Here is a 114,955-nt window from a genome sequence, read left to right on the forward strand (position 1 = left end):
ATGCATCTAGTGAATATGAAGCAACTACAGAACTCGTGACGACAAGACCAGTTATTGGCATTGTTTCAGTTGATAATTATGATGATCTAGAGGATGTTGTCTCGGATTCAGATATTAGTCATATTAATAGTTTCATCGCAAAGTTTGTTGCTGAATTTGCCGAAAAATACGCCATGTTTTCTCGTCGTGTGGGGATGGATCGTTTTTATATTTTTACAGATTACACAGTTTTGGATCAGTTAATGCAAGATAAGTTCACAGTGATTGATCAGTTTAGGGAAGAGGCGAAAAAGCGGGAAATTCCTCTTACTTTGAGTATGGGATTTTCGTATGGAGATAGCAATCATGAACAGATTGGTAAAGTAGCTCTGTTAAACTTGAACCTTGCTGAAGTTCGTGGTGGTGATCAAGCTGTTGTAAAGGAAAATGATGAATTAAAAAATCCTGTTTACTTTGGTGGTGGCTCAGCTGCATCTGTAAAGCGGACACGTACTCGCACACGAGCTATGATGACAGCTATTTCAGATAAGATTAAAAGTGTGGACCAAGTTTTTGTAGTTGGACACAAAAATCTAGACATGGACGCGCTTGGTTCTTCTGTGGGAATGCAAATGTTTTCTAGCAATATTATTGAACAAACCTATGCAGTCTATGATCCTCATCAAATGGCGGCAGACATTGAACGAGCAGTCCACAGGTTGCAGGATGAAGGCGAGACCAATCTTCTTTCAGTCGCTGATGCAATGACAATGGTAACCAATCGTTCTTTGCTAATCATGGTGGATCATTCAAAAACAGCGCTAACTTTATCAAAAGACTTTTATGATTTATTTAATCAAATGATTGTCATTGATCACCATAGAAGAGACCAGGATTTTCCAGAAAATGCCATTATTAGCTACATTGAAAGTGGAGCAAGCAGTGCTTGTGAATTGGTAACAGAATTGATTCAATTCCAAAATTCTAAGTCAAAACGCTTGAGCAAAATGCAGTCTAGTGTATTGATGGCTGGAATTATGCTGGATACGAAAAGATTCTCTTCTCGTGTAACTAGTCGTACGTTTGATGTGGCGAGTTATCTACGCACACGCGGAAGTGACAGTGTGGCTATTCAAGATATTTCAGCAACAGATTTTGATGAATATCGTGAAGTGAATGAGCTAATTTTAAACGGTAAGAAAATTTTGCCAAATGTTCTCGTTGCTACTGGGACAGAAGAAAAATGTCATGATACAGTTGTTATTAGTAAAGCTGCAGATGCTATGCTAGCAATGTCAGGGATTGAAGCTAGCTTTGTTGTTGGCAAAAACAAACAAAATAATATATCGATATCTGCTCGCAGTCGTAGTAAAATCAATGTACAGCGGATTATGGAAGAACTGGGTGGAGGCGGTCATTTTAATTTGGCAGCAGCGCAAATCTCTGACCAGACAATTGCACAAGTCGTACAACACTTAAATGAAATTATTGTTCGTGAAGTACTAAAAGATAAGGAGTTAGAAGAATGAAAGTAATCTTTTTAGCAGATGTAAAAGGTAAAGGAAAAAAAGGTGAAATTAAAGAAGTGCCTACTGGCTATGCACAGAATTTTCTGATTAAGAAAAATCTTGCAAAAGAGGCGACTGCAGCAGCTATCGGCGAGCTTCGCGGTAAACAAAAATCAGAAGAAAAAGCACATGCCGAAATGTTAGCTGAAGCACAAGCCATTAAAGAAAAGCTGGAAGCAGAAAGTACAATTGTTGAATTTACTGAAAAAGTAGGGCCAGATGGACGTACTTTTGGTTCTATTACCAGTAAAAAAATTGCTGAAGAATTACAAAAGCAATTTGGAATTAAGATTGATAAACGATTGATTCAAGTCAAGAATCCTATTCGTTCTGTTGGCTTGATTGATGTGCCAGTGAAAATTTATCAAGATGTGACTAGCGTTATCAATTTACGTGTAAAAGAAGGCTAATGAAAAAATGATTTTTTAAGAGAGGAGGTCTTATGGCAGATATTGATGAATTACGAGCGCAGCCACAAGATATTTTGGCAGAACAATCTGTTTTAGGTGCGATTTTTATTGATGAGAGTAAGCTAGTTTTTGTTCGTGAATATATCGAGCCAAGCGACTTCTTTAAATATGCTAATCGCTTAATTTTTAAAGCGATGATTGATTTGGCAGATCGAGGTGATGCCATTGATGCAACGACTGTTCGTAATATTTTAGACAGTCAGGGTGATTTGCAAAACATTGGTGGTTTGTTTTACTTGGTTGAAGTGGTAAATTCAGTGCCGACTTCTGCCAATGCTGAGTATTATGCTAAAATTGTAGCAGAAAAGGCTGTCTTGCGGCGGTTAATTTCACGTTTGACAGACTCTATCAACCTAGCTTATGATGGTGCTAGTCCTGCAGATGAAATCATTGCTGGCGCGGAAAAAGCGTTAATTGATGTTAGTGAAAATGCTAGTCGAAGTGGTTTTAAAAATATTAAAGAGATTTTGAATCTCAATTTTGGCAGCTTGGAAATGCGATCTCAGCAGACGTCTGATATTACAGGGATTGCAACAGGTTACCAAGATTTGGATCACATGACTACGGGCTTACATGAAGAAGAGTTAATCATTGTGGCAGCTCGACCTGCAGTTGGTAAGACTGCTTTTGCCCTTAATATTGCACAAAATATTGGAACTAAGCTAGATAAGACAGTTGCTATTTTTTCTTTGGAAATGGGTGCTGAGAGCTTGGTGGATCGAATGTTGGCAGCAGAGGGCTTGATTGAGTCGCATTCAATCCGAACAGGACAATTAACGGATGAGGAATGGGGAAAGTATGCGATTGCGCAAGGGAATCTAGCAGAAGCTAGCATTTACATTGACGATACTCCAGGAATTCGAATCACAGAGATTCGTTCACGTGCTCGAAAATTAGCACAAGAAACGGGAAATCTTGGTTTGATTTTAATTGACTACTTGCAGTTGATTACAGGAACTGGTCGGGAAAATCGCCAGCAAGAGGTTTCGGAAATTTCTCGTCAATTAAAGATTTTAGCAAAAGAGCTGAAAGTGCCGGTTATTGCATTGAGCCAATTATCACGGAGCGTGGAGCAACGTCAAGACAAACGGCCTGTTTTATCAGATATTCGTGAGTCTGGTTCAATTGAGCAGGATGCAGATATTGTTGCATTTTTATATCGAGATGATTACTATGAACGTGGTGGTGAAGAAGCTGAAGGACTTCCAAATAACAAGGTTGAAGTAATTATTGAAAAGAATCGTAGCGGCGCACGTGGTACGGTAGAATTGATTTTCCAAAAAGAGTACAATAAGTTTTCAAGTATTTCTAAGAGAGAGGAATAGATAATGAGTGATGCATTTACAGATGTTGCAAAAATGAGAAAAATTAAAGAAGAAATCAAGGCTCATGAAGGAAAAATGGTGGAAATGACTCTTGAAAACGGTCGTAAACGTCAAAAAAATAAGCAAGGTCGTTTAATTGAAGTCTATCCTTCTTTGTTTATTGTTGAATATACCAACAATAGTAGTAATCCAGGTGAGATTGAAAATACTTACGTCGAATCCTATACTTATTCGGATATTTTAACAGAGAAAAACTTGATTCGGTATTTAGATTAAGATAAATTTATTTTAATGTAATGCGGCTGGAGTAAGAAATGATTAAAAATCTAATTTTTGATTTTGGCAATGTTTTAATTGAATGGAACCCTGCTAAGATTTTAGCTGCTTTCGTAGAGGATGAAGAAGATCGTAAGCGTGTCAAAACGGCTGTTTTTGACTCGGGAATTTGGGCTCAGACGGATATTGGAGAATTAAGCTTGAAACAAGCCATTCGGAAAGCTCAAAAATTGCTAGATGGTTCGTATGCTCCTACTGTTGAAGCTGTTTTTACTCGTTGGTATGAGGCAATAGATAGCTACTATCAGCTACAAGAGAAAATTTTTGAGTGGGTTCAGATGGGGTATAGTATTTATATTTTATCTACTACCAGTGAGATCTTTTATACGGTTGAAAATGCCGGCTTATTACCAATGACAAAAGTATTGACGGGGAAAATCCTTTCTTACGAAGTAGGATGTGCAAAACCAGATAAAAGTATCTATCAAAAATTACTGACCCAGTATACATTGCAAGCTAGTCAATGTGTGTTTATAGATGATCTACAGGTTAATCTAGACACTGCTAAAAGTCTGGGGTTTGAAACTATTTTAGCAACATCTGAACAGCAAAATATAATTGCGATAGAGGAATTATTGAAAAAGAAAGGTTCTTTCCATAGAAAGAAATAATCTGACAAAATCCGTCTTTACAGATAGGATTTTTTTTGATATAATGGCTTTTGTGTGAAATAGCAGCAGGAGAGCATGAAGCTCGTCAACAGAACATAGCTATAAAAGTAGCCTTGGCTGTTTAGGCGAAAATGTTCTGCACGAATCAGGGCTTTCTAAGTGACTATTTCCTCAAATTATTATTTTATAGGAGGACATTTATATGTCACGTTATACAGGACCATCTTGGAAACAAGCTCGTCGTTTGGGTCTTTCTCTTACTGGTACAGGTAAAGAATTGGCTCGCCGTAACTATGTACCTGGTCAACATGGGCCAAACAACCGTAGCAAATTGTCAGAATACGGTTTGCAATTGGCTGAGAAACAAAAACTTCGTTTCACTTATGGTGTAGGTGAAAAACAATTCCGTAACTTGTTCGTACAAGCTACTAAAATTAAAGAAGGAATCCTTGGTTTCAACTTCATGCTTCTTTTGGAACGTCGCTTGGATAATGTTGTTTACCGTCTTGGTCTTGCAACTACTCGTCGTCAAGCTCGTCAATTCGTAAACCACGGTCATATCCTTGTTGATGGAAAACGCGTTGATATCCCATCATACCGCGTAACTCCAGGTCAAGTGATTTCAGTTCGTGAAAAATCATTAAAAGTACCTGCAATTCTTGAAGCAGTAGAAGCTACTCTTGGACGTCCAGCATTCGTATCATTCGACGCTGAAAAATTGGAAGGTTCATTGACTCGCTTGCCAGAACGCGACGAAATCAATCCAGAAATCAATGAAGCGCTTGTCGTTGAATACTACAACAAACAACTTTAAGCTAAGACTTATCCGAAGTTGGGAATCTTCCCAACTTCTTTTTTATGACTCATTGAAAAGATCAAAAAAGAGAAAACGAATTTTGTTTTCTCTTTTCTAGTTTTAAAAGTGATGAGCATTTTTGTCTTAAAGTTTTTCACATTTTAACACTAAATGGCTTTATTCGAGTAGCAAAATAGAATTATTTCTAATCCAACATTTTTAAAAGAAAATCTGCCATTTGTTCAGGGCGTTCTTTTTTCCCTCTAGCAATCCACATTTGACAAACTCCAAAAAAGGCGTTTGTCAGGTAAACATGGCTGTATTCTTTCTCCACTTGACTTAGTAGTTTACTACTAAAGCGTTCTTGTAGGTCTTCAGCCAGCATGATTTGGAATTTATGGCGTAAAAATGTTTGAATTTCTTTTGTTCCGTTTTCTGTTAACAAAACAGAAAGGAGGGATTCGCGTGTGAGAAAATCAAAAACTTCTATAATCGCGCTACGCTTGTCTTGAGCATACTTTTCAAAAATGTATTCTAACTTATGGAAAAGTTTCTGTTGATAATGCTCAATCATATCATATTTATCTTTGTAGTGTGTATAAAAACTGCTGCGACTGATACCAGCCGTTTTTGTCAACTTGACAGTGCTAATCTGATCGAATGATTCGTGTTTAAGCAGATCGACCATTGCATTTTCAATAATCATTTTTGTTTTTTGGCGCTTGTTACTTTCTGCCATATTAGTTTTCCTCTTTTGAACAAATTTATACAACATGTCTAAAATTGAATTTTTTCTCTTGTGAAAAAATGTAGAAACTGTATAATCTATTATATCAAATATTTAGACAATGTGTATAAAAATATTTCAAAAATTAAAATTTTTATATAGAGTGTCTAAGATAGAGGAGAAAAAATGTTCAGAGAATGGAAAGAAATTTTCAAAAAACCAATCTTTATTGTTGTCATGATTGGTGTTTCCTTGATTCCTGCTCTTTATAATGTTATCTTTTTGAGTTCAATGTGGAATCCTTATGGAAAAGTATCGGAATTACCAGTAGCGGTGGTGAATAAAGATCAACATGCAAGATTTAACAGTAACACATTGTCTGTTGGGGATGATATGGTGAAAAGCCTTAAAAAGAATGATGCGTTAGATTTTCATTTTGTATCTGAAGCAAAGGCAAAGAAAGGTTTGGAGAAGGGTGATTATTATATGATTATCACCCTTCCAAGTGATTTATCCCAAAAGGCAGCTAGTATTCTGGATAATAAGCCACAAAAGATGCAGATTGATTATCAAACATCTAGCGGACGTAGCTTTATTGCCAGCAAGATGAGTGATTCGGCTATGACTCGGCTTCAACAAACTGTCGCTAACAATGTGACCAATACGTATACGACTTCTCTCTTTAAGAATATGAATAATTTAAGGAAAGGGATGGTAGCAGCAGCTTCTGGCAGCAGTCGTCTCGCTTCTGGTAGTCAACAATTAAAAGACGGTAGTCAAACATTGACAGATAATTTGCAAACCTTGTCTAACTCTAGCATGACATTTGCAGATGGTGCTAATACGTTAACGACAGGTTTGGGAAGTTATATACTTGGTGTGCGTCAGCTTTCAGATGGGATTGGCATGCTATCTACAAAACTGTCTTCCTATACGTCAGGCGTCAGTCAATTAGCTTCTGGTTCAACTACATTATCAAAAGGATTGACAGGCTATACAAATGCTGTTGGTCAGTTGGCGGACGGTTCAGAACAATTGTCAGATGGCTTTAGCAACTATACTAATGGTGTGGCAAATCTTGCAGGTGGTGCCAATCAATTAAATGATCAATCACAAAACTTATTGGCAGGGGTCAATCAATTAACTGCTTCTAATGAGGAAATTCAAAAATTATCAAGCGGTGCGCATCAATTAGCTACGGGTCTGAACACTTTGATGGCGACTGTTAAACAATCTGGTATGACAGCTGAGCAAGTTCAAAAACTACAAGCTTTGCAAACAGGCTTAACAACCGTTCAAAAGACTCTTTCAAATGGAGTTGATCTGTCAATGGCGAAAACGGCCATGATGAAAGCTTTGAATGATATGGAGACAGCTGCGAATACACTTGCTAATAGTGCGACGACAGATAAGGCTACGATTACAAATAACGTAGCTGCTACAGCAGCTTATCAAAAATTAAGTGCTAGTGAACAAGCAGAAATCAATGCCGCTATTTCACAAGCTCCAAGTCAAACCGCTACGACTGCGACAAATATGTTGACAACGATTCAAACGCTTAAGACACAAGTAACAAACTTGCCAAATCAATCCTCCAATCAACAAGGCATCGCTGTCATCGAGCAAGCCAAAGGTGCACTTTCAAGTCTCCAAACGAACGCACAAGAATCTCAAGAAAGCATTCTTGCGGCATTACAACAATCGACTACGGGTGCTAGTCAAGTGGCAGCAGGAGTTGACCAATTGCAAACGAGCTTGGCAACAGGCGCTGGTCGATTTGTGAAAGGTGTGACAGACTATACTAATGGAGTCGCTCAGATTGCGGTAGGAGCTAACACCTTATCTAGTCATAGCGAGCAACTAACATCTAGCATGGCAAAAATTAGTTCAGGTTCTAAGGTTTTAGCTAGTCAAAACAGTCAATTGACATCTGGAATGGCAAAGGTTGCTTCTGGAGCCAATCAATTAGCTGGTAATAATGGTCAAATTGATGCGGGTTTGGCAAAATTGGCAGACGGAGCCAATCAATTAGTTAGCAATTCTGAGGCACTAGTGTCAGGAGTAGGTAAGTTGTCTGATGGTGCTGGTAAAATAGCAGATGGTTCTACGAAGCTGGCGGATGGTAGTTCAATGATGACGTCTAATTTGGGAAGGCTTGTGTCGGGTGTGGACACCTTGACAGCAGGTTTGACAGATGCCAAAAATCAATTATCTATGGTGACAACCAATAACGCCAATGCTAAAGCTCTCGCAAATCCATTGACAACGAAGAAAATAGATAAAGACCATGTTGGTAAAAATGGTATCGGTATGGCTCCATACATGATTTCTGTGGCACTTTTTGTAGCAGCGATTTCAACCAATATCATTTTTAACACGTTGCCTTCTGGTAAGAAACCTGAGACACGTATGGAATGGCTGAAAGCACGTATTCAGGTCAATGGCGTTATTTCTCTCTTGGCAGGTTTATTGGTGTATGGTGCAGTGCACATGATTGGATTGACTGCCAATCATGAATGGGCGACGCTTGGAATCATTCTTTTAACAAGCATGTGCTTCATGGCAGTGGTGACAGCTCTGGTAACGTGGGACACTAAGCTTGGTGCTTTCACTTCCTTGATTTTGTTATTGTTGCAACTAGCCTCTAGTGCAGGGACTTACCCACTTCCGTTGACGGACAAGATTTTCCAAAATATCAATCCTTGGTTGCCAATGAGTTACTCTGTTTCGGCTTTGCGTCAAACAATTTCGATAACAGGGCAAGTCGGTAGACAAGTTGCCTTCATGACAGTTATTCTAGTACTTTTTGTCGGTCTTGGTTTTTTGGTCTACAATCCGAATAAAAAAGAATTAGTCTAATCTAAAAGCTCTTGTATCTCGAATACAGGAGCTTCTTTTTTCAAATTAAACCAAAATGTGTTAATGCGTACGGAATGCCATTTTCATCATTAGAGCGCGTGATGAAAGTGGCTGCTTCTTTGACGGTTGCTTGGCTATTGCCCATTGCAATTGAATAATCCACTCTTTCAAACATTGATAGGTCATTGAGCCCGTCTCCGAATGCGTAAGTTGGTGCTTCGTCTGCTAATAAGGTCAGTAGGTGCTGAATCCCAGAGCCTTTATTACAACCGTGCGGCGTGATGTCCATTGAGTAAGGGCTGTTACGGAAAAAGTGCAGTTCAGGGACTTCTGTTTGGTACTGAGTGTCTTTTTCGGGATCTTCACTAAAAATGAGCAACATCTGACAAGGCTGGTTTTGGTAAATGGTCGGTCCAACTTGTGGCAGATCTTGGTGAAAATAGTGGAAATTTTGCTGGACGGTCGAACTGAGTGCTGTCACACGCATTTCTCCTTGTGAATAAAAGCCGAGGTCGTGTTTATTTTCTTTTGCCAATTGCAGGAGTTTGAGAATGCTGGTTTGTGCAATCCGTCCTTCAAACAGGAATTGCTTCTCATGGAGAATTTCCATTCCGTTTAGCAAAATGGCAGAATGAATCCCAGCGTCTTCCAGAACCGTTCCCATTTCTCCGCGGCCACGTCCGGTACAGACAATGGGAAGAAAGCCATTGGCTCGTAGTTGAGCAATGGCTCTTTTATTTTCTATCGGAACTTGTCCCTGACTATTTACTAAAGTACCATCAATATCAAAAAATACAAATCCGTTGTAAGTCATTTACTTCTCCGTTTCTATTGAAGTGGTTGAAATTCCATGTGAAATATGAGAGAAATAAGAAGCACGATATTGTTTGACTTCTTCTTTCAAGTTTTCGAGCAAGGTCGTTTCTTCTGTCAGCTCAAGCAACTGGATACCTTTCTGGATAAGGTCGTCGTCTCCCTGACAAATACCCAGACGAACCTGAGCAAAGCCGAGCTTGTCGTATCGTTTTGTTTGCTTGGCGAGCGGTAAGATCATCTCGGTGATACGCTGGCAATCGTCAAGGCGGTTGTTGTAAAGGTAGATGGTCGAAAGGTTGGCTAAAATGGAGAATTGTGTACTGTGAATTTCTTTGTAATGCTTATACTTGTTGAGACTGGCTAAGATTTTTTCCGTTATATTTTGAATGGTTTCTAGTGGGAAGAAGTAAAGAATAACACTTAGTAAATTTAAGTCACTTTCATAAAAAGTATCTCGTTTTTCTAAGGCTGTCCAAATTTGCTCTGTCAATTGTTTTGCTTTATCGCTAAAGTTATGCTCTCGTACTTCCATAATAATATTGATTGTGGAGAGAATATTTTGGATTGGCAAATCATGTTTGACTTTTTTAAGATGTTCTTCGCATAGATGAGCAATTTTTTTAAGTTCTGTATTATTAACAATAGATAAGTGGTTTGACATTTGATTGATAATCACTTGTCTTGTCCGCGGTTTATAGTAATTACAAATATATTCAAATTCCCCAAAACTCATGTCAATCTGGTGGAGCAGAAATTCCATGGTTTCATAGCTGGGAACGGATTGGTTGCTTTCAAACTTGGAAAGATTGGAGCGAGAAATCCAATCTCCGCAAATCTCTTGCTGGGTGATTCCCTTTGCTTTTCGAATCGTCTTGTAAACTGTGCCAATATCTCAACGCATAGGCGACTCCTTGTGTTAAATATGAAATGTGAAAACAGTGGGCATTTTGTGAATGCCTTTTCATCATATTATATCATAAGGATAAATAAAGACAAGGAGATGAAAATATATGAAAAAATTTAGATTTTTCTCAATACTATCTTTTATTACTGCAATAATTGGTACATTTCCATGGTGGCCACCATTTGGTATATAGTGCTACAATTTAAAGAAAGGGAGGAGTGAAACCAATGTACTATAAGTGTTGATGTAATTAGTATTGTTTTTTTAAAAGTATTTGTCTTTATAAAGAAAAAGGTATATACTATGAAAAAATTATATAAAATTTTCCTTACGATTGCAGCAGCTTTTATGATTGGTGCAACAGTTATACCGTCCTCAACTTCTGTTATTTATGCGAATAGTATGAAATATGAAGAAGTAGTTCCTTTCCGGGATCGAGGTGTATGTGGAGATATGAACAAGAATAGCTATGCTTACAAAAGATATTGTTTGAAAGATGGGAGTGCTTCGGCTACTCTTACACCAGCGCAAAGAGATTGTTTATGGGCTTTAGGGCTTGGTGTATTTAGCTTTTCAACCACATGGTATTCTCTGCTTATGGCGTATGGACCAGTAGTATATCAATGCTTAAAAGCATAGCGAAATAGACTTATTATTTCTGTGTTAAAAAAGGAGTGAAAATAATGAAGAAAAAATATTCTTTTGACAAATACTTTTATAAGAAATATCATTTCTATTTTTATACAATTGTATTGATACTGTACTTTTTATATTTCTCACATGATGATGTGATAGGTGATCTTCTATTTTTGGGAGCATATATAATTCTGCTTTTAACGACAATAATAAAAAAATTCCCAAAAGATTAAGGAGAATTTTTATGAAATGTATTCGCATGAGTCTATACTTCATTATTATTTGCACAACTCTCTTTTTCCTCTCTACATGCACCTCTTCATCACAAGCTTCTGAAAGCTCTACAGTTTCAAGTGTTTCTCAGGTTTCAACAAGTGAAAATGAGGTAGAACACAATTTAAAATTGACAAAATTATACAAAGAAATTGTAAAGAGCTTTCAAGAGACGAATGCAGAAAATATTGTAAACAATAAATTAACAAAGGGAAATTTGCTCTATTTTGGTCGTGAGACGTGCCCGTTTTGTAGAGAATTTCTTCCGGTCTTGAAAGAAACATCAGACTTGTATCATACGCCTTTTAATAAATACAGAAGATTCTCATAAGAATTCTCAAATAAAGAAAGCGATGGAAAAATATAATGTGACTGGTGTACCTACGCTGATTTATTTAAAAAAAGACAACGGTTTTGAAGTCTTGAATGAAGAGCAGACGACTTTACCAGAATGGTTTAATATAATAACGAAATATTGAACTTTTTCAAAAAACACTCCTCTTTTCCAGAAAATTTCCTATAATTTCCCATTCACGTTATACTAAATGAGAAGATTTTTCATTCGTCTGAGGGTCGGACGCCTGACCAACAGTTGGCGGACTATGTGGTGATTTTGCACCAAGACAAAGACGATAGCTTTTATGCGATCTTCCTTTCCGTACTCAATAACAGCCGCAAACACTATGCGGATATCCTTGCCCGTCGCAAGGGCAAAGAGTCTAAAGCAGAAGCAGGAAAAGTAGCAGAAATCAACTAACATTTCTCCTTCATCTTACTTGAAGTTTTTCTGTCAGAGCAGTAGGATAAAGACTAAGAATAGGAAGAGCAGAGGATTAGAAAGTGTGATGGGATGATAAGATTTCATTTTAATAACGAATTTTGGTTTCGGTGGCGGTTTTATCTGTTGAGCATGATGATATTCTTTTCCTCGGTCGACCCTTATGCGAAATGGGACGTATTCAATGTGATTTATTTTACTGTACTGGGAATATTTTTGCTCTTACAGATCTTTGTGCCAGAGTGTTCTCATAAGCGATCTTATCCAGTAGGCAGCTATCATTTTAACTGGGAATTTTATAATGATATTTCCTTGTATATGATGTTTTATTTTTTACGTACTTTCTCTTCTGGTCCAATAAGCGGTGATACCGTGTGGTACTGGATTTTGCTGATAGCAGATATTCTCGTTATTTGTACTTTTCTTATCAAAAGAGAAAAAGCAGAGAAGAGTGAAGAATAAGATGGGACAACTTCTATTTCCTATTTCATTCCACAGACATCTATTAAACACCTCCAGAAAATGAGGGTGTTTTGTTTTCTTTAAGTTTTCTTTAGCTTTCTTTTAAGGATTTGCCCGTAAACTACGTAGATAAAGAACGACAAAGGAGAGCAATCTTATGGCTAAAAAAACATTTAAAGATAAATTTCAACGGATAGAAACCAAGTATGTCATCTCAAAGGAAACGTTGGCAGATTTGCTAAAGGAGTTTGAAGCGTATATGGCAGAGGACGAGCATGCCTATTCAACGATTGGCAACCTCTACTATGATACGCCGACCTATCAGATGATTCGGGAGTCTTTGGAGAAGCCTTATTTCAAGGAAAAATTGCGCGTGCGGACTTATGACGCTAGCCCTCAGGCTGATAGCCAAGTCTTTTTGGAAATCAAGAAAAAAGTGCGTAAGGTTGTGTACAAGCGCCGGATTGCGACTGATTTACTGGTGGCAGAGCAGTATCTTGCAGGGGAATGCCAGCTTGAGGATTCACAGATTAAGAAAGAAATCGAATGGCTCTGCAAGCGGTATGGAGGTGTGCAGCCCATGATGTATATTTACTACAACCGCTACTCTTTAAAAGGTTTGGAAGATTCAAATGTGCGGATTACCATCGATTATGATGTCGCTTATCGAACGAAAGAATTAAGTTTGTTAGCAGGAAAAGATGGCAAGAACCTGCTACCTGACAACCATGTTATCATGGAAATTAAGGTACCTGGGGCGTATCCACTCTGGCTGGCAGAGATTCTGGACTGCTACCACGTTTTTCCAAAATCTTTCTCAAAATATGGGGTTGCCTACAAGAAAACAACAGACTATAAAGGAGTAATCAGACATGTTCGATCAGTTATTTAATGACGTTTTTACAGGAACAACAATCAATCCAGCCAGTATGTTTGGTGCGATTGGTGTCGGCCTCGTGCTGGGACTGATATTAGCTAAGGTTTATCAGTACAAAACCATTTACAGCAAGTCCTTTATGATGACTTTGGTTATGCTACCGACTTTGATTGCTATTGTCATTTTTTTAGTCAATGGTAGTCTGGGAGCAGGGGTTGCGGTAATGGGAGCTTTCAGCTTGATTCGTTTTCGTTCAGCACCGGGTGGTGCTAAGGAATTGCTCGCAATTTTCCTTGCTATGACGATTGGGATTGCTGTCGGCATGGGCTATCTTATTTTTGCTAGCGTCTTTACAATCATTATGTCGGTGGTTATGTTGTTGCTGGAAACGGTGAATTTTGGGCAGATGAAGCATTCTATGCGCCAAGTGACTGTTGTCATTCCAGAAAGTTTGGATTATGAAACTGTCTTTGATGACATCTTTCAAAAAGCAACCAATTATATCGAATTAGCAAATGTCAAAACGTCTGATATGGGAAGTTTGTTTAAAATTAAGTATATTGTCCAATTAAATGGTACAATGACAGAGAAAGAGTTAATGGATGCTTTGCGCACGCGAAATGGGAATTTAGAGATTGCCATTAGCCGCTATGTCACAAAAGAAAATGAACTATAAAAGGAGGATAGCCATGAGAAGATCAACCTCAAAACGAAAACAGTTCAAACGTTTGATTCCGCTTGTTCTATTGACAGTTGCTTTAGGAGCATGTGGTGCGAAAAACGGTAGTTCAACCAGTACCAATTCCTCTAGCACCAGTAAGGTAACGACCGTTAAACTGTCCAATTATTTTACCAAGCGTGACCAAGATGCTTCTTATGATGAATCAAAAGCAACTAAGATTAGTCTGAGCGGGTCATCTGCTAAGGCTTCTGGTTCTGGTGCAGAAGTGTCGGGATCTACGGTGACAATTACTAAAGCTGGGACATATATCTTATCGGGTTCAAGTGAAAACGTTCAAATCATTGTGAAAGCTAAGAAAAAAGATAAGGTTCAGCTAGTTCTGAATGGTGTCAGGATGACTGGAACAGATGCTGCAATTGTCGTAGAAAATGCAGATAAGACTTTTATCACCCTTGCAAAAGGTAGTAAGAATACGATTTCGGATTCTGCCCATCACAAGAATACAAAGTATGATGCTGCAATTTACAGTAAAGATGATCTCACTTTCAATGGTTCTGGCAGTTTGACGGTAGAAGGCAATTATGGGAATGCTATTGAGTCTAATGATGATTTGCGTATTTCAGGCGGAACTTATACGATTAAAGGTTATAAAAACGCCCTTTCAGCTAATGACGCAATCAATATCAAAGACGCAACAATGAATTTGACTGCTACTTATGATGCAATTCATGCAGACAATGATAAAAAAACGTCTCTGGGGAATTTCTATATCCATTCTGGCAAGATAACCATTCACGCTGGAGATGATGGTATTCATGCTTCTAACATTGCTCTTGTTGACGGTGGTACGATTAAGGTAGAAAAGAGTGAGGAAGCACTTGAAGGCAAGACTGTGACCATTAATGGTGGGAATTTGGATTTGACAGCTAATAATGATGGTATCAATGCTGCAGACGGCAGTAGTAGTAAAAAGACTCCGGGGCAAGCTACTGCTGGTGTCAGCCTGACAATCACCGGTGGTAAGATAAAGATTAATGCACAAGGTGACGGTTTGGATTCTAATGGGGATTTGACCATTTCAGGTGGGGAAGTTTATGTGGACGGTCCCACAAATGGTGGCAATGGTGCTCTTGACTATGATGGCAATGGCACCATTACTGGTGGCACCGTTGTAATGGTCGGTAGCAATGGCATGGCAATGGGCTTTGGCTCAAACTCTAAACAGGCCTCTATCCTTACGAATGTATCTGGGAATGCTGGTGCTAAGGTGACGATTTCTGATTCGTCAGGAAAAGAAATCCTCAGCTACACCGCTGCTAAGAATTTCCAATCTGTTCTGGCGAGCTCAGCTGCTATTAAAGACGGTAAAAGCTACACCATTACAGTCAATGGACAATCCACGACTGCAATAGCTAGCCTAACTACTCAAAATGCAAATGGGATGGGCGGAGGTCGGAAATAGCATGAAAAGAGGCTGGGGAGCCCCAACCTCTTTCGTTTGACCTTCACAATAAAACTAATCATACAATTTAAGAATAACACTAAGGAACTGCTTAAACAATTCCCCTTCCTTGGGCTTCAATATAGCACAATAGCAAAAAACAAGTCTATTTTTGAAGGAAAATATGTGCTATAATAAAATTAATGACATTAAAAAACTAGAGTTTCTTGCTCTAGCTTTTTATGTTACTAATTCTTCAAAATATCTCCTATTTCTGTCAAATTATCAACAGTCCAATCTGGAGTTTCTGCTGGGTTAGTTATGTGAGTCAAGCGACTAAAACCCTGCCGGATCCAAATAGTTCGCATACCAAGTTGTTTAGCTGGAAGAATATCATTGTCTAAACGGTCGCCAATCATCATAGCATGTTCAGCCAAGCAGTTTGCTTGTTGGAGAGCCAGCTTAAAAATGGCTAGATTAGGTTTTGCCAAGCCAACATCGGCAGAAGAAATAACGAGATCTATGTAAGAATCAATACCAAAGTTTCTCAATCTTACCAGTAGATTCGGTAATTGATTAGCAAGGATACCAATCTTGTAGTGTGAGTGAAGAGTTTTCAGCACATTCTTACAATCAGGATAAAGCACCTCTAAATCCGAATTCCAAGCTGGAGGTTTCAGACCATAATATTTCAGAGCTTCTACATCGCCTTTTTTATTTTCCATAAAATAGTGGATCATAGTTTGATAAAATGCTGCATAAGAAATATTAGTATCAGCAAGAGCCTGTTTAATCCGCTCTTGATAGGCTTTTTCTTCATTTACCAAAGTTGAGCCAACATCAAAGAATAACCAATCAATCTGTTTCATGCTAAACCTCTAATAAAGATTGATGTCTCCGCTGACAGCTTGGATAGCAAGAGAATCTGTAGAAGTTGATACTTTATGACGGATTGTGTTGCCAACAATTTGGTGGCTTGGCTGGAGCTGCTCAGAAATAGAAATATCTCCATGTACCGTTTCAATATCATAGCTAAAATCATGGTGCAACAAATGAAGCGTAACATCTCCGCTTGTTGTTTGAATAGAGGTTTTACCAGCAATTTCTAAAGAATGCGTGTCGAGATCACCTGATACAAGAGTAATTTTACAATCTGTTAATTTGGCATGTGCCAGATGGATATCGCCACTAGTAAGGGTCACATCGGTTTGTTGTAATTGACAATGCCGCATGGACAGATCACCACTTGCAAGTTCAATCGTTCCTTCTTGCGTTTGCAGTTGAGAGATATTGACGTCTCCCGAAGAAGATTGGCATGAGAAGGATTGGAGAAGAGTTCCACTTGGGATTTGAATGCAAACTGGATGATGATCCAGACCATTTTTCATAACGTTAATAATCCAACTCAGACCGCTAGCATATACTGCTCCTTTTTCTGTAATGTACCATTTCTTGTCACGAACAATCGAGCTTAACTGGTTGCTGCTCTTTCCGTTGTAGTATTTGATATGAAAGAAAGCATCAGGTGAAGGCTCAATTTGAATATCTTTAGTACTCACATCAATATGCAATTCAGAGACGGTTGAGTAATCTTCAAAGATATAAGTGTCGCTAGCATATTGTGAAGGATGAATATTCGGAGATGGTTGTTTTGCTGGACTATCAGAATTTATCTCTTCTGTCGAATGTGCTGAAAGCGAGCGAATAATCTCTTCTGCTGCGTCTCTAGGATCTCCTAACTCTTTAATAACTAATGCTTCATTTTCAGATCCAGCGTCTTCAAAGTATTCCGTAAAATAATCCATCGCTTCTTTATAGTCTGCCTCAGGTAATGTTTTTAAGGATTTCTCTAATGCGGCTAAATAATCAGTTCTTGTCATGACGAACGCTCCCTTCTATAATACCGTTGACTGTTGCTGTATACACTTTCCACTCCTCCTTAAGGGTACTTAATTGCTCCCGTCCATTTGGAGTAAGAGAGTAATACTTTCGTTTTCGACCTTGATATTCTTGAGAATAAGTTGTTAAGTAACGATTCTTTTCTAACTTTTTTAAAATAGGATATAAGGTTGATTCCTTGATATTGGCAATCAATTTAATCGTTTGGCTAATCTCATAGCCATAGGAATCTTCACTTTCCAAAATCGCTAGAATGAGAAATTCAATCAGGGTAGAAGATGTTGGAAAATACATGAGTCACCTCCTATGTATAATATTTTTATATATAATTTTTCTATACATAGTATAGTGCTTTTCATTTTCAAAGTCAAGAAAATATATAAAATTTTTATATATTTTTAAAATGTAAGTCTAAACCCATTTTCTTTTCTAGTTTTTTGAGACAGCACATCTGTGATTTCCCTAGGTTTGTTGTAAATAAACCTTAATTCTAGCTTAATTCATTAATTAAAGAATGTTTTGTATTGAAAAATTGCGCTAGAAAATGGTAAAATATACTAAGTCTATCTTAGAAGTAAGACAAAAGTGATGAATATAATGAAAAAACATAAAATAATTTTTAAATTTTTTGGGCAGACGCTACTTTATTTTGTGATATTTTTAGCCTTGCTTTATTTCTTTAATTATCTTGGCCAAGGTCAAGGTGGTTTTATCTACAATGAATTTTAGGAGCAGATTGTGACCAATTCAGTAATTAATGATATGATTGAAACGATTGAGTATTTTGCTCAGTCTCAACCAGATTTTCCAGTTTACAATGTCCTCGGAGAAGTTCATACTTATCATGATTTGAAAGTGGACTCAGATTCCCTTGCTGCAAAGATTGATAGCCTTGCGCTTCCTGAGAAATCACCAGTAGTAGTTTTTGGTGGGCAAGAATACGACATGTTGGCGACTTTTGTAGCCTTAACGAAGTCAGGTCATGCCTATATCCCGATTGATAGTCATTCCGCCCTTGAACGTGTGACAGCAATTGTGGAAGTGGCACAACCTAGTCTCATCATTGCGATCAATGAATTTCCACTGAAAGATAAATCGATACCAATTCTTGATTTAGCAACAGTTCAAGCAGCTTTTGCAGAAAAAAAGCCTTACCAGCTTACACATTCTGTTAAAGGGGATGATAATTACTATATCATCTTCACTTCAGGAACGACTGGAAGGCCAAAGGGTGTGCAAATCTCGCACGATAATTTGCTCAGTTTCACTAACTGGATGATTACAGATAAGGAATTTGCGACTCCAGAGCAGCCACAAATGCTGGCACAGCCACCGTATTCTTTTGATTTATCGGTTATGTATTGGGCGCCAACCTTAGCACTTGGAGGCACACTTTTTGCGGTTCCGTCTGCCATTACGCAAGATTTCAAGCAGTTATTTGAAACTATCTTGAATTTGCCGATTGCCATTTGGACATCAACACCGTCTTTTGCAGATATGGCGATGTTATCGGAAGATTTCAACGCTGAAAAAATGCCAAGCATTACGCATTTCTACTTTGACGGGGAAGAATTGACGGTTAAAACAGCACAAAAATTGCGTGACCGTTTCCCAAATGCGCGTATTATCAATGCTTACGGTCCGACAGAAGCAACGGTGGCTTTATCTGCCGTTGCCATAACAGATGATATGCTAGCAAACATGAAACGCTTGCCGATTGGTTATACTAAACTAGATTCACCAACCTTTATTATTGATGAAGATGGAAACAAGTTACCAAACGGTGAGCAAGGCGAAATTATCGTTTCTGGACCCGCTGTGTCAAAAGGCTATATGAACAATCCAGAAAAAACAGCTGAAGCATTCTTTGAATTTGAAAGGCTACCAGCCTATCATACAGGAGATGTTGGCACCATGACTGACGAAGGTTTACTTCTTTACGGTGGTCGCATGGATTTCCAAATTAAGTTTAATGGTTTCCGCATTGAGCTGGAAGATGTCTCACAAAATCTGAACAAATCCAAATATGTCGATTCGGCTGTGGCTGTACCGCGATATAACAAAGATCATAAAGTACAAAATCTTTTAGCCTATGTTATCTTGAAAGACGGAGTGAAAGAACAATTTGAGCGTGAGATCGACATCACAAAAGCTATCAAGGATGACTTACAAGATATTATGATGTCTTATATGATGCCTTCAAAATTCCTTTATCGTGAATCTTTACCACTAACACCGAATGGGAAGATTGATATTAAAGGTTTGATTAGTGAGGTTAACAATCGATGATGGATTTCATAAGACAGATTCCTCATTTGGAACCGTACGGGGATCCGCAGTATTTTGTTTATATCATTTTAGCCGTTTTGCCAATCTTTGTTGGTTTGTTCTTCAAAAAGAGATTTCCCGTTTATGAGGCCTTAGTTAGTTTAGCTTTCATCATTTTTATGTTAATTGGACCTAAATTAACGCAAATCTATGCTCTACTGTTTTATGTTCTTTGGCAAATGCTTTGGGTTTGGACTTATAAAATTTATCGAAAAACGGGAGATAGCAAATGGCTTTTCTATTTGCACATTGCTTTGTCTATCCTACCGCTTTTCTTTGTAAAGGTAACGCCAGCTATTTATGGTCATCAATCATTCTTGGGCTTTTTAGGAATTTCCTACTTAACTTTCCGTTCAGTAGGAATGATTATTGAACTTCGAGATGGAGTGCTAAAAGAATTTAGTTTGTGGGAATTTCTACGTTTCATGCTCTTTATGCCAACTTTTTCAAGTGGACCAATTGATCGCTTTAAGCGATTTAACGAAGACTATGAGACTATTCCAGAACGTGATGAATTGTTGGATATGCTAGAAACATCCGTTCAATATATCATGTTGGGTTTCCTATATAAGTTTATTTTAGCGCATATCTTTGGTTCCATGATTTTACCACCTTTGAAGCAGTATGCTCTTCAAATGGGGGGGATCTTCAACCTTCCAACCCTAGGAGTAATGTATGTATTTGGTCTAGATTTGTTTTTTGATTTTGCGGGCTATTCCATGTTTGCACTCGCAGTTTCTAACTTAATGGGAATCAAAAGTCCGATTAACTTTAACAAACCGTTTGTTTCGCGCGATTTGAAAGAATTTTGGAATCGTTGGCATATGAGTTTATCATTCTGGTTCCGTGATTTTGTTTTCATGCGTTTAGTTACAGTGCTCATACGAAATAAAGTTTTTAAAAATCGCAACACGACTTCAAGTGTTGCTTACATCATCAATATGCTGGTCATGGGTTTTTGGCATGGTGTTACTTGGTATTATATTACTTATGGACTTTTCCATGGCCTAGGTCTCGTTGTGAATGATGCTTGGCTACGGAAGAAGAAGACAATCAATAAAGAACGGAAAAAGAAGAATTTACCGCTATTGCCGGATAATAAATGGACGCAAGCAGTGGGAATCTTTATCACTTTTAACGTTGTAATGTTTTCATTCTTAATCTTCTCAGGATTTTTGAATGATTTATGGTTTAAAAAATAAAAAGGAGTTCTCTAATGGACGTAAAAGCAGAAGTATTAGAAATTATTGAAGATTTGTTTATGGAAGACGTATCTGACATGATGGATGAAGATTTGTTTGATGCAGGAGTTCTAGATAGCATGGGTACAGTTGAATTGATTGTTGAATTGGAAAATCATTTTGATATTCATGTTCCAGTCTCAGAATTTGGTCGTGACGATTGGAATACCGCTAATAAAATTGTCGAAGGTGTGATGGAGCTTCGCAATGCTTAAACGATTGTGGCTCATTTTAGGTCCAGTTTTTTGTGCCTTTTTGATGGTCGTGGCTTTACTGTTTTTCTATCCAACGAAGCAGCAACATGATTATCAATCTGAAAAGCGCTCAGCGGTTACTCTAACGGCAGGGAGTTTTAAGGGAAGAGCACAAAAGGTACGTGCTCTGACAGATAAAAAACATCGTTTTGTTCCTTATTTCGGTTCTAGTGAATGGTTGCGATTTGATAGTATGCATCCGGCTGTTTTGTCTGAAAAATACAAGCGGAATTATCGTCCATATTTTTTGGGACAACGTGGAGCAGCATCTCTCACACAATATTTTGGGATGCAACAAATGCTTCCCCAAATAGAAAATAAAACAGCTGTTTATGTGATTTCTCCTCAATGGTTTACAAAAAAAGGCTACAGCCCTGCAGCTTTTCAACAATATTTTAATAGTGATCAATTAACTAGTTTCTTGAACCAACAAGAAGGAGACATTGCTGCTCAATATGCTGCGAAGCGTCTCTTGCAACTATATCCGACAGTCGCTATGAAGGATAATGTAAAAAAAGTAGCTAATAATCAGAAACCTTCAAATTTCGATAAACAGTACATTCGCCTTATAAGCCGCTTAAATAAGCGCGAAGATGCTCTTTTTGGCTCCCTTTTTGCCGAACATAATGAGAATTATGAAAAATTAGTACAACCTCAGGTCAAGCGACTACCAGATAAATTCTCTTATCAGGATTTGGAAAAATTTGCAACAAAAGATGCTCAGAGAAATACCACTAATAATAACTTAGGAATTGCTAATAAGTTTTATAGACATCGCTTGCGGAAACACATAAAAAAATTGAAGGGAACGCAAGCAAAGTTTTCGTATATCAAATCTCCTGAGTATAATGATTTGCAACTTGTCTTGAATCAGTTTGCAAAGTCAAAAACGAATCCAATCTTTGTCATCCCCCCTGTCAATGCTAAGTGGATGGCTTACACAGGTTTGAGTCAGGAAAAATACCAACAAGCTGTGAAAAAAATTCGTTATCAATTAGAAAGCCAAGGTTTTACCAATATTGCAGACTTTTCAAATGATGGTGGAAAACCTTACTTTATGCAGGATACGATTCATATGGGATGGCTTGGATGGCTAGCCTTTGATAAGGCTGTGAATCCTTTTATTTCAAATCCAAAACCCGCTCCTACTTATCAAATTGATAATCGATTCTTTAGCCAAGAATGGGCGAATTATGATGGTGATGTCAAAGATTTTAAATAATGATTGTATCAAAGCTGAGAACCTCTCAGCTTTTTAGAATAGGGGAAGTGTTATGATACGACTTGCAAAAAGAGGAGATTTACCAGCGATTTTGTCAATTTTTTCTTATGCTAGAAAGTTTATGTCCCAGCAGGGCAATCCAACTCAGTGGGGCACGACTTATCCTAGCCGAAAATTAGTGATAGAGGATATTGAGCATGAAACATGCTATGTCTTTGAAAAAATGGGACAAATTGTTGGTGTCTTTACTTTAATAATCGGAGAGGATGAGACGTATCAATTTATTGAAAAGGGAGACTGGCACTTGAATCAACCTTATGGGACAATTCACCGCCTTGCTTCAAATGGTCAAGCAAAGGGTTTGGCCAAGCAATGTTTTGAGTTTTGCAGCCGAAAAGTCTCTTATTTGCGAATTGATACTCATAAGGATAATCGACCTATGCAGGCGGCTATTCGAAAATTTGGATTTCAAGAGTGTGGTGTGATTTATGTAGCAGATGGGAGTTCACGCTTTGCTTTTGATTATTATCATGTTGTAGGATAGACTGAAATTTAGCTATAAAAAGGTGTAAAGATAATAGGTTTAAAACTGGCAACTTGTAGAGTCTAATTATGCTGTTCGGCCCTCGCAACAGTTATCAGCTGCAGGGGTAATAAAAGCTTAGTAATTAGTTTGTTATTCTTACAGAGCCTTTATTGCTTACCTTAAACCATACTTTGAGCCAGTCATGAAAATTTGAAAGTCTGGGACGTTTGCTTCAGTTTTTTAACAACTTTAGTTACATTAAATAAAGATAAAATCTTCAATGGCTTTGGCAACACCGTGCTGATTATTGGTTTGAGTAATAGCGGTGGCTTGAACTTTCACAGGTTCAGGGGCGTTTCCCATAGCGACTCCAAAACCAGCTAACTTTATCATCGGAAGATCATTGAAATTGTCTCCGATTGCCATGACTTGAGGAAGCGGAACCTGATAGTGTTGAGCGATTTCTTGAAGGGCATTTTCTTTGGAGACATTCTTAGCAGTGACCTCTAAGTAATTATCTTTTGAAAGATAGAAAGCTGTATTAGGAAAATCAAGGGTTTGGAGATACCTGTAAAGTTGCTGAATCATTGTAGGTTCATCAATCAAGAGAAGTTTGTGAATTGGGACAAGTACATCTAAGACAGGAATGAGTAGATTTTGAATTGTGGGGACTTCTCCAGTGATGCCAGCTTCAATCTGGATCCACTTATCAAAACGGTCGGCTAGCCAGTTCTTTCCAGAATAGAGATTGATAGAAACTGTTGGAAATTCTTGCTTAATTAATTCAATGAAAGTCCGAATTTCTTTTTTATCCAAAGGGTGTTCAATGATAGTTTCATAATGTTGCGGATTACCTTTAATAACGAGAGCGCCATTGTAGCAAGCTAAAGGATTACCACCAAGTCCTAATTCGTGTGCAATTGGCTCCATGCCAAGCGGAGAGCGAGCAGATGCCAAGACAAAGGGGATATTTTTCTTCTTTAAAAGTGGGATTTGATCTTTCAGATTTTGGTCAACCTGATGTTGATCGTTTAAAATAGTTCCATCAATATCACTGACAATCAAATGAATCTTTTGTTTCTTCATAGTTGTACCTCTGTAAATTTAGTAGAGAATTTTTAAAGTGTTAGATAGGAGTGCCTTGATTTCTGTAGTTGGCTTTTGGTCTGTAATCCAATAGTCGAATGAACTGATATCGCTTAAAATATAATTGGAATTTTTTTGCCATTTCTCCTGCTCGGCTAGCAATACTTTCGTTTGGCTATGTTGCATGACTAGTTTTTTAATATAGGCATCTTCAGCATCCTCATAGCTAACTTGTCCATTTTTCAAACTTGCTGCTCCAAAGAAAGCAATGTCGAATTGAAGATGTTCTAATAATTCAGCTTCATTTAAGGAATAATAGAAGCGGTTTTTGGGATAGAATTTACCCCCCAACAGATGAAAATCAACTTGTTCATGCCCGCTGATCATGATAGCATTGTCCAAAGAATGTGAATAAATAGTGTTTTTTTGATTCATCAATTGAGCTAATTGCAAGATAATTGTTGAGACGTCAAAATAAAGCAGTTGTTCTTCCTCAATCAATTCGTACGCTTTTTGAGCAATTTTTCTTTTTTCCTTGGTAAATTTTTTGCTACGATCATTGAAGGAGAGGATTTGTTGTTTGTTTTCTAAAGGAAGGATTCCACCATGAGTCCGTTGTACGAGCTTGCGCTCACTTAAAATAGCAAAATCCCTGCGAATGGTATCTTTAGAAACGTGAAAATAGTCAACCATTTCCTTTGCAGAAAGCTGTCTTTTCTCTGCAAGTAATTCTAATATTTTATTTAATCGTTGTTCTTGATACATACTCTTCCTCCTATGATTTCATTTTAACATAGAGATTAAGTGTTTACAAGTTTTTTTAATGTTTTATAAGTTTTTTAACAGTGTGGTTCAACTGTAAAACCTTAAGGCAAATTTAAGTTAACTTTCTTATACTATAGATAATCCTAAAAACCTTTTCTCATACTAATCTCCTAAAGAAAAAAGCAATCGAATTGTACTGCCTTCAAAAGTTGGACAAATACGATTGCTTTTTTGTGTAAAATTCATGTTATAATAAGACCATGATTTCAAAAGAATTTCAAGAGCTGATGCGAGTAGATACAATTGCTACAGCAAAAGCCTTGCTTGGCATGCAACTTTGTTTGGATGGACAGTCCATAGGAAGAATTGTTGAAACGGAAGCTTATCTGGGTGCAAAAGATAGTGCTTGCCATAGTGCGCATGGTAAACGCAGTCCGAAAAATGAATCTATGTATTTATCAGCAGGGCATTGGTATGTCTATCAGATTTACGGTCATCAGATGCTGAATTTAGTGACGAGGGCTGAAAATATAGCAGAAGCCGTCTTGATTCGGGCCTTGGAATTACCAGATGGTACATTACTTGCTAATGGTCCGGGGAAATTAACCAAATTTGTAGGGATTAGTAAAGCTTTTGATGGTCAGAATTTACAAGAATCACGTTTGCAACTGGCAGCCGATGCACTTCCTTTGCAAATTAGTTCACGTCCACGAATTGGTGTTACTTGTGTAGATCATTGGCGAGAAGAGCCACTTTGCTTTTATGTAGCTGGCAATCGCCATGTGTCAAAAATTGCAAAAATAGGGTTATTACCAGATGAAGAAACATGGAAAAAGTCTATTGATGACGAATGTTGAAATGTTTGCAGAAGTTGTGGCGATGATGAATTTATTTTTTGATTTTCTGGAGTCATATGATTGATAAAAGGCATGACACTAAATAGTTTCTTTTTTGATGTTCGGATATTTGTAATAGGATAGTGATTTAGAAACAGACTTCGAATTGTTAAAGAAAAAAGAGAATGAAAACGAACGTGTGATTTCATAGAAATCTAGTTTCGAATTTCATTCTCGTTTTTTATAAAATTTTATCAGATTTTTCTACATAAAAGAGCGCAATAATCATAATGACTGTAAGAGCAAGCAAAATGATAATAGCTGGTATCCAAGAGCGGAAAAAATCTGCACTGTAACCAAAAAGAGCTGGACCAAAAGCGGCAAGGACATAGCCACCTGTTTGTGCTAATCCAGATAGCTGTGCAGTCTGATCAGGGCTGCTTGTTTTCATTGAAAAAGTAACCATAAGATAAGGGAAAAGTGCGCTTACTGCCGAACCAATAAGAATGTTGATAACGAGCCAGCATATAAAATTATTTGTTTGTAGCAGTAGCATGCTAATACCAATAAGACCGGATGTAGATATTAAACCAAGCATGATGAGACGATGGCGAGGAGAGAGCCGAGTTGTTAAGCTAGGAATGGTCATTGAAAATGGCAAACTAATCAGATTAAAAACAGAAGCTAAAAATCCAGCAGAAGCGTTTGAGATGCCAGCTTGTATGGCCATCGTCGGCAACCATGTTAGGCAAGTGTAAAAGAGTAGTGACTGCAAGCCGCCAAAAATGATAATGGCCCAAACTTTCTTACTTTTCAAAATAGAAGAGCTTGATTGCTCTTTGTTTTTACTCGCTAAGAAATGATTATAAAATGTATTGGGCAGCCAAATTAAAAGTGCTAGAAGACAGATAAATGTCAATACAAGGACTAGTCCTTTCCATGAACTGGCTTCTGTTATGGGCACGGCAATAGAGGAAGCAATAGCTGTTGACAATCCCATAGAGGTGACATACATCGTTGTTAATAGCCCGATCCGATGTGGCTGATTGGCTTGAATCACACTTGGTAATAAAACATTGAGTACTGCAATGGCAGCTCCAATGAGAAGGGTTCCTATATAAAGAAGTGGTAGGTTAAAAATCCGAATAAAGGATCCGACAGCAAGTAGCATTAGTACAAGAGTAAATAATTTTTCCAATCCAACTTTTTTCGCTAGACGTGCTGAAAATGAAGAGCAGAGAGCGAACATAATTAAGGGTAGGCTGGTCAAAAGACCAAGTGAGCTCACTGAAACATGAAGTCCACTAGCAATGTCCGTCAAGACAGTTGGAAGCGTTGTAAAAGGCGTTCGCAAAGCGACACCCACCATGATAATTCCTGGTAAAAAGAAAACAGAATGTTGTTTTTTCATAAATGCTCCTATAAGAGTTCTTAAAAGATTATATCATAGAAAGAATAAAAATTGTAAGCAAGACAACTATAAATTTTTAAAACAAGCTATTAGGCCGACTTTTTTGAAACTAATAATCTCAAACTATTCAGTAATACTAGCAGGGTGGAACTTTCGTGCAATGAGATACTAGCTATGATAGAGAGGTTTTTTGAAAATGTAAAGATAATTAAGAATACGACAACGGTCATGGAAAAAACGATGTTTTGAAAAATATTACGTTTTAATCGCTTTGACATTTGATAAGCAATAATAAGTTTTTTTAAATCATTTTTCATCAGGATAACATCAGCTGTTTCAATAGCAATATCTGTTCCTTCTCCCATTGCAATACCAATATCGGATGTGACTAGTGCCGGAGCGTCGTTGATCCCATCTCCAAGCATAGCAGTTATACCATTCTCTTTTTTTAGTTTTTGGATGATTGCGGCTTTTTGCTCTGGTAAAGTGTTTGCAATGACTTCATCAATACCCAACTCTTGTCCAATGGCTTGACCGGCCAAAAGCCCATCTCCTGTAAGCATGACTGTTTTTATACCTGCTGCTTTGAAATACTGAATTGCTGCTTTGGCGCCATGCTGTGGTTTGTCTTGAAAGGCAATGTATCCAACAACTTCTTCATTGATAGAAACAAACACGACTGTACAGCCTTGTTTTTCCTTTTCGTTTTTTACTGAAATCCATCTCTGTGCTACATTGACAAAGAGACTAGGTTTACCAATGCGAAATTCTTGTCCTTGATAATGACTTATTAGGCCTTCTCCCACCTTATTTTCAACTGTTAACGCAGGGAAATTATTCTGCCGTGTTTTAAAATAAGTTCCAATTGCAATCGCTAGAGGATGATTGGATTGATTTTCCATTGCTACAATAATGGTTTTTAATTTATCGTCAGTAAGCGTACTTTGCTCAAATTTATAACTAACAACGCTCGGTTTGCCTTCGGTGAGAGTTCCTGTTTTATCGAAGGCAACGACTTTTACATTGCTTAAATTTGATAAGAAAGCTCCGCCTTTGAAAAGGATTCCTTGCCGAGCAAGTTGTGAAATACTGGCTAAGGTTGCTGGAATGGCAGATACGGCGAAAGCACAGGGAGAAGCAGATACCATAAAGGTCAGTCCAATCTCAAGAGTGGTGAAGAAAGGTTGGTGAAATAAAAAGCTCTCTACAAGTAACAACATGCCAAAAATGAACAGTACAATATTTACATAAATTGGCTCAAATTGACGAATGCGACTGGCAGTTGGGGAGAGATTGTTTTGAGAATTTTTGACTAATTCTAGAATTTTTGCAAAAACAGTTTCCGAGCTATCTTTGGTAACTTGCATAATAAAAGTGCTAGCACCATTTATAGTTGCACCAAACACTTGATCGCCAACAGTTTTTTCGCACGGCATGGCTTCACCATTGATTGTTCCTTCATTGATGTTGGCTATTCCTTCTAAAATAATACCATCTGTTGGTACTTGTCCTCCATTTAGCACTTGGACATGGTCTCCTACAATTAATTCAGAAACTGGAACAACTGCTATGCCGCCGTCTGGATTGATTCGTCTGGCTTCTGTAGGATTTAGCTGTAAGAGTTGAGTAATCTCGTTTTGGCTGTGATTTTCTACATATTCCTCTAAAAAATGAGCTCCAGCAAAAATAAAGATGAGCAAAGCACCTTCACTTGCATTTTCTAATAAAACGGTACCAAGAGCTGCCAAAGCCATCAGGATATGTGTATTGGGTAAAAATTTCCCAGCTTTTTTTGTGTTTTGAATCGTCTCTTCAACACCTTCTAGTAGCACATGGTAACCTGAAACTAGCATGGCAAGGGTAGATAAAAGCTCTTGTGTCATTGTGTCAATAAGTGCTACGAAATTAATGATATAAATAAGAATGCCTATGAAGTATAAAATCATTGCTAATGAAATAGAATGTTTTATTTTCATGCGAATCCTCCCTCAGTGTAGTGTTAGCTTTAACCTTGTAATACTTGTACTATACTACTATACTATTAAGGGGAGGTCAAGTTGTTATGGGAATTTTTACAATTGCAATCAATTTCGCAATTAGCAGAGTTGTCAGTCATGGGTATACACATAATAAATCGATTCTTAGTCTGCAAAAGAAATTCAGATGGAGAGTATAATTGAAAATTATAGAAATAAGAGTTAGCTAAGCAATCAATTGTTAAAAATATGGGAAACTTCTGTAAAAGAAACTCAGCAGCTCATTCGCCAACATTTCAAAATGTATGGAATTACAAAAGTCACCATTCAGACAGACGAAAGTTTAGATGAGCACGAAGAATGCTGTATTGGTGGAGAAAATGAGGAATAAGGGAAATAAAAAATGGAACATTCCTCTGTCAAGGAGCTGTTGAAAAGTGTCAAATCTGTTATTAACAAGTTTGAAAAAGAAGACAGCTGAAACCATTATTTCTTGAACATCGAAAAAAATAGCTCAGGTTGTCATAGAGATAAGAAACTGCTAAAATATGAGTAGGAAGAATTTAACGAACAGAACCCTTTTGTCAAAGGTTTCTATAAACATATGGGATTTGAAGCGTATAAAAGAACAGAGTATAGAGAGCAGACATGTGAAATAGTGAGATTGAAGGAGTTCAATTATGGAAAATTTAGGACAAGCTTTTAAGGAATTAAGAGAAGCTAGGCATATTTCTTTAGCTGAGGCGACTGGCGAAGCATTTTCTCCCTCAATGCTTTCAAGATTTGAATCTGGAAAAAATGATATTTCTGCTTATAAGTTATTTGTGGCATTAGAAAATACACATATTGAGGTGAATGAGTACTTGTATTTAGCAAGAGGTTTTTCTAAAAGCCGGCTGGTTGAATTACAAGAAAAAATCCATCAATTAGAATTAGAGAACGATTATAAAGGTTTACAAAAGCTATATTACAAAGAGATTAGTGAAAATTATAAAACAGATTTAAAGAGTCATATGGTTAATGCGTTAGTTATAAAAGCTCATTTAAAAGGACTAGACGACACTACAAAGTTAACTGAAGATGAAGAAGAGTTTTTATATGATTATTTATTTGGCATTGAAATATGGGGTAAATATGAATTAACTTTGTTTTCAATTAGTTCCACTCTCTTGACGCCAGACTTATTTACTAGATATGCTAGAGAAATGCTTAGAAGGACAGATTTTTTAGGTTCAATGAATGATAATAGGGTTATTATACAAACAATGTTATTAAATGGCTTATTACTATGTATTGAAAAAGATGACTTTATTAATGCCAATTTTTTTGATAAACAAATTCAGTCTAACTTTTACAAAGAAAACGAAACATATTATAGGATAATCTATCTTTGGGCTAAAGGTTTATTAACTTATAAAAACGGAAAGAAACAAGAAGGGATAGAACAATGTAAACAAGCAACCACTATTCTCAAAAGTCTAGATTGCCATCAAGCTGCTAAATATTATGATAAAGCACTAGAAAAAATGATTCATCAGATAGAGAAATAAAAGTGTGACATTGAATATATTCAATGTCACACTTTTATAAAAATTAAATATACAAATTTTAATCACACTAAAGAGTGTCTTTTGGACAGTTTTAATAATTTTTTCTAGGGAAATAAAGCAGTTTATAAATTTTGAATATATTCAAGATTAATTTTGAAAAGTAAAAATGAAAGTATAATGGAACTATAGAAATTAGGAAGGAAAGTCGACCATGATAATTCATAATAATTTTTGTACATGACTAATACATAAAGTATTTTCTACACCTTAAATTTATTAGTAAGGAAGTAGCATATGACAAAATTTATCAATAATATCAATAAAAAAGAAATTGTACAATCTGACCAAAATATTAACATTACTATTGGATGCCCAATCATTTCATAAGGAAAAATGTTAACATCATTTTTGGATACTCATTGTTTAATACAATAGAGCTTTGTATAAGCTCTATTTTTTGAATTAGGAGAACATAAACATATGTCAAGTATTTTTAAATATAGAATAAGAGAGAGTTAGTTATTGCCAACATTTGGTTATAAAATCCATATCTCTGCAACGCCTTATAATTTTAATGAAATCCTCAATATTGTGATACCTTATCTTGAAAATAATAAGCTTTCTTACAAGTACATCTATGAAAAAGATGATATTTTGCAAAATTTTTCGATTAAAACAAGTATGTCGTCATCAGGAAAACTTATTACAATATATCCAAAAGACCAATTAAGTTTTCAAAAAATTCTTTCTGAATTGTATGACCGTATTCCAAAAACAACAGATGGGATATATGTAATGAGCGATCGTTCATACAGAGATTCTAATAATATTTTTTACCGATATGGCTTCTTTAAAGAGGATATAAATTATATTAAGGACGGTAAACTTACTTTGAATAGTCCAAACGGAGAAATATGGCAAGATTATCCTAAAAATTATTTTGATTTACCAAGTTGGATAGAGGATATACAAGAAAGTGACTTATCTGAAGAATCATATTTGTCCGAACATTATATCATAAATGAAGTTCTTAAAACATCAAGCGGCGGGAATGTCTACAAAGGAATTTCGAAAAGGAATAATTTGGAGATTGTAATGAAAGAGGCTAGACCAAATATACTTTTTTATGAAAATATCGAAAAACAACAGCTTCGTGAAAATGAATTTCAACTTTCAAGCAATATAAAAGCATATATTCCAAAGGCTATAGAAAGTGTGAATGAATGGATAAACCACTATTATATTTATGAATATATAGATGGAAAGACATTTTCAGATTATAGTAGTAACTATACTTTATATGGATACGAATTAAATAAGTGGGTAGAAAATACTAATAAATTTAAAAAATTGTTAGAAGCATTTTTTAAAACTTTAAAATTAATTTCCCATTTTCATAAAAATGATTTAATTTTAAATGATATTCATCCAGATAACTTTAAAATTGATAAAAATGGAAATATATATTTTGTAGATTTAGAGCATTCTTATAAATATGGTAAAAAACCAATTACAGGAATTTTTAGTAATATAAGTTTAAAGGAATGGAATTCTCTAGATGGGAAAGTTTCAGATTGTCATAAAGTGGGTAATATGATTTTATTCCTCGTTGGGAGATTACACATAAAAAGGCAGATAAAAGAAGAAGTTGAGATTTTAAAACAATTTCTATATTTTTATGGGATAGACTCTAATATAGATATTCTTATTAGATATTTATTTAGTAAAAATCCAGATATAAATACAGCAATGAAAATAATGTCAACTATTTATGCCAAATCAATTCAGGAACGAACAATATTAATTAATCCAACTATACATAATTGCAAGTATGATATTTTAAAATCTCCATATTTAAGCATTGAAGAATTAGTTTACAAGCATAATAAAAAATATGAAAAGTATATTCATAATCTAGATAATTTAGAAGTAATCAAACATTTTATAAATAATGAAAGTGATTTTGGTCTATACGGATTATCCGGAGTTTTGATACTTTTAGATAATTTATCAGTAGATAAAGACATTATTAACTATGGAATTGCTGAAATTCTATCTAAATCTCTTAAAACTAATTTTGGTCGGATGGTAAAGGTCTCTGATAAAACTGCGTCTCCATATTTAAAAAATGGATCAGCTGGCTTTATAAAAGCATTATGTAAAATTGATGCGCTAGAGTTTCGTCCTCTAATAGAAGAATTTGCTGAAGGGTTATTAGTTAATTTTGCTCAGCGTCCGACCTATTGGGATGGTATGTTGGGAATTGCTGATACTTTATTAGATGTGTACGAACTAACAAAGTGTAAAAAATATCTGGAATATTCGAATGTTTTAATCATTTCATCAAGCTTTTATTTGAATACAAGTAGAATAGAAAATTCAGAATTTTTAACCATTTATAATCGTATCCAATCAATTAAGGAAGGGAGAAGATGATGAAATTATTTTTGAAAAATCATCTATATGGTGTGTTAACATTATCACGCCTTCTAAATTCAATGGGTTCATATCTCTATAACATTGTATTCGTAGTTTATGCTGCTACCGTATTCCATTCGAAGTTAGTTGTGGGGATTGCAAATATAACAATGGTTATTCCTACAATATTTACGGTATTTGTAGGAATAAGAGCTGATAAAACTAGAAAAAAAGGAAACTGGCTAATTTATATAGGTATTATCCAAGCTGTGCTTTTTACGTTTGCATCATTAATTATTCATGAATCTACTTTACTTGTATTTTCATTAGTCTGTTTAATCAATGTAATTAGTGATACGTTGAGTGATTTTGCAAATGGCCTACGAATGCCAATTATCCAAAATAACGTTTCACAAGAGGATTTAGTTGAAGCTTATTCATTTACACAGTTTATTTCATACATTTGCAGTCTATCAGGACAAGCTATAGGTATATGGCTTTTAACTATATCGCATAATAACTTTGCATTCGTCGCCTTTATTAATGGAATTTCATTCTTCCTATCTTCTTTTGTTTTAATTACGATTAAAGATAAGATGACTTATAAAATTATTGATGAGGATAATAATCATGAAAAATTATCCCTGAAGAAACAAATTATAAAAATGTTTAATAATGTCAAAATGATATTTAACGATACCAACTCAGGAAATTTTATAAATTTATTAATTTCAATTCTTCTTCTAAACTCTTTAGGAGGGTCAATTACCGCCGTATACAATATTTTTTTACTAGAACACAATTTATTGAGTTTTACCTATAGCCAATCATTGCTTGTTGTTGAAGTAATTTTAGTGGGGGGAATATTGTTGGGAAGCCTAACACCAAATGATTATTTTTCTAGACTATCGATTGGGAAATTGGTAAGGATTAATTCCGTCATTTTTCTACTTGTAGCAATTTCAAATTTGTTCAGTCCTACCCCTTTAATTGGAATTTTAATACTTGCATTCGCGACGTATTTATCAGGAAAAGTCAATCCAAAAATTAATTCACTTTTATTAACAAATTTGCCATCTAATATTTTGGCTCAAACGAGTAATTTTCTCTCTTTATTGTTTACACTCTCTATTCCTTTAGGAGCTGCCATATTTAGTTTAACATCTTCTTGGAACACGAATATAACTTGGATTATATTTTTACTAATTGCTTTTTTAACGATTGTATTGTCTTCAGAGAATTTTTTCAAGAAGGAATAGATACCTATAACTCATATCCAACATTAATTTTTAGATAAATAAAAAGGTAGTTTTACTTACGTCTTCCGTTTTGAGAGTGCTAACAGAAATAAACTACACAAAGACCAATACTGTTAGTGCTATTATTGCTTTGCTAAGATGACTTAATCAGTTGAAATTCAGTTAATTTGCTAAAATAAAAAAGCCTTTGAAACATTGATTCCATAGGCTTTTCTTTATCTCAATTATTTAACCTCTGTAAGAGTTAAATAATTTCTATTTTAGCTGTTAGAAACGTTGGTACATCAATGTTTTTAGAATGCTACATAATAAAAGGTAGAGTGAATGGTAGAGTAGTTATTGCGTTAGTTCAGCAATCTTTTCAAGATAAATCCCCACAGCTTCTAACTTTCGTTGTGGTGCTAATTCAGCGTAAGTATCCATTGTAGTTGAAATGGATTTATGTCCCATTCTGACTTGGAGTTCTTTCCAATTTGTTCCAGCATTAAGTAGCATTGAAGCATGAGTATGTCGGAATAAATGGAAACCATAGTTTGGTAATCCAAGACCTACTAACCTTTTCTTAAGAGTTGTTCTCTCGTTTCTATCACACATATAGTTCCCATAGATTGTAGGGAAAATCAGTTTTGTTCTATGTCTGTTGTGCAATTCGAGATACTTGTTCATTTCATTGTGGAAATCTATGAGTTTTTCTATTATGGGGAGAGGGACAGGAACAGAGCGATTTCCTGCATCAGTTTTTGGTGTAGCTTTACAGATAACTTCCCCTTTTGTCCCATCTTTTTTATTTGCAGTTTTCCACATCAATGTTTTACTGACGTTAATAGAAGAATTTTCAAAATCTAGGTCATCAATCGTTAATGCAAGTAGTTCATTTATTCGCAAAGCGGAGGCTAATAAAGTATTACAAATTAACTTAAATCTACGATTGGCTCTAGTGTTATCTAAACTTTCAAGATAATTAAGCCATACTACAAGACTATCATCATGTAATACCATGATGCGTTGCTTATTTGATTTTGGCTTAGGTGGTATCTTGACAGAGACAACAGGATTAGTAATTAGTCCATAGTTTGTAATTCCATAGTCAAAAATATCTTTCAACTTATGGATAACAGCACCAAAATCTTTAGCACTACCTTTATCAGCACGCTTTACACCAGATTCAATGGACTCTTTTGATTTCTTTGCCAAATCATTTAACCAAAGCTGGATATCCGCAGATTCAATTTTATCTGGTTTGTAATCTCCAAATTTAGGGATAATATAATCATCAAGATAACCTCTTACTCTGTTCAGTGTATTATGCGAGTTAAGCCAGGTCTTGTATGATTTAAACCATTCTTCAGCTAAATCTTCAAGTGTATCAATGATGATAACTTTTTCTCGTGTTGAGCCATTTTTTTCAAATTCTAGTCGAGCTTGAATGATTGCTCTATCTAACTGTTTTAGTGTCTTGGCTGTAATGGTAGTAGTAACTTGTTTACCAGTTTTTACATCTTTTCCTAGAAATGCACCTTTTAAGGTGTATGATATGGACTTATCTTTTTTGATTTTTTTAATTATCTTTTTTCCGTTATGGATAATGAATTCTATTTTCATAGTTGCCTTTCTTCATGAATATTGAAGTAGGCTAAAATAGTTACCACTCTTTCTTTTAGATAAAACTATTTTAGCACAATTTTTCAAAATTAGGGTTGCAAGAAGTCAATAATATCATCTAATAGATAGAAGACAGTTCTTGTTCCCTCGATAGGAGGTTCTAACCTTTTTAGTCCTTTTTGTTCCCAAGTTTTTAGTGTGTTTGGAGAGATGTTTAGCTGTTTTAACAATTCTCGCTGTTGTATTATCTTTAGTTGTATTATCTTTAGTTGTATGTTCTGTTCTTTGATTTGAATGAGTTTGATAAGTGTTTGCAATGATTGTTCAATTTGTTCTAATTTTTCGTTATTCATTATTCTCTTTCTCCTCTGTGTTTGAATTATGGAGTCGATTAGGATTGTATCGTCGTGAATCTAGGTACTTGGCGAAGAAATATGTACGTTCAATGATAAGTCCTAATAAATTGGTATTGTTTGCTCGGGCATACCAGACCAATTCTTCAAATTCGGTAAAGTCGTTCTCTTCGATAATATCGACTACTTCATGTATAAAATCCGAGGAGTTCATCTCCATCAAGAATTTTTCCAAATTAAATCCACAACCGACTTCAATATCCTCAATGTTGTAGGGGGTCTTATCTGGATTTTCCGCATGGGTAAAGTAGTCAAATAAACCAGTGGGAGACATAACTACCTCCACATGTGCTGGACCGTTCAGTTTGTCACTGATGATATTTGATACTTGAGAATAGCTTTTCAGTGAATCAAAGAAGAAAGCACCGTGTTTGTGCGACTTTTTGAACTCTCCTGTTTGTTTATTAACATCTTTATCATGCCAAGGACTAAGAATAAAGGGGATATGAAGTTCCTCTAAGATAGTCAAGTAGTCCTCTGGTGCACTTTCCTCGTAGAAGAGAAACGTCCATTTGGTTGAGCGTTGTTCTTTTGCCATAGGCAGTTACCTCATTTCTTTTGGGCTCTATTACTAAGGAGAAATGGCAGGTCAGATGCAAAGTTTTTTGAAAAAATTGAATTTTTTATGATTATTGATTATTGACCTATTGGGGGTCGTAGTAACCCCAATAGGTCATGATAGATAAGAATATAAAAAGGGGCTGTCTGGCTTTTGCTTAACGCAAGCCACAGCCCCAAGGTATTAACGTTTTTGTCCAGTGAACCACAATTGGTTACGAACTCGAATAGGAGAGGAGAAATAATAGTCTGCGTGTTGGCTGACGATTTCTTCTTTTAATTGTGCTTCCATCTCTTTTAGGATTTTTTGCCCCTGTTGGTCTCTAGGGACTTTTAGAAAAATAGTGATGGTATCTTTTCGTATATCTACAATACACTTGCGAACAGCTCGGTTAAATCCGTTATGGATTGGATTGATAGTGGTAACGGTCTGATGTTCAAGGTTGCTTATCTTCTGTACTCGTTCACGCTGAAACAGGAAGTGTCGCAACATGAAAGTACGATAGACAGATTGACAGTAATTCCAAAAACTATCTGTTTTCAATCGTTGTATCATCTCTATCCCAGCCAATAATAAGGCAAGTAGTAGAGAAACAAGAGCAAATCTATGACAAACGGAACTAATGAAATCCGTAGTACTTTTGACCGTATCTAGATTGAAAAATGTGATGTTGGTTAATTGAACAGAAAGAAAATTGAATAAGCAGCCAAATGCAGAACAGATAGGAGCAAATAGAAGTAAGTATAGTATGAGATTGAAACTTCTCATAAAGTATGTTTTAGTGGTCATAAAATACCTCGCTTAGTGTAGTAGGTTGGACAGAGTAGGGGCAGAATTTGGTAGGGGTGTTCATTGTCGATAACTTGAATGATGCCTGTTCCATGTCCTGTTGGAATGACAATACCCTCTGGGTCTAGGTCTGGAAATAAGAATTGAGTGGTTTTATGATTGATATTTCCAATTTGTATCAATACGTTTAGCTGTTCCCTCACTGAAATGGGGATAGTGTTATGGTCAAAACGCTGGCTTACTAAAAAGAGATGGATTTTGGTAGCACGTCCCAACAAGGCAATTTGTGAGAGTAAAGAGAAAAAGGCTTCTTTGATGTTCTTATTGACTCCCTCTGATAGGGCTAGGACTTCATCAATGACAATGGTTAGATGAGTAAATTGATGGTTGGGGTTATCATATAAGATAGCTTGTCGTTTCTGAATGAGGGTTGCACATTGGCTTAATTGTTCATTGACTTGTGAAACGAAATCAGATTTTGAACGGTTTTCGACAGGGTGGATAACTGCAATTTGATTTTCCCTTGCCCATCGGCTTGGTGTATCGAATTTTGGGTCAATTATAATTAAGTCAGACATATGTTTCAGAACACTCAAAAAGTACGTTAAAGCATAGCTTTTCCCAGAGCCTGAATTTCCAGCAATAGCCCAGTGATTTATCTTTTCAAGGTTTAGTTCAAAGTGCTTCATAATGGGAATTTTTCCTTGTGGTAGGCTAGCTGAAAATTTATCCAAATCAGGAATAGTTAAACGTTCTGAAATTCCCTTTTTCCAAGGGAAAAACAATCCACGTTGAATGTGTAAGTCATCTGTTTTGAGTGGAACAAAATAGGTTGCATTTTGTTTCAAGAGAGTAAATTGAGGGTAGAGAGAAGCGTTAGCAATCAGAAAAATTTTCTTGTACAAGTCATCATCAAGAATATAAGCACAAGGCAGGCGAGGGACAAAGACAAAGCCGTCTTCTTGAATAATGACGTTAAAAGAATTAGTATAGCTGGTTTCCCCCTGCATTAAAGCCCCCAGAGCCATGTTTAGGCTCTGGAGCAGGTAAGATTGCAGGAAAGATTGGTTCAGCGCATCACGAGATTGTGAGGTCATTACCGCACCTCCTTGATACCATTTGCTTTGAAGTAAACGTTATATTTTACTTCGCAAGCTTGTAGGGTGTCAAATTGAATCATGGATTGGAACGATGGAAGCTCAATCCTATCTTCGAATTTTACTTGGAAAGGGTCTTGCCCTTCCTGTACAAACCATGCTTTATAGGCTACGATTTCTCCTGTTGGTTTTCCTTCTTCAAACCGTTGTTGTGGTTCAAGTTCGGTACTAAGTGAGTAAATCGGTTGTTTTTGACTGATAATTTTATCAGCCAATGTAGTTGTATAACCACCTTTTGTGGTTTTCATTTTAAACGCCATAGGGCTGTTCCTCCTTTATTATTGAGAAATAATGCGAATGCGAGTTGCTCGGTTTTGGTCGTGAGCTGGACGTAGTTGTTTTGGTTGTGTACCACCTCCTTATTACTAAGGAGAATGAGACAGCTAAACGCAAAGTTATTTGTTGAATTTTTAATTTTTTTACAAAAAAATCCAGTGATAAGAGACACTGGATTTGAGGGATTAGCGATAAGTTTTTAATAAAGGTGCTAATTTTTTTAGCGCTTTACAATAATGGGATTTAACTGTTACATCACTCATTTTTTTATAATGTTCAGTGACATAGCGAGCCGTTTCTTTATAGCTTGAACCTTGTTCCGCTATCATTTCAACAATCTTACTGTCAATTTCTGATAGGGATGCTTTAGCTTCACGAATAGCTTGTATTAACTCCTCTAGGATTAAAGCTTCTTCGGGATTCAAATCAGAACTTGCAACTACTTCATAGCGTTCACGTCGTTTACCGTCATTACGAGCTATGTTTTCTTCCATACTTCGTTTATGGTGGTATCGGTCACGCCGTTCTGCATTACTTTGTTCTTGTTGAAGCAAACGAGTTACTTCATTCCAATTTTTAGCTTTAATAGCTTCTGTGATTTTACGCTCACGGCGTTCTTGTACTTTATTACTCATAGTAATATATGATCCTTTCTCGTCCTTGGACAGAAAGAAACGTATATGAGCAAATATTGAACGCTGAGTATGCTAAAAGGCACAACAAAGAAACAGCGAAACAATTCTATGCAAGACATGACCTTTATTGTCATATCATCATATTTGTTTCAATCTGTCCTTTGATGGCCATCAATATGGACTGTTAAAATTTTTATCAAGAGTTTTTCTTGATATATTCAGTATAAGGCATAATGTTCTTTTATTTTTTACTTCTTTTTTTACTTCAATAGACTAATTTGTAAAACGAAGCGCAAAAAAAACTAGGCGATTCACCTAGTTTTTAAAGAGCAAATTTTCGTATCTCTTCTTCGCTTAATAGTTTAATAAATGCTTGTTGAACTCTATCTAAAGTCGAAGCCATTGCGAGTAATTCCTCGTTTAATTGTTCTTGGAAATAGTATGTTACTTGTGTATTATTCGTCAATAATCCCTCAATATAGCGATTGACGCTTGTATTGTCTAAATTAATATCATATAGGTCAACTAAATCAATAAGGTCGATTTCGCTTAGTCCTTGAGCTGCAGCTTCTTCAATTCTTTTCTTATCCTCTAGTGAAAATCTTGTGGGCTCTATTTGAATACTGGATATTTCCTGAATTGGTCTTGTTGCATAAGGATTGGAAACCCAGCTGATTATTTCATCAAAAGTTTTTTCCTCAATCCTTTCTATATCAGTGGATTTATGAATACGAATACCCATATTTGTTAGCTCCTTTTCAGAATATTTTTGGTACAAGTCTGTGATATCTTTACCTTGACTTACTAACTTCATAAAGTCATAATTTATCTGTGCAAATTTTGATTTATCTATTTTTTGACTTCCGTTTGACTTAACTGATAAAGTTGACCTTGCTTTTTTGGAACTAACTAACGGAACGGACGTAAGGTAAGATTTTGGGATATTTTCTTTATACATTCGTTCTAGAATATCATCAACCAGAAATCCGATATTGAATAGTGGATTTTCTTTGAGTTTTTTTATTAGATTAGGGATAATTTCTGTCGAAACGTTATCATACCACCATTTATTGATGAGAGGATCAATGTTTTCTTTCCTAAATGTTGAGGGTATGCCATTTCCGTCCAATTCAAATAGGATACCACAGACATTAACTTCAAATGATTTAATTAAATTATCCCCTAACATCAACCAAAGAATATCAAACATTTCTTCAAAATCAATGACAGTCAATTCATTGATGGTACGGGTTCTAAAACTTCTAGCGAGGTTATAACTTTTTTCACCAACAGTAATATCAATGTCATCTTTCTTGTGAAAAGTATCCATTTCAGTTTCATCAGAAACCAAAAAATTTTTTCTTTTAATATTGAAATTTGCGAATGTCTTAGAAAGTCTAAGACAGCTAGATTGGATTGAAATTAAATCATCACTCATGAAAGAATATAGGTTTTCATCTACAGCCTCTAAATCTCTATATAAAATAGAACTGAAAAAATAATGAAACAGATTCTCAATAAACTCATCTAACTCTCCAAAAACGATATACGTATAGCTCGAAGCGGTTAGAGCATTTAAATAAACTAACATCGAACTCGTAATTGGTCGCTTACCACTTTCAACTTGACTAACTTGACCTGCATTGCCTAGTTCGCTTTGTGTAATATTGTGTTTTTTTCTTAAATTTTTGATACGAGTAGGTATTTCTTGTGAATAATTTTCTTCAAAAAATTTCATATATAATCCCCCTATAATCATGGAAAAGTAGTAAAAATAGTTGTTATCCTAGTTGATTAAAAAAATCTCTGATTTCCTCATCTTTTATAAAATAATATATAATTTTCCCATCTCTTCTAGTGTCCAAGATGTTTTGATTGGCTAGTTTACGAAGATGGTGGGAGGCAGATGCCATACTGAGATTTAGTAAACAGGCTATATCGCAGACACAGAGTTCTTCAACAACAAGGAGATAAAAGATGATATTTATCTGTTTATTATCGGTAAACTTTGATAAAATGCGAAGTGATTTTTGGACTTTTTCCTTTTCAAGGTAGTTCGTTGCGGTTGTAACATTTTGTTGATTTATAACATTCACTTGGCAGATACTATCTTTTTTCATAATATTTTCTCCTAGCTTAACACAGTCCATAGCATGTCAAAGCTGTTGTTTTCAATCAGGATATACATCCCCAATCCTAAATAGACAACGGCAATAAACCATCTGCTATATTTTTCCAAAGTTTCTCCAACAGAAGGGACTTGTGCCAATTTTTGGGCAGAAAAAACCAAGAGATAAATCATGACTAGAAAAGTAAGTAAAGTCACTATCAAATTCGCTAAATTTAAGGTGGTAAAATATGGGACAAAAACACCAATATTGTCAGCACCACAACTTGCAAAAGTAATCATAGCGACTAGAAAAATCAGGTTTTTATTATCTTTTCGCAAACCATCTTTTGCAATAGCTTCTCCATCAGAATCTCCTAAAAGCAAAACTTTGAGTCCTAGGAAAATTGGAATCAAACCGAGCAAACCTAAAATCTCTTTACTAGGAATATAATTTAAGACAAATGCAAAAAGTAAACTTAGCAATATTAGACTAACAGAGCCTAGAAACTGTCCTAAATAGATGTTAATGATGTCTTTTCTGCTTTTTCTTTTGGCAAAAAATAACATTAGGATAATAAGTAAGTCTACGGCTGTCCCAGAATACAGGATTATTGAAGTAACAACATTTTGAATCATAAAATACCTCATTCAAATATATTTTTGAATGTATTCTAACATTAAACTTTGTAGATGTCAACTTAAAATCCACCAAAATATAGATAAGAAGTTAATGTACCAAATATTAAAAAGCCCTGCCATCGAAATGATAGCAGGGCTTAACTTCAATATCCAGATGATATATTTATCTAAAAAAGGTAGAGTAAAAGGTAGAGTTTTTATTGATTTGTAGTGCGATATAATGAGTTTCAAAAAATCAAAAATCGCTTAAAATCAATATTTTGACGTCTATTGACGTGTACTGAAACCCTTACTTAACCTCTGTAAACACAACGTGCTTGCGAAGTTTTGGTGAGTATTTCTTCAATTGAAGACGGTCTGGAGTGTTACGTTTGTTTTTAGAAGTAAGGTACAAGCGTTCACCAGATGCTTTGTGTTCAAGTGTAATATTTACGCGCATGATAGCTCCCTTCTATTATTCAGCTGCAGCAGCTTTGGCGATTTTACGTCCTTTGTAGTATCCTTTAAGGGATACACGGTGAGAACGTGAGTAATCTCCAGTAGTTTCATCAAAAGTTACAGATGGAGCTGTAATTTTGTAGTGAGTGCGACGTTTGTTTTTTTTCGCTTTTGAAGTGCGACGTGCAGGTACTGCCATTTTAAATTCTCCTTTTAGTTTTTAAAATCTATTCAATGATGAATTTCATCAACTTTAGTAGTATATCAAATTTTTTTTGTAAAGTAAAGTTACTTGACAATTTTTTTGACAAACTAGCCAGTTTTTTTCAGCAAAGGGAAGTTTTCTATGGGAAATATTTTCAAATGTCCCGCAAAATAACGGACTTGTGGTACAATAATTATATTATATAAATTCGAGGAAAGACTATGAAATTACAAAAACCAAAGGGCACACAAGATATTCTTCCAAAGGATTCTGGGAAATGGCAGTATGTGGAAGAATTTGCTCGTAATACTTTTAAAAAATACAACTATGCTGAGATTCGCACACCACTGTTTGAGCACTATGAAGTGATCAGTCGCTCTGTTGGGGATACGACCGATATTGTGACGAAAGAAATGTATGATTTTTATGATAAAGGCGATCGCCATATTACCTTGCGTCCTGAAGGGACAGCACCTGTCGTACGTTCTTATGTGGAAAATAAGCTATTTGCGCCAGAAATCCAAAAACCGGTAAAACTTTACTATATGGGTTCAATGTTTCGATATGAGCGTCCACAAGCTGGTCGTTTGCGGGAATTTCATCAGATTGGTGTAGAGTGTTTTGGCTCAAACAATCCTGCGACCGATGTAGAGACGATTGCTATGGCAGCCCAATTTTTTAATGAAATTGGTATTCGCAATGTGACGTTGCAATTGAACAGTCTGGGGAATGCGGAGAGTCGTGCCACTTACCGTCAGGCCTTGATTGATTATTTGATGCCATTAAAAGACAATCTGTCTAAAGATAGCCAACGGCGTTTGGAAGAGAATCCTCTTCGTGTATTAGACAGTAAGGAAAAAGAAGATAAACTTGCTGTTGAAAATGCACCGTCTATTTTGGATTATCTAGATGAAGAAAGCCAAACTCATTTTCAAGCTGTGCGGTCGCTGTTGGAGGCTCTGGAAATTCCTTATACTATCAATACCAATATGGTTCGTGGATTAGATTATTATAATCATACGATTTTTGAATTTACCGCAGATGTAGCAGGTAATGAACTGACAATTTGTGCAGGGGGGCGTTATGATAGCCTTGTTGCTTATTTTGGTGGGCCAGAGACAGCTGGGTTTGGCTTTGGAATGGGTGTGGAGCGCCTCCTCCTCGTTCTTGAAAAGCAAGGTGTGGAATTGCCGCTAGAGGATAGCTTAGATGTTTATATTGCAGTTTTGGGAGAAGGTGCTAATAATACAGCATTGGAAATTGTGCAAGCACTTCGCAGGCAAGGGTTTACAGTTGAGCGTGATTATTTAAATCGTAAGTTAAAAGCGCAATTCAAGTCAGCAGATACCTTTGGTGCTAAAGTGTTAATAACTCTTGGCGAAAGTGAAATTGAAAGCAAGCAAGTCACTGTCAAAAACAACCAAACGCGTGAAGAATTAATTGTCGATTTAAATCAGATCCAAGAAGATTTTCAAGCAATTTTTAAGCAAGTAGGATTTTAGTTGAGAAGTGCAAAAACTAGGTACTAGCTTTCTGCTATTATTTGTGTAAGGTGAACAGAGGTTGAATAACTGATGAAAAAAATTGTCATTCCATCTATACTTCAATTTATAATAGTTTTTTTAGCAATAGGTGGTATTGCTTATTTTGTGAGAGGAGACTTTTTCTTTCGATTTTTAGCACCGATTTTTGGTTTAGCGGCAGGACTGTTGCGCTTAGCCTCAAGTTATGTTGTTAAGATTTTGCATCCTGAATTATATGAAAGAGAGATTAAGAAATGAAACTTAATCTCCTTTTTATGAGAGATTAGGTTAAGATAAGAAGTTTTTGAAAAGCGGACTTCTTTTTCATCTTTTTTGTGGTAAAATAGTAAAAGAATTAAAAGTTTGGAGAATAAAAATGAGACGTTCAATGTATGCTGGACGTGTTCGTAGTGAACATGTCGGTCAAGAAATCACTTTAAAAGGCTGGGTATCTCGTCGTCGTGACTTGGGAGGCTTGATTTTCATTGATTTACGTGACCGCGAAGGCATTATGCAGCTGGTTATCAATCCCGAGAATGTGACTAAAGAAGTCATGGGAACTGCCGAAAAGTTGCGAAGCGAATATGTTATTGAAGTGACTGGAAAAGTAGAAGCACGTACGCAGGCAAATGATAAACTTGCAACAGGAACTGTTGAACTGCATGTGGAGACTTTGACAATTCTCAATACAGCCAAAACAACTCCATTTGAAATTAAAGATGGTATTGAAGCGAATGATGATACACGCCTTCGTTATCGGTATTTAGATCTTCGACGTCCTGAAATGTTAGCAAATTTGAAATTACGAGCTAAAGTAACACATTCAATTCGTAATTACTTAGATGAGCTTGAGTTTATTGATATAGAAACTCCGTTTCTTACGAAGTCAACTCCAGAAGGTGCGCGTGATTATTTGGTGCCAAGTCGAGTGAACCAAGGGCATTTCTATGCATTGCCACAAAGTCCTCAGATTACAAAACAATTGTTGATGAATGCTGGTTTTGATCGTTATTATCAAATTGTGAAGTGTTTCCGTGATGAGGATTTGCGTGGCGATCGTCAACCAGAGTTTACACAAGTTGACTTGGAAACTTCATTTCTTTCTGATCAAGAAATCCAAGATATTACAGAAGGCTTGATTGCTCAAGTGATGAAAGAAACAAAGGGGATTGAGGTTACACTGCCATTCCCACGAATGACATATGATGATGCAATGACTTTATATGGAAGTGATAAACCAGATACTCGTTTTGAAATGCTTTTGCAAGACTTGACAGATATTGTCAAGGGGATTGACTTTAAAGTTTTTTCAGAAGCACCAGTAGTTAAAGCTATTGTTGTGAAAAATGCTGCTGATAAATATTCTCGTAAAGATATTGATAAGCTGACAGAACAGGCAAAACAATATGGTGCAAAAGGACTTGCTTGGGTCAAAGTGGCTTCAGATGAATTAAATGGCCCAATTGCTAAATTTTTGCAAGGCTTGACAAGTGAGTTGACAGATGCTTTACAGCTAGAAGAAAATGATTTGGTTCTCTTTGTAGCTGATACTGTAGAAGTTGCCAATGCAACTTTGGGTGCACTTCGTGTCCGTTTGGCAAAAGAACTAGGCTTGATTGATGAGTCAAAATTTAATTATCTTTGGGTAGTGGATTGGCCAATGTTTGAATGGTCAGAAGAGGAAGGGCGTTATATGAGTGCACATCACCCATTCACCCTTCCACAAGCAGACACAGCTCATGAGTTAGAAGGTGATTTGAGTAAAGTTCGTGCTATTGCTTATGATATTGTCTTGAATGGTTATGAATTGGGTGGTGGAAGTCTTCGTATGAACCATAAAGATTTGCAAGAACGAATGTTTAAAGCCCTTGGTTTTTCTAAAGAAGCAGCTACTGATCAGTTTGGTTTCTTGCTAGAAGCTATGGATTACGGTTTTCCACCACATGGTGGGTTAGCTATTGGACTAGATCGCTTTGTCATGTTGCTAGCTGGTGAGGAAAATATCCGCGAAGTGATTGCTTTCCCTAAAAATAATAAAGCAAGCGATCCTATGACACAGGCGCCAAGCCTAGTTGACACTAAGCAGCTTGAGGAATTAAGTTTACAAGTAGAAACTCATGAAGAAAACTAAGATTTATAAACGATTTCGTTATTATTTGCGCCGTTTGGCTTATAATTTTAAATTGATACAAGTGCTTAAAAGTATCTCCCGTAAGAAGTATGATGAAAAAATATCTGCTTCACTAATCTATGGTTTTTTATCTGCAGTTGCAGTTAATCTCTTCTTTCAACCGGGGCATGTGTACTCGAGTGGGGCGACGGGATTGGCACAGATTTTAGCCGCTTTAAGTACACGTTTTTTGGGATTTGCCATTCCTGTTTCTGTAACTTTTTATCTCATCAATATCCCACTAATGATCTTGGCTTGGTATCAAATTGGGCACAAGTTTACAGTGTTTACTTTTATTACGGTTTCCATGAGCTCACTGTTTATCCAGTTTGTTCCTGAAGTGAGTTTAACAAATGACCCAATTATCAATGCATTGTTTGGTGGGGTTATTATGGGAATGGGAATTGGCTTTGCTTTGCGTTCCAATATTTCTAGTGGTGGGACAGACATTGTCAGTTTGACAGTTCGGAAGAAAACAGGCAGAAATGTCGGAAATATTTCTTTTATTGTCAATGGGATGATTATGATTATTGCGGGTGTGACCTTTGGGTGGAAATATGCGCTTTATTCGATGATTACGATTTTTGTTTCGAGTCGGGTGACAGATGCCGTCTTTACCAAGCAAAAGAGGATGCAAGCTATGATTATTACCAGTTATCCTGAAGCTGTTATTGAAAAAATCCACAATAAGTTGCATCGTGGTGCAACGATTATCAATGGTGCAGAAGGTACCTACAATCATGAGAAAAAAGCAGTTTTAATTACAGTTATTACGCGTGCTGAATTTAATGAATTCAAGCATATCATGCGAAAAGTAGATCCACATGCTTTTGTATCAGTAGCGGATAATGTTCACATTCTTGGACGTTTCGTGGAAGAATAAAACCATCAGATTAGCTAGTTCAGCTAATCTGATGGTTTTTTGGTTAGTCACCTTTAAGACTGTCTTCCTTTTTTAAGATCAAAATCAATAGGAAGTGAGCCAAAGAGTTTTTGTTTTAAAGTATAGAATGAAGTAAATCGATACAATAGCTGAGTTCAAAAAGTACAGCTTTGAAAGGTGGATAGGACTGACAAAGCAAGGTTTTTTCATGATTATTTAAGTACGAGAACTTGTTTTCCAGGGACAGTATAGTAATCTTTGTTAGCGTCGAGAGGAGTATCAAGGCTGATTTTGGGATAGTTGATAAACACAGCTTGTTTATCCTGATTTGGATAGATAAATGAATTGTTCCCAAAGTTAATGAGGATAGTGATTTGATTTTCTTTTTCTTTGATTTTGTATTCGACTATAGATTCATTCAGCCATTGAGCAGAGCAACAATTTTTGATTTCTGTACGTGTTTTCAAACGTAAGAGTGGATGTTTTTTTCTGAATTGAATGAGCTGACGGATAAACGCCACATCTTTTTCATATTCAATTGAGCGTAACCAATCTAGACGGTTAATAGTATCTGGAGTATTATAAGTATTCTCAATGAGATTCTTGCTGCGGAAAAATTCTTGTCCACTGTGGATGAAAGGTACTCCTTGTGCAAGGATGGAGAGATGCAGAGCAAGTCGGGCATTGTCAAGCTGTTCTTTCAAATCAATCTTCAAATTCTGAATCGCGAAGTAATCAAAGGCAGTTGCATCATCATGGCACTCTACATAATTTATGGCTTGATGTGGGGCGATAAAGTGTTTAGTGCCTGTGACGCCGACATTAGCAGTTAGGATATTCTCGATGGAACTTATCGAATGCTTTTCTTGTAATTGTTTTCCTTCTGCAATGGTTGCTTTTATTGTATTGCGGAAATGATCATTGAAAAAACCATAACTTGGTAATTTGTCAGCATTAAACTGGTGAGCCAGTCTATTGTTATCTAGGCCTGTATTCATACGCCAGCCTTCTCCGTAAAGATAGACGTTCGGATAGAGAGATTGCAATTCCTCTGCAATCTGTTTCATGGTTTCTATATCTAAAATCCCCATGAGGTCAAAGCGGAATCCATCGAATCCGTAAATCGTTAACCATTGTTTGAGGGAATGCTTAATATAGCTACGAACCATTGCTCGTTCACTTGCTACATCATTTCCACAAAATGTACCATTTGTTAAATTACCATTGTGATCGTAGCGGAAAAAATAACCTGGAACGATTTTTTCAAAAGCATAGGCTTTAGGATCGTAGACATGATTATAAACAACGTCCATGATAACGCTAATATCAGCTTGGTGGTAAGTAGCGATGACTTCTTGCAATTCAACGATTCTTGCATATGGATCATGTGGATTAGTTGTAAAACTACCGTCGGGAAGGTTGTATTGCATAGGGTCGTATCCCCAGTTGTATACGAGTTCTGGATGATTTTCATCAACGCTGCCAAAATCATACAAAGGCATGAGCTGAATGTGAGTTACACCTAACTGTTTGATGTACTCCATCCCTAAAGTGTGTTTTTGCAACTGCGGAGACTCTGTCAGAAATTTGAATTTACCAGGATAAGTAAACTTAGCTTCTTTTTGCATGGAAAAATCTCGCACACTCATCTCATAAATAACGGCCTCTGTCATTGATATTTGTGTCTGTGCTCGATGGATAGGACGAGAAATTTTCTCTAGGTTAATTACGTAACTAGCTCCAGAATTGCTTTCGGACGATAGGGCATAAGGGTCGTGAACTTCTACCCAGTGACCATTTACTTTGTGTAGATAGTAATAAGCAGCTCCATCAAAATTTCCAGATACTTCTGTTTTCCACACTCCCTTTTCTCCGAGAGTCATTGGGTAAACGGAATTTTGTAAATGAAGTAATACTTGTTCAGAAATTGGTGCCCAGAGCTTAAAAGTTGTTGCTTCTGGGGTATAATGAGCTCCTAAATCATTTTTGTTGTAAGCAAACGTCTGGTCAAAAATTGGCTTTCTCACAATATGGCGAAATTGTAAGAACGTTTTATTACGATCGTGGTCATAAATCCAATAATGTTTGGTTACGTCTAGCGGTGTTAGAGGAGCAAGACTGTATTGCACGAAGTCGTCTTGTTCTTCCAGAGCTCTTATCTGTAAAGTTTGTGTGCTATCAACCGCTTCAATTGTAAATTGTAATTGTTCAGTATAAAATTGTTTTTCTAACTCGATCGTGATGAGACTTTGGTCATCTAAGTAGGCTTGGAATGTTCGGAAAGCCATAAACTTCCTTTCTTTATTGTTCGATAATGCGATGTGGAATTAATTGGCGATAACAAATTTGTCGATTTTCTTTGGTATCATTGATAATTTGCAGGATGGTTTTAAAAGAAATTCGCCCCAGTTCTAGCGTATTAATATCAACATAGGCTGCTAAGTCAAGTTTTGGCTTGATGGAGTCAAATGATAATGTTGGGATGGTCAAGTGTTGTTCTTTTAAGTATTCACAAACCCCTTCAGCTAAGAGACTGTCTGTTGTGATAATGGCATCAATTTTTGAATCATGACTGAGAAGTCGTTTGGTGAATTGATAACCCTTTTCTTCCAAAAATTCATTCACAAAGGCTGTGTTTTGAGGATCGGATTCTAATTTGTAATCTTCTAGTGCTTTTTGATATCCTTTATAACGATCTTGTGTCACAAATAACCTTTTGCTACCACCAATAAAAGCAATGTTGCAGCAACCGTTTTTGATGAAGTATTCTGTTGCATCATATCCGGCTTGAATATTGTCATTGTCCACCAAAGGAATGAATGGTGAAAGAGATTTTCCTAAAATTAAGAAAGGAAATTGTTCTTCGCTGACCATTTTCACTAATGGATCATTTTCCTGAGAGTAGAGAAAAATGAGTCCGTCCACACGTTTCCCTAGAACCATTTGGGAAATAGCTTCCATGCGTTCTTTTTCATTTTTCCCGGTCGCAATTTGAATAGCGTAGTGAAATTCAGAAGCTACCTGAGCAATCCCGCGAAAGACTGAAGGAAAAAATGGATTTTGATAAAAAGCATCGGAATCATCAGGTAAAACAACACCAATGACTTGTGTGTAACTGCTAACAAGACTACGTGCATTAAGATTAGGATGATAATTCAATTCCTTCATAGCTTTACGAACCCTTTTTTTGGTCTCATCGCTAATGCTAGATTTGTTTTGGACCACACGGGTAACGGTAGAAGGTGAAACTCCTGCTAATTTAGCAACGTCTTTGATAGTGACTCGCATAAAAAACTCCTTACTTCTTAATTTTTTCATCACGGAACTGTGTTCGGTAAAAAATGATGACGAGATAGAGAACAAACAGAATATTTTGAATAGTAATCATAGTTGTCATAGCTTGACCGAATAATAATCCGGCTGCAACAGCAATCAATGTCGGCAGACCTAAGCAGTTCAAAGCAAAGTGATAGCATTCTTTGACTGTTCTAAAAGAAAAAAGACGGGATTTTTTAGTTAAGTAAAGGAAGAAAGTGGCTCCTAAAAGGACAATAAAGAAGTTTAATGTCAGTAAAAAACCTGAAATCAGCGTCAAAAATAGGCTAATGGTGACACGATTTTGTTGGAACCAATCCTGAGAAATAGCTGCACTAAGAGATTTTTTATTGTTCAAAGCAGCTTGATTGATATACTGATATTGAATGTTTGCCAGCTTTTTTCCTTTTTTGCTGATAATCAGTTGTTTGGATCCAAAAGCAAGTGTTAGTTTTTCTCCTAAGGTAGACTGTTCTTGTCCTAGAAGAATAGTGCCAGCTTTGCTATTGTGGGTTGATTGCTGACCAGCATAGTGAAATTGATGATTTTCAATTTTAGCATTTTTTGTGATATCAGTCATCGCCTCCTTTGTGATAGGATCAAAAACACCGTCTACGAAGGTAGTGAGTGGATAAGTTTTGAGAGATGCGTTTTGCATGGCGACCGGAATCATGGATAGAGAAATTAAAAAAATGCTTGTAAAAATCAGCTGAAACCATGTAAGTGATTTGCGATTAACAAAAGGCTTTTTAAAACCGGAAATACTAGAAAAATAATTAAATGGATAAGGTAGCATAAGACACTCTTTCTAAAAAATTATAATCAGGTGATGGCTAATAAAATTAAATTTATTAGCTATCATACAACTATAAATAAAAGAGGGTGGGACAAGATTATCCCTTGTCGCCACCACTTGTTAAACCAGATACAAAGTTCTTTTGTAGGAAGAAGAATAAGATACAGATTGGCAAGGCAATCAAGATAGCACCTGCTGAGAAATAGGCAATCTTCAAATTCTTCACATCACTAACAAAGGTTTGTAAACCAACAGCAACTGTATAGAATTCTTTTTCACGAAGTAAGAAACTAGATAAGATATAGTCTCCAAATGGTCCCATGAAAGCCCAGAGAGCTTGTACAGCGATCATTGGGCGAACGAGTGGCAATACAATTTGCCAAAAGCGTCTAAAGTGACCAGCACCGTCCAATTTCGCGGACTCATCGAGTGAGATGGGAACCGTATCAAAGTACCCTTTCATGAGCCAAGCGTTCATTGGGATACCGCCACCAACGTAAAGGAAGATGAGGAACCAACTTTGGTTGAGTGCATTCAACATCAAAGCCATAACGAAGAAGGCGGTCAGAGCAGCCATTGTTGGTACCATTTGAATGATTAAGAAGAAGACCAGACTTTGTTTTCTAGCTAGGAAATTATAACGACTATAAGCGTAACCAGCTAGTACAACTATACTTGTTTGGATAATCATTGTCAAGATAGCAATGATTAAGGTGTTAAAGTACCAAGTCCCATAAAGAGTTTCAGTAAAAAGCTTGCTAAAGTTCTCTAGGCTAAAATTAATATCTGTATCTAGCTTAAACGCAAGGACATTCCCTGTCTTGAAAGCAGACATAATCGTAATCAAGAGAGGATAGATAATGATAATAGATAAAGCCACTAGATAGAAATAAGTTAAAAAGTGGTTTAAACGGCGTTTAAATTTAATAGAATTATTCATCTTACACATCCTCCATATCAAATGCATGTAGTTTCTTGAACGCAATCATGGAGATTGAAATCACGATAAGAGAAATGATAAGTGTTACCGCAGCAGCCATTGAGTATTGAGGAGCTGCACCTGTCGTTAAACGATAAATCCATGAAATGAGGATGTCGGTCGAACCTGCACCACCACCAACTGTACCAGGACCGCCATCATTAAAGAGGTACATGATAGAGAAGTTGTTGAAGTTGAAAGTATACTGACTGATGAGTGTAGGAGCAGCAACTGCTAAAATCATTGGAAAAGTGATATTGCGGAATTTTTGCCATGCATTTGCACCATCAATGTAAGCTGCTTCGTAAAGATCGTTTGGAATGGATTGCAAGATACCAAGTGTCAATACATAAATGTAAGGGAAACCAAGCCAACCTTGCATCATAATTAGAGCAACTTTAGTCCAGGTTGGATCTGTTTTCCAAGGAATCAGATGTCCATTTAAGAATGGCAATACTTTACCAAGAAGCGGAATGACTTGGGTATTGATCGCACCGATACTATCGTTGAACATGTTACTGAAAGTTAAGATAGTGATGAATGCTGGGACAGCCCAAGGCAGTAGGAAGATAACCCCGAAAATGCGTTTTCCTTTAATAAATGGTTGGTTTGCAATAATAGCGGTAAAAATACCAATAACGATTTGGACGGTTGAGGCAGTCAGTGCCCAGATAATAGTCCAACCAAGAACGGCTCCAAAAGCAGAACGGAAAGTGCTAAGTCGCCAAATATTAGTGAAGTTTGTCACGCCAACCCAATCCAAGAGCTTGGTTGGAGGCAGATGTTGGAAATCATAGTTTGTAAAGGCGATTAAAAGAGTGACCAATACAGGGAAAATGATAGCAAAAGTCATTGCAATATATGAAGGAATAATCAATAGGTAAGGAAAACCATTAGCGTAAATTCCTTTTAACATATCTTTGAAAGTCGTAGGAACTGGATAATCATTATTCCAACGTTTCGCAATAGTATAAGCATCTTTTAGATTGAGAGCATAAAAGATGAAATAAACAATGACAAGAATAAAGTGGAATGCACCACGAATCAGCATGAAAAGAGAGTTATCGCGTCCAGGCACCTCACCGAGAGTAATTAAGTTTCCTAACTCAGGAGCAGCAATGGCGAAAAAGTAAATCAAAAATAAGATGGTAACTCCTAAAAAGATAGCCCCTTTTGCTTTTTGTTTATTATAAATTTGCCCAAGTCCTGGGATGAGGGAGAGCAGCAATGCTTTACGTGGCTGTTGTTGTGTAGTCATCAGAGTCTCCTTTTTCTAAAATATAGAACTCGACTGGTGCTGCCAATCGAGTTCTATCTTACCTCAATCTGTTTTATTTTTTACCAAATTTTTGATTGATAGTATCTTTAATCAATTTAACGGCATCATTTACAGCGGTTTTAGTATCTTTTTTACCACTTACAGCATCAAAGAGCATACTTGCTGCTGGATCCCATACAGTACTCATTTCAGAGATATTTGGCATAGGTTGAGCAGATTGGAATTGTTTAATAACAGCTGAAGTCAATTCATCATTTTTTCCTTCAGCGTATTTACGAGCCTCTGTGTTTGCAGGTACTTCGTTTGTAGCATCATAGAAAGCTTTTTGTTGTTCAGTCGAAGTCAAGAAATTAACAAATTTTTGAGCTGCTTTGGCATTTTTAGATCCTGCAGGGATGACCCAAGCTTTACCACCACCAAAGGTTTGATAATTTTTACCATTTGGAAGTGTAGGAATAGTGGCAACACCATAGTTCACTTTAGCTTCTTTGAATGATGCAGCTTTCCAAGGGCCTTCAATGATAGCAGCTGTTTTACCTGATTGGAATTGAGTTTGAATTAAGTTTGCGGCACCTTTAGTATCTTGCATTCCTTTTGGCCATTTTGCATACCAAGTTTTAGCGTATTCAACACCTTTGATAGAACCGTCATTTGCAAGTCCAATGTCTTTAGGATCGGTACCGTTCTTACCAAAGACGTATCCACCATTACCCGCTAAAAGACCATAAGTATAATAGAAGTTTGTCCAGTCAGCGAGGAAAGCAGTTGTTTTGCCATTTTCGTTAGCAAAAGCATATTTGCTGTCTTTTGCAAGTTCTTCTAATTCAGCAAATGTAGTTGGAGCTTTAGAGATAAGATTTTTGTTATAGTACATTACTAATGTTTCAATAACAGCAGGTGCGCCATAAGTCTTACCTTTTGTTGTTACGAGTGCTTTGGTAGTATCATCTGTCATTGAACCTTTATCAAGTTTCATTTCAGAAAGTTGGCCGTCTGAACCGAGACTACCTACACGGTCATATGGAGACATCATAACGTCTGGAGCTTTGCCAGATTGGTTGTCAAGTGAAAGATTTTCAAGACCTTTAAGTTGGTCGCCAGTTTTAATAGTAACTTTTGTTCCACTTTCTTTTTCAAAAGCTTCAGCTGCTTTCTTTACATATTTTTCGTATTGTTTTTCTACGTAAACAGTGAGGTTTTTACCATCACCAGAAGAAGCTGATTTATTATTTTTGCTACCGCAAGCTACTAGTAACAAACTAGCCAATCCTACAGTTCCAAGGACTGCAACACTTTTCAACATTTTACGTTTCATGATTTATTCCTCCTAAAGAATAAAATAATAGATAATAATTTAATTAGTTTACGCAAACGTTTTCTTAAACTAAGATTATTATAGCACAAATGGAAAACGGTTGCAACACTTTTTTAAAAAAATTATTTTCCTATCCAAAAAATTTAATAAAACAATAGAAGAAAATGATTTAAACATCCAAAACATTTTAAAAAATTATAAAAAAAGCAGAAAAATGGTTGCGTCCATTCTGGAATTAAGTTATAATCAAATCAACGCAAACGTTTTCGTTAAATGAATGCAAAATTTAACAGAAAAATTTATTGAGGTGAAAAAGATGAAAGAGCGTCAAAGTGGTGTTCTCATGCATATTTCTTCTCTACCAGGAAAATACGGAATTGGTTCATTTGGGAAAAGTGCTTACGATTTTGTCGATTTTCTGGTGAGAACTAAGCAACGTTACTGGCAAATATTGCCGCTAGGAACAACTAGTTATGGAGATTCTCCATATCAATCTTTTTCTGCATTTGCGGGAAATACACATTTTATTGATTTTGATCGATTGATTGAAGAAGGATTGCTTGTGCAAAGTGATCTTGAAGGGCTAGACTTTGGTCAAGATCCCAGAAAAGTAGATTACGCAAAGGTATTTAATAATCGTAGGCCTGTGTTGGAAAAGGCAGTGAAACGTTTCTTAGAAGTTGATGATTTAGCAGCTTATGAAAAGTTTGTGGCTGACAACTCATCATGGCTCGAAGTATTTGTTGAATACATGGCGATTAAAGAGTATTTTGACTTGAAAGCTTGGACCGAATGGCCAGATGCGGCTCTTCGACATCGTGAAGCAGCTAGTTTAGCCCATTATCGTAAAAAATTAGCTGACAGATTGACTTATCATCGTGTAACGCAGTATCTTTTCTTTAAACAATGGTTAGAATTAAAAGCGTATGCCAATGAACATTACATTGAAATTGTTGGCGATATGCCAATCTATGTAGCAGCTGATAGCTGTGATGTTTGGGCACAACCACACTTCTTTAAAACAGATGAGCTAGGGCAACCTACATGTGTAGCGGGATGCCCACCAGATGAATTCTCTGCGACTGGCCAACTCTGGGGGAACCCAATTTATGACTGGGAAGCAATGGATAAAGATGGTTATAGTTGGTGGATTAAACGCCTACGTGAAAGCTTCAAGATTTATGATGTAGTACGTATTGATCATTTCCGTGGATTTGAATCTTACTGGGAAATCCCTGCGGGTTCTGACACAGCAGCTCCAGGTAAATGGGTAAAAGGTCCTGATTATGCTTTGTTTAAAGCTGTAAAGGAAGAATTGGGTGAACTAAATATTATCGCTGAGGATTTGGGCTTTATGACCGACGAAGTGATTGCTCTGCGTGAAAAAACGGGCTTCCCTGGCATGAAAGTCATTCAATTTGCTTTTAATCCAGAGTCTGAAAGTATTGATAGTCCACATCTTGCGCCTAATAATTCTGTGATGTACACAGGGACACATGATAACAATACTGTTCTTGGTTGGTATCGTGATGAAATCGATGATGCTACACGTGAATATATGGCTCAATATACCAATCGTAAGGAATATGAAACAGTACCTCATGCAATGTTACGGACTATCTTTTCTTCTGTCAGCTTTATGGCAATTGCAACCATGCAAGATTTACTTGAATTAGACGGTTCAGCTCGCATGAACTATCCATCAACTATTGGTGGAAATTGGTCCTGGCGTATGACAGCAGATGATTTGGATCCTGTGATTGAAGCAGAGTTATATAGCTTGACGAAAACATATCGTCGTTTAAATAAAAATTTATTAAAGAAATAGAATGAATTGTAACGTTCTTTTCTAGGTAGGAGAAAAAATGTCAAATTTACAAAAATTTATCCAACAAACTTATCAAAAAGGAATTGCTGAATGTAGCAATGAAGAATTGTATATTGCCCTTTTAAACTATACAAAATTGGCTAGTGCGCAAAAGCCGGTCAATGCTGGTAAAAAGAAGCTTTACTATATTTCTGCCGAGTTTTTGATTGGGAAACTTTTGTCAAACAACTTGATTAACCTTGGCCTTTATGACAATGTTAAAAAAGAGTTAGCAGACGCTGGTAAAGATCTAATTGAAGTTGAAGAAGTAGAATTAGAACCTTCACTTGGAAATGGCGGTTTGGGACGTCTGGCTGCTTGTTTCCTTGATTCAATTGCGACTCTTGGCTTGAATGGAGATGGTGTTGGACTAAATTATCACTTTGGCCTGTTCCAACAAGTCTTGAAAAATAATGAGCAAACAACAATTCCAAACTTTTGGCTAACTGAACAAAATTGGTTGGTAAAATCAAGCCGTAGCTATCAAGTTCCATTTGCTAATTTTACGTTAACATCAACTCTTTATGATATTGATGTGTCTGGTTACAAGACGGCTACTAAAAACCGCCTTCGTCTGTTCGATCTTGACTCGGTTGATGCAAGTATCATTGAAGATGGGATTGACTTTGATAAGACAGATATTGCTCGTAATTTGACTCTTTTCCTTTATCCAGATGATAGCAATAAACAAGGTGAACTGCTCCGTATCTTCCAACAATACTTCATGGTATCAAATGGTGCGCAATTGATTCTCGACGAAGCAATTGAAAAAGGTAGCAATCTTCATGACTTGGCTGACTACGCAGTTGTGCAAATTAATGATACTCACCCATCAATGGTCATTCCTGAGTTGATCCGGCTCTTGACTGCACGTGGGATTGAGCTTGATGAAGCAATCTCAATCGTTCGCAGTATGACTGCTTATACAAACCATACTATTCTTGCAGAAGCATTGGAAAAATGGCCACTTGAATTCTTAGAAGAAGTTGTTCCACACTTGGTTCCAATTATCAAAGAATTGGATAAACGCGTAAAAGCAGAATATGCAGATCCGGCTGTTCAAATTATTGATGAACACAATCGAGTACACATGGCGCACATGGATATTCACTATGGATATAGTGTAAATGGTGTTGCAGCACTTCATACAGAAATTTTGAAGAACTCAGAGCTTAAAGCTTTCTACGATATTTATCCAGAAAAGTTCAACAATAAGACAAATGGTATTACGTTCCGTCGTTGGCTCATGCATGCAAATCCACGTTTATCAAATTATATCGACAGTTTAATTGGTCGTGATTGGCATCATGATGCATCACATTTGGAAGAGTTACTTGAGGTGTCTAGCAAGGCTGATGTGAAAGCTGAACTTGAAAAAATTAAAGCTCACAACAAGCGGAAATTGGCTCGTCATTTGAAGGAACACCAAGGTGTTGAAATCAATCCAAACTCTATTTTTGATATCCAAATCAAACGTCTTCACGAATACAAACGCCAACAAATGAATGCTCTTTATGTTATTCATAAATATTTGGACATCAAGGCTGGGAATATTCCTGCACGTCCAATTACGGTCTTCTTTGGTGGTAAAGCTGCTCCAGCATACACAATCGCTCAAGATATTATCCATTTGATTCTTTGCTTGTCAGAGGTGATAGCTAATGACCCAGAAGTTTCTCCATATTTGCAAGTCGTCATGGTTGAAAATTATAATGTAACAGCAGCTAGCTTTTTAATTGCAGCTGGTGATATTTCTGAACAAATCTCACTTGCTTCAAAAGAAGCTTCAGGTACTGGTAACATGAAATTCATGCTGAATGGTGCATTGACACTTGGTACTATGGATGGCGCTAACGTGGAGATTGCTGAATTGGTAGGTCAAGACAATATTTACATCTTTGGTGAAGATTCTGAAACGGTTATTGACCTGTATGCGAAAGAAGCTTACAAATCAAGCGAATTTTATGCTCGTCAAACAATCAAGCCATTGGTTGATTTCATTGTTAGTGATGCGGTTCTCGCAGTTGGTAAGAAAGAACGCTTAGAACGTCTCTATAATGAATTGATTCATAAAGATTGGTTCATGACGCTTCTTGACTTAGAAGATTATATCGAAACGAAAGAACGTATGTTTAAGGATTATGAAGACCGTGATATTTGGCTTGAAAAAGTTCTGATTAATATTGCGAAAGCAGGCTTCTTCTCAGCAGACCGTACCATTGCTCAATACAACGATGAAATTTGGCATTTGAACGCTTAGTTTAAAAGGATAAAGGACATTCTCAACTTTGACATATTGTTTTGAGGTTGTGGATAGAATTTGTAAAATTATAGTCCCAAGCTTGGAAGAAATCCTAATCAGCTTTTTGGGGGTGAGATAGAACTAAATGTTGTTTTATTCAGTTCTGCCTCACTCCCTTTTGTTCTGTGATTTTGAGTGGTTCTTGTCTATGTGAGACCATTGTACGTTTTAAGATACTATTATCATGATATTGGTGGTAGTCGGACAACCTTTTTGCGATTTTATTTCTTCTTATTGCCATTTTTGATTGCTTACGTTATAATAAATAGAACTGGAAACTCTTTTGATTTGGAGGTTTATCGTGAAAAAACGACCAATTTATTTATATATTTTGTTGACGCTATCAGCTATTTTATCATCTTTTACATTTATAGGAACTTTTTTTGGTAGTGAAAAAATAACAAATACGAGTTCATACAAAGGTTTCTCTGAAACGGTGATAAAACAAATTGTGGAAGTGACTGAAAAAAGCCTTGTCTTTCTCCATAATGTTCCACACAAAGTATTAGTTGTCCTTTCTATTTTATTAGTGATTGCTGCCATCGTTTTCCTCATCAAACAAAACATTTTATACGCTAATTTTGCTTATATTGCATATGTGTTATTGGGTATGGTTGGAACAATTTACAATTACATCGGAGGGATGCCGCTAAATAATCTTTATAAAGATCAAGCGATGCGCGCCACAGCAATCACATCAACAAGAGTTTTAACTATTATTTATTTGGTCTTAAATATTCTTTTCCTTGTTGTTGTCTTTTTCAAAATGAAACGGCAGCAGCAAGACTTAACAAAAGAAGAATTGCAATAGTTAACAAAACATATCTATCAGCTTACAATTTTACAAGAATGATAGATGTGTTTTATTTTAGAAAGAGAGAAAACTATGAAAATTTCCTTAGTTTATATTAGTTTGAGTGGGAATACAGCGAGTTTTATCAAACGCTTATCTGAATTTTTGCAAGAGAGACATGAAAGCATTGAGATTGAGCAAGTGGATATAAAAGATATAGTGAAAGCAGGACGACCATTTTACGCCATATCTCAGCCGTTTATAGCTTTTTTGCCAACTTACTTAGAAGGTGGAAATGGTCTGGACAATGGCGATGTCGAAATTCTTACTAATGATTTAGGTGATTTTATTGCTTTTGAAGAAAATTATAAGCGTTGTTTTGGCATTGTTGGCAGTGGTAATCGTAATTTTAACAATCAATATTGTTTAACAGCTAAGCAATATTCACAGCGATTTGGCTTTCCGGTCGTAGATACATTTGAACTTCGTGGCTTGAATGAAGATATTAAACGAATTGGTCTAAAAATCGAAGAATTATACGGACTATAAGACAAAAACCTATCGATATATCGATAGGTTTTTATGATACCATTAAAATAATTACATTTTTTCCGGAGCATCAACACCGAGAAGGCGAAGAGATTCTTTTAGAACAACAGCTGTTGCATAGCTGAGAGCTAAGCGGCTGTCACGTTCAGGACTTTCGTCCAAAATACGAGTATGAGCGTAAAACTTGTTGAATGCTTGTGCAAGACTGATAGCATATTTTGCAATGAGTGATGGGTCATAATTGTCAGCTGCACGTTTAACAACACGGGCGAAATCTTGCAGCAGTTTAATGATTTCCCAGCTTTCAGCATCTTCGAGACTGTATGCTAGTTCAACACTTGGCTTAAAATCAGCTTTGCGAAGGATGGATTGGATACGCGCATAAGCGTATTGGATATATGGACCTGTTTCTCCTTCAAAAGACACCATTGCTTCCAAATCAAAGTCGTAACCGTTGCGGCGGTCTGTCTTTAAATCGTAGAATTTGACAGCTCCCACGCCGACAGCACGAGCAACAGCATCTTTGTTTTCAAGATCAGGATTTTTAGCTTCAATTTGGTTCTTCGCACGACTGATAGCTTCTTGAAGGGTTGGTTCAAGTAGAATGATATTACCTTTACGTGTAGATAATTTTTTCCGGTTCTTTGTTACCAAACCAAAGTCTACATGAATCATATCGTCGCTCCAATCGAATCTCATTTTCTTCAAAACAGCTTTCAATTGTCTAAAGTGGTTCGCTTGTTCTTGACCTACAGCATAAACATTTTTGACGAAGTTATAAGTACGGGCGCGGTACATAGCTGTGGCAATATCACGGGTAATGTAGAGAGTAGCACCATCAGATTTCTTAATCATAGCTGGCGGAAGGTTGACATCATCAAGATTGACGATGCTTGCTCCTTTAGATTCTTCTAGCAATTCTTTTTCTTCAAGGAGCTTAATTCCTTCGTCCATCTTGTCATTATAGAAGGCTTCACCAGCTAGGCTATCAAATTCAACACCAAGCAATTTATAGATGCGGTTAAATTCTTTCAGACTTTCATCACGGAACCATTGCCATAATTCCGTAGCTTCAGGGTCACCGTCTTCTAATTTTTTGAACCAAAGGCGTCCTTCGTCATCAAGTTCAGGATCGGTTTCAATTTCTGCATTGATACGAACATAAAGTTTTAAGAGTTCATCAATGGGATTGGCTTCAATAGCTTCTTTGCTCCCCCATTTTTTATAAGCAACCATTAAAAGTCCGAATTGTTTTCCCCAGTCACCTAAGTGGTTGATTTTAATGGTGTTGTAGCCTAGTTTACGGAAAATATTAGAGAGAGCATCTCCAATAACGGTGGAGCGCAAATGGCCAACTGAGAAGGGTTTTGCAATGTTAGGACTCGAGAGGTCAATTGTGATATTTTCTCCATGCCCCTCATCTTGTTGCCCGTAGTTATTTCCTTCTTTTACAATTTCTTTAATAACTTGAGCTGAAATTCTTGATTTATCAAGAAAGAAGTTTACATAAGGACCTGTTGCTACCACTTTTTCAAAGTTTGTCGTATCAATCTTTTCTGCAATATCTGTAGCAATGATTTGAGGAGCTTTACGTTCTACTTTTGCTAAAGAGAAGGCAGGAAAAGCAATATCTCCTAACTCTGAGCTTTTTGGTTGTTCTAGTAAATTTAAAATAGCATCTTGGTCTAAGCTGTCAATGACCTTAGCCAACTCACTTGCAATCAATTGTTTATTATCCATGGTTTCTCCTTTGGTCTTTTACTAGTATTTTAACATATTTTTTGACGAATCTTCAATCTTTTTGGTATAATTTAGGGTATAAATATACATTGTTGAGGATAAAATGAAAAAAACTGAACGTCATAAACTGATTAAAAAAATGATTAAGGAAGAAAAACTAAGCACACAGAAAGATATTCAGGATCGTTTAAAGGCACAAGGTATTGTTGTAACACAAACAACCCTCTCGCGAGATTTACGAGAAATTGGTTTAACGAAAGCCAAGAAAAACAATGAAGTTTATTATGTTTTAGCGGATGATACACATAAGATTGATTTGGCTGAATTTTTATCTTATCATTTGCAAGGAGTTTCTCGAGCTGAATTTTCCTTAGTTCTCCATACTCGTTTAGGGGATGCTTCTATTTTAGCTAATTTTGTAGATGCCAATAAAGGAGAGTTGATTTTAGGAACGGTAGCAGGAGCCAACACGCTCTTAGTGATCTGTCGTGATACAGCAGCTGCGAAACAAATGGAAGAGCAGCTCCTTGAGAAAATGGATTAAGAGGAGAAGATGATGAAGCTGAGATAGAAGCGCTCAGCTTCCTTTATTTATATAGTTCTAATGACAAGATGTAGTGTGAGTGATATGACGAAATCAAGTGTCTCCTAAATATTTAATTTCTGTCCAACTCTCATTGCTATTTAATAAACGGAAAGGCTGAGAATGACAAAAGAAAAACTATCTCCGGGAATGCAACAGTATTTAGATATAAAAAAAGATTATCCGGATGCTTTTTTGCTATTTCGCATGGGAGATTTTTATGAATTATTCTATGAAGATGCGATCAATGCAGCACAGATTTTAGAAATTGCTCTGACTAGCCGTAATAAAAATTCGGAAAAGCCAATTCCGATGGCAGGAGTTCCCTATCATTCGGTGCAACAATATATTGATGTTTTAATTGAATCGGGCTATAAAGTAGCGATTGCAGAGCAGGTGGAAGATCCTAAAAAAGCAGTTGGTGTAGTCAAACGTGAGGTGGTACAAGTCATCACACCGGGGACAGCCGTTGATTCTTCAAAACCAGATAGTCAAAATAATTTCTTGGTAGCTTTAGATAAGCTAGAAGATTTCTATGGGCTAGCTTATATGGATGTGGTAACTGGTGAATTTCAGGTGACAACTCTCAGTGACTTTAACATGGTTTGTGGGGAAATTCGAAACCTACGAGCGCGTGAAGTGGTATTGGGATATGAATTACCTGAAGCAGAGCACCAAGTGTTGGCAAATCAAATGAATTTGTTATTATCACAGGTGGAAACTGCTTTTGAAGATGTTCAGCTATTAGGAGATGATTTGTCTCGCCTAGAATATCAAGTAGCTGGGAAACTGTTAGAATATGTTCACCAGACGCAGCTGCGTGAGCTTAGTCACTTAAAGCAAGTTCATCATTATGAAATTAAAGATTTCTTACAGATGGACTATGCAACTATGACAAGTCTAGATTTAACAGAGAATGCACGGACGGGGAAGAAGCATGGCAGTCTTTATTGGTTGATGGACGAGACCAAGACAGCTATGGGGACGCGACTTCTAAGAAGATGGATCCAGCATCCGTTGCTTGATAAGGAACGGATTCTTAAGCGGCAGGATGTCGTACAAGTCTTTTTAGATCATTTTTTTGAGCGTAGTGATTTGGCAGATAGTCTCAAAGGGGTTTATGATATTGAGCGCTTGGCAAGCCGTGTTTCTTTTGGGAAGACAAACCCGAAGGATTTATTGCAGTTGGCGGCAACATTGAGCAATGTCCCTCAGATTAAGGGAATTTTACAAGGAATCGATCATCCTGTTTTGGGACAGTTGATTGAAAACTTGGATGATATTCCAGAATTGGCAAACTTGATTCAGTCGGCAATTTCTCCTGATGCTCCAAATGTTATTACGGAAGGGAATATCATTCAAACTGGTTTTGATGAAACCTTAGATAAGTATCGAGTGGTTCTGCGAGATGGTACGAGCTGGATTGCTGATATTGAAGCGAAAGAAAGGGTGGCTAGTGGGATTAATAATCTAAAAATTGATTACAATAAAAAAGACGGTTATTATTTCCATGTTACTAATTCACAGTTGGAGCACGTACCTAGCCACTTTTTCCGAAAAGCAACGTTGAAAAATTCAGAACGATTTGGTACAGAGGAATTGGCTCGTATTGAAGGCGAAATGTTGGAAGCGCGTGAAAAATCGGCCAATTTAGAGTATGAGATTTTTATACGTATTCGGGAAGAAGCTGGTAAATATATCAAACGATTACAATCCTTGGCACAAACTCTAGCAACAGTGGATGTATTGCAGAGTTTTGCAGCAGTTGCTGAAAAGCAACGCTTTGTACGCCCAGAATTTATTGAACGTCCTTCCATTGAAATCGATAAGGGACGGCATGCAGTTGTAGAAAAGGTTATGGGTGCACAAACTTATATTCCGAATAGTATTTCAATGGATGAGAATGTCAATCTTCAGTTAATTACAGGTCCAAATATGAGTGGGAAGTCAACCTATATGCGGCAATTAGCGATTATTGTTATCATGGCGCAAATGGGTTCCTATGTTTCAGCTGAACGTGCTCAATTACCAATTTTTGATGCCATCTTCACTCGAATTGGTGCAGCAGATGACTTGGTATCTGGGCAATCAACCTTTATGGTAGAAATGATGGAAGCAAATCATGCTATTTCTCAAGCGACTGAACACTCTCTTATTCTTTTTGATGAGTTGGGGAGAGGGACAGCAACATATGATGGGATGGCTCTTGCTCAGGCAATTATTGAATATATCCACAATCGAACAGGAGCAAAGACCCTTTTTGCTACACACTATCATGAGTTGACAGACTTGTCAACTAGCTTGACACAGTTAGAAAATGTTCATGTAGCAACTGTAGAAAAAGATGGGAAAGTGACCTTCCTTCATAAGATTGAAGCTGGTCCTGCAGATAAATCTTATGGGATTCATGTCGCAAGAATTGCAGGTTTACCAGATGATTTGTTGATGAGAGCCGACCAGATACTAGCAAGACTAGAAGAACAAGCAAATGAGAAACCATCTCTCAATCCTTCTAATAAAGGAGCTAATGATAGTAAAGAAAATCAAGTATTTGAGCAGATATCTTTATTCACAGAAACAACTGAATCACCTATTTTAGATGAACTACGTCAGTTGGATATTTATAATATGACCCCAATGGAAGTGATGCTAGCTATAGCTGAGATGAAAAAACATCTCTGATAAATACAACTATGCAAATGCCTAAAATAAATTCCTGTTTTTTTGTTCAGTTACTATTAAAGTAGGTAGGGCTTTGTATTGATATATAGTAGAATAAACTAAAACAACCACCAAGAATTCACTTGGTGGTTGTTTCTTTACTATTGATTCTGTTTCTTCAATCCATTGTTGATTTGTTCAATTTTCTTTTTGGTTAGATAAAACAAGATTGCCCACAGGATGAGATATACAACAGTAAATTCTAAAATCAGCTGTAAGATAAAAATGAGTTTGCTAGGGAACCAGCCAGCTAGAAGAGCTAGAGGAATGAATCCTAGAATCATAAGACCATAATGGCAGATAGTTGCTTTGAGGATGCTCCAATCTTTTTTGAAAAGCTCTTTTCCTAGGCTAAAGAGCAAGCCAATAAAGCTCCAGATCACTGCGCAATAGAGCACAACTAAAGCTTCATGAATATGGTGCTGTTCCATCCAAAGACCAACTGCTGAATAAGGATTAAGTGGATGATAGACAGGAGCAAAAAAGTAAGAATAGATGGTGGATAGGAGTAGCCCGATTACAGTACCTCCTAGAGCATCTCTGAATAATGTTTTTTTCATAGCTGTAATTTCTCCTTTATGACTTTGAGATAACGGCGAGATGAATAAGTTATCTGACCGTTTTTCATTACAATCTGAATCAGACCACTACCAGTCAATTTCAGATGATCGATATGTTTGATGTTAATGATTTCAGATTGGGAAATCTGTAGAAAATCAGTGGGAAGCAATTCCAAAACTTGATAAAGTGGAAGCCCTAAGAGATAAGTGTCTGTTGCTGTTTCGGCCCAAACTTGCCGATTTTCAGTATAGACGCGTTGTATCTCCGTGCTATTTAGTAGGTAAATTTCCTCCTCTTTTTTTGCTCGAATGGTTTTATTTTTACCGATATGTTGAGCAAATGTTAGTAGTTGTTGAACGGAATCCGACAAAACAGGTGCTTCAATAATGATTTTTTCTTCTGAAAATTTTTCGTCAATATGCATTTGAACTTTCATAAACATCCCTTCTTTCCAGATTATGTTGTCTTCCTAGTTTGTTGCTTGTTTTCCCATATTTCTAAATCTATTAAACATTATTTTAAAGGGGAATACAAGAGATTTTGCCTAATTGGTTGCTTTGTCTGTCTATTCGGTTACTTTGCGAAGGAGCAGGTATTCTAACTATTTTCATACTAGACTTCTGATAGACAAATGACTTTATGTTATAATGGTAGCTAGAATTATTACGGAGAAAACTATGTCAAAAATTATAGTATTAAGTTTATGATTGTTTTATAGTGCCTTTATAGCCTTAATCCTTTGCTATTACTGATTTTTTATAAATTTATATAGTATTAAATAGGGCTGGATAATCTTAAAAAGTCCACAAAAAGGTGAACAAAAAAGACCTAAAAAATAGGTCAAAATTCAATGAGTTCAGCAGGCAAGAACTAGCATCCTACAAGGTGCTTTTTTGGTTGTCAAAGTATTGCTGATAGATTTATTATATCACAATATCACGCGCTAAAACAGGAACGATTTTGCGCCAAACCTCGCTAGCTACCTTTCCCAAGTAGTTCGGCGGGTCGCTGGGTAAACGCCCTTTGTTCTGCCGATAATAAGGATTTTTAACCAAGCGAACTCACCTCCTAACTCTGGCTCCGTGACACCCCTTAAAAATCTGAAAAATTGGCGCGCGACGTAAGAAGACACCTTACCGCGGCTCTCCTTGCACAAAAGGTGGGGCGGGGGGTGTTTAAGCTTTAAAACTTCAAAAAGGGAATTTTTTGCACAGAAAAGGGCAGCGTCCTTTAATCACGAACAAACATAGCCCCGTTCAAAATTTGGCGGGGTATTTTCCGAACGTAAAAACTTTGTATGATATTCTAGGTGCCAATAGCTAATTGGTCAATCAGTAGTTAAGTATTCTTTATCTTCACAAATTTTCTTCACTCATAATTTTAGCGATACTTTCAATTCCTTTTTTCCTTATTCTGTATAGTGTGGTTTTTGTTTTTCCTACCTTATCCTCTATATCCCATATATCTAAGCGATTAACATAGAACATTCTTAATACGGATCGTTCAAGCGGATCACTTAGCTTATCAATTATCCTACAGGTTTCTAAATGTTCCTCGATAAGACTAGCAAGTCGTTTTTGTATATCTTCTTTCAACTTCAAAACATAGACGAGTTCATTCTCTGTATTGTTTGTTCTGCTAGTCTGGACTTTGGTTTGTGTCAGAGTTGATTTTTTGAATAAACCTTGATCCAGATACTGCAGTTCTAACTGTAAACTCTCCATCTCTGTATTCAGCCACTTAATACTTTCTAGCTTTACTTTTACTTGCTCTGGTGTCATGTTGTTGCCTCTTACTCTCTTTTATGTTATAATAGTGTTGTGTAATTTATAACTAAGGGTCGGGTATGTGCTCGGCTTTTTTGCTCTTTCATGATACTACAATAAAGCGTTAAATCCAAATGCTGATAATCAACCATAGAAGCGGTAATAGTTCAAAGCTCTGTAGCTGATTGCGTGATTTCTCTTTGTTTAATCACGCGCCTATATGAGCTATAAAGTCAAAACTAAAAGAGGCGTTAGCCTCTTTGTTGTATTATTCATTGAGTAAACCACTTACTACCACATCATGGATAAACTGTTTTTGTTTTTCCTTTGGCAGCTGCAAGGCTTCAAGTAAGGACTCTAAAGCTTGCTTGTCTGTACCTGCAATTAATTTCTTGATGATGTTTTAAAATTTCCTTTCTAGGTACTCGCAAAAATGAATCCGCTACGCTTGTGTTGACTGTACTGGTATCGGCGCACTATCTGCAATCAGCAAGAAGTAGGCTTCTGCGATTTGGGCGAATAATTTTACACGCGCTTCAGGATGTTTGTATAACTCATAGGCGTTTATGCTGGTGTCTTCTGTCTAGAGCTTCTAGCCTAGTTCAATCAGTTTAGGCATATCTACAAGTTCTATCGGTGTTGTATCGGCCATGAAGTCACTATGTTTACGATTGAGTTCTTCCAGTACGTGATCTGCCTGTTCAAAGTATACTTGGCTCTGTCATAGCTTCCTCACTTTCTCTGGTTAAAAATTCCGCTTCATTCGTTTATCTGTTATGTCTGTCATAGTGAACACATTCCCCTCTGACTGCTTCCCAATCCGACTGATTAGCTTGTCATTATAGATTCTAGCCAACTCTTTTCCGTTGTGATTAGTGTTAATGATAGTTGTTTCCCGCTTGTCAAAAACCTTAAAAAGAAAAGTCTGTATCCAGTTGTTCGCTTCATCTTTCCGGCTGTTCATAATGCTTTCTGTGCCCAGATCATCAATAAAGAGATAATCAACCTCAGTCAGCAATTTCAGGGCGTCATACTCTGTAAAATCACTTTGTTTATATTGCCAACCTGACTGAATGCGCGTGATAATTTCAGCAATACTGACAAAAAGGACGCTCTTAGGTTCACTTTTAGCCTTGTAGCCCTCGTTGATGGTTTTAGCCATAGAGTAGCACAAATGACTTTTTCCAGTGCCTGGTTTGCCCATAATTAGCGTGTTTCCCGTCATACCGTTTAGATATTGGTTAGCTTGCTTGATAGCAAATTCTTTGGCCTCGTGTTCCTCTTTGGTGGTTGTTTTGAACGTGCTAAAAGTGGCTTTTTCCAGCTCATTTGAGACTGTACTTTCACGCGCTAGCACATCATAGGTTGAATAGTCCAAATTGTGCCCCAGGGCTTTTTCTACGCCCTCTAGCTCCGTTTGTTTAATGTTCTCCCTAGTACATTCCATACAGTAGGGTGATGTATAACCATCTGGCTTTTTGAATTGTACCAGGTTAATCTGATGAGTTAGGCAAAGCTCATCAGTGACCTTTATTTTTTCATTGAGCTGCTCTGTATTCAGTAATTCCATTGTTTCTCCTCTCTGTCAGTAGATAAACGGGTCTTGAATATCGTCATCAGACCTACCCTGTTTCTTTTGCTGAAACTGTTTCTGCTCATCCTCCACTTGTACCATTGTCTTAATACCGTTCTGTCTCCAGTTCTTGAGTATTGAATTGATATAGCTAAAAGATCGCTTGCTATTATCTGCAGCCTTGTCTATGGCAGTCTTGATAACTTCTAGCTCCATACCGTCAAGAGCGAGATATTCGATTAAGATTTGATATTGTTGTCCGTCCATAACCCCTATACGCTGTTGGTAATAGCTAGAGATTTCAGCAGCAGGAGCAGAAGAATCTTTTTTCTCTATCTCTGCTTCTTCTTCTAACTCTATCTCTTTCTCTATCTCTTTCTCTATCTCTATCTCTGTCTTACACTTTTCAACGTTGTTAGGTTTATTTCTTACGTTGTAAGATTCGCCTATTTTTAAACGTTTATTTTTGCGATATTCTCGCATGTAAGCAGCTTGATCAGTTTCTTGCTGTATCATAGCTTTAGCTTGAAGTAATTCAGCGTTTTTATCCCCGTCTATTTGGATTAGACCGCATTTTGTAAAATAGGCCATAGTCATTTGTATATCGTCTTCGGAAACATCTAATTTTAAGGCTAGTTCTTCGGTTAACTCGTTAAAGTATCCCTCGTAGTACAATATACAATCACTTTCCAAACTTTCCAGCATTAAACGGATATAAATAACCGTCATAGTATAGCCACCAGGCATGTTTTTAAGCCGTTTTATAAAAATATTATCAAAAAACTTTTTATCAACTTTCAGCCAAAAATAGATTTTAGTTTTTGCCATTCTATCAATTCCTTTCTGTCTTTCTTCCCTATCATGAAATCCTAACGGCCTTAATCATGATGATTTCTTTACTGGCATAATCAATTTCTATTTCTACAATGTGATATTCAAATCCATTAAATTCAAGGTACATAGAGTTATCAAATGGAACATTAGGAATATAACGGATAAGGAATACTTTTATATCCTGAACTGATTCCAAAGAATTCTGACCATTCGTATATGCTTTGTTAGCTGCTTTAAAATCTTTGATAGAAGTTTTGGACACTTCTGCCCAGCAGCTATAAACATCTTTACGGATGCCGTCAATGACTTCTCCGTCTTCGTTTTGCTCTCCGATTTTCTCAAAGATTGTAATGCGTGTGTTCATTTTTCTAGTATTCATTTTTACCACCTTTCATTGTTTACTCCTAAAAATAGCAATATATCACTCACCCTGTAAAACACTTTTCGAGTGTCCTCTAGTGGTGGCTGATATCGTCTTAGCCCTGCCTTTTCCCAGCGCTGCAGGGTCTTATATTTTATGTCTAACTCAGTCATAACCTGCTGGGCTGTCATAAGTCCTGTGATATGAGGTAGCGCCTTATCCCGTGTCTTAAGGTATTTGTCGACTGTTTCCAGCAGTTCCATTTTTAGGCTTGTTTCTGTTTCATTGCTTAGTAACGCCATAATCTAACAACTCCTTATAACTTACAAGGTCGGCATTTAACAGTACACTTAGACGCTTTTGTTCTTTCTGTACTTGGTTGTAAAAAGCCTTTGCACCGTCTAGCAGTTCTGACTTATCCGCAGGTATAAAATAACCTCGATTAAAGCCGTGTCTGATACCGATAATAGGAACGCCGTAGCTCGTGATTAAGCGACTGATAATACTTTGTACCGTTCGTTCATCTAGCTTCAAAATAAGCCCTATCTCCGATCCTGTAGTTGGGTTTTCAGCGCCTACTTTTATAAGTTTCAGCACATGCTTATAGTTTTCTGGTAATGTAGTTTGTGTCATTTGCTCATCTCTCTTTCTTCGCTGACTAGGATAATCTGGCCTTTCTCCCACATATCACAAAAATCCATCAAAGTCTCTAAAACTTGTTCTAATTGCTTTTGTTCCTCGGCATTGTAGCAATCAAATTTATTTTCTAGGGAGAAATCTAGCATAGTTTGGTAAGCCTCTTCAAGCCAAACACCAAAGTTCTTTGCTCTTTCATTTGCAAGGTCAAAGCTGTTATTTTTGTTTGTCATACCCTAGTCTCCATAACTTCAAGCCATTTTTCAATCTTTCTTAGCTGCCGTTTAGTAACATATCCCCGGCGTTTGTAAGCAATAGCCCAGATTTTAAACAGCTCTGCACATATGCCAGCTAGAAAGAAGAGTAGCAGGGTTAGGAGTGCACCTAGTAGCTCGCTCATTTATCCAGTCCCTCCAATTCTTCAGCGTTATCACTGTTTAGTAGCTGAAAGGCAATTTTATCCAGCTTATTTATTAGCTTTTCATTTTGGGTGTATGCCACTTCGTTATATTTTTTAGCCTGCCATAGGGCAACTGCTGTATCTTTATCTTGTGCAAATTCAAGCCCCTCTAGAGCTAGATTGTTCATTGATAAAATGTTCATGATGTCAGTTAGCTCACTGCCTAACTCTTTCAGATTGCTAGCAGATAATAAAACCGGTTGTGCTTGTGTTTTCTTTGTTGATGTCATAATAGTTACCTCGTTTGTTTGTAATTATGTTTCTGTGTCCATAACCTACATCATTATTAGTTGATATGCTGTAGGTTTTTTAATTCTTCAGGGTTGTCACATTCTAGTAGATGATAAGCTACACTATCTAGCTCTTTATACATTACTCCCATCTGCTCATATACTTGACCTAGATAATCGTTTAAGTAGCTCAATAGAATAACCTGATCCGGTTTGCTGTGCATAGTCAACATAAAGGTTTTGGTATATCCTTTTATCGTGTCTATGCCAGTCATAACATTAGTAATGCGTTCACCTTGCTCTTTAAATTGGTCTGCTGTTAGCGCTGTAGAAATTTGTTCTTGTTTTTTCATGATGTTTTACCTCGTGTAATTTTAAATAATTCACTAGTTTTAAGGGGTAGCGCCCTCCGTATGGTCAAAATGTCTTAGATATGCTATAATCTAGTTATAAATCTTTACTAAAACCCTTTTAATAACAGCTTGCCTGCTTGTTTATTTATTGTGTTTTAGTCAGTGGTTGAAAGGCTTGATAGTTTGGTCGCTCTCAAAGCCTTTTTTATTTTTTCTTCTGTATGCTCCTTTCTACAGCGTTTTTTGAGACTTGTTTTTGTCGGGGGTATAATTATACCCGTGATGTGGTTTAAGAACTCAGAACTGCTTTCTTGGTACTCTCCTGAACCTTAAAATTGATTTTAAAGCAGTTTCTTTCTTGGTGGTTTAGCAAACGGACTGACTGTTCCATGTTTCATTTTGGCGCGAATATAAATTCGTTTGCCTCGTTCATCAAATTCCTCTGCGAGAATTTCGTAGAGGTGAAGCCGTTTTTCGATTGCGGTTATGTGTCTGCGGACACTCGTTTCAAATGTCCAAGTTTTATCCAACTCATCAAAATGAATTACTGTTTCACGTTCTTCTGGTAAATATGCCATATCGGTTTTTCTCCTTTGTTCTACGGTTGTCATATTGTTTTTTGGCATCTAAAACGTCTAACCCTATAATTTATCAAGAAAATATTTCCAGTTGTCAGAATCCCGGTATTCTTCGGAGCTACAGACCTTAAAATTGATTCTAGAATAATTTTTTATCACGCGCCTTGTTGGTGCGCTTTTTAAATGACCAGCTCAGTAAACTGCTTAACACGTTCAAGGCCTTTTACGATATCTGCTAGATTATCCATAGCTTGCAGCTTGCTGAGTTCTGCTTTAATTGTTTTCAAGTCTTCTTGCTCGTCAATTTCAATCATCAGCATTATAGGTCAACTCCTTTCTTTTGGTCTGAATACCATGGTTCTGATATCCTGATAGCTCATGCCTAGGTTAATTATAGCGATAACCATATCTTCTAAGGCTTGATATTTAACCAGTTCCTCACTGGTTAGACTGTCAATGCCAGTAGCACCACCACGCGCTGCCACCAGTTGTTTTTTATTCATGCCGCTAGTGCCTTTTAGCAAAAGATTTGTGATGGTGCTATGCGGATGCTTCGGAGCTTCTTTCCAGCTTTCTATGCTGTCGTGCAAAGTCTTGCGCTTTGGCTTTTCTAGAGCACACTGAAGCTTAAACTGAGTTAGCTCGTCCCGCATTTCAAAGAATGCTTTGACTAGGTTTTCTTTGAAGTTAGCCACTTGCTCGGTATTCTTTAAGAACGTAATCAGCAAGGTTGCCTGTTGCTCGTTCAGAATATAATCTTTGTCCACTCTCTGAAGCTTGGATTTTAAATCCAACCTTTCCGAACCGTTCAAAGCGTTCAAGGTTCTTTCTGATTGTCCGTGTAATTGTGTGATGTTGTACCTCTGCACATTCCGCAACGATACTGCTCAATGTATACGGCTCTTTCTTGCCGTCCATGTATACTAGGTTCATTAGTTTCCTGTCTTTCATCTTTACTTTTGCATACTTTTGTTTTAAAAAAATATATCTTCAATGGTAATATTGGGAAATAATGGGAGCAACAACTTTTTAAAAGCCATTTTTTCAGAATCAGTGAATGAGTAACGACCGACTTCTTTGTTATGGTATGTCTGCTTTGTCATTCCTAATTTTTCTCCTAGCTCTTTTTGAGTTAAGCTCAACATATTTCTATATCCTCGGATTTTATTCATGTATCCACCCCCTTTACTTTTGCATACTTCGATTATAACTATCTTTTTTTAAAAAGTCAATACTTTTCTTTACTTAATAATAAAAAATAGTTATAATTTAAAATGAGGTGAAAAAATGGAAGTTAATAATATTGAAGTTGGAAACCGAATTAAGAGTATCAGGTTAGATCAAGGTGAGACAATGGAGGAATTTGGCAAAGTATTTAATACTAGTAAAGGAACTGTTAATAATTGGGAAAAAGGGCGCAATCTGCCTAATAAAGAAAACTTGCTAAAAATAGCAAGAATTGGTGGTATGACAGTGAGTCAGTTATTATATGGTGAGGCTGGAGGGAGTCATTATAACTGGGAAGCTGTAGAAGAACTTTTAAAAAAATTTTTTAATGGTGCCTCTATTGATAAACCAGCCTTACAAAGAACTCAAGCAGTTGTTGACAAAGCTTTCTTCTTAAATTTTGGTATAGAAGATATCGCTAATATCTATTTGTTCCAAAAAAACACATCTAAACCTTTGGAAAGTCTTGAGGACTTGCAAGATTATTTTGAACAAACAGCGGATGGATTATCAGTTTATTTAGAAGGCTCTACTGGGACAGAATTAATGGATTTAGAAATCCAGATAGCATTTTTAAACAGTTATGCATATAAAATCAAAAAGTACCTTGAAACTGGTGAATGGGCTTCTGATATCATTTCTAACATTAAGGAAAAATCTAGAAGAATAAGAGAAGATGACTAACCTCTTAACTTCAGTATCTATAGAAAGGGAAGTAGATGGAACCTGCTGAATATCTAAAATCTAGACTGGATAATCAAATTGATTGGTATGACACAAAAAGTCAACACCATCAAAAATGGTTTAAAATTTTAAAATATACAGAAGTGCTGATGGGCTTCTTAATTCCTCTATTAGCAATTTGCAAGCCAATAAAATTTGAACTTTGGTCTGCTGTATTTGCTGGTTCAATGTTGCTTTGTGAAAGCTTTATATCTATATCAAAGCATCATGATAATTGGATTGATTATCGTAGAACAACCGAATCTTTAAAACATGAAAAATATATGTTTTTAACAGGTACGGGGGTTTATAAAAACGAAAAAGATAGTTTCGCCTTACTTGTTGAACGTTGTGAAACTATTATCTCTAGCGAAAATATAAATTGGGCTAACTTGCAAACGGACACTATTCAACGAAAGGAAAAACAATGAGCGCGCATAGATGTTTTATATCTTTTAAAACTCATGACATGGAGTTCAAAAAATACATACAGGAAAATTTAGACGTGGATATGATTGACAAATCTCTAAACGAACCAATAGATTCTCAAGACGAAGACTATATAATGAGAAGAATAAGAGAAGACTATCTAAAAGATTCGACAGTCACTATTCATTTAATCGGCTCCAAAAGTGCTGAGAACAGTTTTATGCAAAATCAAAATTACATCAAAAGAGAATTACAGGCCTCACTATCAAATACTTCAGCAGGTAAAAGAAGTGGAATTTTAGGAGTAGTTCTACCTTCGATGTATGATCGTATTTATAGAGGAGAGCAGGCATGTTTTACTTGTTATAAAAATCATGATGTAGTCAAAATTAATGAAGATACTACTGTTAAAGAGTTTAGTTATAATTTTTATCTCCCTCTTGACAATGACAAACATGTATGGAGCGAAGAAGATCGGTATTGTATATTAGTTAAATGGGATGATTTTAAAAAGAATCCAAATAGATACATTGATCAAGCTTTTGATAAAAGGTCGTCTGATATTGTCAAAAAAATAAAGGTTAGACCTTAAAGATCTAACCTCAAATAATTTCATAAGTTTTCTCAAAAATATCTGGTTTGACAGGGTATTTTTCACCATCTACGCCTGTGACAATCCAATCTCCCGGAGAAGCCTTCATGACTCCTTCCAAAGTGTCAATATACATTTCTGTATCAATTCGAATAGCATCTACTATCACAGGAACCTTACGAACTTTAACCATGCTTCCTCCTCCTGACTTTTTCATTATTATAGCATAAAAATCAGTATTTCCAAAATGGGAACAACTGAGAATCTCCATTAGTATGGGGCTTAAATTTTGATAGTGTATTTTCTCGGCGTTCGCTCGGAGCTCAGCAAGTCATCAACGACTACTAAATTTCCCAACGTTGGGAAATTCAAAAAGCGACGATGTTGTCGCATATCAAAAACCATTTGTTAAATATTGCAACGTTGCAATATTTGGCAATTCTCTTTTTTAAAATCGTTCAACGTTGAACGATTTAGAAGAGCGACGATTAGATGTAGGGCAGTAGTTCCTAAATGTCGTAACGTTTCGACATTTGGACCATTATAGCTTATCCAACTGTTGGACAAGTCTATTTATTTTAATTCTTGCAGATTTTGCACAAACTTGATAACACAGAAAGGAAACCGCATGACCTATAAACAAGAATACCTGGATGATATTCTAGTCCGCATGGCCTACCATTCCAGCGGGATTGAGGGAAACACTATATCTCTTCCTGAAACAGTCAGTATCATCTTAGAAAGTACCTTACCTGGTAAACATAAGAGTATTAGAGAATTTTACGAGATAGAAAACCATAAACAAGTTTTTTCTTTGCTGCTGGATAGCTTAGCTAATAATGCCCCTTTAACTCTGGGGCTAGTGCAAGACTTCCACGCGCTATTGACAGACCGCCTGCAGCATGATAGAGGGCAATTCAAAACTGTTCAAAATGCCATTATAGGGGCTGAGTTTAAGACGGCTTCACCGGAAGAAACACCTTTTTTGATGACCCAATGGGTAGATAACACTGTCTACAGGTTGGATATGTCAAAGAGCGAGCGCGAGATAATAGAAATACTAGCTGATACTCATATTCAGTTTGAACGTATTCACCCCTTTAGTGATGGTAACGGACGAACTGGCCGCCTTGTCCTGATGTACTTAGCTATGAGGTATCTAAGTGCTCCGGTTATTATTAGCAAGGACGATAGAGCCCAATACATGGAGTTTCTAGCTGCTCAAAATATCCAAAATTTGGCTGACTTATTGCAGCAGTCACTAGATGCTGAAAAAAAGAGAATGAGCCAGTTTTAATGCTGGACTGCTTTTGTTATAAAAATAAATTAAAACAACCACCGACGAAGTCATGATACAAGCTAAGTATCTGAAATTCGCTGGTGAGTTTTGGGAGGATTTTATGGTGTCATACAAATTAAAAGAGAATTTATTTCAAGAAAAAATCGCTACTGTAAGAATTGCGCATCAAGGTTCAGACTCTCTTTTGCAGACGGCTAATACTATTGATTTCTTGCCTGCTAATCTACAACTATACGTAGAAGTGGATTTTTTTAACATACATAGTGATCGTGACTACACTCTGATAGTAAACTTAATAAAGAAAAATCTAGATGCTATACCAGCTTACACAACGAGAGTTAATATCCCGGCACGCCATCTTACTTATAAAATGGGGGAATTAGGTAAAACTCAGGGAAATTTTGATTTCAACATTGTCATAGAAGAAGAGGGGGATTACGTTTTTTATTTCTCTTTCAATGATGAAAATAATCAGAGTCTTGATACATATTATCAATACATCAGTATCATTAAGGAGTAGTCATGGCGAGTACATCAAATATAAACTTAGGGGGCACTAGCAAAGTTACTCAACTCCATTCAAACTCTCGAAAAAATGCTAAAAAGGGGAAATCTATTGACTCTCTCATGCGTCACATAAGAGATAAACATAAAATAACCATATCAGGCAGTGCTCAGAAGAGAAAATTGCGTAATATCGGATACTATCATGGCTATAAAGCGTATAAGTTTGTAAAAGAACAATCACGGCCACTTAATATACAAGATTTTAATGAAATAAAGGATATATATGATTTAGATAGCAAGTTAAAGGCTTTATTATATCCAGAAGTAATGAAGTTTGAAACAGCAATCAGTAATTATACTCTTGAAACAATTGTTAACAATAATCAAATAGATCTAAGTTTTATTTTTAAAAATAAACTTAATCATTATAACGACTTCCCACAAAGTTCGAAGAGTTATGTCACTGAAATGGAGAACCACCTTCAATTGAAAAGTAGATTGGAAGCACGCATCTCGGATATGTATAGAAATAGTGTCATACTAAAACACTACCTGCACAAAAATAAACCTATTCCAATTTGGGCTATTTTCGAGCATATAACACTAGGAGATTTAGGGGCTATTGTTTCAAGATTAAACAATGACAATAGAGAGTACTTGCTAAAATCTCTAGATATATATGATCTCAGCTTAGATACAAAGAAAGAAATACTTGCTAAACACATTTTTATTATCAAGGAACTACGAAATGCTGTAGCGCATAATAGTGTCGTATTCGATTGTCGCTTTCAATCTACAAAAACCAAAAAAGGACCTTTAATTTTTCTTGAAAAATATACTGGATTATCAAATATCACCTTTACTACCATTACGGATTATATTTCTTTGCTTGTTTTTTATCTTACAAAATTACATTTCACTAATACTGAGATAAAAGCATTTTTAATAAACTATGAACGTCTGATACAAGAATATAGCAATAAAATAAAGCCGACCAATATGACTATGATTTTTGGGAGTGATTTGCAACAGAAGATAGATGCTTTAAAAACATTTGTTCAAAAAAAATAAACTTTTAATTGACAAATATATCCGAGAAGTGTATACTTAGAACATTAATTGCGGTAGTTCTTTTCGGAGGCTACCTTTTTTGTACCTAAAATAAACTGTTTTTTCAGCCGCTTTTTGCCAGAAAAATAATATTCGTGCGTTAAAACGCAATATAAGCCCGTTTAAGCGCGTGTTTTCTTTTCTGGTACTTTGACCATCCAACTCATTAAAATTGAAAATAGAAGGGTTCTCATAACTCCTAGCATGATTTAAACCTGATTCAATCTAAAACCTTTTTAATAATAGCTTGCCTGCTGATGGAGAGGTTTATCATCATGAAAATAACAGAAATCAAAAAGAAAAACGGTGAGACTGTGTACCGTGCTAGTGTTTACCTAGGCATTGATCAGATAACGGGTAAGAAGGTCAAGACTAGTGTAACCGGGAGAACAAAAAAAGAGGTTAAGAGTAAAGCAAAGCATGCACAGCTTGACTTTAAAGCCAATGGATCAACAGTTAAGAAAGTAGTTGCAACAAAAATGTTTCGCGACTTGGCTAATTTATGGCTAGAAAGTTATAGGCTGACTGTCAAACCTCAAACTTATAGTGGCACCGTTTCAAGGCTCAATTGTCACATTCTCCCTATTTTGGGAGATATGAAATTATCTAAAATATCAGTCAGTGACATTCAAGTTTTAATCAATGACTTATCACTTCACTACATGAATTATAAAGCTGTCCGATCGATTATTCAAAAAATATTCCAATATGGGATATTGTTAGGAGTGGCAAGTAGCAACCCTGCTAGGGAGATTATATTGCCACGTCAAAGGCCGAAAGAAAACGCTAAGGTTAAGTTTATAGAACCAGAAGACCTAAAGGCCTTTCTTGATAACATAGAAAAACGGCAGCATAGGCGTTATGGTTTGTATTTTGAGTATGTCCTGTATCATGTTCTGTTATCCACGGGAATCAGGATAGGAGAAGCCTGCGCTTTGGAATGGGCAGATGTAGACCTAAAAAATGGTACAATAACCATCAACAAGACTTTTAACAAGGGCCTGAAGCTAATTAGCACTACAAAAACAAAATCAGGAAATAGAACAATAAGCATTGACCGAAAAACAATAAACTTATTACGGCTTTATCAAGTCAGGCAAAGGCAGCTATTTCTGGAAGCGGGCGCGCGTGTTCCGTCTGTTGTATTTGCTACCCCTACAAGAGAATATTTTGATTTAGCAATTAGGCAAAATGCTTTAAATACTCGGTGCAAAGAAGCTGGAATACCACGGTTTACCTTCCATGCTTTCCGCCATACTCACGCTAGTTTATTGCTTAACGCTGGTATCAGCTATAAAGAATTACAATATAGGTTAGGACATTCTAATATTGCTATAACTCTGGATGTATATAGCCATTTGTCCAAGGACAAAGAAAAAGAGGCTGTTTCATATTACGAAAAAGCCATAAACAGCCTATAGGTCCACAAAAAGGTGAACAAATTTGAATTTTATTAAGTACGAACTTAACCAAAAGCCCGTTATATCAACGTTTAGAAAGGGTAAAAATTAAAACTATGTCAAAAATTATAGAATTACCAGAAAAACTTGCCAATCAGATTGCAGCAGGTGAGGTCATCGAGCGACCTAGCAGCGTGGTCAAGGAGTTGATAGAAAACTCCATTGATGCTGGTGCCACTCAGATTATAGTTGAGATTGAAGAAGCAGGTCTCAAGAGTATTCAAGTCATTGATAATGGCGAAGGGATTGAGCACGAGGAAGTTCCCTTAGCTTTGCGTCGGCATGCGACGAGTAAGATTAAGAAACAAGCCGACCTTTTTCGAATTCGGACGTTGGGTTTTCGCGGTGAGGCACTTCCATCTATCGCTTCCGTTTCATGTTTGACGATTGAAACTGCAACAGAGACAGATCAATATGGTACTCTCTTGGTAGCCCGAGGTGGTGAAATTGAGTGTGTAGAACCAACGAGCAGCACTGTCGGAACAAAAATCAAAGTCGAAAATCTCTTTTTCAATACACCTGCTCGCTTGAAATATATGAAAAGTCAGCAAGCCGAATTATCTCATATTGTAGACGTGATGAATCGTTTGAGTTTAGCCCATCCGGAGATTGCTTTTACTCTAATAAATGACGGTAAAAAAATGACACAAACAGTAGGAACAGGGAATCTACGCCAAGCGATTGCTGGTGTTTATGGACTGACAACGGCAAAAAAAATGATTGAGATTTCAGCTTCTAATCTGGATTTTGAAGTATCAGGCTATATTAGCCTGCCAGAACTAACACGAGCTAATCGTAATTATATCACGATTCTCATCAATGGTCGCTATATTAAGAATTTCTTGCTCAATCGAGCTATCCTTGATGGCTATGGTAGTAAGCTCATGGTGGGGCGTTTTCCGATTGCAGTGATTGCTATTCAGATTGATCCTTACCTTGCTGATGTCAATGTTCATCCCACTAAGCAAGAAGTACGGATCTCAAAAGAGCGAGAGCTTATGGTCTTGATTTCACAAGCGATTGCTGCGAGTCTAAAAGAGTATGATTTGATTCCAGATGCTTTGGAGAATTTAGCTAAATCAACTATTAATCGAGTAAGTATGCCTGAACAGACTAGCTTACCACTAAAGGAGAACCGACTTTATTACGACCAAGGAAGAACCGATTTCTTTGTGAAACCACAAGTGTCAGAAGATCGACCTTCTTTTGAGAAAACTGACCAATTAGCTCAGCAACCCGTTGCTCCAGATATGCCTGATTCCAGAACAGTCTCTATTAAATTTGCAGAAAGGCAGGCGCCTTCTTATGACCAACTGGATCATCCTGAGTTAGATCAAGCTAGTATGGAGAGAGCTTTAGAGAAGCTAGATAGAGAAGGAATATCAACCTTTCCAGAGTTGGAATATTTCGGTCAAATGCATGGCACCTATCTCTTTGCACAAGGAAATGGTGGTCTTTATATTATTGACCAGCATGCAGCTCAAGAACGGGTCAAGTATGAATATTATAGGGACAAAATAGGAGATGTAGATGACAGTCAGCAGCAGCTTTTGGTGCCTTATATTTTTGAATTTCCGGCAGACGATATGCTGCGACTTCAACAACGAATGTCTCTTTTGGAAGAAGTGGGTATTTTCCTAGAAGAATATGGAGCCAATCAATTTATTTTGCGTGAACATCCTATTTGGCTCAAAGAAGAGGAAATTGAGTCAGGTGTCTATGAAATGTGTGATATGCTGCTTTTGACCAAGGAAGTCTCTATTAAGAAATATCGTGCAGAGCTAGCTATTATGATGAGCTGTAAACGTTCTATTAAGGCCAATCATAGCTTAGATGACTACTCGGCACGTGATTTAATTTTCCAACTATCACAATGCAACAATCCTTATAACTGTCCACATGGTCGACCAGTCTTGGTTAACTTTACCAAGTCGGATATGGAAAAAATGTTTCGCCGCATTCAGGAAAATCATACTAGCCTACGGGAGTTGGGTAAGTATTAATACTCTTCGAAAATCAAAACCATACATTCTTAATTTCGACTTGTCTGATTCAAGTTACACCTGCATTTTACTGTCTAGTCTGATTTTGATTTTTATTGACAATGATAAAATAGCATAGCCTCAGTTGCTTGACTGAGGCTATTTTTTAATCTTGAAGCTGAACTTGTGTTCCAGCAAGCAAATCAGCTGGATGGCGTTTGTCTTTGCGAAGCAGTCCCATCAGCAGAAAGCTCAAGAGGAGAATTCCTGCTGAAGTTGACAAGAAAATTGGCCATGCATCTGCTTGATAAGCACTATGGATAGCTCCCATATGCCCCAGCTGCCAAGAGAAAAACTTAATAGCAGAGCGCAAAACGCTATGAGCAAAGCTCTTATGTTTGTAAATAAGCTGTAAACCTACCCAACATTTGCCAAAACTTCCTTTTCTATAGTCTAACCAAGCAAAGATAACAGTTAGGGGCAGGACTGAGGTAGAAAAAGCCAGTAGTTGGTTCTGGGCTTCAGTGAATGTAGGAATGCCTCCTAGAATCAGATTGTAAAAGCCCATAGTTAGCAAAAAAAGAAAAATGAGGTAGCCCGAGATGAAGAGCCAGTCTCCAAAGAGCTCTTTCAGACGAGCTTTGACAGGTATGGGATTGTCAGTTTTTAGTTTCATCTTTAGCATCTTCTTGCTTAGAATCCTCATCAAGGCCTATAACTTTATCTAGATACTTTTCTTTAATCTTTAGCGCCTTGTTAATAGCCATTGCTGATGCGATTAAGAGGAAAAAGCTCAACCAAACCAGGGCAGTGAATTTTGCTGGAAAGCTAGAACCTGCAAAGAAGAGAAAGATTGCTAAGGCTGATACAAAAATATACAAAACCTGCCAGAAGCCATAAGATTTTACTTCCTTGTAGTAGCGGTCTTTTTCGTCTTCTGAGAGGATGGGTTTTATTTCCGGCTTGTCACCTTCTTCTAAAAGCAGATAATCTGTCGTCACCTGGAAAACCTTGCTCAGTTCTACGATTTTTTCGAGCTCGGGCAACGCTTGGCCAGACTCCCACTTGGAAATGCTCTGGCGAGAGACGTTGATTTGTTCAGCCAGTTTTTCTTGTGACCAGCCTTTTTCTTTTCTTAGTTCAAATAATTTATTAGCGAGTTTCATCATCGCAGCCTCCTTTCTTTTTCTATCTCTATCCTAACAACTTTTAGTTATCTTGAGAATACAGCTTCCTGTACATTTTGTCAACCACTGGTTGCACTTCTATTTGCAGTTTCTAGACAGAAAATATGATATACTAGATAGGCAAAATGATACAAAAAGAAGGAAGATTATGTACGAATATTTAAAAGGAATTATTACCAAAATCACAGCTAAATACATTGTTTTGGAAGTCAATGCTATTGGGTACATACTTCACGTGGCCAACCCCTATGCTTACTCAGGTCATCTTCATCAGGAAGCCAAGGTCTATGTGCACCAGGTGGTGAGAGAAGACGCGGAGCTTCTATATGGTTTTTCGACTGAGGAGGAGAAGCAACTCTTTCTCAGCTTGATTTCAGTCTCAGGTATTGGTCCTGTGTCTGCTTTGGCTATTATTGCTGCAGATGATAATACTGGCTTAGTGCAAGCCATTGAGCAGAAAAACATCACCTACCTGACCAAGTTTCCTAAGATTGGCAAGAAGACAGCCCAACAGATGGTACTGGACTTAGAAGGCAAAGTAGTGGCTGCAGATGGTCCGGCAGAAAGCAAGGCGCCCGTTCAGACTGTGGATAATCAGGAGCTGGAGGAAGCCATGGAAGCCATGCTGGCTCTGGGATACAAGGCTGCTGAACTTAAGAAAATCAAGAAATTCTTTGAAGGCACAACTGATACAGCTGAAAATTATATCAAGTCAGCTCTCAAGATGTTGGTGAAATAGGAGTGAGGATATGACTAAACGTTGTGGCTGGGTAAAAATGAACAACCCCTTGTATGTGGCCTATCATGATGAGGAGTGGGGCAAGCCCCTTCATGATGATTGGAAGTTATTTGAATTGCTTTGCATGGAGACCTATCAGGCGGGACTTTCGTGGGAGACTATTCTCAATAAACGTCAGGCTTTTCGAGAAGCTTTTCATTTCTATGATGTCCAGAAAATTGCTCAGATGACGGATGCAGATCTGGATCGTCTTTTGGACAATCCGGATATTATCCGTAATAAGATGAAGATCTATGCGACCAGAGCCAATGCCCAAGCTTTTTTGGCTGTTCAAAAGCAGTTTGGCTCTTTTAATGACTATATCTGGTCCTTTGTCGATTTTAAAACGATTGACAATGAAATTTTGAACTATAAGGAAGCACCCACTAAGACCGAGCTATCAGAAACCATGTCCAAGGTGCTGAAAAAGCAAGGCTTCAAATTTGTCGGTCCCGTTTGTGTCTATTCATTCCTAGAAGCAGCTGGACTTATCAATGACCACGAAAATGATTGTGACTGGAAGTAGAACAATGAAAACAAGAAAATTTCAGCTCATTTTTATCTCTCTATATACCATTTTATTCCTAGGTAGGGGGTTGAGGTTATTGGACAAAAATGGCTGAATTATCCAGTATATTTCCTTTTATTTGTTTTGGGAATTTTAGCTTATCGGGAGGAATTGCAGAAGCAGTTTTCTATGATTCTGCCTAAGAAGAAGGAGTTTTTTAAAACAATCTCCTTGTATATGTTATTTGTTTTTTTCTTGACAATTGCCTGCAATCTGCTTTCAGCTTTGATTAAACAGAGTCTAGGGTTGCCGCTGCAGGGACGGAATGAAGCCAGTATTCAAGGTGCGCTTTTGAAAAATCCATTTCTAATCTTGGTTATCGGCTGTTTTATTGGCCCAGTTGTTGAAGAGCTCTTCTTTCGTCGCTTCTTTTTAAGGGCTCTCTTGAAGAAATTTTCTGATTTTATTGGTATTGTTTTAACGACTGCTCTATTTGCTACCCTTCATATGCACAGCTGGACCTTGTCAGAGTGGGTGACAGCTATTTCCTATATTGCCGGAGGCTTCCTATTCTCGCTTCTGTATCTGAAAAAGGACAAGAATATCTGGTATCCAATTGTCCTCCATTGTTGTAATAATATCATTGCTTTCATCATCACATTAGGGTTTATAAATAAATGAAAAACCTAGAAGTTTAAACTTCTAGGTTTTAGTATGTTCGCTCTTTATCAAGTGTAGTAGTTTGATACAAATCTAGCATTTGGAGAGAGTTGAATCGATTTTCTCTTTTTTGATATTAAAAACGATGAGGCTTCTAGTTTTAAAGTTGCCAAAATTCTGAAAACTGAAAGCACTTCACTTGATGGTTTTTTAATGAGGCTATTGCTTGCCTCTAGCTTGGCGTTTGAATAAGGGAGTTCAAGTGCGTTGATAATCTTGTATTTCTCTTTCAAAAAAGTTTAAATCCAGTCTGAAAGATAGGATTAAAGTAAGAAATCGTTTTTTCGATGTGTCCGAAGAACTGGTTGGCCTGTTTCTCTCGAAAATGAAGGACTAAGTGTTGGTAGATTTCATAAGGCTATCGGAGTTCTTGAGAGTCTTATATGGTGAGATTTGTTCTCTACAGTATTATGATTTGGCTGTACGGCCGTTTGTAGCCCTGTTCATATGTTGAACGATATGAAAACGATCAAGAACAATTTTAACATATTATCAAGACCATATTGATTTAGGGAACTATATAATAGTTCACATCAATGACAATTTGTAGTGTTGTAAAACGAAGTTTTTGTAAATTTGATAGCTGTCCTTTGCGTTTGTGAAAGTATATAATTGTCTTGATTTATTTGAGGCTTTAAATTATAATAGGCATATAAATATAAATATAAATATAAATATAAATATAAATTAAGGAGAAATATGCAATGAAAAAGCATAGGAAAAAATTATGGTTTTATCTTTTGATGCCACTTCTAGTTTTGTTTAGTTTACTTGCTGTGACAAATACTGTTCAGGCAAAAGAACTTCAAAACGTTATTACCAATATAAAAATGTGGGATGTTGATAATGGCAACGAGAAACAACCAAATGCTCAGGGTGTTTATGAGTTGACAACTAATGATAAGTATGCCAACTATAAATACATGGTTGACTTTGATTTGAGTAAGTATAATGGTCAGCTCAATGATGGGGACTCTTTTACTTTTACGATTCCAGCGCCAATGACTGTAAAAGCAGAAACATTTGATATTAAAGACAATGATACAAAAGTTGCTCTTGCTTCTGCAAAAGTTGTATCTAATGGTGATGGTAAGGGTGGCAAGGTAACGATTACTTTAAAAAACTTACAAGAATATCTTAAGAAAAAGGGTGGCACTCAGATTGAAAATATTAAAGGAACCTTCTTTACTGGTTTTAGTGTGAAAGAAGAAAAGGACGAAACAACCGTTACTTATCCTAGTACAGAAACTAAAAATAGTATAAGTCATAAGATTAAAGTGAGGAAACCAGTCGCTCCTGATTACAGTTATGAAATTGGGACAACTAATTTCGCTAAAGTAGGAGGAATCATTGAAAAAGATTCCTGGTCATCTGAGATACTAAAAAAGAAGGGTGATTATTCTCATCCATTCATTGTTCGTGTAAATGATAGACAAGCAAAATATGATGTTATTGATGTTCATGACAGCATTTCATCCGATTATGCGCCATCACAATTTATTCCAGAAACATTAAAAGTTGAGTCAGGTTTTTATGATAAAAGTTATAATCTTAATGATTCAAAAACTATGACAAAAGATGTTGATTATACGATTGAGTGGAATGAATCTTATACTGATTTCAAAATTAAAATTAAAAATGCTTCAGCTAGAATAGCATCAAATGGTAAACCGGCGGCATACAGAATTACTTATAAGACTACGGCACCGGCTGATGGTACACAAATTGCTAATAAAGTGGAAGTGTCAGGTGATAAAAAGCCTCTAACTACTCGCACAGATAAAACAGATACAGAGACAGTTGCTGTTCGAAATTCTCAGGTTACATCTGGTGGTACAATCCAATTGGAGACTGGTTATCGTATTACTCTTTACAAGGTTGACGAAAAGACTCAAAATCGTCTTGCAGGAGCTAAATTCAAAATCACTCCTCCCGCAGGAGCAACTGCACAAGAAGAAGTTGTGACAACAGATGATAAAGGCGTTGCTCAATCCAAAATATATTCAGAAAGTGATGTTAAAAAGGGTGAATTTACTGTTACTGAGATTGAAGCACCTCTTGGTTATGAATTAAATCCAACACCATTGAAAGTAACTGTTGGAAAAGCTGGTGTTATCAAAACTATAAATAACAAAAGAGCAGTAACCTCTGTTAAAGTAAATAAAAAATGGGTTGGTAAGACAGGTTCTGAGGTTAAGGTTGAACTTCAGGCTGATGGTACAAAAGTATCAGAAACAACCTTAAACGAAGCAAACAACTGGGAATATACTTTTAGCAACTTAGAAAAGTATAATAAAGATAATAAACTCATCAAATATACAGTTAAAGAAGTAAAAGTTGAAGAAGGCTATCAATCTAAGGTAGAAGGAACTGCCACAGACGGGTATACAATTACTAACACTTACACTCCCGCAGCAGCTACTAAAGCCAAAATTTCAGGTAAGAAAGTACTGGAAGGTAAAGCGCTAGAAGCAAGAAAATATAGCTTTATTTTGAAGAAAGATGACGGCAGTATTGTTCAAACTGTTACTAATGATGCTAATGGAAATTTTGCTTTTGATGAATTGGCTTACAACGAAGATCAAGTTGGTACACATAAGTATACGATTGAAGAAGTCCAAGGAACTGAGCCGGGCATTACCTATGATACAACAATTCAAACAGTAGAAGTAACTGTTAAAAAAGTGAGTGCTACTAAACTAGAAGCAACCATTTCTAAGAAAGCAAGTGACCTTGTCTTCACTAACAAATACACGCCAGCAAAAACACAAATTCCAGTGAAAAAAGTCTGGGATGATGCCAATAATCAAGACGGCAAACGTCCAAACAAGATAACTGTAAAGCTCTTGGCAGATGGTCAAGATACAGGAAAAACTCTTGAATTGTCAGAGGCAAATAGCTGGACAGGAGCGTTCACTGACTTAGATGTTGATAAAGGTGGCACTCCAATTGATTATAAAGTAGTAGAAGTCAGTACAGTATCTGGTTATACAACTGAAACAACAGGAGATGCTAAGGCAGGTTTTACTGTTACGAATAAATACACCCCAGAAACAATTGATATTAAAGCAACGAAAAACTGGGATGATGCCAATAATCAAGACGGTAAACGTCCAAAATCAATTACTGTTAACCTCTTGGGAAATGGTGAGAAAGTAGATTCTAAAGAAGTAAGAGCCGCAGCTGACGGAACATGGTCTACTGTATTTACGAAACTTCCAAAATATAAAAATGGAAAAGAAATCAAATATAGTTTGACAGAAGAAGTAGTCTCGGAATATACTAGCGAAATCAATGGTTTCAATATTACCAACAAATACACCCCTAAAATGATTGACTATCAAGTGACCAAAACTTGGAATGATAATAATAACCAAGATGGTAAGCGACCAGATTATATCACAGTTCACTTGATGAAGACAGTTGGTGGTGTGACTACCGAAGTTGAGAAATATAATATCAAAGTCGCTGAAGCGGATCCAGCGAATGGGAATGTTTGGAAACATACCTTTAGTAATCTTCCAAAATACGAAGCAGGTCAAGAAATTGTCTATTCTGTCAAGGAAGATGCTGTAGCAGGATATGAAACCTCTATCAAGGGTCAAGAAATCACCAATACGCACACTCCAGAAACGATTGTCATTTCTGGTAAGAAAATTTGGGAAGATAACAACAACCAAGATGGCAAACGGACCAGAATGGTCAAGGTTCAAATTCTGAAAGGCAAAAATGGTCCAGTTGTTGATGAAATTGAAACTTCAGAAGAAAAAGGTTGGGCCTTTGAATCAAAACCATTACCAAAGTATGAAAATGGTCAAGAAATCAAATACGAAGTGAAAGAAGTTGCTGTAGAATCTTACCAATCCGAAGTTAAATCGTCTGGACATAATCAATACACAATTACTAACAAGCACACTCCAGAAAAAATCAAATTAACTGGTCAAAAGACTTGGAATGATTCAGACAATCAAGATGGCAAACGTCCAACTGAAATCAAAGTTCGTTTATTGGCAGACGGTAAAGATACAGGTAAAGTAGCAACAGCAAGCGAAGCAACTGATTGGAAATACAGTTTTGAAGGTTTGGATCGTTACAAAGCTGGAAAAGAAATTGTTTACTCTGTTGAGGAAGTAGATGTACCAAAAGGCTATCAATCTGAAGCGAATGGAATGAATTTGGTCAATAGCCACACTCCAGAGGTGACTTCAGTTAGCGGTCAAAAGACTTGGGAAGACGAAAATGATAAAGATGGTCTTCGTCCAAAAGAGATTCAAGTGAAATTGCTTGCGAATGGCAAAGATACAGGCAAATTAGCAACAGCAAGTGAAGCAACTGGTTGGAAGTATAGCTTTGAAAAACTTGCCAAATATGAAGCAGGTAAGGCAATCACTTATACAGTGGAAGAAGTTGCTGTACCGAAAGGTTACACAGCGAAGGTATATGGTATGAATATCACGAATAGTCATACACCAGAGAAACCACAAACACCGCCAAGTACACCAGAGAATCCGAAGAAGGTAATTCTGCCGTCTACAGGTAGCCAAGAATCTATTTTAGCTGTTTTAACAGGTCTTGTTACTTTGGGTGGAGTCGCTTACTTGATGAAGAAAAAATTGTAATTCCTCCACCATAGGATAGATGAGGTTAAAAGTCCATTAGAAAATTCTAGTGGGCTTTTTCAGTACTTTGGCAACTGTAGTGGGTGATTAGTGGACTTATATTGATATTTAGGATAAAACAAATTAGTTTCCTCGGTTTTATTGTTTGTGAGATTTTTGAAGAAGGATTCTTTTGTTTTGTCAGAATGTATCGCTAGATATAGCTTATAAAAGATTATTTTCTTAAAATGAAGTTTTTAATCTTTTTTGTGATAAAATAAAACCAATTCCGAATAGTAAGGTAGGAGGTTTTATGAAAGCAGAAATTATTGCTGTGGGTACTGAGATTTTGACTGGTCAGATTGTCAATACGAATGCTCAATTTTTATCTGAAAAATTAGCGAGCTTGGGAGTAGATGTCTATTTCCAGACAGTGGTTGGAGATAATGAAGATCGTCTGTTATCCATTTTAGAAATAGCTAGAGATCGTAGTAATTTAGTTATCTTGACAGGTGGTTTAGGTCCGACTGAAGACGACTTAACCAAGCAGACTTTGTCAAAATTTTTGAATCGTAGGCTAGTCTTTTATCAAGTAGCTGTTGAAAAATTGAATCGTTTCTTCTCCAGCCGACCGGACTATACTCGAACACCAAATAATGAGCGACAAGCTCAGATAGTAGAAGGCTCGACTCCTTTACCAAATGCGACTGGCTTAGCTGTCGGAGGATTGTTAGAAGCAGACGGAGTGACCTATGTAGTCCTGCCTGGCCCCCCTAGTGAACTAAAGCCTATGGTAAACAATGAGTTGGTTCCGCTTTTAGCAACTGGCCAAAAATTGTATTCGAGAGTCTTGCGTTTCTTTGGTATTGGGGAGAGTCAATTAGTCACCCTTTTAGGAAACTTGATTGATACTCAGACGGATCCGACCATTGCTCCTTATGCTAAGACGGGAGAAGTGACGTTGCGATTGTCGACCAAGGCCAGCAGTCAAAAGGAAGCAGATGTTAAGTTTACTCATCTGGAAAAGAAAATTTTAGCAGTACAGACTTTTGAGAAACAACAATTAGCCGACCTTTTCTATGCTTATGGAGATGACAATTCTCTGGGACAGACAGCTTTTGAATTGTTGAAGAAAGCAGGCAAAACAGTCACAGCAGCTGAAAGTCTGACTGCGGGACTTTTTCAAGCGACTTTAGCAAATTTTTCTGGAGCATCCAAGGTCTTTGGAGGTGGCTTTGTTACTTATGGCATAGAGGAGAAGAGTCAAATGTTAGGCATTCCATTGGCAGATTTAGAAATGCATGGGGTAGTCTCAGCTTATACAGCAGAGAAAATGGCTACGCAAGCTAGGAAATTGACTGCTAGTGACTATGCGGTGAGTTTGACTGGAGTAGCAGGTCCAGATAGTTTAGAAGGCCATCCAGCAGGAACTGTTTATATTGGCTTGGCAACTGCAGATAACGTTCAGTCTATTCAGGTTAATATTGCGGGGCGCAGTCGGACGGATGTACGTAAAATAGCTGTGTTACATGCTTTCAATTTGTTGCGAAAAACTTTATTAAAAAATGAGAATATGCTATAATAATTAGATAATCAAGAAAATTAATTTATTACTACACAGGAGAAATAAATGGCGAAAAAACAAAAAAAAATAGATGAAATTTCAAAGAAATTTGGTGAGGAACGCCAAAAAGCATTAGATAATGCACTTAAAAATATTGAAAAGGATTTTGGTAAGGGAGCAATTATGCGCCTGGGGGAACGAGCTGAACAAAAAGTTCAAGTCATGAGTTCAGGTAGCTTGGCATTAGATATTGCACTTGGTGCAGGAGGGTATCCAAAGGGACGGATTATTGAAATTTATGGTCCAGAGTCTTCTGGTAAGACAACGGTGGCTCTTCATGCGGTAGCGCAGGCCCAAAAAGAGGGAGGGATTGCAGCTTTTATTGACGCTGAACATGCTCTTGATCCAGCCTATGCGCAGGCACTTGGGGTTAATATTGATGAATTATTACTTTCTCAACCGGATTCAGGTGAACAGGGACTTGAAATTGCTGGAAAATTGATTGATTCGGGGGCCGTAGATTTGGTGGTTATCGACTCAGTTGCAGCTCTTGTACCGCGTGCTGAAATTGATGGAGATATAGGAGATAGCCATGTTGGTTTACAAGCACGGATGATGAGCCAAGCGATGCGGAAGTTATCTGCATCTATCAATAAAACGAAGACGATTGCAATTTTTATTAATCAATTACGAGAAAAAGTTGGTATCATGTTTGGAAATCCAGAAACAACGCCGGGAGGTCGTGCCCTTAAGTTTTATGCTTCAGTTCGCTTGGATGTCCGCGGAAACACTCAAATCAAAGGTACAGGTGATGAAAAAGACACCAATGTGGGGAAAGAAACGAAGATCAAGGTCGTGAAGAATAAAGTTGCTCCGCCGTTTAAGGAAGCCTTCGTAGAAATCATGTATGGTGAGGGCATTTCTAAAACAGGCGAGCTCATCAAGATTGCTACGGATCTAGACATTATTAAAAAAGCAGGTGCGTGGTATTCTTACAATGATGAAAAGATTGGACAAGGGTCTGAAAATGCTAAGAAATACTTGGCAGATCATCCAGAAATTTTTGATGAAATTGATCGCAAGGTTAGAATTCATTATGGTTTGATTGAGGATGATGCTGAAGATGAGAAAAAGGTGGAAACAAGCAACTCAGCAAACAAAGCAGAGGAAGTCACATTAGACTTGGATGGTGCGATTGAAATCGAGGAATAAATTTAAAAAATAGGTCGCAAGACGGAGGGATTTTATGGTATAATATAGTATGATAGTAGTACCGTGTAGCGAAAGGAGTACTTACATGATTACAATTTATACTGTCTCAAGTTGCACTAGTTGTAAAAAAGCAAAAACATGGCTCAATGCTCATCAATTAACTTATAAAGAACAAAATCTTGGTAAAGAAGGAATTACAAAAGAAGAGTTGTTAGATATTCTAACAAAAACTGAAAATGGAGTGGCAAGTATTGTCTCTTCAAAAAATCGCTATGCTAAAGGCTTAGGAGTAGATATCGAAGAGTTAAGTGTGAGTGAAGTGATTGATTTAATCATGGAAACTCCACGTATCTTAAAGAGTCCTATTTTGGTCGATGATAAGCGACTGCAAGTGGGTTACAAGGAAGACGACATTCGTGCTTTCTTGCCTCGTTCAGTCCGTAATGTTGAAAATACAGAAGCACGTCTACGTGCCGCTTTATAATACGAAAAGAGTGGAATATAACTTCCGCTTTTTTGTTTATCATAGAAGATGCTAAAATAAATAACGAGGAGTAGATAGACCATGAAAATCCTGATTTCATTAACCATTATTCTTCCAATTTTAGGTGGTTGTGGTCAAAAGAAAGAAACAAAATCAAAAACAAGCAAGCAATCGATTGATAGCAAGTTACCAGTTCTCGCGAATGCTGAAAAATAAATAGTTATGACGAAGAATTTATCTGTTCCCAAAACGGCTGAAGGCGTTCAACAACGCTTACAGGGGAAATCAATTTTTAAGTTTATCGATTGAGTAAATCATGCCGATGAAAGAAGAAATGAAAAAAGTGGTTGCTGAAGTTGGAGTTGCTGAGGCACAAAAATTGTTGGAAAAATCTTTGACTAGAGACGCAAAATAGACACAAGAAAAAAGTTTAGAAGGCTTTTCAACCTCTCTCGAAATCTTTAATGAGCAAGAATTGAAGCGAGTGCATACGTTGCTTTCCAAGTTGTGGATATTAATAAAGCAACAGATACTGAGTAGTTAAAGATTATAAATTTAAAAAACTTTTAAAAATGAAACCTAAGGAATATGTTGAAGATCAGATTGCAAGTGATGTAAAAGCAGTTCATCAGTAATTGTTAAATAGGAGTTTTTAGGCAAGTTTATTTGACAACGCTTACAAAAGGTGGTACACTTTTCTTGTAAAACTCTAAAATATAAGGAGGATATATTATGAGAAAATCGATTGTTGTATTAGGTGCAAGCTTGCTCTTTCTAACGGCTTGTAGCCAGAAATCTGAGCAAAAGCAATCAGGGGGGAATAAGACTGGTTCAAGTGTTGTAAAAAAAGATTCTGTCGTAACTAAGTCTTTCCAACAAAAACAGACTGTTCAAGGAATAGAACAAACACTTATCCAAACGATTTCTTATGAGGGAAAAACATTTAAGAAATTTGTCATCAATCTTGAGCAAGTACTTCCAGAAAATATGAAAAGCGCTTTAAGAGGACAAGATTTAGAAAGTAGAAAGCCACAGTTAATCTCTGGTTTTGAGACAGCTGCAAGATTGGATAAATTTAAGTCTTTAGCTGGTGTTGATGTTAAAACTGATATTACGAAAGACTATGTTATTAAAGTTAACATTAATATTGATATGAGCAAAATCAACCTTGATGAAGCATCAAAATTAGACACATATGGTTCTATGTTCTCAACCATTAAAAACTTAACCCCAAAACAATATATTGAATCTGTCAAAGCAGCTGGTGCTAAAGAAGTTGCAAATCCATGATAAGAATAGTCATATGTGAAAGAAAAGGCTGGGACGATGATGTCCCAGCCTTAATTTGGTATAAAAAATCCTGTACTTAAGCCGATTGCATAAAGCATTTGTTTGAGGTTGTAGATGAAGCCTCTTATAGCAGTATTGACTTTGTTCGTTTTTTATCTCTAAAAAATTCCTACTCATCCTCACGATATTAAGGTTATCAGTTAAAAATTTTTAGTTCTGTTCCACTACATTTTCAACCTCTTTAATTTGTGAAAAGTCTTGAAATGTGCTATAATATAGGTATTCTAGTGAAAGAAGGTGTAATTGTGGGATTTACAGATGAGACAGTACGGTTTAATCTTGATGATTCAAACAAAAAAGAAATTAGTGAAACATTGAAAGATGTCTATGTGTCGCTGAATGAAAAGGGTTATAATCCAATCAACCAAATCGTGGGATATGTGCTTAGTGGTGATCCTGCGTATGTACCTCGTTATAATAATGCACGAAATCAAATTCGTAAATATGAACGTGATGAGATTGTAGAAGAATTAGTTCGTTATTATTTGAAAGGGCAAGGCATTGATCTCTAATGAGAATGATGGGATTAGATGTTGGTTCAAAAACAGTTGGTGTCGCGATTAGTGATCCACTTGGTTTTACAGCTCAAGGACTTGAAATTATTCCTATTGATGAAGAAAAAGAGGAATTTGGTTTTGATCGTTTGAGTGAGCTTGTAAGAGAATACAAGGTTGAGAAGTTTGTTGTGGGTCTCCCGAAAAATATGAACAATACAAGTGGGCCTCGCGTAGAAGCAAGTCGAGCTTATGGTGCTAAAATTGAACAATTATTTCATTTGCCAGTTGAATACCAAGATGAACGCTTAACAACGGTAGCTGCGGAGAGAATGTTGATTGAACAAGCGGATGTGAGCAGAAAGAAGAGAAAAAAGGTTATTGACAAGCTTGCAGCGCAGCTTATATTGCAAAATTATTTAGATCGAAATTTTTAATAGACAAAGGAGAAACCATGGCACACGATCATAACCATGACCACGAAGAGCGTGAATTGATTACACTCGTAGATGAGCAAGGGAATGAAACCTTGTTTGAAATTCTCTTGACAATTGATGGAAAAGAAGAATTTGGCAAAAACTACGTTTTATTGATTCCAGCTAGCGCAGAAGAAGATGAAAACGGTGAAGTAGAAATTCAAGCCTACTCATTTACTGAGAATGAAGATGGAACAGAAGGCGATTTACAACCAATCCCAGAAGATTCAGATGCTGAATGGGACATGATTGAAGAAGTTTTCAATAGCTTTATGGAAGAATAAGTTGGATACATTAGCTTTTTGCATCACGGATGATGAAGAAATCAAAAGGCTATGTGAATCATATTTTATAGTATGCGAATGCGTAGTTGACTTAATTCCTATGTGTGAAGAAAGAGTATCAGCTATTCAATGAGCTGTGGGGTGTGACATGAACCAAAATCTGGTTCTGTTTCACTCCCTTTTTGCTAGGAGAAGAAAATGAATGAAATTGAAACGTGGTTAGAAAGTCGGATTGGCTTGAATTTTCGGTCTGGTTTAGCACGAATGATACGAGCGATAGCTCTTTTGCATCATCCAGAAGCGAATTACCCCATGATTCATGTGACAGGAACGAATGGAAAAGGCTCAACGATTGCGTTTATGAGTCAATTATTTGTGCAACATGATAAGAAAGTGGGAACCTTTACATCTCCACATATGACAAGCATTCACGACCGGATTTGTATCAACCACGAACCAATCCCCAACAAAGACTTCATCAGAATAGGACACCGTGTTCAAACAATGGAAAGGCAATTGTTACAGACGCACTCTCCTTTATCTTATTTTGAAATCTTAACGCTTATGGCTTTGCTGTACTTCAAGGAGGAGCAAGTAGATGTGGCTTTGATCGAAGTAGGAATTGGGGGGCTTTTGGACACAACAAACGTGGTGATAGGGGATATTGCAATTGTGACATCAGTAGGGCTGGATCATCAGGAAACCTTAGGAGACACCATAGCTGCAATTGCAGAACATAAAACAGGAATTTTCAAGGAGAATAAAATAGCTGTTATTGGACCATTGGTCGAAGAGGCGAGAAGGCTCTGTGAGCTGCGCGCGAACGCTCTCGGAGTTGACTTGTATGAATATGGCAGAGATTTTTCATTTTCGAAAGAGCAGTTTTCTAATCAAGATGAAATGATAGTCGATTTACGGCTGGGACTGAACGGCACTTATCAGGAAGAAAATGCAGCTGTTGCTTTGCAAGGTTTTCTTTTATTTATGAAGCAACAAAACTGGCAACCGCAAGTGAAACGGATACGAAAAGCTCTCCAACAAACAAATTGGGTAGGGCGGTTAGAATATTTTGAGGGAGGTATTTATTTAGACGGAGCACATAATTTACCAGCTTTGTCACGTTTGGTGGAGTTTATTCGCCAGCAAGAACAAAAAGAAATATTTGTCTTGTTTGGTGCTTTGAGGCGAAAGAATTATCAGGGGATGCTGTCTTATTTAACACAGGAATTGCCAGAGGCGCGATTGACTATAACAACATTTGAGAATGATGGTGCAGTGGGGGAGCGGGATCTTACAGCCGAAAATTACGTTTCTTCGTATCAGGAATTTATCGAACAATTTATCAGAAATTCTACTGATAATCAGCTTCTTTTTGTGACAGGTTCTCTTTATTTTATTGCGGAGGTTCGTGCTTTTCTTTTAGAAAAGAAGACTGATTGAAAGGCTCGATAGCATAATAGAACTGTATAATGAAGGAGGATAAAAATGCTAGTATTAAAGAAATTTAGCTATGTGCTCTTTTCTCTGATAGGTCTTATCGTTTTGACCTCATGCTCCAAGTCTAACCAGACCTCACCAACCTCTCAGTCTGTTTCAAGTAGTCAATCAGCTAATGTCTCAAGTGAGAGTGAGGGATCATCAACGATAGTAGAAAAGTCATCAGAAAAACTAGATGGGACGTATAAGGGGATGGACGAGGAGGCTACGATTACTTTGGTTATCAAGGGGGAAAGTGGTACGTGGACCGAACAAGAGCCAAGTGGTGAAGAAGAAGTAAAACCAGTAAGTATTGATCCAACAAATCAGCGAATGAGGATTGGAGATGATACTGTGCATTATATGATTAACAATCGTCAATTGACAATCGAAGATATTGAGCAAGAAAATGGAGAAAATGATACGGTCGTTTTAACGAAACAATAATCTGTTTGGAACGGGAGTACCATGTTTCAAAAGTGAAAACCTTGACTTACAAAATGTAGTAAGAATTGAAGGTTAGTTTCCTCTCTTCATAAGATTATTGAGCCAAAATCTTTGTTTTATCTATTCTCTCAACTAGATAGAGAGGGACGGTATTTTATTCATAACTTAGAACTAAGAGTGTGAGAAAAGTTGATCTCTATGAAATTGAAATTTTTCTACCACTCTTTTTGTTGGGATGTTTGTGCATAATTTGAAGGGCAAACAATGGTTGACTTTGGCTTGATTTATTAGGGAATCCCCGTTATACTAGTACTAAATAGAGACAGGGAGAAAACATGAATTTTAGGAAATTTCAGCTATTGATGTCAAAATATGGTTTTAGCATCATTATTATGGTGTTAGAATTGGGACTTGTTTTTTGGTTTTTCTTTTGGCTTGGTCGATGGACGCCTACTTTATGGATTGCTTTTGTGATTTTGTTCAGTGTGGCAACTATTTTGGCGATTGTCAATCGTTCAATGACGCCAGAAAGCAAAGTAACCTGGCTTTTAGTGGCTTTTATTCCAGTCTTTGGACCGTTGCTTTATCTGATGTTTGGCGAGCGTCGTTTGTCTAGAAGTGAATTGAAACAGTTGAAGAATATGGATCAAATGAAATTTCGTGAGGATAATAGTTATGAGTTGCGTTTAGAGTTGAAAAATACAGATAAGTCAGCTTATGGGATTATCAAATCACTTCTTAGCATGGATCATAATGCGGATGTATATGACGGTACGGAATCACAATTTTTCCCTTTGGGCGAAGAAATGTTTCAAAAAATGCTGGAAGATTTACGCAAAGCAGAAAAATTTATCTTTTTAGAATATTACATTGTAGAAGAAGGCCTCATGTGGAATAGTATTTTAGATATTCTGCGTGAAAAGGCAGCCCAAGGCGTGGAAGTGAAAATGCTCTATGATGATATTGGCTGTATGGCGACTCTTCCTGGCGACTACACCAGTCGATTACAAGCTATGGGGATTGATGCCCATAAATTTAACAAAGTGATTCCGCGAATGACAGTAGCCTATAATAATCGAGATCATCGGAAAATCCTCGTCGTTGACGGGCAGATTGGCTATACTGGTGGCATCAATCTGGCAGATGAATACATTAATCACATCGAGCGATTTGGTCACTGGAAAGACGGTGGGATTCGTCTGAATGGGCGCGCTGTAAAAGCCTTGACACGGCTATTTCTGATGAACTGGTATATTAACCGTGGGAAAATCAGTGATTTCGATCGCTATCATTTGGATAACAAAGCTGTAGATGCGCCAGGACTCTATATTCCGTATGGAAGCGGACCTAAGCCCATGTACAAAGCTCAAGTTGGGAAAAATGTTTATCAAAATATTATCAGTCAAGCGACAGATTATGTGTATATTGCTACACCGTACTTAATTATTGATTATGACTTGACAGAAGACATCAAAAATGCTGCTATGCGGGGGGTAGATGTCCGCATTGTGACACCTTATATTCCAGATAAAAAAATTATTCAGCTCATTACGCGAGGAGCTTATCCTGATTTAATGGCGGCTGGGGTTCGGATTTATGAGTATACACCGGGCTTTATTCACAGCAAGCATGTGGTGGCAGACGATGATTTCGGTGTGGTTGGAACAATCAACTTTGATTATCGAAGTCTGGTTCACCACTATGAAAATGCTATTTTGATGTATAAAACGCCTTCTATGTTTGACTTAAAACGGGATTTTGAAACCCTTTTTGAGAATTCTCAAGAAATTCATGAGGATACTATTAAAAATACTTGGTATCAACGTTTAATCAAAGAGATTGTCGAATTGTTTGCGCCGATGCTATAAAAATTTCTCTTGTATAGGAGGAATTTTTTCTTTTTTACGAATAATCTAGTAAAAAGGATGTAAAATGGTCAAAGAATTAACAAGTGAAGAAAAGGAATTCTTGAAAAAGTATATCGCGTTAGGTTACCATCGTTTCCGAGAATTGGAATATTACAGTCTACTTTTGCACAAGATGCAGAACTTATCAGAATGAGGCTGACAGATAGAGAAGATTTTGATATACTAGATAAGACTGATATCAAGGAGAATCTTTTATGTATGATACAATGCCTGAACAAGGTACGAAAGAGACAGTAACAGAGGCGCTTTACGAAGAGAGCAAGAAAAAGGCTGCTTTTATAGAGCCCACTTCAACTCCTTTTGTGTTATTACTTTTGTGGAGTGCATTGCTGAGTGGTTTAAGTGTTGCGAATCCATTGTTGACCAATCTTTCTACGAATCTGCAATCTCAAAATCTGTATGCAGGATGGGCAATAGCACAAGGACAGGTTATTTATGGAAATATTTATGGAACGAGTGGATTGCTTTATTATCTAGCTAATTGGGCGGGCAATCTCTTTCTGAGCAATATTTTATTTGTAGCAATGCAGTGTGTGGCTTTATTTATTGCAGGCATTTTTCTTTTCAAAATTGTTTACCAATTAACAGCGGTAAGGAATAATTCTATAAAAATTGTTTCGTTATTTTATGGCTTAACTTTAGTTTTAGGCTGGGGTGGCTTATATTCTAGTATGTTTGCCTTCCCTTTTGTATTTGGTGCACTGTATTTTCTGGTACGTTATGTAGCAGGAGAAGCTAGCGATAAAGGCTTTATTGGTTTTGGTGCGCTTGGTGCGCTGATGTTTATGACAGATCCGTTAACGAGCTTGGTGCTCTATGCAACAGCCTTTATTGCTCTTTTCGTTTATAATATTGTCACAAAGCAAAAGGCACGTGGCTTGTATCAATTTTTGGCTACTCTTGTGGGCTTCTCACTTATATTTTATCCCTTGGGCTATTATACGGTTTTAAATGGTACTTTTGGAGCGGCGATTAGTCAAATCCTTTATCCATGGGAGAGTCTTCGTTTTTCTGGGCAGCATTTATTGCATAATGCTTTACTTTATAGTAGTTTACTCATCGGGCTTGGGGTATTAGGGACTTGGATAAGAAGTTTTTCATTGCCAGCAAATTCTGTGGAACGCTTTCTGCAGCTACTGAGTTTTTTTGCTTCGTTTATCTTAGTTTCATTTAATTTCTTTTTGACAGAGCAAGGTGTTTATCAGTTTCTGTCGATTTTGCCGTACTTCATGGTTTTACTCAGTTTATGGTTAGGAAAGAGTAAGCTGAACAGAGGTGGACGTCATAGTCGTGTGCGAAAATCGTCGTCTATTTTAGGAAGCTACATTGTCAAGAATGCTTTTTTACCTGCTTTAGCAGTCATTTATTTAATTGGTTTTCCTCTTGTAAATCACTATATTTTATCTTCAGGTGAAGCAAGTGAACGTGCATCTGCTGCAAATTATATTAAAAATAAAGCAAAGAAGACGGACAAAATATATGCTTGGGACAAAACGGCGCTGCTCTACCAAGCGAGCGGACATTTATCTGCGGTACCGATTTTAACACCTGGCTTGTACCAAGGAACCGCTGAAAATAAAATGGCTTTGGCCAGGAGTTTGAAAGAAAATAGACCCGCTTATATTTTAGTTCATAATCAAGTGCCGGTTCTTCAAGATGTCCAAAAGCAATTAAAAGAGAACTATCAGTTGACAAGCTTGAAACTCAATCATTTCAAGTTGTATAAGCTGAAATAACAAATCAATATCTTGTGTTTGAAATAAAATTTTAAGTTTTTTACCACAAGATATTGATTTTTTTTATGAGAGTGATATAATATGATTTATATGAATGGAGGAGCTTATGATTGCATTAAATGAAGAGACGATACAAGGATTTGCAGATATTTATGTAGAAAAACGTGATGGCCGTCGTGTGGCTTTTGACGCAGATAAGATCTACAAGGCACTTGTCAAAGCTAGTCAAGAAGTAACGACGATGACTCCGTTATTAGAAGCAAAACTTGAAGGCATTACCAATAAAATTGTAGCAGAAGTGATTGCGCGCTTTCCTGCAGGTGTTAAAATTTATGAAATTCAAAACATCGTTGAACATGAGTTGTTGAATGCGAATGAATATGCCATTGCAGAAAGCTATATTACTTATCGTACGCAACGTGATTTTGCGCGTTCAAAAGCGACAGATATCAACTTTACAATCGGTAAATTGCTCAACAAAGATCAAGCAGTTGTTAACGAAAATGCAAACAAGGACAGCGATGTTTTCAATACTCAGCGTGATTTGACAGCAGGAATTGTAGGGAAATCAATCGGTTTGCAAATGTTACCGCCGCATGTGGCAAATGCGCATCAAAAAGGAGATATCCACTATCATGATTTGGATTATAGCCCTTATACACCAATGACAAACTGTTGCTTGATTGATTTCAAAGGGATGTTGAAAAATGGTTTTAAGATTGGAAATGCAGAGGTAGAAAGTCCAAAGTCGATTCAAACCGCGACTGCACAAATTTCTCAAATCATTGCGAATGTCGCCTCTAGTCAATATGGTGGTTGTTCAGCTGATCGAATTGATGAAGTTTTGGCACCCTATGCTGAAAAGAATTATGAAAAACATCTGACAGATGCGCGTGAATGGGTCACTCCCGAAAAGCAAGAAGAATTTGCTTGGACAAAAACGAAAAAAGACATCTATGATGCTATGCAATCTTTAGAATATGAAATTAATACCTTGTTTACATCAAATGGACAAACCCCATTTACATCGCTTGGTTTTGGTCTTGGCACCAATCGTTTTGAAAGAGAAATTCAAAAAGCCATTCTTCAGATTCGTATCAAAGGACTTGGATCAGAACACCGTACAGCTATCTTCCCTAAATTGATTTTCACTTTAAAACGTGGTTTGAATTTAGAACCTGGCACTCCAAACTATGATATTAAGCAATTAGCCTTGGAATGTGCTACGAAACGGATGTACCCAGATGTTTTGTCTTACGATAAAATTGTAGAATTAACAGGCTCTTTCAAAGTTCCAATGGGTTGTCGTTCTTTCTTGCAAGGTTGGAAAGACAAGAATGGGCAAGAAGTCAATTCTGGTCGGATGAATCTTGGTGTTGTGACGGTCAATCTTCCACGAATTGCCCTTGAATCTGAAGGCAACATGGAGAAATTCTGGGAAATTTTTAATGAGCGGATGAATATTGCTGAAGATGCGCTCGTCTACCGTGTCGAACGCACCAAAGAAGCGACTCCAGCTAATGCTCCTATTCTTTATCAATATGGTGCTTTTGGAAAACGTCTAGGTAAATATGATAAGGTGGATCAACTCTTTAAGCATCGTAGAGCCACAGTTTCTCTCGGCTATATTGGTCTGTATGAAGTGGCGACAGTCTTTTATGGTGGTGAATGGGAGCACAATCCAGAAGCCAAGAAATTTACAGTCGATATCGTTCGTGAAATGAAACGCCGTGTAGAAGAATGGTCTGACCAATATGACTACCACTTCTCTGTTTATTCTACACCGTCTGAAAGTCTGACAGACCGCTTTTGTCGTCTGGATACAGAAAAATTTGGTCTTGTAAAAGATATTACAGATAAGGAATACTATACGAATAGTTTCCACTATGATGTCCGTAAAAATCCGACACCATTTGAAAAATTAGATTTTGAAAAAGATTATCCAGCGGCCGGGGCTTCAGGAGGCTTTATTCACTACTGTGAATATCCTGTTCTACAACAAAATCCGAAAGCACTCGAATCAGTCTGGGACTATGCTTACGATCGTGTGGGCTATCTTGGAACCAATACTCCGATTGACCATTGTTACAAGTGCGATTTTGAAGGGGATTTCACGCCAACAGAACGTGGATTTACTTGTCCAAACTGCGGCAATAGTGATCCTAAGACAGTTGATGTTGTGAAGCGAACTTGTGGTTATCTTGGAAATCCTCAAGCCCGTCCGATGGTAAATGGACGTCACAAGGAGATTTCAGCTCGTGTTAAACACATGAATGGTTCAACAATCAAGTTCGAAGGACATCATGTAGAAAAGTAGGGACTTTCATGGGGAAATATCAATTAGACGATAAAGGAAAAACACAAGTCACACGCTATCATGAAAAACACTCCAAGGGTGGAGTAAAGAAACAAGATCGAGTTGCTAAACTGAGAGAACAATTTTTACAAAAAGTAAGTGCAAAACAATAAAAGAAGAAGTGAGATGACATCGGTAAATCTCACTTTCTTTCTATCAGGGAGAAAAAATGGAATTGAGAAGACCGAGGCTAGAAGATAGAAACGCTGTGATGGCTCTCATAATGGAATTTGAAAATTCAAATGCCGCACACGATGGTGGTTTTTGGAACAAGGAGGATTTTGATTATGAAGATTGGATTGCTGGGAACCGAAATGCAGAAATGGGTCTCAATATTCCTGATACCTGGGTGCCAGCTATACAATTTGTCGGGTTTGATGAAGGACAAGCAGTTGGTTTTTTAAATTTGCGCCTGAACCTAAATGAATACTTACTCGAACACGGTGGTCATATAGGCTATAGTGTTCGTCCATCTATGCAAGGGAGAGGCTATGCCACTTCGATGCTGAAAGAAGGACTTCTTGTTGCTGCTTCAAAGAATATTCACCAAGTGCTGGTGACTTGTGCAGTAGATAATCCAGCTAGTAGAGCAGTAATTTTAAAAAATGGTGGGATATTGGAAGATATACGGCATGGAACAGAGCGTTATTGGATGGACTTAGATAAGGAGTAGTGTATGGAGTTACGAAGACCGGGATTGGCAGACAAGACAGCAATACTTGAAATAATTGCAGAATACAAAGAGCAGGGGCTTCCCATGAATGGCGGGGTAGAAAGCGCTTGGGCACGAGCAGCAAACTATGAAGATTGGTTACAAATTAATCGTGATCAAGAAGCGGGCTTGCATTTGACAGAAGGGCGTGTTCCGGCAATTTTGTTTACTTCCTTTGATTCGGACGGTCGTGCATTAGGTTTTTTAGGACTTCGTATGACACTAAACGATTTTTACGCAGAGTTAGGAGGGCATGTTGGCTATGGCATTCGCCCTAGTGAGCGGGGGAAAGGGTATGGCAAACAACAATTAGCCTTGGCTTTACTTGAAGTCAAAAAATTAGCGCTCTCTCCCGTTCTGATTACTTGCGATATGGATAATGCTGCTAGTCGAGCGGTGATTTTGGCCAATGGTGGAGTGTTGGAAGATGTACGAGCTGGGAAAGAGCGTTATTGGATAGAGTTGGGGTAGAAAAATGACATGGAATACACCGAAGCCAGGTGAGTGGAAAAGCGAAGAGTTAAGCAAAGGACGTATTATTGACTATAAAGCCTTTAATTTTGTGGATGGTGAAGGGGTGCGTAATTCCCTCTATGTCAGTGGATGCATGTTTCATTGTGAGGGCTGCTATAATGTAGCGACCTGGTCTTTCAATGCTGGGATTCCTTATACGCAAGAGCTAGAAGAGCAAATCATGAAAGATTTGGCTGAGCCCTATGTTCAAGGTCTGACCTTGCTAGGAGGAGAGCCTTTTCTGAATACTGGAATTCTCTTGCCCTTAGTCAAGCGTATTCGACGAGAGTTGCCTGACAAGGATATTTGGTCTTGGACAGGTTATACTTGGGAAGAAATGATGTTGGAAACACCAGATAAACTCGAACTTCTTAGTCTCATTGATATTCTGGTAGATGGTCGTTTTGATAAGGCAAAACGAAATCTCATGTTACAATTTCGAGGCTCCTCTAATCAGCGTATTATTGATGTACAAAAGTCTCTTAAAACTGGAGAAGTCATCATTTGGGATCGATTGAATGATGGCACAGAAAGTTTTGAGCAGGTTAATCGGGATAAAACAGAATAAAACTATAAAATGGCATGTTCTTAATTGAAATGAGAACTGCTTTTTATTTTTTGGATGTTTAGAAAATAAGATAGATGGCAGAAACTTTACAGAAAGATTGCAATTTTTAAATATTATTTAAAAGTTAATTCTTTTATGCTATAATGGGTTAGATAATGTACATAGGAGTTTATAATGCCAAAAAAGAGGTCACATCGTTATAGGAAACAAGGTAGAATCTTTAACCTTGCTCTCTTAGTTGTGTTTGTATTGTTAGCAATCTTACTCGTTTTTTTCATGTTTCGGTATAATATTCTAGCATTTCGATATTTGAATGTTTTACTATCCACTTTGTTAGTAGCTGTAGCATTAGGAACTAGTTTTTTAATTTTCAAAAATAAAGCGCGTGTCACAACGACGATTATATTGCTTTTAGCTATTCTAGTAAGTTCAGGTGCTCTATATGCCATTAAAGAAGTGTTAGATTTGTCTAATGGGCTAAACGCGACATCAAATTACTCCGAATATGAAATGAGCGTGGTGGTGCCAGCGAATAGCAATATAAAGGATATCAGTCAAGTGAAAACTGTTCTAGCACCAACGGGAAATGATGCAAATAATATCAAAACATTGACAGATAATGTAGCCCAAACTAAGAAAGTTAATTTGGCGGTTGCTCAATCCTCTTCTTATCTAGCAGCTTATAATTCTTTAATGAATGGTGAAGCTAAGGCCATGGTTCTAAATAGTGTTTTTGAAAGTGTTATCCAAAACGAGCATCCCGATTACGCTTCAAAAATCAAAAAAATCTATACTTACAAAATTAGTAGAAAAATTACAAACACTCAGTCACCAGCAACAAATAATAATGTCTTTAATATTTATGTCAGCGGAATTGATACTTATGGCCCAATTTCATCGGTTTCCCGTTCAGATGTCAATATTATTATGACAGTTAATCGCAAGACTAAAAAGGTACTGTTAACAACAACACCGCGTGATGCTTACGTACCAATTGCTGATGGTGGCAACAATCAAAAGGATAAATTAACACACGCTGGCATTTACGGTGTGGAAGCATCTATTCACACGTTAGAAAATCTTTACGGAATCAAAACAAACTATTATGTTCGACTGAATTTCACTTCTTTCCTTAAATTGGTAGATTTGTTAGGCGGTATTGATGTTTATAATGACAAAGAATTTACTGCTGCAAATGGCAAGCACTATGCTGCGGGAGATATTCATTTAGATTCAGAACAAGCATTGGGATTTGTTCGAGAGCGTTATGCATTAAGTGGTGGAGATAACGATCGTGGTAAAAATCAAGAAAAGGTCATTGCGGCAATTATTAAAAAGTTGACTTCCACAAGTGCTTTGAAGAATTATAATGCGATTATTTCAGGATTACAAGATTCAGTTCAAACCAACATGAGTATTGAAACGATGATGAATCTCATTAATACTCAGTTAGAAACTGGTGGTAGTTATACGGTTAGCTCGCAAGCGGTTACCGGAGAGGGAAGAGTAGGTCTTCCGTCTTATGCTATGCCAGATGCGAATCTTTACATGATGGAATTAAATCAAGATAGTTTGAATGCAGCTAAAGCAGCAATTCAGAAAGTAATGGAAGGTAAATGAGATTGATTGATATTCATTCGCATATTGTATTTGATGTGGACGACGGTCCCAAGACACGTCAAGACACGCAAGAGCTTTTGATGGAAAGTTATCGCCAAGGAGTCCGAACGATTATTTCGACTTCTCATCGTAGAAAGGGTATGTTTGAGACGCCTGAAGAAAAGATTGCGGCGAATTTTCATGAAGTTCAGCAAATCGCTAAAGAAGTAGCAGATGATCTCACTATTCTCTATGGTGCTGAAATTTATTATACTAGCGATATCTTAGAAAAACTTGATAGAAAAATCATTCCAACTTTAGGTGGGACGAGTTATGCTCTAATTGAGTTTAGTATGATAACACCATATAGAGATATCCACAGCGCGTTAAGCAATGTTCTGCGTTTAGGAATTACACCAGTTGTAGCCCATATTGAGCGCTATCATTGTTTGGAAAACGATGTAAAAAAGGTGCAGGATTTGATCAACATGGGTTGTTATATGCAAATCAATAGCTCCAGTGTACTAAAACCCAAGTTATTTGGCGAGAAATATAAATTCATGAAGAAGCGAGCACAATTCTTTATGGAACAGGATTTGGTCCATTTTGTAGCAAGTGATATGCATAATTTAGGGCCACGCCCTCCTTATATGGAGGAAGCCTATCACATCATTTCTAACAAATATGGCAACGCATATGCAGACCAGTTATTTCGTAAAAATCAAGAAATATTATTAAAAGATGAATTAATTTAGGAGAAAAAATGAAAAATCAGAGTAATCAAGCAGTAGAAATTGATATCTTGTCATTAATTAAAACCTTATGGAGAAGAAAGTTTATTATTGTAGTGACAGCATTTGTGATGGCTATTTTCGCTTTAATCTACAGTACTGTTATAGCAAAACCATCTTATAGTAGTACAACACGTATTTATGTTGTTAATCGTCAGCAAAACGATAATTCTACGCTTAACCAGGATTTACAAGCTGGGACATACTTAGTTAAAGACTATAAAGAAATTATTTTATCTCAAGATGTATTGACTAAAGTAATTGCAGATTTGAAATTGAAGCTGCAACCAAGTGAATTGGCTAAAAAAATCAATGTTACTGTTCCAACAGATACACGAATTGTATCTATTGCTGTTTCAGATGGTAATGCTGAAGAAGCTGCTCGCATTGCTAATAGTGTTCGTCAAGCTGCGGCAGAGAAGATTATTGCTGTAACAAAAGTAGCGGATGTTACGACGCTAGAAGCAGCAGAAGCACCAAAAGAACCTTCCTCTCCAAATATTAAACGAAATACTTTGATTGGTTTTCTTGCAGGAGGCATGCTTATGTCTGTTATTAGCATTGTTGTGGAAGTTTTAGATGATAGAATAAAGAAACCAGAAGATGTAGAAGAAGTAATGGGAATCACTCTGCTTGGAGTTGTTCCGAATATGAATAAGCTAAAATAGGAGAAAAGGAATGCCAAGTTTAGAATTAGTGAAAAGTAAAATCAGAGAATTAAGAAAATCAGAGGAGTATTATAATGCTCTGCGAACCAATGTCCAACTTAGTGGTGATAATATTAAGGTTATTGCAATCACTTCAGTTCAGCCTGGTGAGGGGAAATCAACAACTTCCACAAATCTAGCTATCGCTTTTGCTCGTTCAGGTTATAATACCTTATTGATTGATGCGGATATCCGTAATTCCACAATGTCGGGTGCCTTTAAAGCCCGTAATAAGATTACAGGCTTGACAGATTATTTAGCTGGTGCAGCCGATTTATCAAACGGGTTGTGTGAAACAAATATTGAAAAATTATTCGTGATTGAAGCAGGGCAAAATTCTCCAAATCCTACTGCACTTCTTCAAAGCAAGAATTTTGAAATGATGATTGATATTTTACGAAATCATTATGACTATATTATTATCGATACTCCTCCTATTGGGCTTGTGATTGATGCAGCCATTATTGCTCAAAAATGTGATGCAAGCCTTTTAGTTGTAGAAGCCGGTAACGTGAAACGTAAAGCATTGCAAAAAGCAAAAGAGCAGCTAGAGCAGACTGCAACTCCATTTTTGGGAGTTGTCTTAAACAAATATGATGTTCAATTGGACAAATATGGTTCATATGGTAATTATGGAGATTATGGAAACTACGGAAAGAAATAGGATTTGGATAAGTAAGGAAACATTATGGAATTAACGAGAGCACAAAAACGAGTTATCTTGATGATAGTGGATGCCGCTTTACTATATATAAGTGGTTATATAGCTTATTTTTTCTTGTCTGAGTATATAGAGACATCAAATGATATGCTGTTTAAAACACTCTCTTCCATTGTCGTAATTTACCTTCTTTTAGGTTTAATCACACGTGTATTTTCAATTATTAATCGTTACACAGATTATAAGACGTTAAGTAAAATTTCTCTTATTCTACTGGGAACTTATCTCATTACAGCTCTAGTGGAATTGTTTTTATCCATAATCATTAGTTATCGTTTTCTTTTGCTTAGTTGCATGTTTTCTATTCTATTTACGATATCAATCAGATTAGCTTGGAGAATGTGGCATAGCTTAAAGAATGGAGTGAATTACGAAGAAGTTACAAATTTAAATGTTCGTAGGACATTAGTGGTCGGCGCGGGAGACGGAGGAAATCTTTTTATTACGACTGCGCTAAAAGACTCGCCAGATTTGAAAATCGTTGCGATTGTCGATAAAGATGTAAAAAAACAAGGTTCTTTTTTACATGGTGTTAAAGTTGTTGGATCTGATGAACAAATCCCAGAAATTGTAGCAAACTATGAAATTAACCAAATTGTTATTGCGATCCCCTCTTTGAAACCAGAGGAATATGAACATCTTTTAGAACTTTGCAAAAAAACAGCTGCTAAAGTTAGCACTATTCCTAAATATGAAGAAGTTGTTACAGGGAAACTGAGTGTCAGTAAACTACGAGAGATTGATATTGCTGATTTATTAGGGCGCAAAGAAGTAAAACTGGATCAAACAAGTTTAAATTCAAATCTCAAAGGCAAGACCGTATTAGTGACAGGAGCTGGAGGTTCTATCGGCTCAGAATTATGTCGGCAAATTGCTCGCTTCTTTCCTAAAAGGCTGTTACTTTTAGGGCATGGCGAAAATTCTATTTATGTGATACATAAAGAGCTGCTTGCACAATACAAGGACACCATTGAGATTGTTCCAATCATTGCAGATATTCAAGATAGAGAGCGAATTTTTAAACTGATGGAGACTTATCATCCAGATCGTGTTTATCATGCTGCCGCTCATAAACACGTTCCTTTGATGGAGTATAATCCAACTGAAGCAGTCAAGAACAACATATATGGCACAAAAAATGTAGCGGAAGCTGCTAAAGCAGCTGGAGTTGCTAAGTTTGTTATGATTTCGACAGATAAAGCAGTCAATCCTCCAAATGTTATGGGAGCCACTAAGCGAGTTGCTGAAATGATTGTAACAAGTCTGAATGAAGAAGGAAAAACTCTTTTTGCTGCTGTTCGATTCGGTAATGTTTTGGGGAGCCGTGGTAGTGTTGTTCCACTATTTAAAGAACAAATTGCCAAAGGTGGCCCTATCACAGTAACTGATTTTCGTATGACACGTTACTTTATGACAATACCAGAAGCTAGTCGTTTGGTTATTCAAGCAGGAGCTCTTATGCATGGGGGAGAGATTTTTGTATTAGATATGGGAGAACCTGTTAAGATTTTGAACTTAGCTAAAAAAATGATAACTCTAAGTGGTCACACTGAAAATGAAATTAAGATTGTTGAAAGTGGTATTCGCCCTGGTGAAAAATTGTATGAAGTATTACTGTCTTCAGAAGAACGCAAAGCAGAGCAAATCTATGAAAAAATATTTGTTGGAAATGTTCATGCTTTGTCAAAAGAAGAAGTGGACGCTTTTATCTGCTCGATTTCCAATCTTGATGGACAAGAGCTGAAAGAAAAATTGGTGCAATTTGCACAGCAGTAAAAATAAATTAGAGAGATTATGTATAAAACGATTAAACGATTCTTAGATATTATTTTATCATTTTGTGGGATGCTTATTTTATCTCCAGTATTTCTTATTTTGATTGTGGCAATAAAGTTAGATTCTAAAGGCCCGGTATTGTTTAAACAAAAGCGGGTAGGGTTGCATAAACAATATTTTTATATTTTAAAATTCAGAACTATGCGCATTGATACCCCTAAAGATACTCCTACACATTTATTGGCAAATCCTGAGCAATGGATAACAAAAATTGGAAAAATTTTGCGTAAAACATCACTCGATGAGCTACCACAAATTTGGAATATTTTTGTTGGAGATATGAGCATTATTGGACCCCGACCAGCGCTTTGGAATCAGTATGATTTGATTGAAGAACGTGATAAGTATGGGGCCAATGATATATTACCTGGATTAACAGGTTGGGCACAAATTAATGGTCGAGATGAATTACCAATCTATGAGAAAGCATCTTTAGATGGTTATTATGTCAAACATATGTCGTTTCTACTGGATCTTCACTGTTTTTTTGGAACCATTAAAAGCGTTGTTAAAAGTGAAGGAGTAGTTGAAGGTGGAACAGGAAAAAAGAGAGAATAAATGAATGAAAAAACTTCTTATTACAGGTGCTAATTCTTACATCGGTACTTCTGTTGAAAAATGGTTAAGAGCTTCTAAAAATGAATATGAAATTACTACTCTTGATATGCGTAACTCTAACTGGCACGAACACGATTTTTCGAGATATGATTCAGTCTTTCATGTTGCTGGGTTAGCCCATTTTTCTAAAGATAAAAGTAAGAAAGATTTATACTATCGTATAAATACCGATTTAACTTATTCCGTAGCAAAAAAAGCAAAAGCATCAGGTGTTTTACAATTTATTTTTATGAGTAGTATAATTGTTTACGGAGACAGCACTAACAAAGAAAGAATTATTGATAGAGAAACTTCTCCAACTCCTACTGATTTTTATGGAGATAGTAAATGGCAAGCTGAAATAAAGTTAGAAACTTTGAAAAGTCCATCGTTTAAAATTGCTATAATTCGTCCACCAATGATTTATGGATCAGGTTCTAAAGGGAACTATGCAAGATTGTCAAAACTAGCACAAAAAATACCAATTTTCCCTGATTATATTAATAAGCGAAGTATGCTACATATTGATAATCTATGTGAGTTTGTATTACAAGTGCTTGAGAACAATATTGATGGGATTTTATTTCCACAAAATAAAGAATATATTTGTACAGCTGATTTAGTAAAACAAATTGGTTTACAGCATAGAAAATCAATTTACTTAACAAAATTTTTTAATTTTTTAATCCCACTTACATTTTTTAATGATAACATTAAAAAAATGTTTGGCAATTTAGTTTATGAAAAAGAATTGAGTGAGTATACTTTTTCGTATCAGATTCGTGATTTTAAAGAATCAATTTATTTATCTGAAAAGGAGCAATAATTGGATAAAGCTTTGGTCGTAGCTTCTGTAGCATCAATGATTTCTCAATTTAATCTACATAATATTAAAATACTGCAAGAATTAGGATACAAGGTTGTTGTAGCTACAAATTTTGATAAACCTGGGAATATTTCATTTACCCTTGCTCAAAAATTGATTAAACAGTTGGAAGATGAAGGGGTTGATTGTATTAATATTAATTTTGCCCGCAGTCCTTTTTCGTTTAAGAATATAGGTGCTTACCAGATGCTTAAAAATATTATTTATGATGAAGGAATAAAATTAATTCATGCTCATTCTCCAGTTGGTGGAGTAATTACAAGAGTTCTCGTTTTAAATAATGATCAAAAAAGATTGATTTACACTGCCCATGGTTTTCATTTTTTTAAAGGTGCTTCAATTAAGAATTGGCTCACATTTTATCCTATTGAAAAGTTCTTTTCTTATTTTACAGATGATCTAATTACAATTAATTCGGAAGATTTTCAATTGGCAAAAAAAAGTTTTCATGCTAAACGTCTTCATTATGTTAATGGAGTTGGAATTGATTTAAAGAAATTTGATGCAGATAAGAAAAAAGTAAATTTAAATAAAAAGCAAACAAAGTTAAAGTTAATTTCAATTGGTGAGTTGAACAAAAATAAGAATCACCGTTTAGTGATTGAAGCAATCCATCAGTCAAAATTTAAAGATTGTTTCTCGTATGATATCTGTGGAGAGGGGACACTAAAAGAAGAACTTACCCAACTAATAAAGCAATATGGTTTAGAAAATCAAGTTCGTTTATTAGGGTATCGAGACGACGTACATCGTTTGTTAGCAGAAAGTGATATATTTGTATTCCCGTCTTTCAGAGAAGGCTTGCCAGTCTCTGTCATGGAAGCGATGGCGACAGGATTACCAGTGCTAGCTTCAGATATTAGAGGAAATCATGATTTGGTTATTCATGAAAAGGGCGGTTTTCTTTTTGAAAGCGGAAATGTTGAAGACTTAGTTCATTATTTAGAGAAATGTTTTATGCATCAAGAAAATATGATAGCATTCGGAGACTATAATCTTCAAAAAATTCAAGAGTATTCTAGTGATTACGTTGACTCACAAATGAGAGAGATTTATCTTAATAGAATGTAATAGCAGTTTATATATAACAGGGAGAAAGTAAAAGATTAATGAAACTTAGTATTATCGTTCCAGTTTATAATACAGAGGAATATTTGAAAGAATGCCTAGATTCTGTAACCCCACAATTAACAGATGATATGGAAGTCATTTTAGTAAATGATGGTTCGACAGATGGCTCGCAAAAAATTTGTGAAGAATATCAAGAAAAATACTCTCAAGTAAGACTGATCAATCAACAAAATCAAGGAAGTTCGGTTGCTCGAAATACAGGTATTCACGAAGCTGTTGGAGATTACTTGCTTTTTCTTGATTCGGATGATTTTATTGCTACATCAGTTCTGCGTGATTTGATTCAATTTGCAAATAATCAAGATATTATCTTTTTAGATGCAGTCAAATATTACAGAGAAGATTGGCAAGAGCCTTTGGCAGAAGGTTATCAAAATACCTGCATTAATTGCAAGTCTCCAAAAGAAGTATTGGCATTTCTAGCAGATTTGCCAAAATTTCCAGGAGCTCCATGGAATAAGCTTGTTAATCGTAATTTTGTAGTTAAAAATAATTTGTATTTTTCAGAAGGAATAGTTGCAGAAGATATTGATTGGGTTTTATCTGTATTGAAAGAAGCTGAAATTTTTGGGTATTATTCAAAAAAGAATTATTATTTTTATCGTCAAAATAGAAAATTTTCTGTAACACATAATATAGGTGTTAAACATGTAAATTCTTTATTA

The 114,955-nt window shown here is 36.6% G+C and carries 119 protein-coding genes and 4 pseudogenes (2 of these 123 only partly in view); 73 read left to right on the forward strand and 50 right to left on the reverse strand.

Annotated elements, in window-relative coordinates:
* The 6 genes from HMPREF1654_RS08150 to rpsD all read left to right on the forward strand — a co-directional run.
* Window positions 1-1,508, forward strand: partial view of a DHH family phosphoesterase gene (locus HMPREF1654_RS08150; RefSeq protein ID WP_003077249.1) — the 3' portion only. Its footprint begins 469 nt before the window's first position; 1,508 of the gene's 1,977 nt are visible here — the last part of the coding sequence; its start codon lies off the left edge, out of view; its stop codon occupies window positions 1,506-1,508.
* On the forward strand, window positions 1,505-1,957 hold the full coding sequence (gene rplI, locus HMPREF1654_RS08155) for a 50S ribosomal protein L9 (RefSeq protein ID WP_003077184.1): 453 nt from the start codon (window positions 1,505-1,507) through the stop codon (window positions 1,955-1,957). Before HMPREF1654_RS08150 ends, rplI begins: the two co-directional genes overlap by 4 nt.
* A gap of 32 nt (window positions 1,958-1,989) precedes the next feature.
* Window positions 1,990-3,342 carry a replicative DNA helicase gene (gene dnaB / locus HMPREF1654_RS08160; protein WP_003077340.1) on the forward strand — a complete coding sequence of 451 codons (1,353 nt, stop codon included), beginning with the start codon at window positions 1,990-1,992 and terminating at the stop codon, window positions 3,340-3,342.
* 3 nt (window positions 3,343-3,345) lie between these two features.
* On the forward strand, window positions 3,346-3,618 hold the full coding sequence (locus HMPREF1654_RS08165) for a Veg family protein (protein WP_003071603.1): 273 nt from the start codon (window positions 3,346-3,348) through the stop codon (window positions 3,616-3,618).
* A gap of 38 nt (window positions 3,619-3,656) precedes the next feature.
* A complete protein-coding gene (locus tag HMPREF1654_RS08170) occupies window positions 3,657-4,289 on the forward strand; it encodes an HAD family hydrolase (RefSeq protein WP_003077347.1) in 633 nt (210 codons plus the stop codon).
* Window positions 4,290-4,491: 202 nt separating this feature from the next.
* The gene (gene rpsD, locus HMPREF1654_RS08175; protein WP_003071599.1) at window positions 4,492-5,103 is read left to right on the forward strand and encodes a 30S ribosomal protein S4; all 612 of its coding nucleotides are present in this window, start codon (window positions 4,492-4,494) and stop codon (window positions 5,101-5,103) included.
* A 187-nt stretch (window positions 5,104-5,290) separates the two neighbouring features.
* Here the strand turns inward: rpsD and HMPREF1654_RS08180 are convergent, their stop codons facing one another.
* Window positions 5,291-5,824: a TetR/AcrR family transcriptional regulator gene (locus HMPREF1654_RS08180; protein ID WP_003077325.1), complete on the reverse strand. Its 534-nt coding sequence runs from the start codon at window positions 5,822-5,824 to the stop codon at window positions 5,291-5,293.
* A gap of 174 nt (window positions 5,825-5,998) precedes the next feature.
* On the opposite strand from HMPREF1654_RS08180, the gene HMPREF1654_RS08185 reads away from it, so the two are divergent.
* On the forward strand, window positions 5,999-8,671 hold the full coding sequence (locus HMPREF1654_RS08185) for a YhgE/Pip domain-containing protein (protein ID WP_003077289.1): 2,673 nt from the start codon (window positions 5,999-6,001) through the stop codon (window positions 8,669-8,671).
* A gap of 40 nt (window positions 8,672-8,711) precedes the next feature.
* Here HMPREF1654_RS08185 and HMPREF1654_RS08190 read toward each other — a convergent pair whose 3' ends face one another.
* Window positions 8,712-9,485 carry a Cof-type HAD-IIB family hydrolase gene (locus HMPREF1654_RS08190; RefSeq protein WP_003077170.1) on the reverse strand — a complete coding sequence of 258 codons (774 nt, stop codon included), beginning with the start codon at window positions 9,483-9,485 and terminating at the stop codon, window positions 8,712-8,714.
* Window positions 9,486-10,376 (reverse strand): helix-turn-helix domain-containing protein, encoded by an 891-nt coding sequence (locus HMPREF1654_RS08195; RefSeq protein WP_231840244.1) that lies wholly within the window; start codon window positions 10,374-10,376, stop codon window positions 9,486-9,488.
* A gap of 318 nt (window positions 10,377-10,694) precedes the next feature.
* On the opposite strand from HMPREF1654_RS08195, the gene HMPREF1654_RS08200 reads away from it, so the two are divergent.
* From HMPREF1654_RS08200 to HMPREF1654_RS08230, 5 genes and pseudogenes are all read left to right on the forward strand, one after another.
* The gene (locus HMPREF1654_RS08200) at window positions 10,695-11,030 is read left to right on the forward strand and encodes a hypothetical protein (RefSeq protein WP_003077206.1); all 336 of its coding nucleotides are present in this window, start codon (window positions 10,695-10,697) and stop codon (window positions 11,028-11,030) included.
* 838 nt (window positions 11,031-11,868) lie between these two features.
* Window positions 11,869-12,057 (forward strand): annotated as a pseudogene (locus HMPREF1654_RS09965) (DUF6261 family protein); the annotation flags it as partial.
* Window positions 12,058-12,697: 640 nt separating this feature from the next.
* Window positions 12,698-13,432: a polyphosphate polymerase domain-containing protein gene (locus tag HMPREF1654_RS08220; RefSeq protein ID WP_003077302.1), complete on the forward strand. Its 735-nt coding sequence runs from the start codon at window positions 12,698-12,700 to the stop codon at window positions 13,430-13,432.
* Window positions 13,413-14,093 (forward strand): DUF4956 domain-containing protein, encoded by a 681-nt coding sequence (locus HMPREF1654_RS08225; RefSeq protein ID WP_003077387.1) that lies wholly within the window; start codon window positions 13,413-13,415, stop codon window positions 14,091-14,093. The genes HMPREF1654_RS08220 and HMPREF1654_RS08225 overlap by 20 nt, the downstream gene beginning before the upstream one ends.
* A 13-nt stretch (window positions 14,094-14,106) precedes the next feature.
* Entirely contained in the window at window positions 14,107-15,561 is a 1,455-nt protein-coding gene (locus HMPREF1654_RS08230; protein WP_003077246.1) for a carbohydrate-binding domain-containing protein, read from the forward strand.
* A gap of 227 nt (window positions 15,562-15,788) precedes the next feature.
* Here HMPREF1654_RS08230 and HMPREF1654_RS08235 read toward each other — a convergent pair whose 3' ends face one another.
* The 3 genes from HMPREF1654_RS08235 to HMPREF1654_RS08245 are packed head-to-tail and all read right to left on the reverse strand — an operon-like array spanning window position 15,789 to window position 17,733.
* Window positions 15,789-16,409 carry an HAD family hydrolase gene (locus HMPREF1654_RS08235; protein ID WP_003077250.1) on the reverse strand — a complete coding sequence of 207 codons (621 nt, stop codon included), beginning with the start codon at window positions 16,407-16,409 and terminating at the stop codon, window positions 15,789-15,791.
* A 9-nt stretch (window positions 16,410-16,418) separates the two neighbouring features.
* A complete protein-coding gene (locus HMPREF1654_RS08240) occupies window positions 16,419-17,420 on the reverse strand; it encodes a DUF4097 family beta strand repeat-containing protein (protein WP_003077401.1) in 1,002 nt (333 codons plus the stop codon).
* Window positions 17,407-17,733: a PadR family transcriptional regulator gene (locus HMPREF1654_RS08245; protein WP_003075404.1), complete on the reverse strand. Its 327-nt coding sequence runs from the start codon at window positions 17,731-17,733 to the stop codon at window positions 17,407-17,409. Before HMPREF1654_RS08245 ends, HMPREF1654_RS08240 begins: the two co-directional genes overlap by 14 nt.
* Window positions 17,734-18,036: 303 nt before the next feature.
* On the opposite strand from HMPREF1654_RS08245, the gene HMPREF1654_RS08250 reads away from it, so the two are divergent.
* From HMPREF1654_RS08250 to HMPREF1654_RS08275, 6 genes are read left to right on the forward strand one after another with little or no spacing between them, the layout of a single operon-like run.
* On the forward strand, window positions 18,037-18,168 hold the full coding sequence (locus tag HMPREF1654_RS08250; protein ID WP_003026731.1) for a teichoic acid D-Ala incorporation-associated protein DltX: 132 nt from the start codon (window positions 18,037-18,039) through the stop codon (window positions 18,166-18,168).
* A 33-nt stretch (window positions 18,169-18,201) separates the two neighbouring features.
* Window positions 18,202-19,728, forward strand: a complete 1,527-nt coding sequence (gene dltA / locus HMPREF1654_RS08255; RefSeq protein ID WP_408641159.1) for a D-alanine--poly(phosphoribitol) ligase subunit DltA — start codon at window positions 18,202-18,204, stop codon at window positions 19,726-19,728.
* Window positions 19,725-20,969 carry a D-alanyl-lipoteichoic acid biosynthesis protein DltB gene (gene dltB, locus HMPREF1654_RS08260; RefSeq protein ID WP_003077328.1) on the forward strand — a complete coding sequence of 415 codons (1,245 nt, stop codon included), beginning with the start codon at window positions 19,725-19,727 and terminating at the stop codon, window positions 20,967-20,969. Before dltA ends, dltB begins: the two co-directional genes overlap by 4 nt.
* Window positions 20,970-20,983: 14 nt before the next feature.
* Entirely contained in the window at window positions 20,984-21,223 is a 240-nt protein-coding gene (dltC, locus tag HMPREF1654_RS08265) for a D-alanine--poly(phosphoribitol) ligase subunit DltC (RefSeq protein ID WP_003075397.1), read from the forward strand.
* The gene (gene dltD, locus HMPREF1654_RS08270; protein ID WP_003077188.1) at window positions 21,216-22,484 is read left to right on the forward strand and encodes a D-alanyl-lipoteichoic acid biosynthesis protein DltD; all 1,269 of its coding nucleotides are present in this window, start codon (window positions 21,216-21,218) and stop codon (window positions 22,482-22,484) included. The genes dltC and dltD overlap by 8 nt, the downstream gene beginning before the upstream one ends.
* 52 nt (window positions 22,485-22,536) lie before the next feature.
* Window positions 22,537-23,028, forward strand: a complete 492-nt coding sequence (locus HMPREF1654_RS08275; protein ID WP_003077378.1) for a GNAT family N-acetyltransferase — start codon at window positions 22,537-22,539, stop codon at window positions 23,026-23,028.
* 240 nt (window positions 23,029-23,268) lie between these two features.
* Here the strand turns inward: HMPREF1654_RS08275 and HMPREF1654_RS08280 are convergent, their stop codons facing one another.
* Both HMPREF1654_RS08280 and HMPREF1654_RS08285 read right to left on the reverse strand, forming a co-directional pair.
* Window positions 23,269-24,096 (reverse strand): Cof-type HAD-IIB family hydrolase, encoded by an 828-nt coding sequence (locus tag HMPREF1654_RS08280; protein ID WP_003077361.1) that lies wholly within the window; start codon window positions 24,094-24,096, stop codon window positions 23,269-23,271.
* An 18-nt stretch (window positions 24,097-24,114) separates the two neighbouring features.
* Window positions 24,115-24,861: a DeoR/GlpR family DNA-binding transcription regulator gene (locus tag HMPREF1654_RS08285; protein ID WP_003077283.1), complete on the reverse strand. Its 747-nt coding sequence runs from the start codon at window positions 24,859-24,861 to the stop codon at window positions 24,115-24,117.
* A gap of 260 nt (window positions 24,862-25,121) precedes the next feature.
* On the opposite strand from HMPREF1654_RS08285, the gene HMPREF1654_RS08290 reads away from it, so the two are divergent.
* Window positions 25,122-25,718: a DNA-3-methyladenine glycosylase gene (locus HMPREF1654_RS08290; RefSeq protein ID WP_003077389.1), complete on the forward strand. Its 597-nt coding sequence runs from the start codon at window positions 25,122-25,124 to the stop codon at window positions 25,716-25,718.
* 220 nt (window positions 25,719-25,938) lie between these two features.
* Here HMPREF1654_RS08290 and HMPREF1654_RS08295 read toward each other — a convergent pair whose 3' ends face one another.
* Window positions 25,939-27,108 (reverse strand): CynX/NimT family MFS transporter, encoded by a 1,170-nt coding sequence (locus HMPREF1654_RS08295; RefSeq protein WP_003077252.1) that lies wholly within the window; start codon window positions 27,106-27,108, stop codon window positions 25,939-25,941.
* A gap of 89 nt (window positions 27,109-27,197) precedes the next feature.
* A complete protein-coding gene (locus HMPREF1654_RS08300) occupies window positions 27,198-29,084 on the reverse strand; it encodes a heavy metal translocating P-type ATPase (RefSeq protein WP_003077160.1) in 1,887 nt (628 codons plus the stop codon).
* Window positions 29,085-29,352: 268 nt separating this feature from the next.
* Between HMPREF1654_RS08300 and HMPREF1654_RS10065 the strand changes: the two are divergent.
* The 4 genes and pseudogenes from HMPREF1654_RS10065 to HMPREF1654_RS08315 form a co-directional block, all read left to right on the forward strand.
* Window positions 29,353-29,475: pseudogene (locus HMPREF1654_RS10065) on the forward strand (cation transporter); the annotation flags it as partial.
* A 289-nt stretch (window positions 29,476-29,764) separates the two neighbouring features.
* The gene (locus tag HMPREF1654_RS08305) at window positions 29,765-30,634 is read left to right on the forward strand and encodes a helix-turn-helix domain-containing protein (protein WP_003077179.1); all 870 of its coding nucleotides are present in this window, start codon (window positions 29,765-29,767) and stop codon (window positions 30,632-30,634) included.
* A gap of 522 nt (window positions 30,635-31,156) precedes the next feature.
* Complete coding sequence (locus HMPREF1654_RS08310; RefSeq protein ID WP_003077258.1) at window positions 31,157-33,070, forward strand: class III lanthionine synthetase LanKC N-terminal domain-containing protein; 1,914 nt, start codon at window positions 31,157-31,159, stop codon at window positions 33,068-33,070.
* The gene (locus HMPREF1654_RS08315) at window positions 33,070-34,311 is read left to right on the forward strand and encodes an MFS transporter (RefSeq protein WP_016670422.1); all 1,242 of its coding nucleotides are present in this window, start codon (window positions 33,070-33,072) and stop codon (window positions 34,309-34,311) included. The genes HMPREF1654_RS08310 and HMPREF1654_RS08315 overlap by 1 nt, the downstream gene beginning before the upstream one ends.
* Before the next feature lie 336 nt (window positions 34,312-34,647).
* Here HMPREF1654_RS08315 and HMPREF1654_RS08320 read toward each other — a convergent pair whose 3' ends face one another.
* From HMPREF1654_RS08320 to HMPREF1654_RS08365, 10 genes are all read right to left on the reverse strand, one after another.
* Window positions 34,648-35,913, reverse strand: a complete 1,266-nt coding sequence (locus HMPREF1654_RS08320) for a tyrosine-type recombinase/integrase (protein WP_003077204.1) — start codon at window positions 35,911-35,913, stop codon at window positions 34,648-34,650.
* Window positions 35,914-36,002: 89 nt separating this feature from the next.
* Window positions 36,003-36,266, reverse strand: a complete 264-nt coding sequence (locus HMPREF1654_RS08325; RefSeq protein ID WP_016670423.1) for a MerR family transcriptional regulator — start codon at window positions 36,264-36,266, stop codon at window positions 36,003-36,005.
* Entirely contained in the window at window positions 36,259-36,864 is a 606-nt protein-coding gene (locus tag HMPREF1654_RS08330; RefSeq protein ID WP_002919940.1) for a replication protein, read from the reverse strand. Before HMPREF1654_RS08330 ends, HMPREF1654_RS08325 begins: the two co-directional genes overlap by 8 nt.
* Before the next feature lie 204 nt (window positions 36,865-37,068).
* Entirely contained in the window at window positions 37,069-37,674 is a 606-nt protein-coding gene (locus tag HMPREF1654_RS08335) for a hypothetical protein (protein ID WP_003032334.1), read from the reverse strand.
* Window positions 37,671-38,771 (reverse strand): P-loop NTPase family protein, encoded by a 1,101-nt coding sequence (locus tag HMPREF1654_RS08340; RefSeq protein ID WP_003032336.1) that lies wholly within the window; start codon window positions 38,769-38,771, stop codon window positions 37,671-37,673. The genes HMPREF1654_RS08335 and HMPREF1654_RS08340 overlap by 4 nt, the downstream gene beginning before the upstream one ends.
* On the reverse strand, window positions 38,771-39,091 hold the full coding sequence (locus HMPREF1654_RS08345) for a hypothetical protein (RefSeq protein WP_003032314.1): 321 nt from the start codon (window positions 39,089-39,091) through the stop codon (window positions 38,771-38,773). Before HMPREF1654_RS08345 ends, HMPREF1654_RS08340 begins: the two co-directional genes overlap by 1 nt.
* Window positions 39,092-39,292: 201 nt before the next feature.
* Window positions 39,293-39,742, reverse strand: a complete 450-nt coding sequence (locus HMPREF1654_RS08350; protein WP_003032329.1) for an RNA polymerase sigma factor — start codon at window positions 39,740-39,742, stop codon at window positions 39,293-39,295.
* Window positions 39,743-40,064: 322 nt separating this feature from the next.
* Window positions 40,065-41,480, reverse strand: a complete 1,416-nt coding sequence (locus HMPREF1654_RS08355; RefSeq protein WP_003077408.1) for a helix-turn-helix domain-containing protein — start codon at window positions 41,478-41,480, stop codon at window positions 40,065-40,067.
* 43 nt (window positions 41,481-41,523) lie between these two features.
* Window positions 41,524-41,862, reverse strand: coding sequence for a Cd(II)/Zn(II)-sensing metalloregulatory transcriptional regulator CadX (cadX, locus tag HMPREF1654_RS08360; protein WP_003032337.1), 339 nt, complete (start codon window positions 41,860-41,862; stop codon window positions 41,524-41,526).
* A gap of 11 nt (window positions 41,863-41,873) precedes the next feature.
* Complete coding sequence (locus HMPREF1654_RS08365) at window positions 41,874-42,488, reverse strand: CadD family cadmium resistance transporter (RefSeq protein WP_003032325.1); 615 nt, start codon at window positions 42,486-42,488, stop codon at window positions 41,874-41,876.
* A gap of 28 nt (window positions 42,489-42,516) precedes the next feature.
* On the opposite strand from HMPREF1654_RS08365, the gene HMPREF1654_RS10250 reads away from it, so the two are divergent.
* Complete coding sequence (locus tag HMPREF1654_RS10250; RefSeq protein ID WP_026248198.1) at window positions 42,517-42,702, forward strand: hypothetical protein; 186 nt, start codon at window positions 42,517-42,519, stop codon at window positions 42,700-42,702.
* 78 nt (window positions 42,703-42,780) lie between these two features.
* Here the strand turns inward: HMPREF1654_RS10250 and rpmG are convergent, their stop codons facing one another.
* Window positions 42,781-42,930 (reverse strand): 50S ribosomal protein L33, encoded by a 150-nt coding sequence (gene rpmG / locus HMPREF1654_RS08375; protein WP_003026692.1) that lies wholly within the window; start codon window positions 42,928-42,930, stop codon window positions 42,781-42,783.
* Between the two features lie 15 nt (window positions 42,931-42,945).
* A complete protein-coding gene (gene rpmF / locus HMPREF1654_RS08380; RefSeq protein ID WP_003071531.1) occupies window positions 42,946-43,128 on the reverse strand; it encodes a 50S ribosomal protein L32 in 183 nt (60 codons plus the stop codon).
* Window positions 43,129-43,355: 227 nt separating this feature from the next.
* Here rpmF and hisS point away from each other — a divergent pair, with 227 nt between their 5' ends.
* The 4 genes from hisS to HMPREF1654_RS08400 all read left to right on the forward strand — a co-directional run bounded on the left by hisS (window position 43,356) and on the right by HMPREF1654_RS08400 (window position 47,710).
* A complete protein-coding gene (gene hisS, locus HMPREF1654_RS08385) occupies window positions 43,356-44,636 on the forward strand; it encodes a histidine--tRNA ligase (protein WP_003077383.1) in 1,281 nt (426 codons plus the stop codon).
* 72 nt (window positions 44,637-44,708) lie between these two features.
* Window positions 44,709-44,915 (forward strand): hypothetical protein, encoded by a 207-nt coding sequence (locus HMPREF1654_RS08390; protein ID WP_003077381.1) that lies wholly within the window; start codon window positions 44,709-44,711, stop codon window positions 44,913-44,915.
* A 118-nt stretch (window positions 44,916-45,033) separates the two neighbouring features.
* Window positions 45,034-46,788 carry an aspartate--tRNA ligase gene (gene aspS, locus HMPREF1654_RS08395; RefSeq protein ID WP_014829837.1) on the forward strand — a complete coding sequence of 585 codons (1,755 nt, stop codon included), beginning with the start codon at window positions 45,034-45,036 and terminating at the stop codon, window positions 46,786-46,788.
* The gene (locus HMPREF1654_RS08400) at window positions 46,775-47,710 is read left to right on the forward strand and encodes a YitT family protein (RefSeq protein ID WP_003071527.1); all 936 of its coding nucleotides are present in this window, start codon (window positions 46,775-46,777) and stop codon (window positions 47,708-47,710) included. The genes aspS and HMPREF1654_RS08400 overlap by 14 nt, the downstream gene beginning before the upstream one ends.
* 212 nt (window positions 47,711-47,922) lie before the next feature.
* Here the strand turns inward: HMPREF1654_RS08400 and pulA are convergent, their stop codons facing one another.
* From pulA to HMPREF1654_RS08430, 6 genes are all read right to left on the reverse strand, one after another.
* Complete coding sequence (gene pulA, locus HMPREF1654_RS08405; RefSeq protein WP_003077192.1) at window positions 47,923-49,998, reverse strand: type I pullulanase; 2,076 nt, start codon at window positions 49,996-49,998, stop codon at window positions 47,923-47,925.
* A 13-nt stretch (window positions 49,999-50,011) separates the two neighbouring features.
* Complete coding sequence (locus HMPREF1654_RS08410) at window positions 50,012-50,998, reverse strand: LacI family DNA-binding transcriptional regulator (protein ID WP_003075362.1); 987 nt, start codon at window positions 50,996-50,998, stop codon at window positions 50,012-50,014.
* Window positions 50,999-51,008: 10 nt separating this feature from the next.
* Window positions 51,009-51,821, reverse strand: a complete 813-nt coding sequence (locus tag HMPREF1654_RS08415; protein ID WP_014829836.1) for a maltodextrose utilization protein MalA — start codon at window positions 51,819-51,821, stop codon at window positions 51,009-51,011.
* A gap of 97 nt (window positions 51,822-51,918) precedes the next feature.
* Window positions 51,919-52,761 (reverse strand): sugar ABC transporter permease, encoded by an 843-nt coding sequence (locus HMPREF1654_RS08420; protein ID WP_003075356.1) that lies wholly within the window; start codon window positions 52,759-52,761, stop codon window positions 51,919-51,921.
* Between the two features lies 1 nt (window position 52,762).
* Window positions 52,763-54,058: a sugar ABC transporter permease gene (locus HMPREF1654_RS08425; protein WP_003040644.1), complete on the reverse strand. Its 1,296-nt coding sequence runs from the start codon at window positions 54,056-54,058 to the stop codon at window positions 52,763-52,765.
* Between the two features lie 73 nt (window positions 54,059-54,131).
* Complete coding sequence (locus HMPREF1654_RS08430) at window positions 54,132-55,394, reverse strand: extracellular solute-binding protein (RefSeq protein WP_003075353.1); 1,263 nt, start codon at window positions 55,392-55,394, stop codon at window positions 54,132-54,134.
* Between the two features lie 316 nt (window positions 55,395-55,710).
* Between HMPREF1654_RS08430 and malQ the strand changes: the two genes are divergently transcribed.
* The 4 genes from malQ to nrdI all read left to right on the forward strand — a co-directional run bounded on the left by malQ (window position 55,711) and on the right by nrdI (window position 60,905).
* Window positions 55,711-57,222, forward strand: coding sequence for a 4-alpha-glucanotransferase (gene malQ / locus HMPREF1654_RS08435; protein WP_016670424.1), 1,512 nt, complete (start codon window positions 55,711-55,713; stop codon window positions 57,220-57,222).
* A gap of 37 nt (window positions 57,223-57,259) precedes the next feature.
* Window positions 57,260-59,521 (forward strand): glycogen/starch/alpha-glucan family phosphorylase, encoded by a 2,262-nt coding sequence (glgP, locus tag HMPREF1654_RS08440; RefSeq protein WP_003077142.1) that lies wholly within the window; start codon window positions 57,260-57,262, stop codon window positions 59,519-59,521.
* Between the two features lie 343 nt (window positions 59,522-59,864).
* The gene (locus tag HMPREF1654_RS08445) at window positions 59,865-60,374 is read left to right on the forward strand and encodes an ABC transporter permease (RefSeq protein ID WP_003077356.1); all 510 of its coding nucleotides are present in this window, start codon (window positions 59,865-59,867) and stop codon (window positions 60,372-60,374) included.
* 75 nt (window positions 60,375-60,449) lie between these two features.
* Window positions 60,450-60,905, forward strand: a complete 456-nt coding sequence (nrdI, locus tag HMPREF1654_RS08450; protein WP_003077379.1) for a class Ib ribonucleoside-diphosphate reductase assembly flavoprotein NrdI — start codon at window positions 60,450-60,452, stop codon at window positions 60,903-60,905.
* Window positions 60,906-60,956: 51 nt separating this feature from the next.
* On the opposite strand, the gene argS is transcribed toward nrdI, so the two are convergent.
* The gene (gene argS, locus HMPREF1654_RS08455; RefSeq protein ID WP_003077172.1) at window positions 60,957-62,645 is read right to left on the reverse strand and encodes an arginine--tRNA ligase; all 1,689 of its coding nucleotides are present in this window, start codon (window positions 62,643-62,645) and stop codon (window positions 60,957-60,959) included.
* Window positions 62,646-62,748: 103 nt separating this feature from the next.
* Between argS and argR the strand changes: the two genes are divergently transcribed.
* Complete coding sequence (argR, locus tag HMPREF1654_RS08460) at window positions 62,749-63,189, forward strand: arginine repressor (RefSeq protein WP_003075336.1); 441 nt, start codon at window positions 62,749-62,751, stop codon at window positions 63,187-63,189.
* 162 nt (window positions 63,190-63,351) lie between these two features.
* The gene (gene mutS / locus HMPREF1654_RS08465; RefSeq protein ID WP_003077322.1) at window positions 63,352-65,910 is read left to right on the forward strand and encodes a DNA mismatch repair protein MutS; all 2,559 of its coding nucleotides are present in this window, start codon (window positions 63,352-63,354) and stop codon (window positions 65,908-65,910) included.
* Between the two features lie 140 nt (window positions 65,911-66,050).
* Here mutS and HMPREF1654_RS08470 read toward each other — a convergent pair whose 3' ends face one another.
* The 17 genes from HMPREF1654_RS08470 to HMPREF1654_RS08535 form a co-directional block, all read right to left on the reverse strand.
* Window positions 66,051-66,509 (reverse strand): DUF3021 domain-containing protein, encoded by a 459-nt coding sequence (locus HMPREF1654_RS08470; RefSeq protein WP_003075329.1) that lies wholly within the window; start codon window positions 66,507-66,509, stop codon window positions 66,051-66,053.
* The gene (locus HMPREF1654_RS08475) at window positions 66,506-66,946 is read right to left on the reverse strand and encodes a LytTR family DNA-binding domain-containing protein (protein WP_014829834.1); all 441 of its coding nucleotides are present in this window, start codon (window positions 66,944-66,946) and stop codon (window positions 66,506-66,508) included. The genes HMPREF1654_RS08470 and HMPREF1654_RS08475 overlap by 4 nt, the downstream gene beginning before the upstream one ends.
* Before the next feature lie 919 nt (window positions 66,947-67,865).
* A complete protein-coding gene (locus HMPREF1654_RS08480) occupies window positions 67,866-68,291 on the reverse strand; it encodes a DUF1492 domain-containing protein (protein WP_003077305.1) in 426 nt (141 codons plus the stop codon).
* 730 nt (window positions 68,292-69,021) lie between these two features.
* A complete protein-coding gene (locus tag HMPREF1654_RS08485; RefSeq protein ID WP_003077200.1) occupies window positions 69,022-69,846 on the reverse strand; it encodes an ATP-binding protein in 825 nt (274 codons plus the stop codon).
* 15 nt (window positions 69,847-69,861) lie between these two features.
* The gene (locus HMPREF1654_RS08490) at window positions 69,862-70,677 is read right to left on the reverse strand and encodes a DnaD domain protein (protein WP_003077212.1); all 816 of its coding nucleotides are present in this window, start codon (window positions 70,675-70,677) and stop codon (window positions 69,862-69,864) included.
* 31 nt (window positions 70,678-70,708) lie between these two features.
* Window positions 70,709-71,062, reverse strand: coding sequence for a phage head completion protein (locus tag HMPREF1654_RS08495; protein ID WP_003077331.1), 354 nt, complete (start codon window positions 71,060-71,062; stop codon window positions 70,709-70,711).
* A 2-nt stretch (window positions 71,063-71,064) separates the two neighbouring features.
* Window positions 71,065-71,346 (reverse strand): hypothetical protein, encoded by a 282-nt coding sequence (locus HMPREF1654_RS08500; RefSeq protein WP_016670425.1) that lies wholly within the window; start codon window positions 71,344-71,346, stop codon window positions 71,065-71,067.
* Entirely contained in the window at window positions 71,327-71,677 is a 351-nt protein-coding gene (locus HMPREF1654_RS08505; RefSeq protein WP_003077150.1) for a hypothetical protein, read from the reverse strand. The genes HMPREF1654_RS08500 and HMPREF1654_RS08505 overlap by 20 nt, the downstream gene beginning before the upstream one ends.
* Entirely contained in the window at window positions 71,674-71,913 is a 240-nt protein-coding gene (locus tag HMPREF1654_RS08510; RefSeq protein WP_003077256.1) for a hypothetical protein, read from the reverse strand. Before HMPREF1654_RS08510 ends, HMPREF1654_RS08505 begins: the two co-directional genes overlap by 4 nt.
* Complete coding sequence (locus HMPREF1654_RS10070; protein WP_016670426.1) at window positions 71,910-72,080, reverse strand: hypothetical protein; 171 nt, start codon at window positions 72,078-72,080, stop codon at window positions 71,910-71,912. The genes HMPREF1654_RS08510 and HMPREF1654_RS10070 overlap by 4 nt, the downstream gene beginning before the upstream one ends.
* Entirely contained in the window at window positions 72,077-72,370 is a 294-nt protein-coding gene (locus HMPREF1654_RS08515; protein WP_003077129.1) for a hypothetical protein, read from the reverse strand. Before HMPREF1654_RS08515 ends, HMPREF1654_RS10070 begins: the two co-directional genes overlap by 4 nt.
* A 56-nt stretch (window positions 72,371-72,426) precedes the next feature.
* Window positions 72,427-72,723, reverse strand: a complete 297-nt coding sequence (locus tag HMPREF1654_RS08520) for a hypothetical protein (protein WP_003077254.1) — start codon at window positions 72,721-72,723, stop codon at window positions 72,427-72,429.
* A gap of 341 nt (window positions 72,724-73,064) precedes the next feature.
* Complete coding sequence (locus tag HMPREF1654_RS08525) at window positions 73,065-73,301, reverse strand: hypothetical protein (protein WP_003077369.1); 237 nt, start codon at window positions 73,299-73,301, stop codon at window positions 73,065-73,067.
* Window positions 73,302-73,480: 179 nt separating this feature from the next.
* Window positions 73,481-73,621 (reverse strand): hypothetical protein, encoded by a 141-nt coding sequence (locus tag HMPREF1654_RS10075; RefSeq protein ID WP_003077227.1) that lies wholly within the window; start codon window positions 73,619-73,621, stop codon window positions 73,481-73,483.
* Between the two features lie 6 nt (window positions 73,622-73,627).
* Window positions 73,628-74,095: a Rha family transcriptional regulator gene (locus HMPREF1654_RS08530; protein WP_080568625.1), complete on the reverse strand. Its 468-nt coding sequence runs from the start codon at window positions 74,093-74,095 to the stop codon at window positions 73,628-73,630.
* Complete coding sequence (locus HMPREF1654_RS10340; protein ID WP_003077268.1) at window positions 73,989-74,234, reverse strand: Rha family transcriptional regulator; 246 nt, start codon at window positions 74,232-74,234, stop codon at window positions 73,989-73,991. Before HMPREF1654_RS10340 ends, HMPREF1654_RS08530 begins: the two co-directional genes overlap by 107 nt.
* Window positions 74,235-74,275: 41 nt before the next feature.
* Window positions 74,276-74,473 (reverse strand): helix-turn-helix transcriptional regulator, encoded by a 198-nt coding sequence (locus HMPREF1654_RS08535; protein WP_016670427.1) that lies wholly within the window; start codon window positions 74,471-74,473, stop codon window positions 74,276-74,278.
* A gap of 115 nt (window positions 74,474-74,588) precedes the next feature.
* Between HMPREF1654_RS08535 and HMPREF1654_RS08540 the strand changes: the two genes are divergently transcribed.
* From HMPREF1654_RS08540 to HMPREF1654_RS08550, 3 genes are read left to right on the forward strand one after another with little or no spacing between them, the layout of a single operon-like run.
* On the forward strand, window positions 74,589-75,212 hold the full coding sequence (locus tag HMPREF1654_RS08540; protein WP_003077308.1) for a helix-turn-helix domain-containing protein: 624 nt from the start codon (window positions 74,589-74,591) through the stop codon (window positions 75,210-75,212).
* Between the two features lie 35 nt (window positions 75,213-75,247).
* Entirely contained in the window at window positions 75,248-75,682 is a 435-nt protein-coding gene (locus HMPREF1654_RS08545) for a DUF4231 domain-containing protein (protein ID WP_003077314.1), read from the forward strand.
* Window positions 75,679-76,272 carry a TIR domain-containing protein gene (locus HMPREF1654_RS08550; RefSeq protein ID WP_003077162.1) on the forward strand — a complete coding sequence of 198 codons (594 nt, stop codon included), beginning with the start codon at window positions 75,679-75,681 and terminating at the stop codon, window positions 76,270-76,272. Before HMPREF1654_RS08545 ends, HMPREF1654_RS08550 begins: the two co-directional genes overlap by 4 nt.
* Window positions 76,273-76,282: 10 nt before the next feature.
* Here HMPREF1654_RS08550 and HMPREF1654_RS08555 read toward each other — a convergent pair whose 3' ends face one another.
* Window positions 76,283-76,465, reverse strand: coding sequence for a hypothetical protein (locus HMPREF1654_RS08555; protein WP_003077353.1), 183 nt, complete (start codon window positions 76,463-76,465; stop codon window positions 76,283-76,285).
* A gap of 435 nt (window positions 76,466-76,900) precedes the next feature.
* Here HMPREF1654_RS08555 and HMPREF1654_RS08560 point away from each other — a divergent pair, with 435 nt between their 5' ends.
* The 5 genes from HMPREF1654_RS08560 (at window position 76,901) to mutL (ending at window position 82,652) form a co-directional block, all read left to right on the forward strand.
* Entirely contained in the window at window positions 76,901-77,569 is a 669-nt protein-coding gene (locus HMPREF1654_RS08560) for a Fic family protein (protein ID WP_003077300.1), read from the forward strand.
* 103 nt (window positions 77,570-77,672) lie between these two features.
* Complete coding sequence (locus HMPREF1654_RS08565) at window positions 77,673-78,092, forward strand: hypothetical protein (protein WP_003077216.1); 420 nt, start codon at window positions 77,673-77,675, stop codon at window positions 78,090-78,092.
* A 2-nt stretch (window positions 78,093-78,094) separates the two neighbouring features.
* Window positions 78,095-79,150, forward strand: coding sequence for an Abi family protein (locus HMPREF1654_RS08570; protein WP_003077221.1), 1,056 nt, complete (start codon window positions 78,095-78,097; stop codon window positions 79,148-79,150).
* 314 nt (window positions 79,151-79,464) lie between these two features.
* Window positions 79,465-80,610: a tyrosine-type recombinase/integrase gene (locus HMPREF1654_RS08575; RefSeq protein WP_003077372.1), complete on the forward strand. Its 1,146-nt coding sequence runs from the start codon at window positions 79,465-79,467 to the stop codon at window positions 80,608-80,610.
* 95 nt (window positions 80,611-80,705) lie between these two features.
* Window positions 80,706-82,652, forward strand: a complete 1,947-nt coding sequence (mutL, locus tag HMPREF1654_RS08580) for a DNA mismatch repair endonuclease MutL (RefSeq protein WP_003077366.1) — start codon at window positions 80,706-80,708, stop codon at window positions 82,650-82,652.
* Window positions 82,653-82,797: 145 nt separating this feature from the next.
* Here the strand turns inward: mutL and HMPREF1654_RS08585 are convergent, their stop codons facing one another.
* On the reverse strand, window positions 82,798-83,307 hold the full coding sequence (locus HMPREF1654_RS08585) for an RDD family protein (protein WP_003077229.1): 510 nt from the start codon (window positions 83,305-83,307) through the stop codon (window positions 82,798-82,800).
* Window positions 83,291-83,797 carry a helix-turn-helix domain-containing protein gene (locus HMPREF1654_RS08590; RefSeq protein ID WP_037589496.1) on the reverse strand — a complete coding sequence of 169 codons (507 nt, stop codon included), beginning with the start codon at window positions 83,795-83,797 and terminating at the stop codon, window positions 83,291-83,293. The genes HMPREF1654_RS08585 and HMPREF1654_RS08590 overlap by 17 nt, the downstream gene beginning before the upstream one ends.
* A gap of 169 nt (window positions 83,798-83,966) precedes the next feature.
* Here HMPREF1654_RS08590 and ruvA point away from each other — a divergent pair, with 169 nt between their 5' ends.
* The 3 genes and pseudogenes from ruvA (at window position 83,967) to HMPREF1654_RS08605 (ending at window position 85,785) form a co-directional block, all read left to right on the forward strand.
* Complete coding sequence (gene ruvA, locus HMPREF1654_RS08595; protein WP_003077156.1) at window positions 83,967-84,557, forward strand: Holliday junction branch migration protein RuvA; 591 nt, start codon at window positions 83,967-83,969, stop codon at window positions 84,555-84,557.
* Window positions 84,558-84,567: 10 nt separating this feature from the next.
* Window positions 84,568-85,122, forward strand: coding sequence for a DNA-3-methyladenine glycosylase I (locus tag HMPREF1654_RS08600; protein ID WP_003077403.1), 555 nt, complete (start codon window positions 84,568-84,570; stop codon window positions 85,120-85,122).
* 4 nt (window positions 85,123-85,126) lie between these two features.
* Window positions 85,127-85,785: pseudogene (locus tag HMPREF1654_RS08605) on the forward strand (CPBP family intramembrane glutamic endopeptidase).
* 72 nt (window positions 85,786-85,857) lie between these two features.
* On the opposite strand, the pseudogene HMPREF1654_RS10260 reads toward HMPREF1654_RS08605, so the two are convergent.
* Window positions 85,858-86,179: pseudogene (locus tag HMPREF1654_RS10260) on the reverse strand (transposase); the annotation flags it as partial.
* 349 nt (window positions 86,180-86,528) lie between these two features.
* On the opposite strand from HMPREF1654_RS10260, the gene HMPREF1654_RS08610 reads away from it, so the two are divergent.
* The 28 genes from HMPREF1654_RS08610 to HMPREF1654_RS08735 all read left to right on the forward strand — a co-directional run.
* Window positions 86,529-90,443, forward strand: a complete 3,915-nt coding sequence (locus tag HMPREF1654_RS08610) for a Cna B-type domain-containing protein (protein ID WP_003077296.1) — start codon at window positions 86,529-86,531, stop codon at window positions 90,441-90,443.
* A gap of 292 nt (window positions 90,444-90,735) precedes the next feature.
* A complete protein-coding gene (locus tag HMPREF1654_RS08615) occupies window positions 90,736-92,004 on the forward strand; it encodes a competence/damage-inducible protein A (RefSeq protein ID WP_003077272.1) in 1,269 nt (422 codons plus the stop codon).
* Window positions 92,005-92,052: 48 nt separating this feature from the next.
* Entirely contained in the window at window positions 92,053-93,198 is a 1,146-nt protein-coding gene (gene recA, locus HMPREF1654_RS08620; protein ID WP_003077215.1) for a recombinase RecA, read from the forward strand.
* Between the two features lie 85 nt (window positions 93,199-93,283).
* Window positions 93,284-93,682 (forward strand): transcriptional regulator Spx, encoded by a 399-nt coding sequence (gene spx / locus HMPREF1654_RS08625; RefSeq protein WP_003026638.1) that lies wholly within the window; start codon window positions 93,284-93,286, stop codon window positions 93,680-93,682.
* Window positions 93,683-93,763: 81 nt separating this feature from the next.
* Window positions 93,764-93,898: a hypothetical protein gene (locus HMPREF1654_RS10320; RefSeq protein WP_003077174.1), complete on the forward strand. Its 135-nt coding sequence runs from the start codon at window positions 93,764-93,766 to the stop codon at window positions 93,896-93,898.
* A 516-nt stretch (window positions 93,899-94,414) separates the two neighbouring features.
* Entirely contained in the window at window positions 94,415-94,972 is a 558-nt protein-coding gene (locus tag HMPREF1654_RS08635) for an SP0191 family lipoprotein (protein ID WP_003077293.1), read from the forward strand.
* Window positions 94,973-95,277: 305 nt separating this feature from the next.
* The gene (locus HMPREF1654_RS08640) at window positions 95,278-95,544 is read left to right on the forward strand and encodes an IreB family regulatory phosphoprotein (protein WP_009569646.1); all 267 of its coding nucleotides are present in this window, start codon (window positions 95,278-95,280) and stop codon (window positions 95,542-95,544) included.
* The gene (gene ruvX, locus HMPREF1654_RS08645; protein WP_003075276.1) at window positions 95,544-95,963 is read left to right on the forward strand and encodes a Holliday junction resolvase RuvX; all 420 of its coding nucleotides are present in this window, start codon (window positions 95,544-95,546) and stop codon (window positions 95,961-95,963) included. The genes HMPREF1654_RS08640 and ruvX overlap by 1 nt, the downstream gene beginning before the upstream one ends.
* A gap of 17 nt (window positions 95,964-95,980) precedes the next feature.
* Window positions 95,981-96,286: a DUF1292 domain-containing protein gene (locus HMPREF1654_RS08650; RefSeq protein ID WP_003075274.1), complete on the forward strand. Its 306-nt coding sequence runs from the start codon at window positions 95,981-95,983 to the stop codon at window positions 96,284-96,286.
* A gap of 198 nt (window positions 96,287-96,484) precedes the next feature.
* On the forward strand, window positions 96,485-97,726 hold the full coding sequence (locus HMPREF1654_RS08655; RefSeq protein WP_003077185.1) for a bifunctional folylpolyglutamate synthase/dihydrofolate synthase: 1,242 nt from the start codon (window positions 96,485-96,487) through the stop codon (window positions 97,724-97,726).
* A 45-nt stretch (window positions 97,727-97,771) separates the two neighbouring features.
* The gene (locus tag HMPREF1654_RS08660) at window positions 97,772-98,209 is read left to right on the forward strand and encodes an SP_0198 family lipoprotein (protein WP_003077237.1); all 438 of its coding nucleotides are present in this window, start codon (window positions 97,772-97,774) and stop codon (window positions 98,207-98,209) included.
* A gap of 335 nt (window positions 98,210-98,544) precedes the next feature.
* Window positions 98,545-100,077 carry a cardiolipin synthase gene (gene cls / locus HMPREF1654_RS08665; RefSeq protein WP_003077177.1) on the forward strand — a complete coding sequence of 511 codons (1,533 nt, stop codon included), beginning with the start codon at window positions 98,545-98,547 and terminating at the stop codon, window positions 100,075-100,077.
* A 64-nt stretch (window positions 100,078-100,141) separates the two neighbouring features.
* The gene (locus HMPREF1654_RS10325; protein WP_003077398.1) at window positions 100,142-100,270 is read left to right on the forward strand and encodes a hypothetical protein; all 129 of its coding nucleotides are present in this window, start codon (window positions 100,142-100,144) and stop codon (window positions 100,268-100,270) included.
* A gap of 61 nt (window positions 100,271-100,331) precedes the next feature.
* Window positions 100,332-101,873, forward strand: a complete 1,542-nt coding sequence (locus HMPREF1654_RS08670) for a hypothetical protein (RefSeq protein WP_003077202.1) — start codon at window positions 100,332-100,334, stop codon at window positions 101,871-101,873.
* A gap of 106 nt (window positions 101,874-101,979) precedes the next feature.
* Complete coding sequence (gene nrdD, locus HMPREF1654_RS08675; RefSeq protein WP_003077231.1) at window positions 101,980-104,190, forward strand: anaerobic ribonucleoside-triphosphate reductase; 2,211 nt, start codon at window positions 101,980-101,982, stop codon at window positions 104,188-104,190.
* Window positions 104,191-104,198: 8 nt separating this feature from the next.
* Window positions 104,199-104,342, forward strand: coding sequence for a hypothetical protein (locus HMPREF1654_RS10080; RefSeq protein ID WP_003077317.1), 144 nt, complete (start codon window positions 104,199-104,201; stop codon window positions 104,340-104,342).
* A 56-nt stretch (window positions 104,343-104,398) separates the two neighbouring features.
* A complete protein-coding gene (locus HMPREF1654_RS08680; protein WP_003077234.1) occupies window positions 104,399-104,902 on the forward strand; it encodes a GNAT family N-acetyltransferase in 504 nt (167 codons plus the stop codon).
* Window positions 104,903-104,905: 3 nt separating this feature from the next.
* Window positions 104,906-105,412 (forward strand): GNAT family N-acetyltransferase, encoded by a 507-nt coding sequence (locus HMPREF1654_RS08685; protein ID WP_003077399.1) that lies wholly within the window; start codon window positions 104,906-104,908, stop codon window positions 105,410-105,412.
* 4 nt (window positions 105,413-105,416) lie between these two features.
* Window positions 105,417-106,022, forward strand: a complete 606-nt coding sequence (gene nrdG, locus HMPREF1654_RS08690; RefSeq protein ID WP_003075255.1) for an anaerobic ribonucleoside-triphosphate reductase activating protein — start codon at window positions 105,417-105,419, stop codon at window positions 106,020-106,022.
* 174 nt (window positions 106,023-106,196) lie between these two features.
* Window positions 106,197-107,642, forward strand: coding sequence for an LCP family glycopolymer transferase CpsA (cpsA, locus tag HMPREF1654_RS08695; protein ID WP_003077281.1), 1,446 nt, complete (start codon window positions 106,197-106,199; stop codon window positions 107,640-107,642).
* Window positions 107,643-107,644: 2 nt separating this feature from the next.
* A complete protein-coding gene (gene cps4B / locus HMPREF1654_RS08700; RefSeq protein ID WP_037589490.1) occupies window positions 107,645-108,376 on the forward strand; it encodes a capsular polysaccharide biosynthesis protein Cps4B in 732 nt (243 codons plus the stop codon).
* A gap of 8 nt (window positions 108,377-108,384) precedes the next feature.
* Complete coding sequence (locus HMPREF1654_RS08705; protein ID WP_003075250.1) at window positions 108,385-109,080, forward strand: Wzz/FepE/Etk N-terminal domain-containing protein; 696 nt, start codon at window positions 108,385-108,387, stop codon at window positions 109,078-109,080.
* 10 nt (window positions 109,081-109,090) lie between these two features.
* A complete protein-coding gene (locus tag HMPREF1654_RS08710; protein WP_003075248.1) occupies window positions 109,091-109,783 on the forward strand; it encodes a tyrosine-protein kinase in 693 nt (230 codons plus the stop codon).
* A gap of 24 nt (window positions 109,784-109,807) precedes the next feature.
* Window positions 109,808-111,616 carry a polysaccharide biosynthesis protein gene (locus HMPREF1654_RS08715; RefSeq protein ID WP_003077290.1) on the forward strand — a complete coding sequence of 603 codons (1,809 nt, stop codon included), beginning with the start codon at window positions 109,808-109,810 and terminating at the stop codon, window positions 111,614-111,616.
* Between the two features lie 18 nt (window positions 111,617-111,634).
* Window positions 111,635-112,234, forward strand: a complete 600-nt coding sequence (locus tag HMPREF1654_RS08720; protein WP_003075244.1) for a sugar transferase — start codon at window positions 111,635-111,637, stop codon at window positions 112,232-112,234.
* Window positions 112,235-112,238: 4 nt separating this feature from the next.
* Entirely contained in the window at window positions 112,239-113,099 is an 861-nt protein-coding gene (locus tag HMPREF1654_RS08725; RefSeq protein WP_003075242.1) for an NAD-dependent epimerase/dehydratase family protein, read from the forward strand.
* On the forward strand, window positions 113,100-114,230 hold the full coding sequence (locus tag HMPREF1654_RS08730; RefSeq protein WP_003075240.1) for a glycosyltransferase family 4 protein: 1,131 nt from the start codon (window positions 113,100-113,102) through the stop codon (window positions 114,228-114,230).
* 38 nt (window positions 114,231-114,268) lie between these two features.
* Window positions 114,269-114,955: the 5' portion of a glycosyltransferase gene (locus HMPREF1654_RS08735; RefSeq protein ID WP_003075237.1), read on the forward strand. Its footprint extends 291 nt past the window's final position; only the first 687 of its 978 coding nucleotides appear in the window; it begins with the start codon at window positions 114,269-114,271; the stop codon falls past the right edge of the window.

It is taken from the genome of Streptococcus intermedius SK54 = ATCC 27335, assembly GCF_000413475.1.
Taxonomy (GTDB): Bacteria; Bacillota; Bacilli; order Lactobacillales; family Streptococcaceae; genus Streptococcus; species Streptococcus intermedius.

Bases quoted from the DNA above. Each gene is read 5' to 3' on its own strand.
- HMPREF1654_RS08485 (WP_003077200.1), bottom strand. From the start codon at position 69,846: ATGGAATTACTGAATACAGAGCAGCTCAATGAAAAAATAAAGGTCACT.
- HMPREF1654_RS08705 (WP_003075250.1), top strand. From the start codon at position 108,385: ATGAAAAATCAGAGTAATCAAGCAGTAGAAATTGATATCTTGTCATTA.
- rpsD (WP_003071599.1), top strand. From the start codon at position 4,492: ATGTCACGTTATACAGGACCATCTTGGAAACAAGCTCGTCGTTTGGGT.
- hisS (WP_003077383.1), top strand. From the start codon at position 43,356: ATGAAATTACAAAAACCAAAGGGCACACAAGATATTCTTCCAAAGGAT.
- HMPREF1654_RS08550 (WP_003077162.1), top strand. From the start codon at position 75,679: ATGAGCGCGCATAGATGTTTTATATCTTTTAAAACTCATGACATGGAG.
- HMPREF1654_RS08325 (WP_016670423.1), bottom strand. From the start codon at position 36,266: ATGAATAACGAAAAATTAGAACAAATTGAACAATCATTGCAAACACTT.
- mutL (WP_003077366.1), top strand. From the start codon at position 80,706: ATGTCAAAAATTATAGAATTACCAGAAAAACTTGCCAATCAGATTGCA.
- HMPREF1654_RS08535 (WP_016670427.1), bottom strand. From the start codon at position 74,473: ATGAATAAAATCCGAGGATATAGAAATATGTTGAGCTTAACTCAAAAA.
- HMPREF1654_RS08280 (WP_003077361.1), bottom strand. From the start codon at position 24,096: ATGAAGAAACAAAAGATTCATTTGATTGTCAGTGATATTGATGGAACT.
- HMPREF1654_RS08560 (WP_003077300.1), top strand. From the start codon at position 76,901: ATGACCTATAAACAAGAATACCTGGATGATATTCTAGTCCGCATGGCC.
- HMPREF1654_RS08510 (WP_003077256.1), bottom strand. From the start codon at position 71,913: ATGACAAACAAAAATAACAGCTTTGACCTTGCAAATGAAAGAGCAAAG.
- HMPREF1654_RS08575 (WP_003077372.1), top strand. From the start codon at position 79,465: ATGAAAATAACAGAAATCAAAAAGAAAAACGGTGAGACTGTGTACCGT.
- HMPREF1654_RS08230 (WP_003077246.1), top strand. From the start codon at position 14,107: ATGAGAAGATCAACCTCAAAACGAAAACAGTTCAAACGTTTGATTCCG.
- HMPREF1654_RS08410 (WP_003075362.1), bottom strand. From the start codon at position 50,998: ATGCGAGTCACTATCAAAGACGTTGCTAAATTAGCAGGAGTTTCACCT.
- HMPREF1654_RS08660 (WP_003077237.1), top strand. From the start codon at position 97,772: ATGCTAGTATTAAAGAAATTTAGCTATGTGCTCTTTTCTCTGATAGGT.
- HMPREF1654_RS10070 (WP_016670426.1), bottom strand. From the start codon at position 72,080: ATGAGCGAGCTACTAGGTGCACTCCTAACCCTGCTACTCTTCTTTCTA.
- HMPREF1654_RS08505 (WP_003077150.1), bottom strand. From the start codon at position 71,677: ATGACACAAACTACATTACCAGAAAACTATAAGCATGTGCTGAAACTT.
- HMPREF1654_RS08345 (WP_003032314.1), bottom strand. From the start codon at position 39,091: ATGGCGTTTAAAATGAAAACCACAAAAGGTGGTTATACAACTACATTG.
- HMPREF1654_RS08335 (WP_003032334.1), bottom strand. From the start codon at position 37,674: ATGACCACTAAAACATACTTTATGAGAAGTTTCAATCTCATACTATAC.
- HMPREF1654_RS08590 (WP_037589496.1), bottom strand. From the start codon at position 83,797: ATGAAACTCGCTAATAAATTATTTGAACTAAGAAAAGAAAAAGGCTGG.
- glgP (WP_003077142.1), top strand. From the start codon at position 57,260: ATGTCAAATTTACAAAAATTTATCCAACAAACTTATCAAAAAGGAATT.
- HMPREF1654_RS10340 (WP_003077268.1), bottom strand. From the start codon at position 74,234: ATGAACCTAGTATACATGGACGGCAAGAAAGAGCCGTATACATTGAGC.
- dnaB (WP_003077340.1), top strand. From the start codon at position 1,990: ATGGCAGATATTGATGAATTACGAGCGCAGCCACAAGATATTTTGGCA.
- HMPREF1654_RS08720 (WP_003075244.1), top strand. From the start codon at position 111,635: ATGTATAAAACGATTAAACGATTCTTAGATATTATTTTATCATTTTGT.
- HMPREF1654_RS08565 (WP_003077216.1), top strand. From the start codon at position 77,673: ATGGTGTCATACAAATTAAAAGAGAATTTATTTCAAGAAAAAATCGCT.
- HMPREF1654_RS10250 (WP_026248198.1), top strand. From the start codon at position 42,517: ATGTATTCTAACATTAAACTTTGTAGATGTCAACTTAAAATCCACCAA.
- HMPREF1654_RS08390 (WP_003077381.1), top strand. From the start codon at position 44,709: ATGAAAAAAATTGTCATTCCATCTATACTTCAATTTATAATAGTTTTT.
- nrdG (WP_003075255.1), top strand. From the start codon at position 105,417: ATGACATGGAATACACCGAAGCCAGGTGAGTGGAAAAGCGAAGAGTTA.
- HMPREF1654_RS08430 (WP_003075353.1), bottom strand. From the start codon at position 55,394: ATGAAACGTAAAATGTTGAAAAGTGTTGCAGTCCTTGGAACTGTAGGA.
- HMPREF1654_RS08415 (WP_014829836.1), bottom strand. From the start codon at position 51,821: ATGCTACCTTATCCATTTAATTATTTTTCTAGTATTTCCGGTTTTAAA.
- HMPREF1654_RS08490 (WP_003077212.1), bottom strand. From the start codon at position 70,677: ATGGCAAAAACTAAAATCTATTTTTGGCTGAAAGTTGATAAAAAGTTT.
- HMPREF1654_RS08600 (WP_003077403.1), top strand. From the start codon at position 84,568: ATGACTAAACGTTGTGGCTGGGTAAAAATGAACAACCCCTTGTATGTG.
- spx (WP_003026638.1), top strand. From the start codon at position 93,284: ATGATTACAATTTATACTGTCTCAAGTTGCACTAGTTGTAAAAAAGCA.
- HMPREF1654_RS08180 (WP_003077325.1), bottom strand. From the start codon at position 5,824: ATGGCAGAAAGTAACAAGCGCCAAAAAACAAAAATGATTATTGAAAAT.
- rpmG (WP_003026692.1), bottom strand. From the start codon at position 42,930: ATGCGCGTAAATATTACACTTGAACACAAAGCATCTGGTGAACGCTTG.
- HMPREF1654_RS08500 (WP_016670425.1), bottom strand. From the start codon at position 71,346: ATGGCGTTACTAAGCAATGAAACAGAAACAAGCCTAAAAATGGAACTG.
- HMPREF1654_RS08680 (WP_003077234.1), top strand. From the start codon at position 104,399: ATGGAATTGAGAAGACCGAGGCTAGAAGATAGAAACGCTGTGATGGCT.
- nrdI (WP_003077379.1), top strand. From the start codon at position 60,450: ATGAAAATTTCCTTAGTTTATATTAGTTTGAGTGGGAATACAGCGAGT.
- dltD (WP_003077188.1), top strand. From the start codon at position 21,216: ATGCTTAAACGATTGTGGCTCATTTTAGGTCCAGTTTTTTGTGCCTTT.
- HMPREF1654_RS08400 (WP_003071527.1), top strand. From the start codon at position 46,775: ATGAAGAAAACTAAGATTTATAAACGATTTCGTTATTATTTGCGCCGT.
- HMPREF1654_RS08470 (WP_003075329.1), bottom strand. From the start codon at position 66,509: ATGAAAAAAACATTATTCAGAGATGCTCTAGGAGGTACTGTAATCGGG.
- malQ (WP_016670424.1), top strand. From the start codon at position 55,711: ATGAAAGAGCGTCAAAGTGGTGTTCTCATGCATATTTCTTCTCTACCA.
- HMPREF1654_RS08635 (WP_003077293.1), top strand. From the start codon at position 94,415: ATGAGAAAATCGATTGTTGTATTAGGTGCAAGCTTGCTCTTTCTAACG.
- recA (WP_003077215.1), top strand. From the start codon at position 92,053: ATGGCGAAAAAACAAAAAAAAATAGATGAAATTTCAAAGAAATTTGGT.
- HMPREF1654_RS08350 (WP_003032329.1), bottom strand. From the start codon at position 39,742: ATGAGTAATAAAGTACAAGAACGCCGTGAGCGTAAAATCACAGAAGCT.
- HMPREF1654_RS08170 (WP_003077347.1), top strand. From the start codon at position 3,657: ATGATTAAAAATCTAATTTTTGATTTTGGCAATGTTTTAATTGAATGG.
- HMPREF1654_RS08585 (WP_003077229.1), bottom strand. From the start codon at position 83,307: ATGAAACTAAAAACTGACAATCCCATACCTGTCAAAGCTCGTCTGAAA.
- HMPREF1654_RS10320 (WP_003077174.1), top strand. From the start codon at position 93,764: ATGAAAATCCTGATTTCATTAACCATTATTCTTCCAATTTTAGGTGGT.
- HMPREF1654_RS08650 (WP_003075274.1), top strand. From the start codon at position 95,981: ATGGCACACGATCATAACCATGACCACGAAGAGCGTGAATTGATTACA.
- HMPREF1654_RS08655 (WP_003077185.1), top strand. From the start codon at position 96,485: ATGAATGAAATTGAAACGTGGTTAGAAAGTCGGATTGGCTTGAATTTT.
- ruvX (WP_003075276.1), top strand. From the start codon at position 95,544: ATGAGAATGATGGGATTAGATGTTGGTTCAAAAACAGTTGGTGTCGCG.
- HMPREF1654_RS08355 (WP_003077408.1), bottom strand. From the start codon at position 41,480: ATGAAATTTTTTGAAGAAAATTATTCACAAGAAATACCTACTCGTATC.
- HMPREF1654_RS08610 (WP_003077296.1), top strand. From the start codon at position 86,529: ATGAAAAAGCATAGGAAAAAATTATGGTTTTATCTTTTGATGCCACTT.
- HMPREF1654_RS08715 (WP_003077290.1), top strand. From the start codon at position 109,808: ATGGAATTAACGAGAGCACAAAAACGAGTTATCTTGATGATAGTGGAT.
- HMPREF1654_RS08200 (WP_003077206.1), top strand. From the start codon at position 10,695: ATGAAAAAATTATATAAAATTTTCCTTACGATTGCAGCAGCTTTTATG.
- HMPREF1654_RS10080 (WP_003077317.1), top strand. From the start codon at position 104,199: ATGGGGAAATATCAATTAGACGATAAAGGAAAAACACAAGTCACACGC.
- pulA (WP_003077192.1), bottom strand. From the start codon at position 49,998: ATGGCTTTCCGAACATTCCAAGCCTACTTAGATGACCAAAGTCTCATC.
- HMPREF1654_RS08555 (WP_003077353.1), bottom strand. From the start codon at position 76,465: ATGGTTAAAGTTCGTAAGGTTCCTGTGATAGTAGATGCTATTCGAATT.
- HMPREF1654_RS08330 (WP_002919940.1), bottom strand. From the start codon at position 36,864: ATGGCAAAAGAACAACGCTCAACCAAATGGACGTTTCTCTTCTACGAG.
- HMPREF1654_RS08165 (WP_003071603.1), top strand. From the start codon at position 3,346: ATGAGTGATGCATTTACAGATGTTGCAAAAATGAGAAAAATTAAAGAA.
- HMPREF1654_RS08420 (WP_003075356.1), bottom strand. From the start codon at position 52,761: ATGAATAATTCTATTAAATTTAAACGCCGTTTAAACCACTTTTTAACT.
- HMPREF1654_RS08185 (WP_003077289.1), top strand. From the start codon at position 5,999: ATGTTCAGAGAATGGAAAGAAATTTTCAAAAAACCAATCTTTATTGTT.
- ruvA (WP_003077156.1), top strand. From the start codon at position 83,967: ATGTACGAATATTTAAAAGGAATTATTACCAAAATCACAGCTAAATAC.
- HMPREF1654_RS08515 (WP_003077129.1), bottom strand. From the start codon at position 72,370: ATGACATCAACAAAGAAAACACAAGCACAACCGGTTTTATTATCTGCT.
- HMPREF1654_RS08340 (WP_003032336.1), bottom strand. From the start codon at position 38,771: ATGACCTCACAATCTCGTGATGCGCTGAACCAATCTTTCCTGCAATCT.
- mutS (WP_003077322.1), top strand. From the start codon at position 63,352: ATGACAAAAGAAAAACTATCTCCGGGAATGCAACAGTATTTAGATATA.
- HMPREF1654_RS08220 (WP_003077302.1), top strand. From the start codon at position 12,698: ATGGCTAAAAAAACATTTAAAGATAAATTTCAACGGATAGAAACCAAG.
- HMPREF1654_RS08540 (WP_003077308.1), top strand. From the start codon at position 74,589: ATGGAAGTTAATAATATTGAAGTTGGAAACCGAATTAAGAGTATCAGG.
- HMPREF1654_RS08710 (WP_003075248.1), top strand. From the start codon at position 109,091: ATGCCAAGTTTAGAATTAGTGAAAAGTAAAATCAGAGAATTAAGAAAA.
- dltC (WP_003075397.1), top strand. From the start codon at position 20,984: ATGGACGTAAAAGCAGAAGTATTAGAAATTATTGAAGATTTGTTTATG.
- HMPREF1654_RS08285 (WP_003077283.1), bottom strand. From the start codon at position 24,861: ATGTATCAAGAACAACGATTAAATAAAATATTAGAATTACTTGCAGAG.
- HMPREF1654_RS08275 (WP_003077378.1), top strand. From the start codon at position 22,537: ATGATACGACTTGCAAAAAGAGGAGATTTACCAGCGATTTTGTCAATT.
- HMPREF1654_RS08190 (WP_003077170.1), bottom strand. From the start codon at position 9,485: ATGACTTACAACGGATTTGTATTTTTTGATATTGATGGTACTTTAGTA.
- rpmF (WP_003071531.1), bottom strand. From the start codon at position 43,128: ATGGCAGTACCTGCACGTCGCACTTCAAAAGCGAAAAAAAACAAACGT.
- HMPREF1654_RS08295 (WP_003077252.1), bottom strand. From the start codon at position 27,108: ATGAAAAAACAACATTCTGTTTTCTTTTTACCAGGAATTATCATGGTG.
- rplI (WP_003077184.1), top strand. From the start codon at position 1,505: ATGAAAGTAATCTTTTTAGCAGATGTAAAAGGTAAAGGAAAAAAAGGT.
- HMPREF1654_RS10075 (WP_003077227.1), bottom strand. From the start codon at position 73,621: ATGCTGATGATTGAAATTGACGAGCAAGAAGACTTGAAAACAATTAAA.
- HMPREF1654_RS08290 (WP_003077389.1), top strand. From the start codon at position 25,122: ATGATTTCAAAAGAATTTCAAGAGCTGATGCGAGTAGATACAATTGCT.
- HMPREF1654_RS08250 (WP_003026731.1), top strand. From the start codon at position 18,037: ATGAAAAAACATAAAATAATTTTTAAATTTTTTGGGCAGACGCTACTT.
- argS (WP_003077172.1), bottom strand. From the start codon at position 62,645: ATGGATAATAAACAATTGATTGCAAGTGAGTTGGCTAAGGTCATTGAC.
- HMPREF1654_RS08235 (WP_003077250.1), bottom strand. From the start codon at position 16,409: ATGAAACAGATTGATTGGTTATTCTTTGATGTTGGCTCAACTTTGGTA.
- HMPREF1654_RS08570 (WP_003077221.1), top strand. From the start codon at position 78,095: ATGGCGAGTACATCAAATATAAACTTAGGGGGCACTAGCAAAGTTACT.
- HMPREF1654_RS08725 (WP_003075242.1), top strand. From the start codon at position 112,239: ATGAAAAAACTTCTTATTACAGGTGCTAATTCTTACATCGGTACTTCT.
- cls (WP_003077177.1), top strand. From the start codon at position 98,545: ATGAATTTTAGGAAATTTCAGCTATTGATGTCAAAATATGGTTTTAGC.
- HMPREF1654_RS08305 (WP_003077179.1), top strand. From the start codon at position 29,765: ATGGAAAATTTAGGACAAGCTTTTAAGGAATTAAGAGAAGCTAGGCAT.
- HMPREF1654_RS08475 (WP_014829834.1), bottom strand. From the start codon at position 66,946: ATGAAAGTTCAAATGCATATTGACGAAAAATTTTCAGAAGAAAAAATC.
- HMPREF1654_RS08315 (WP_016670422.1), top strand. From the start codon at position 33,070: ATGAAATTATTTTTGAAAAATCATCTATATGGTGTGTTAACATTATCA.
- HMPREF1654_RS08425 (WP_003040644.1), bottom strand. From the start codon at position 54,058: ATGACTACACAACAACAGCCACGTAAAGCATTGCTGCTCTCCCTCATC.
- HMPREF1654_RS08615 (WP_003077272.1), top strand. From the start codon at position 90,736: ATGAAAGCAGAAATTATTGCTGTGGGTACTGAGATTTTGACTGGTCAG.
- HMPREF1654_RS08525 (WP_003077369.1), bottom strand. From the start codon at position 73,301: ATGGCATATTTACCAGAAGAACGTGAAACAGTAATTCATTTTGATGAG.
- HMPREF1654_RS08225 (WP_003077387.1), top strand. From the start codon at position 13,413: ATGTTCGATCAGTTATTTAATGACGTTTTTACAGGAACAACAATCAAT.
- HMPREF1654_RS08365 (WP_003032325.1), bottom strand. From the start codon at position 42,488: ATGATTCAAAATGTTGTTACTTCAATAATCCTGTATTCTGGGACAGCC.
- HMPREF1654_RS08240 (WP_003077401.1), bottom strand. From the start codon at position 17,420: ATGACAAGAACTGATTATTTAGCCGCATTAGAGAAATCCTTAAAAACA.
- aspS (WP_014829837.1), top strand. From the start codon at position 45,034: ATGAGACGTTCAATGTATGCTGGACGTGTTCGTAGTGAACATGTCGGT.
- HMPREF1654_RS10325 (WP_003077398.1), top strand. From the start codon at position 100,142: ATGGTCAAAGAATTAACAAGTGAAGAAAAGGAATTCTTGAAAAAGTAT.
- dltB (WP_003077328.1), top strand. From the start codon at position 19,725: ATGATGGATTTCATAAGACAGATTCCTCATTTGGAACCGTACGGGGAT.
- nrdD (WP_003077231.1), top strand. From the start codon at position 101,980: ATGATTGCATTAAATGAAGAGACGATACAAGGATTTGCAGATATTTAT.
- HMPREF1654_RS08480 (WP_003077305.1), bottom strand. From the start codon at position 68,291: ATGACACCAGAGCAAGTAAAAGTAAAGCTAGAAAGTATTAAGTGGCTG.
- HMPREF1654_RS08495 (WP_003077331.1), bottom strand. From the start codon at position 71,062: ATGAATACTAGAAAAATGAACACACGCATTACAATCTTTGAGAAAATC.
- HMPREF1654_RS08300 (WP_003077160.1), bottom strand. From the start codon at position 29,084: ATGAAAATAAAACATTCTATTTCATTAGCAATGATTTTATACTTCATA.
- HMPREF1654_RS08670 (WP_003077202.1), top strand. From the start codon at position 100,332: ATGTATGATACAATGCCTGAACAAGGTACGAAAGAGACAGTAACAGAG.
- HMPREF1654_RS08545 (WP_003077314.1), top strand. From the start codon at position 75,248: ATGGAACCTGCTGAATATCTAAAATCTAGACTGGATAATCAAATTGAT.
- argR (WP_003075336.1), top strand. From the start codon at position 62,749: ATGAAAAAAACTGAACGTCATAAACTGATTAAAAAAATGATTAAGGAA.
- HMPREF1654_RS08685 (WP_003077399.1), top strand. From the start codon at position 104,906: ATGGAGTTACGAAGACCGGGATTGGCAGACAAGACAGCAATACTTGAA.
- HMPREF1654_RS08245 (WP_003075404.1), bottom strand. From the start codon at position 17,733: ATGTATTTTCCAACATCTTCTACCCTGATTGAATTTCTCATTCTAGCG.
- cadX (WP_003032337.1), bottom strand. From the start codon at position 41,862: ATGAAAAAAGATAGTATCTGCCAAGTGAATGTTATAAATCAACAAAAT.
- cpsA (WP_003077281.1), top strand. From the start codon at position 106,197: ATGCCAAAAAAGAGGTCACATCGTTATAGGAAACAAGGTAGAATCTTT.
- HMPREF1654_RS08320 (WP_003077204.1), bottom strand. From the start codon at position 35,913: ATGAAAATAGAATTCATTATCCATAACGGAAAAAAGATAATTAAAAAA.
- HMPREF1654_RS08520 (WP_003077254.1), bottom strand. From the start codon at position 72,723: ATGAAAAAACAAGAACAAATTTCTACAGCGCTAACAGCAGACCAATTT.
- dltA (WP_408641159.1), top strand. From the start codon at position 18,202: ATGATTGAAACGATTGAGTATTTTGCTCAGTCTCAACCAGATTTTCCA.